This window comes from Enterobacter cloacae complex sp. 394F7, assembly GCF_057320385.1.
Map to the genome: position 1 here is coordinate 344,634 of NZ_JBXWCS010000002.1, position 114,582 is coordinate 459,215.

Below are 114,582 nucleotides of genomic sequence, written 5' to 3' on the forward strand. Positions count from 1 at the left end.
GTCCGGCACTGATTTTCGCCAGCATCTGCTGGCTTACCTGGCTAAGATCGACCACTTCGCTCACGCCACCCATATTGATGGCCTCGCGCGGCATGCCGAACACCACACAACTTGCTTCATTCTGCGCAATCGTCCAGGCGCCAGCCTGGTGCATTGCAAGCATTCCGGCGGCACCATCGTTGCCCATCCCCGTCAGGATCACCCCAACGGCGTTGCGCCCCGCATGTTTCGCCACCGAATGAAACAGCACATCCACCGACGGACGGTGCCGGTTTACCGGCGGCCCGTCATGAATTTTGATTTGATAGTTAGCGCCGCTGCGCGCCAGCTCCATATGCTTATCGCCCGGCGCGATGTAAGCATGACCCGGGAGCACACGCTCGCCATCTTCCGCCTCTTTCACGCTGATCTGGCACAGCTTGTTCAGACGCTCCGCGAACGAGCGGGTAAAGCCTGGCGGCATATGTTGAGTGATCAGAATACCCGGACTGGAAAGCGGCAATGGCTGGAGTACATGGCGAATTGCCTCTGTTCCTCCGGTTGATGCGCCAATCACCAGCAGTTTTTCCGAGCTGAGTAACGGACCCGCCTTCAGGGTTGCCGGGGCAGCCGTTGGCTTATGGGCCGCGAGCTTCGCGCGCGAGGCGGTGCGGATCTTCTCAGCGATCATTTCGCTGTAGGCCAGCATGCCTTCACGAATGCCAAGCTGGGGTTTGGTGACAAAATCCACCGCCCCCAGCTCCAGCGCGCGCAGCGTAATTTCCGAGCCTTTGCCAGTCAGCGATGAGACCATCACCACCGGCATTGGACGCAGACGCATCAACTTTTCCAGGAAATCAATGCCATCCATGCGCGGCATCTCGACATCCAGCGTCAGCACGTCGGGGTTATATTTTTTAATTAAATCCCGCGCTACCAGCGGATCCGGCGCGGTAGCGACCATCTCCATGTCGCTGTGGCTATTGATAATTTCAGTCATGATCTGGCGCATCAGCGCCGAATCATCGACAGACAATACCCTGATTTTACTCATGCTTTTTCCTTACTCAGCGCATATACCGTTTGCCCACGCAGGCTAAACTCACGCACGAGGTTGCTGAAGTTTTCCGAGTGCCCGGCAAACAGTAAACCGTCAGGCTTGAGCAACGGAACAAACCGACGCAGAATGTCCTGTTGCGTCGTTTTATCAAAATAGATCATGACGTTACGGCAAAAAATGGCGTCGAAAGGCCCCGGCACGTTGTACTGCTTATCCAGCAGGTTAACCGGTGCAAACTCCACGCAGTTCGCCAGCTCCTGGCGCACGCGCACCAGCCCTTCATGCGGGCCGGTACCGCGCATGAAGTAACGCTGAAGCTGCTGAGGCGACAACGTCTTCAGCTCATCCTGGCGATAGACGCCGTTACGCGCCTTCTCCAGCACTTCGGTGTCGATATCGCTGGCGTACACTTTCCAGCGACCCGGCGCCATTCCCAGGGTATCGGCAAGGGTGATCGCCAGCGAGTAAGGCTCTTCCCCGGTCGAGGCCGCCGCACTCCAGACGCGATACTCCCCGGTGCGACGGCGGGCGTGCTCTGCCAGTACCGGGAAGTGATGAGCTTCGCGGAAAAAGGCCGTCAGGTTAGTGGTTAAAGAGTTAATAAAAGCCTGCCACTCGGCGCTGTTCTGGTTCGCTTCGAGCATGCTCAGGTAGCGACCAAAGTCATCCAGCCCCAGCGTACGCAGACGCCGCACCAGACGGTTGTAGACCATGTCTCGCTTATGGTCAGCAAGCACGATCCCCGCACGCTGGTAAATTAACTGACATATCCGACGAAAATGCGCGTCGGACAGCGCGAGGCGCTGTGTCATCTGCAACAATAATGACGTTTGCCCTGGAGGCATTGGTGATGTCATAGCGCCTTCTTAATTACATTCAGGATACAACTGGCACGGCCTGCGACCGCCCGACTTCTGTTACTGCTTCAACGTGCTCTTTGACATTAAATACCGCGACCAGCCCGGTCAGATGATCCGCCTGACTGGCCAGCTGATCGGTTGCCGCTGCCGCTTCCTCCACTAACGAGGCATTCTGCTGCGTGACCTGATCCATCTGGCTTACCGCCTGGGCCACCTGCTCAATCCCGCGACGCTGCTCATCAGATGCCGAGGCAATTTCGCCCATGATGTCGTTCACCCGCGTAACGGAGGTGACAATCTCGTGCATGGTTTTCGCCGCCGTATCCACCAGCGCGGAGCCTTGCTGGACGCGGGAGACAGACTCTTCAATCAGCCCTTTGATCTCTTTCGCCGCGTTGGCGCTGCGGCTCGCCAGGTTACGGACTTCACCCGCCACCACCGCAAACCCGCGCCCCTGCTCACCCGCACGCGCCGCTTCCACAGCCGCGTTCAGCGCCAGAATGTTGGTCTGGAACGCAATGCCATCAATCACGCTGATGATGTCGCCAATTTTCTGCGAACTGGCGGCAATATCCTGCATGGTGCTGGCCACATGAGACGCCTGGTCGCCCCCCTTCTTCGCCGTCATCGCCGCCTGTTTTGACAGGTCTGACGCCTGGCGCGCGTTGTCGGCGTTCTGGCTTACCGTCGCAGTCAGCTGTTCCATGCTGGCCGCCGTTTGCGCCAGCGAGGCCGCCTGTTGCTCGGTACGGGAAGAGAGATCGTTATTGCCAGCCGCAATCTCTGAGATCCCGGTGTGCATGGCATAGCTGCCCTGGCGCACATCGGAGACCGTTTCCCGTAGCGATCCTTGCATCGCCTTCAGGCTGGCAAAGATCGCCGAAATTTCGTTTTTGCCATACACCGCCACCGGACGCGCCAGATCCCCCTTCGCAATGCTGTCGAAGTGGCTGCTGATAATCGCCAGCGGCTGAACAATCATCTTGCGCGACCAGAGCAGCGCGGCACCGGTCAGCAGTGCCGCCAGAATCACCATCACGGTAAAAATCACGCCGGACATGTGGTAGCTCATGCGGCTGCTATCCCCTGCGCGCTGCACAAACTGGTTAATGTCCTGCTGCCAGGCGTTAAAGCTGTCATCAAACGCCGCCTGCGACGCCTGTACCGGCGCGGTCATAAAGTCCGAGAGCTGGTTGTTCTCAAGCCAGGTCGCCTGGTGATCCAGATCGCTGTGCCACTGCTCAAAGTTCTTCTTCATGGCAGCTTTCAGCGCTTTCCCTTTTTCGCTGACGTCCTCCTGCGCGGTGAACGTTTTGAACTGCGCGTCGGCCTGTTTAAGGCTGTTGCGCGCCGTCGCCATCAGCGCCTTGATATCATCCGGCGGATAACTCAGCGCGGTTAAGGTTCCCGCCTTGTTTAGCGCAGTGCTTGCCTGCAACAGCACGGCACGCGTTTGTGCCAGTGCGGAGCGCTGCTGATTACTCGCCTCAACTTCCTGCAAATTCTGATAGCCATCGCGAAACGCCCAAAAAGACAACCCGTTACTGCCAACCTGCAACACACCGCAAAGGATCAGAATCAAAAACAGTGTGGTCGAGATACGAATACGATTTAACATCCACGCTCCCATCAAGCGGCAAGCAGCCGCGGTTTAAATGTCAGTCAAAATGTTTCCCAGTTTTCATCATGTCCGGTCGTCGCGGCGCGGGTACGCGTGGCCGCCGGCTCAGCGGCGGGCGCACGATACGTGGCTTGCGGGGTGACCGTATTTCCAGCGAGTGAAGCGAGACGAAACGCCGAGACGGCCATCTTCAGACGGCTCGCCTGGTCTTCCAGCGCAGCGGCCGCCGCGGCGGACTCCTGCACCAGAGCGGCGTTTTGCTGTGTCACGCGATCCATTTCCGATACCGCCAGGGCAACCTGGTCGATACCACGACTCTGCTCATCAGAGGCAGAGGCGATTTCACCCATGATGTCCGTTACGCGGGTAACGGCATTCACGATGTCATTCATGGTCTCCCCTGCGCTTTCCACCAGCACGGAGCCGGTATCGACGCGGGAAACCGAGTCTTCAATCAGGGCTTTAATCTCTTTCGCCGCGTTAGCGCTGCGGCTGGCGAGATTACGCACTTCACCGGCCACCACCGCAAACCCGCGCCCCTGTTCACCCGCACGCGCGGCCTCAACGGCGGCGTTCAGCGCCAGGATATTGGTCTGGAAGGCAATGCCGTCGATCACGCTGATGATGTCAGCGATTTTCTTCGAGCTGTCGGCAATTTCATGCATGGTTTTCACCACACCATCCACCACCCGACCACCACGCTGCGCCGTTTCGGACGCGCTTTCTGCCAGCTGAGAAGCCTGACGCGCGTTATCCGCGTTCTGCTTCACGGTGGCGGTGAGCTGTTCCATGCTGGCCGCGGTCTCTTCCAGCGCGGAGGCCTGTTGTTCGGTACGGGAAGAGAGATCGTTATTGCCCATCGCAATTTCGCTGGTGCCGGTATAGATGGCATCCGTGCCGCTACGCACGTTGGCAACGGTATCGATAAGCGAACGCTGCATATGGTCTACGCTGTTAGCCAGTTCGGTGATTTCGTTACGCCCGGAGACGGTGAGCGTTTTGGTCAAATCGCCGCTCGCAATCTCGCGGATATGGGCAATGACGCGACCCAGTGGGTTCAGCAGGCTATGGCGAATGCCGTACCATACCGCGATCAGCACAATGGCCAGCGCCAGCGCCATTACCGCCATCTGCCATTTGGCAAAGCGGTAATCATTCTGGCTTTCCGTAAAGGCCGAGTGGTAGAGATCTGCGCTGGCTTTGGCGTATTCACTCAGCGCCGCGCCGAGCGCGTTTTGCATTCCTTGTGTCGGCTGGGCGAAATAGGCGTCCATGTTGCCGCTCTCCAGGAACTGGATAAGCTCCGTCAGACCGGCATAGTAGGCGTTATATTTTTCGTCGATATTCTGGCTCACCTGCTCCATGGCAGGCTGCGGGGCGATCTTCTTAAAGGCGTCGTAGTGCTTTGCGGCATCCGCAAGGGTTGCGCGGGCATTTTTCAGCAGATCGGTTTTCGCGCTGCTCTGCTGGTTATTGGGATCCATCATCATGCGGGCGGAGGAGCGGCTCAGGTTGATACGCGTTTGCAGCATCAAATCCCACGTTGACGTGAGTTCACTCTGCTGCAGGCGCAGATCGTTTGAGGCGGCGAAACTGTCCTGATTCTGTTTTAACGACGAGAAAAAAAGCCCACCGGAGATAAGCTGAAGTAGTGCGAAAATGACCAGCACCATCATGAGCATTGTGACAACGCGGATACGGTTCAACATACAACACCTTCTCATAGATTTATTAACGGTGTTATCGGCACAGGCCACAGGAACTTTACATTTGCGAAAGGGAAAAGCGCGGGGGTTAGAACGCCACGTCAACAATCAGCGTGTCGGTATAGGTTCCGGCGGGGGGCGTGGCCTGCCCGGTCAGGACTTTGGCGGTGTAATTGTAGGTACGCAGTAATCCGTCGGTACTGACCTGGGACGAGGTCGCACTGGTCCAGCGTTCGGTGCCGCTGCTGCCCCAGCGGTTGGTGGTGGCTTCTTTATAGATGTCGTAACTCATGTAGTTACTGCCGCTCACCATGCGACGAACGTTGTTCAGCGCATTGGCACCATTGTTAATCCCTATGGTATAGGTACTGCCTTTGGTGCAGGTGACGGCGATGGCCTGCGAGACGGTGGGAAAACTTTGTACCAGCGGCGCGCTGTTGAAATTCACGTCCGGCGTGGTCATGGTGCTGCAGTCGTTAGTGACGGTCATGTTGAGAAGGATCGTGGTGGTGGCCGTGCCGGTTTGCGGCGTCAGGCAAAGTCCGGCAGCGCCAACGGCACAGACGTTGTAATTGATGCTGAATGTCAGCAGCACCTGATACGGGCCGGCCGAGACGTTCTGCCCCGGCACCGTACGGAAATAGAGCGGAATGTTGTAGCGCTTCGACCCCAGCAGCCCGAGCAGCGTGTTCCCGCTCCAGGTATAGGCATTACCGATCTGCACTTCGCTGCTACCGCCACAGCCAGAGGCAGCGCACAGGCGCGTGGGTATGACATCGGTAATAGCCGCATTGTCCGTGCGCTTCAGGGTGGCGCGACTGTTGGCGAATATCGATGCCGAGGTGTAAGTCAGCGCCACCGAGTCGTTGGTAAGCAGGTTGAGGACCGTATCGCAGGCCACCACCAGCGTACCGGTGGTTTCCACTTCCCCGGTTCCGCTCAGCGCGAACGAGGTCACGCTGCCAAACGACGCATTCACCGTACTGACGGTGCAGGCCGCGCCGCTGGCACCGGAGAAGAGCAGCAGAATCACCAGCAGATAACGCGTCACCGTGCCTCCCGACATACCAGCGGCCCGTAGGTTTGCAGCCTGTGTTCCGGGTTCGCGCCAACGGTCAGCGTCGCCTGGCACCGTTTGCCCGTCGGGGTGATCACCTCCAGCGAATTGACGTCGCTAAGATTTTCCAGCCAGGCGATCCCGTCATAACCCACCACCGCGTTGCTGCGCGAGGCACGTCTGACCTGGCTGCCCACCGGAATGGCCTGTCCCTCGGCATCATGCAGAATGACGCTTGCCACCCGCTCCTGCTCCATCGGGAAGTCCACCAGATAACCGCTGTGGCGGCGGATCGCAATCCGGCGTTCGGTCTCTTTCAGACGCGTATCGGCAGGGAGATTGAGGGTGTCAATGCGGTAACTGGCCGGGTAATAGGCCGACACGCCGCTCACCAGCAGATAGCCGTTGCGATTCGTTTTGCCGACCGGCTGATTCTCGTAGCTGACGGGTACATCCGGTTGACCATCGGTGCTGATCACCACAAAGGCGTCGTTGATTTTATTCGCCGCAAACAGCTCGCCGTCCATCAGCACAATGGAGCCCAGCGCCTCGCTCCACCAGGTCATCATGTCCTTTTCACCGTAGGCCCCGCCCTGCACTTCGATATTATTGTTACGCCAGCCCAAGGTTCCCTGCTGATAATTGTTCGCCCGCGACTGATGCGCCCATGCCATGTTCCAGCTTAACCCGCCATCGGAAGGCATGGAGTGGTTGTAGTTGATGCGCTGCGTGCTGCCTGCCTCCGGCGTGTTTTCGAAGGTGACCGCGGCGCTGTCCCGTTCCCCAAGCGGGACCTGTAGCGAGAGTGCAACCGTCCAGTCGCCCCGCTGCTGATCACGGCTTGCGGCGAGGTAAAGACTGCTCGCGCCCCACAGGTTGCGGCTCCATGAGAGGTTAAGCAGTTCTGTTTTCTGGCTGTCAAAACTCTCCACACCGATCCAGGCGGCCCCGATATTGCCGTACTGCCCAAGGTTAAAGGTCAGGGAATATTGATCGGTATTGCGGCTGAAGCTGGCGACAGGCCGGTCGTTTTCGTCATAGATCGTCGGCTGGTCATAGAGGGCCAGGTTGCCAAAACCGCGATCGCGTCGCGTATGTTGAGTGGCAAGGCTAAAATCGCTGGTGCTGTACTGATAGCCCCAGGCGATCTGCCCGCCCTCATCGCCGCGCATCCGGCTTTGGGTATACGCGGTATTCACAACGCCAAAGTGCCCGAGCTTCACCACCGTCCCGGCACCGCCCAGCGCCAGCGACTCCGCCCCTTCCGCGTGAGCTTCAAGAGTCAGCCAGTCCGTTACCCCGTAGCGATACGAACCGCTGCCCGCCGCCGGACCATAATCAAAATTGTCGATCCCGTAGTTGCGCCGCAGGCTTCCCAGCGTCACCGCCCCATCGCTCAAGCCGCGTTTAAGCAGTTCGCTGGTGACATAGAACGGCAGCGTAGTGCTCACCTGCCGTCCCAGCGCATCGGTGGTGATCAGCACCGCGTCTCCGGCCCCGTTAATATAGGGCAGATTCGTCAGGGTAAAGGGGCCCGGCTGAAGCTGCGTAGAGCCAGACCGATAGCCATTAATAAAGAGATCGACCGAGGTGGGAACCGCTGCTTCCCCGGAGAATTCCGGCAGCGGCCAGGTCACCAGATCCGGGCGCAGGGAGAAGTCACGCCCGTAGCTTATCCCACCCATTCGCACGCTGGAGCTCCAGCTCAGGGCATCGCTGATCACATCCCCGGCCGTCCAGGTGGTGGCGTCCTCTTCGTTGGTGACCAGCAGGGTGGTGTCATAGCGCACATATCCGGCCTGCTGGCCGTCATCGCCAGCGAAATTTTTCCGCACATAACCGGTAGAAGAGAGCGAACCGCGTTCATTGAAGTAGCGGAACTCATGCCACAGAGAAGCCTGGCCGCCCACGTGTTCCGTGTGGTTAGTATAAAGATCGTAATTCAGCAGCGCCCCGCGCCCAAAGTGAGGTTTGCTTTGCGCGGTTTGCCCGCCAAAGGAGGTCACCCGGGAGGCCACCCATTCGCGGGGCACGTTGAGCAGCAGACGCTGTCCGGCGCTGTCGTACTCCACGCGAACCTGAGCAAGCGATGAGAGATCCACCTCGCCGGTCGGCACATGCTCCGGCGGCAGCCCGGCACGCAGCAAATCGGCGCTTGAGATAAAGTAAGCGCCTTTACGCTGCGTCACGGGCACCACCAGACCGGTATCGTAGTGGTTCACTATGAGGCCAAGCTGAAAAACCGCCTCATCGTTCACCGCCCGGGCCTCAGGAGGCGGCGGTAAACTGTCATCGCCGGGTTCTGCCCAGGCGCTGGTCGTGACGCAAAGCAGGATCATCATCGCCGGTTTCAGTTGACGGGCGTCGACTGCCATTGTTCATCCCTGGCGTTAATCTGCGCGCGCATCTGGTCTGGCTGCCGAATTCCGGCCGGGATGGCCCAGCTGCGGGTACTGCCCGCCAGCACGTAGCCCAGCAATCCCTCAGCAACAGGACGTTTCTGCCCGCCCTGCACCAGCGAAACCTGACTGAGCCTGACGTGTACATCTCCCCGGTTGTTAACCTCCAGGTGAGGCTGTCCGCCCTCATTTTTTACCCGCCAGCTGAGGTTGTGCGTATCCACAAACGCATGGTGCGCCCCCTCTTTGCTTGTCGGGATCCCCTGCCCATAGACAAAAAGGGGAATGGAATAACGCATCTGCAGTTTGAGACCGATAGCCGGTTCGGCTTTATTATCCGGCTGAGGAATTTCATCGACAATAATACGGTAGGCCTGCTCGACCCCCACCGGAACCGTCCCCTGTTTGATAAGACGAATAAGCTGCTTGCTGCCCGCTGCGATGGTGACAATTGGCGGGCTGGCCACCACATCCTGCTGAGCACTGTAACGTTCGAACCCGCCCTCCTGCTTCCAGCGCACAATGCGTACCTGCATGGTGGTTGGGCTGTTTCCTTGATTCTGGATCCACAGCTCCGTGGCTTTGGCATCAGCCGCCAGCCACGGATCGATAGGCCATAACAGAATGGTGGCGGCGGCCTGCACCTGGCCTGCCGCCACGGCCATCACCCCCAGCAAACTTCCCAGACATATGCGCCTGAAATATGCCGTCATCGACGCTCTCCCTTTATCACCATGACAAGGTCACGGTAAGTTGATCAGAATAGGTTCCTGCCGGGCTGAACCCGGTCAATAGCGCCACGCCAAACAGCGGCAGCGCGATGTTATTGCTGTTGGTATAGGTCACCGGAATCGCCTGGTTGACCCCTATTTCGCTGTTCGCCGCAAGTGAACTGCTGCTGTAAAGCCGGTATCCCACCACGTCGTTCCCGCCGTTGCGCGTCATTCGCCGCACGGAGGCGTAATTCTGCCCGCCGTTAATACTCATACTCAGCGCCACGCCTGGCGTACAGGCGATCGAGAGTGCCCCGTTTGGTACGAAGCTGGTGCTCACCGGAGCACTCTCCACGCCGGTATGGGTACCGAAGTTCAGCGTGCCCAACAGCCCCCCACTGCCGGTGCTCACCGCGCATCCCGGCACAATGGTCGCGCTGACCTTAAAGGACTGCGACGTGACGGCCATAGCGACCGGCACCAGCGCCAGCCCGAGGATCAGCGTAAAAAAAAGATGCACGATCCCCTCTGCGCAGTGGCGCAGACCTGAAAAAGCGGTCTTCATGGGCTAAGTGGGCTAATAGGTTACGCTGACATTTATGGTGTCGGTGTAGGTCCCCGGTACCACCGTAACGCTGTTTCCGCCGCCGGTAATACGCCCGTAGAGGGTGTAACTGTCCACCCCACCGGCCGTGGACGCGATCGGCAATGCCGCGTTATTCGCCACAACGTTATTAAATCCGCTGTCGCTATACAGGCTGTATGCCACACCCTGCGCCGTGTTGGTGGTGTTGATCAGATAGCGGGCGGGTGTCCCCGTCGTGCCAACGACGGTGCCCGGCGCAGTGGAGTTGGTATTCCCGGTTATCGCCACCGTGTAGCTGGCGGTTGTACATTGAATCGTGAAGGTGTTTCCGCCGCTGGCACCGGTCAACTGCGTCGTCAGGGTGGAAAAGGTTGCAGGATGGGTCCCGAAATCCAGTGTCCCGAAGTTAATGCCGTTTTGCGTGGGCGATCCATTAATCAGACACCCGTTTGTCAATGTCAGCGTCGCGCCGATAGTGCCACTACTGGTGACCGCCAGCGCCTGATGGGCGGTTGTCGCGGTTAACAGAATGCCAGCGCAGGTCAAAAGGCGTTTTCTTTTCATTTACCACCCTCCAGAAGACGTCTCCGTTCACGTACAACAATTTAGTTTTAACGTTCAAGATGTTAGCCCCGCTTAATGTTCCTCCGAGGGGGTTATTGAGAATTTAGTTTATGGTTATCGCTTCGACCACTGGCGGCCATGTCAGTCACCCCCTTGTCCGATTGACAGAGAAATGATTTAAGAAACATTGGGTTATTGATTTATAAACGGAATTTACCGAATGTTGCCTGAGGATATATCCCATTAAAGTGTGATAAGCATCACAATATATCGTCGCGGCATTAGCAACAAAATTAATAAAATTTAAAAAGGAGTTGTATCTCCCCCCGCTTTACTTCAATTTATGTGCCGAATAATTTCCCGCGCAGTAATAAAAAATCCATATATATCGGCGCGGGCGACATCTACAGCGCATAGGGGTCTTTTTCGTGGCAAGTGCAAACAAACTTACGCTCTTCATCGTGATATTCATGCTGGCGGGTATTCTTTCAGGGGCGGCCATTCATGAATACGCATCTGCGGATGCCATCAAAACCTGGTCGGATAACATTACGCTTCTCACCGATATTTTTCTGCGACTGATCAAAATGGTGATTGCACCGTTGGTCTTCAGCACGCTGACGGTCGGCATTATGAAAATGGGCGAAACCTCGACTATTGGCCGCGTAGGCGGTAAAGCGATGGTATGGTTTATCAGCTCATCGGTGCTTTCTATTCTGGTGGGGCTGTTTATTGTCACTCTGGAGCATCCAGGCAGCGGTCTGAACCTGACGATCCCCACTGAAGCAGTGGATACCGGGCTGGCCGTCGGCGGCATGACCCTGAAAGCGTTCCTCTCACATACCATTCCGACCAGCATTGCCGGGGCGATGGCGAACAATGAAATTCTGCAAATTGTGGTGTTCTCCATGTTCTTTGGCATCGGCGGCGCGTCGCTGGGCCAGAAATTCAACGCCCCGCTGGTCGCGGCGCTGGATGTGGTATCCCATATCATGCTGAAGGTCACGGGCTACGTCATGTATGTTGCCCCGCTGGCGATTTTCGCTGCGATCTCGTCGGTGATTGCCACCCAGGGTCTCGGCATTCTGCTGAACTATGCCTCCTTTATTGGCGGCTACTATGTGGCGATCCTGCTCACCTGCATGGTGTTGCTGGCAGTGGGTTACATGGTGCTGAAAAAAGAGGTGTTCCGCCTGCTCAGCATGCTGAAAGATCCGGTGCTGGTCGCCTTTACCACCAGCAGCTCCGAGGCAGCGTATCCGAAAACCCTTGAGCAACTGGAGCGATTTGGCTGCTCGCGCAGCATCGCCTCTTTCGTCCTGCCAATTGGGTATTCCTTTAACCTGGTCGGTTCGATGGTCTACTGCTCTTTTGCCTCAATGTTTATCGCTCAGGCGTACAATATTCATTTGAGTTTCTCTGAGGTCACCGTTCTGATGCTGACGCTGATGCTGGCATCAAAAGGCATTGCGGGCGTACCACGCTCTTCGCTGGTGGTACTGGCGGCGACCATCCCAAGCTTTAATATTCCGGTGGCGGGTATTCTGCTGCTGATGGGGATCGACCACTTCCTGGATATGGGGCGTTCCGCCATTAACGTGCTGGGTAACGGGATTGCAACCGCGATGCTGTCGCAGAATGAAGGGGCGCGGGAAGCTGAAGCGGAGCTGGTAGAGCAGGAAGTGTAAGAGTACAAAAGGGGTGTGGCCTGATGCCCTCACCCCACCCCTCAACCCACCGGGCTGAGGAATCCCCAGTAATTTTTTACCGAAAGCGATGAATGTTGCTTCAGGAAAATGAATGACTTACAACGACGCCCTGGTCCGGCTGTAAATCGCTGAGGCGTTTCCTGCAGGCCGGGGCGAGGCGCATGGATGCGCCGAGAGGGCGGCTTTACAGGGACGTTACATCCGCCCGTCCCCGATAAGCCGGAAGGAATAAGCCGAGGGCACCGCGAAGCGGCGATTTACCGCCGGGAGCCCGGGTCGCCAGGGCGGTGGCGATTGAGCCGCCCTGGCACGTTCACAAGTCATGCCGTTACAGAGTAGCAAGGAACATAAAGTGAACGGAATTACCTCTACAGCCATATGTTCCCCCTCACCCCAACCCTCTCCCTCAAGGGAGAGGGGGTCCTCCGTGCAGACATTATTTTATGGGGATCCCTCAACCCACCGGGAGAGGGAGCAAACACAAAAAACGGCAACCTGGATTGCCGTTTTGCATTTACCTACGCTACATGGTTCGCCGCGATATCCAGCAACGCCATCTCTTCGCTGTTCAACAGCTTCTCGATGTTCACCAGAATCAACATACGCTCACCCAGCGCACCCAGCCCCGTCAGGTACTCGGTAGACAGCGTGACCGCAAACTCCGGCGCCGGACGGATTTGGTCAGACGTCAGTGAAAGCACGTCAGACACGCCATCCACCACGATACCGACCACGCGCTGCCCCAGATTGAGGACAATCACCACGGTGTTATCGTTATACTCCACATCGCCCTGGCTGAACTTCACGCGCAGGTCAACGATAGGCACAATCACCCCACGCAGGTTGGTGACGCCTTTAATAAACGCTGGCGTGTTCGCGATGCGGGTAACCTGATCGTAACCACGAATTTCCTGCACTTTCAGGATATCGATGCCGTACTCCTCATCGCCTAAAGTGAATACCAGGAACTCCTGTCCTGATGGCTCGCCCGCCAGTTTCGTTACATTACTCATACCGGTCATGTTCTTACCCTTTACTTAATCAGGCGGCTGTGTACGCCACACGTTGTTCACGATTTAATCCCTGAAGCGCCGACACGTCGACGATCAGCGCCACGCTACCATCACCCAGAATGGTGGCGGCAGAAATACCCGGCACTTTGCGGTAGTTGCTTTCGAGGTTCTTCACCACCACCTGGTGCTGACCAATCAACTGGTCAACCAGCAGCGCGTAGCGGCGACCCGCACTTTGCAGGATCACGACGATACCCTGCGTGGCCTCTGTTTTCGCCCCGTCGACTTCGAAGACTTTCCACAGTTCCACCAGCGGCAGGTATTCCCCACGCACTTCGAGCACGCGCTCGCCACCTGCCAGTGGGTGCAGATCTTCTTCACGTGGCTGCAGTGATTCCATTACCGCGTTCAGCGGCAGAATGAAGACTTCGTCCGCCACTTTCACCGACATACCGTCGAGGATCGCCAGCGTCAGCGGCAGCAGAATACGAATGGTAGTACCAGAACCTTGCTTAGACTGGATTTCGACGTGGCCGCCCATTTCCTGAATGTTACGCTTCACCACGTCCATTCCCACGCCGCGTCCGGAGACATCCGTCACCTGCTCGGCGGTTGAGAAACCCGGGGCGAAGATCAGCATGCCCACTTCTTCATCGGTCATGTTTTCGCTGACCGCCATCCCCTGCGAAATCGCCTTCGCCAGGATACGCTCGCGGTTAAGGCCCGCGCCGTCATCGGTCACTTCAATACAGATGTTCCCGCCCTGGTGCTCCGCAGACAGGATCAGGTTACCGACCGGGGATTTTCCGGCGGCAATACGGTTTTCCGGCAGTTCGATACCGTGGTCCAGGCTGTTACGTACCAGGTGCGTTAACGGATCGATAATGCGTTCAATCAGGCTCTTATCCAGCTCGGTGGAGCTGCCCATCAGCGTCAGTTCAATCTGCTTATTGAGTTTACCGGCCAGGTCGCGCACCAGACGCGGGAAGCGGCTAAAGACGTACTCCATCGGCATCATACGGATGGACATCACCGATTCCTGCAGATCGCGGGCGTTACGCTGTAACTGCCCCATGCTGGTAATCAGATCGCCGTGCGTGACCGGGTCCAGTTCGTTAGAACGCTGGGCCAGCATTGACTGGGTGATCACCAGCTCGCCGACCAGGTTGATCAGCTGGTCAACCTTCTCTACGGCAACGCGGATGCTGGTCGATTCGCTGGAGCGCGCCGCCGGTTTTTCACCACGGCCCGGGGCGGCAGCCTCTTTAGGAACGGCTTTCAACGCCGGGGCAGCAGGGGCGACCGCGGGCGCAGCAGCCTGAGCCACAGCGGCAACCTCCTCCACTGCAGCAGGCGCGTCAACGGCAACCGCTTCCGTTTCAAAGGCGATTTGATCGGCTTCGATAACAAAGCACAGCACCGCCACGATGTCGTCCTGGCTGATACCGTCATCGAGCGTCGCAGCAAGGCTGTCTTTGCCTTTTACCACGTTGCTTAATGTCGCCAGGTTACCCAGCTCCTCTTGCAGCAGGTTGACTTCGTTCTCTTTCAGGCGTGACAGCACAACGCGCAGTTTCCCGGCTTTAGCGGCGGCAGGTGCTGCATCTTCAGCGGCTGGCGCATCAACAACGCTCAGTTTGGCTGCAGGAACAACGGCTGCGGCGACCTCACCTTTTGCTTCCAGCGCAAGCTGGCGCAGCGCATTGCAGATGTATTCAAAGCTGGCGGCATCAGGCTCTGCCGAACTTTTATAGGCGTCGAGCTGTTCCTGCATAATATCTTTGGTTTCCAAAAACAGGTTGATAATGTCGGTATTGAGCTGCATCTCACCGCGTCGTGCTTCATCAAGCAGGTTTTCCATTAAATGGGTGGTTTCCTGCAGGATGGTAAATCCAAATGTTCCGGCTCCGCCTTTAATGGAGTGCGCAGCGCGGAAGATGGCATTGAGCTGCTCGGAGTCTGGCGCTTCTGGCACCAAATCCAGCAAATGTTGCTCCATATCCGCCAACAATTCGTCGGCTTCATCAAAGAATGTCTGGTAAAAATCGCTAATATCCATGCTCACGCTATCACCTCGGATTGGCTGGTGGCGATGTTGGAACGGCAGCCGAAGGAACGGCCCCAGGCTGTTTTAAATCGTCCAGTGACTCATTCTGACTTTCGGCGTTTTCATGCAGGATGGCCTGCTCCGCCTGCTGGTTCAGCACTAAAAGACTGATACGACGGTTGATGGCGTCATCCGGCCCGCGGTCGGAGACACGCATGGTTGCTGCCATGCCGACCACGCGCAGTACCTTGCCATCATCAAGCCCACCCGCCACCAGCTCGCGACGCGAGGCGTTGGCACGATCGGCAGAAAGCTCCCAGTTGCTGTATCCCTTCTCGCCCGTAGCGTACGGGAAGTCATCCGTGTGGCCTGACAGGCTAATGCGGTTTGGAATACCGTTCAGCACCGGCGCAATGGCGCGCAAAATATCGCGCATATAGGGTTCAACCTCGGCGCTACCGGTTTTGAACATCGGGCGGTTCTGGCTATCAATAATCTGGATACGCAGCCCTTCCTGCACCAGATCGATCTTCAGATGCGGTCGCAGCGCGCGCAGTTTCGGGTCCGCTTCAATCAGCTGATCGAGATCGCCGCGCAGTTTCTTCAAACGCGCCTGCTCCATCTTTCTCTTCAGCTCGTCGATGTTCGGCTCTTTTTTCACCTCACCCTGCTTCTGGGTGTAATCATCGCCGCCGCCGGGGATCGGGCTGTCACTGTTAGAGATACGCGGCCCACCGGAGACCGCAGTCGCCAACGGCGTACGGAAGTATTCCGCAATCTGAATCAGCTCTTTCGGGCTGGAGATCGAGATCAACCACATCACCAGAAAGAAGGCCATCATTGCGGTCATAAAATCGGCGTAGGCAATTTTCCAGGAGCCATGCGCACCGTGCCCATGCCCCTTATGCTTGCGCTTTTTTACGATGACGATCGGATGGGACTGGTTTTTCATGCGTCCTCAGTTGTCGTCTGTTGGTTTGGGTTTTTCACCGCACGCACGTGTTCTTCAAGCTCGATAAACGACGGACGCTCGCTGGAGTAAAGCGTTTTACGGCCAAACTCAACCGCGATCGGTGGCGCATAACCGTTGAGGTTAGAGAGCAGCGTAATCTTCACGCACTGCATCATTTTGGTGGTTTCCGCGCTCTTCTGACGCAGAACGCTGGCCAGCGGAGAGATAAAACCATACGCCAGCAAAATACCGAGGAAGGTCCCCACCATGGCGTGGGCAATCAGCGCCCCCAGCTCTGCAGCCGGGCGATCCGCCGAGGCCAGCGCGTGAACAACCCCCATGACCGCCGCCACGATACCGAAGGCCGGCAATGAGTCCCCCACCAGCGCCAGGCTGTTGGCCGGCACTTCGGATTCGCTCTCGTGGGTTTCGATCTCTTCGTCCATCAGCGCTTCAATTTCGAAGGTATTCATATTGCCGCTGATGATCAGGCGCAGGTAATCGACAATGAAATCCAGCATCATGGCATCGGCAAGGATGCGCGGGTAGCTGGCAAAAATCTCGCTCTCTTTCGGGTTTTCGATATCCCGTTCCAGCGAGAACATCCCCTGCTGGCGCGACTTCGCCATCAGGCGATAAAGCAGAGCCAGCAGATCCATATACATGCTTTTGGTGTATTTCGAGCGACGGAACAGCAATGGAATAGCTTTCAGCGTCCCCTTGATCGATTTCCCGTTGTTACCAACGATAAAAGCCCCTACCCCTGCGCCGCCGATGATAATAAGTTCAGCCGGTTGATAGAGTGCTCCAAGGTGCCCGCCGGTCATCATGTAACCGCCGAAAACTGTACCGAGAACTACCAGGTAACCTAATAAGATAAGCACGACATCATCCTTCCGCTAGTGACTATGGCAAGGACGTTCAGCTCGCAGCGTTTACCGAATCCAGGATAAAAAAAAGCAGCGGTAATGGCTTACCGCTGCTGGAATCTTTCCCACACGTTCGGGTTAAACAGCTTGTTCGATCTGTTCATCCAGCAGTTGTGGAATAATATCGGCAGCATCCCGGGAAAGTTTACGTCTTTTTACTGCACGGGATGGAGGCTGACATAAACTACAGGCGAAGCTGCCTGCAGGCTGATGAGCATGGGTAATGAAATTGCCATCGCAGCAGTTGCAGCGCGACAATTCAAGCATTCCGCTCTCAACAAAACGCACCAGCGTCCATGCGCGGGTCAGCGCCAGCAGGGGACCCTCTTCCTGCTGTGGGCATTGTTCAAGGTAAAGTTTATACGCTTTGATCACGGCATCGACGCCGCTACACAAACCGGTTTTGAGAAGGTACTGCCAGGCATTACAGAACATGGAGGCGTGAATGTTCTGCTCCCAGGTCATAAACCAGTCCGTTGAAAACGGCAACATTCCTTTCGGTGGGGGACTACCACGTAACTCTTTGTACAGTTTGATGAGACGACCACGGCTCAACTGAGTTTCGCTTTCCAGCATTTGTAAACGAGCACCCAGTGTAATCAGCTCCATGGCCAACTGTATGTCACGCGCTTCCTGAACAATGCTTTTCTCGCTCATTTCTACGCTCTTTTTTTACGGGCTGCGTCATCAGGCTGGCTGATTTCGTTGAGCAAGCGGGTGGAGAGAAGAATACCGGTATGGATCTGTTGCAGATCGTCCACACGAGATTCCTGTGTCAGCCGCGTGATAGTCTGAGGATTATCGAAGCGGAACTGGCAAACCAGTTGATTCGTTTCAGCCAGTTTAACCATTTGCGGCAGGGTTAACCCGCCCAGCATGGTTGCCATCTCTTCGTTAATACCTAAACGAAACATCGCGGACGCTTTGTCCTGACTAATCAATCGCTGCGCGAGCAGTAAATATGACAGGTTGATGTCATAGATATGTTTTAGCAACTCGGATGTATGCATTTTTCCCATCCCGAATAACCAACTATTATTTTTATGCGGAAAGACCGCACCCCGTGATGTCGCCGGGAAAACACCCGGTATTTAAAAAAAAGGCTAAATGCATAGTTGAATTTAGGTTTGTATTCTGCAAAACGTGCACCAACGAAGCGCGGATGCGCTTCTTACATGTTTTATCATTTCTTACAAATAACTAAGATTTTTCCTAATTCGACGCAAACTCTACTCGTCAGTTTTGACACATACAATGCAGCCATCCTCAAATTTAAAAAAAATGTGATCCATGTCACATAATTTAAGTGAATATCATCCATAAATCCATCAGTGAGACTTGTAATTTGTTCATTATTTAACCAATCAAGACCATTTTATATTCTTTATGGACGAATACTCATGCAGAAGTGCGAACAGAAGGCGCATGACGATTGCTTTTTTGAGCAATAGCGACTACCGCAACAATTCACACGCTATACATCTCAGGGCCACATTTTCATTACCTATGAAAAACATACAGTTATGCTTGAGGGGTGAAAAGTTTGTTTCAAAGCGTGATCATTCACATTGCGTCTATAACGCTTTAAAACGATTTAACATCACGCGCATCAAAATGTGTGATTTACGTTAAGTTGTTAATTTTTTTCATTTGCACGCGGTTTGGCGTTATTCTTCTTATAAGAATAATTAATGAATAATTATGAGAAGCTTCACACTAATGTCGTATTCACCTCTTGCAGAAGTGCTGATTTCGCGGTAATGCTGACACAGACGCGGTTTTTCAGACAGCTAAGGAGTGCGTGATGAGTTACTCCCATCTTCTTGTTTCTGTTGCAGTTTCACCGGAAAGTCACCAACTCGTTGCCCGGGCGGTGTCCATCGCCCGCCCGCATAATGCGCGCATCAGCTTAATTACCCTTGCGGCCGAACCCGAGATGTACAATCAACTGGCAGCCCCCATGCTGGAAGATATTCGTGAGGTATTACAGGAAGAAACGCAGCAATTTCTGCAGGAGCTGGTGGAGAAAGCGCAATATCCCATTTATCAGACCGTCATTGCGACAGGTGAACTGAATGCGCATATTCTCGACGTATGTCGCAAAGAGAAAATTGATTTAGTGATATGCGGGAACCATAACCAAAGCTTTATTTCACGGGCGGCCTGCGCGGCGAAATCGATAGTCGCCTCAAGCCTGGTTGATGTGCTGTTGGTGCCTCTTGGGGGTCGTTAAACCCCCAGAGGAATATCACGCCAGTTTAGGGAAAGTCGCGATCTTTTTTTGCAGAACGCCTTCATGGCTTTGCGGCTCAATATTACGCAAATCGCGAATAAAACGTGCCTGCCAGTGATTAATATCGTTCTCGCGGATCGTATCCATCATTTCCGCATGACGGGAAATACGCTCCGTCAGCGGCATCGTCAGAGCACGGTTGAGCGCGTTCGCCACATCATCCCGGTCGTAAGGGTTCACGATGAGCGCTGAAGTGAGTTCGTTCGCGGCTCCCGCAAACTGAGAAAGCACCAGCACCCCCGGATCGGCCGGATCTTGTGCCGCCACATACTCCTTTGCCACCAGGTTCATCCCGTCGCGCAGCGGTGTTACGAGGCCGACGTCAGCATAGCGGAACACCTTCATCAGGATCTTACGGTCAAAATGTTGGTTCAGATAAAACAGCGGCGTCCAGCCCAGTTGACCGTAGCGGCCGTTGATGCGCCCTGCTTCCGTCTCCAGTTGATGACGAATATCCTGATAGGCCTGCACTTCCCCACGCGACGTAGGTGCAATCTGCGTATAGCGGATTTTACCGTGGTGCTGCGGATATTTATCCAGCAGCGTTTCATACGCCAGGAAGCGCTCCGGTAGCCCTTTGGAGTAGTCGAGACGCTCCACCGAGAAGATATTCTTCACGTGTTTCAGCTCGTTTTTAAGCTGCGCCAGCTTCGGCGGCAACGGACCAGACGCCTGCTCAGCAATCTCATCCGGCTCTATCCCAATCGGATAGACTTCGGTGTGGAACGTTTTACCCCAGGCCGTATGCGTTTTGCCCCCTTTCGTCATCAGGCGTGTTTTACCCGATACCGAATCCAGGAACGCAATGCGGTCATTCTCAGTCTGGAAGCCCAGCAAATCGTAATCAGACAGCGCTTCCAGCAGTTCTTCATGCGGCGGCAGCGCGGTAAAAATTTCCGGTGTCGGGAACGGAATATGGAGGAAGAAGCCGATGCGGTTGTTGACTCCGCGTTTTCGCAGCTCACGGGCGAAGGGAAGCAGATGATAGTCGTGGATCCATAAAATATCGTCTTCCTCGATTAAAGGCAGCAGTTTATCCGCCAGCAGCGCATTGACGCGGCTGTAGCCTTCAAACGATTCTCGCTGGAATTTGACCAGGTCCAGACGGTAGTGGAACGCGGGCCACAGCACGGCATTCGAGAACTGGGAGTAGTACTCGTCATAATCTTTCTCTTTCAGGGCGAATGACGCCCAGGTGATGTTGCCGCGCGTCACCTTTTTAAGTGGTTTTTCTTCCTCACTGATGTCACCACTCCAGCCAAACCACAGCCCGCCAGCAGCTTTTAAGGCACCTAATACCCCCACCGCCAGCCCACCTGCACTGGCTTTTTTATCGTCAGGCGGTGCGATACGGTTAGAGACGACGACTAAGCGACCCATAATGGTTTCCCCCTTTGTTTTGCGCTATTTGTTGTTGTTGCTGGTTAGCGATGTCAGATATCCACTGCCAGACGCTGGCCACATTTGCCAGACGCCATTCGGCTTCAGTATCACCAGGCCCAACCTTCACGGAGATCCCTCCGGCCTGATTCACTACACGAAACCCGGCCTCATCGGTCAGGTCATCCCCAAGAAAAACGGGCGTCCGGCCCCGGAAAGGCGGCGTTGCCATAAACGCGGCGATCGCAGCCCCTTTATTGATCCCTTTCGGTTTAAGCTCCACGACGCATTTACCCGGCTGCAGCGCCAGCTCAGGATGCGCCTGCGCGACCCTGGCGGCGAGCGCAAGCACGGCCTCTTCATGCTGCGGTGCCTGGCGATAGTGCAAGGCAAAGGCCATCCCTTTGGCTTCCAGCTCCGTGCCCGGCAGTTCAGCCAGTGCAGCAGCGAGCTGCGCCTGCAGCTTTTCGATTAATGCATCGGGGAGTGAAACGATGTGCGTGTGATCATGGATGTCGCGGCGCTCCGCTCCGTGTACACCGGCCAGCGGAAAGTGGTAAGGACTGGCGAGCAAATCCAGCTCGGCCATTGAGCGCCCTGATATCAATGCCAGTGCTCCCTCATTCATTTGCGAGAGCTGATGCAAATCCTGTAATACCGCCTCCGGGATAACCACCTGGTCGGGGTGCGGTTTTATCCCGGCGAGCGTGCCGTCGAGATCGAAAAAGAAAGCATAATGTCCGGGCAGTACAGGCGGTGCGGTTAACAAGTCAGCCACCCTGGTCCTCCTTACGGTTTACGAGAGGTAAACGCCTTTACCTCTTTCATAGCCATGTAAGTATAGACAGTGTGACGTCGCTCGCCATTTGACAACCGCCCCGCCAGCGGAACTGGCGGGGCGGTTCAGGCGTCAACTAAGGTTATAAGTTGAGCAATTAAAAGGCAGGAAGAACGTTACACGGTACGCTTCGCTTTTTGCTTGTAACGGTCGAAAATCACGGCTGCGAGCAGGATCAGGCCACGAACCACATACTGGGAGAACGGCGAAATATTCAGCAGGTTCATGGCGTTCTCTACCGTCCCCAAAATGAGGATACCGGCCACCACATATGAGATTTTTCCGATGCCGCCTTTCAGCGAAACCCCGCCCAACACGCAGGCTGAAATGACGATCAGCTCGTACCCGATGGAGGTCATAGGCTGGCCGCTGGTCATGCGCGATGCCAGAATAATCCCCGCTGCCGCCGAGACCAGACCGGAGAGCACAAAGATAATGATCTTGGTGCGCACCACCGGTACGCCCGCCAGCCGCGCCGCTTCCTCATTACCGCCGATCGCCAGGGTATTTCGGCCAAACGTGGTGCGGTTAAGCAGGAAGCCGAACAGGATCAGACAGGCCACCGTCAGCCAGATTGGCGCAGGCAACCCCAGCCAGTTCGCATAGCCAAGGGTGAAGAAGCGCTCGTCTTCAATCCCCACCGCTTTACCGTCGGAGATGATATAGGCCAGACCGCGCACAATCTGCATGGTCGCAAGGGTGGTGATCAGGGCGTTAATCTTCAGGCGGGCAATCACAAACCCGTTAACCAGACCGCTGATAACGCCCAGCAGCAGACCCGCCAGCACGCCAATCCACAGGCTTTCGGTCATGTTGATCACCACCGCCGTGGTGACGCCAGCACAGGCAATGACGGAGGCCACTGACAGGTCGAAATCGCCCGAGGCCAGACAGAACAGCATCCCGCAGGCCACCATGCCGGACATGGAAATGGCCAGCCCCAGCCCTTTCATATTAATGAAGGTGGCAAAGTTGGGCACAAAGATCGCGCAGGCGACAAAGAGTGCGGCAAAGACCACCAGCATGCCGTACTGATCCCAGATGCGGCCAAAACTGAAGGCCGATTTCGATTTCGGCGCTCCGGATGTAGTAACAGAGGACATCATTAACTCCTTGCTCAGGCGACAGCCTGGCTAACTTTCGGCATGGCGAGACTCAACGCCTGTTGTTCATTCGCCTGTTCATGAAGCAATTCACCGGCGATTTCGCCCTCACGCATCACAACAATGCGGTCGGCCACGCCGAGTACCTCAGGCAGATCGCTGGAGGCGAACAACACCGCCACACCGCGTTTTGCCAGCTCATAGATCACGTTATAAATTTCGTGTTTCGCCCCCACATCGATGCCGCGCGTTGGCTCATCCAGCAAAATGACCTTCATATCCTCCGACAACCAGCGGCCTAAAATCGCCTTCTGCTGGTTACCGCCGGAGAGATTCATGATCAGCTGTTCCGGGCCCGGGGTTTTGATGTTCAGCGAACGGATATGGTGGTCGGCGTTGCTCTCCTCCCAGCCGTCGTTGATCAGGCAACCGGCGCGAATAAACTTCCGCCGCGCGGAAATATTGATGTTGTCACGTACCGAGTGCACCGGAATAATGCCCTCCGCTTTGCGGTCTTCCGGGCAGAGCATCATCCCGGCCTGGATGGCATGTGCGGGCTTCTGGATATCGACCCGCTGCCCGTCAATGGATACCTGCCCTTCGGTGATGCGCGTACCGCCAAACAGGCCTTTCATTAACTCGCTACGCCCTGCGCCCACCAGACCAAACAGCCCGACAATCTCCCCGCTGCGCACCGAGAGCGAGATCGGCGTTCGCACACCCGGCGCTTTAACGTTTTCCAGCTTCAGGCGCTCAGGGCCGTATTCGCGTGGCTGCCAGTGATAGATATCTCCCAGCTCGCGGCCAACCATCGCCTGAACGAGCTGGTCATGATTGACCTGCTCCATATCGGTAAAGGTGCGCACGTAGCGGCCATCTTTAAAGACGGTGATGGCATCGCTTAAGGCAAAAATCTCTTCCATACGGTGCGAAACATACAAAATAATGCGGCCTTCTTTACGCAGCTCGCGGATCACCCGGAACAGGTTTTCGATTTCACGCGCGGAAAGCGAGCTTGTCGGTTCGTCGAAGGCAATGATCTTGGCGTTACGCGCCAGCGCCTTGGCAATTTCTACCATCTGCCACTGGCCGATGGAGAGATACTTCAGTGGTGTCTGGGGATCGACATCCAGACCCAGATGTTTCAGCTGCAGCCCCGCTTCGTAATTAAGTAGCGACCGGTTTACCACGCCGCTTTTGTGCGGGAGCTGGCCTAAATAGATGTTTTCTGCCACCGTCATCTCAGGGATCAAATGCAGTTCCTGATAGATGATGGCCACCCCGGCGTTGAGCGCAGCGGTGGTATCAGCAAACGCCACCTCTTCGCCGCGAATGGCCAGCGTGCCGGTGGTTGGCGTGTAGTTGCCGCTGAGGATTTTCAACAGCGTGGATTTTCCGGCGCCGTTTTCGCCCATCAGGGCGTGAACCTGACCGGCATAGCAGTCGAAGCTGATATCGGTCAGCGCGTTAACACCGGGAAAGGTTTTCCCGATACCGCGAAAAGAGAGATACGGATCAGACTGTCGCATAACGTCTCCGTGATTCCTGTAGTGTGTACGTCTGGCCCCTCGCGGTTCGCGAGGGGCACAATCACCGCGTATTACTTACCGCCCAGTCCTTTTTTCGCCAGCTCCTCTTTGAAGTTGTCGCGGGTGATCAGCACCACGTCGGTCACTTCAGTAAACTTCGGCGGTTCCACCCCTTTGGTAACCCAGTTGTAGAGCATTTCGCTGGATTTATAGCCGTGCACGTCCGGGCTTGGCAGCAGTGAGCCGTAGAAGCCCGTCGCCTGCGCTTTAGAGAGCTCACTCACCGCGTCAACGCCGTTGATGCCGATACCGATCACATCAGGCGCTTTGAAGCCCTGACCTTCCGTTGCGCGTACGCCGCCCAGGACGGTGTTATCGTTCATGCCGACCACCAGCCAGTGCTTCACCTCTGGATGTTGAACCAGCATGGAGTTGGCGGCGTCGAAGGCCCCCGGAATGTCGTTGGATTTTGTCGGCACTTTATAGATCTGTTTTTCCGGGAAGCCGGCCGCTTTCAGCGCGTCCATTGACCCGGTGGTACGACGGCGGGCGGTATCCAGCTCGTCGGCGGTGATGGCCATCACGGCGGTATCTTTCACATCCCAGCCGCGTTTCTGCATCTCTTTATAGAGTTCCTGGCCCTGACGTTCGCCAATTTTGGTGGCCGCCATCATCACCAGCGGCACGCTGTCCATCGGTTTGCCCTTGGCGTTGACGAACTGATCGTCAACCGCAATGACCTTCATGTCGTAACCGCGCGCTTTGGCTGCAATCGCAGAGCCCAGTTTGGGATCCGGCGTACAGATAACGAACCCTTTCGCCCCGCTGGCCGCCAGGCTGTCGATAGCGTTCAGCGTTTTTTCACCGTCAGGCACGGCGATTTTAATGACTTCAAATCCTAAATCTTTCCCGGCCTTATCGGCGAATTTCCATTCGGTCTGGAACCAGGGTTCTTCCGGCTGTTTTACCAAAAAACCGAGTTTTAAATTCTCAGCGATAGCGGATTGTGACATAACGGCAGCCAGACCGATGGCCGCCAGCGCTTTAGTAAATTTGTGCATGGTAAACTCCAGCATTAGCGTTCTTTTCTGTAGGGAATATTTGCGTACTTCTTATTTAATCGGACTTAAAACAAGGCATTAGCGCTTACCTCGTCATAAGCGTTAGTGCTGGTGATAGTTTTAGCGGGAAATTAATCATCCATAAGAGAGCGCCATCACAACGCAGAATTACAGTAATTGCGTACATAAATTCAGCGAAAAATGACATAAAAACGGCAGTATTTGTCGGACAAATGAAACCGAGATAAGCAGAATTATCCATAAGATCAGCTAAGAAATCCCTGATACCCAACCCCCCGCGCTCCGGGCGCGATCGCGGTACGGCGTTACCATCATCGGGAACTGTATAGGACTGGCGTTGCCGCAAAATATATTTTATGGCGTTATTCTGCGAAAATTGATTTAGCGCAATTTAGTCGGCGCATCATATATTTGAAATAGTTAATCCTGAATTAACTATTTCTCAGAGCATTATTCCGACTCACTATTCCCAGTGGGTAAATATCGATATTAAAATAGGTAAAAACCAGTAATTTCAAGGCATTAGATAAATCTTATTTTATAACAACATGTTGTTAGTTTTGTACTATATTAAATTTTGTAATGTATGGTAAAACGCACCAATTAAGAGTTTTCTTAAACGCCTAGCAGGGGTATGCTTATTTATATCGAACACAGGAAGTGATTATTCGGTCGACTTTTGTCATTGCAGAAATGCTTTTCTGCCACATACTCGTCTTAACCTGCCCGTTCAGGTTTTGTTACGGACATCACACTAACAGTCTATAAGGATATTGGTATGACTACCCAAACGATGATGCAAAAACTCAATGCGCAGATGAACCTGGAGTTCTATGCGTCGAATCTGCACCTCCATTTGAGCGAGTGGTGTTCTGAGAACCGTCTCAACGGTACCGCCACTTTTTTTCGTACCCAGGCACAAAGTAACGTCACCCATATGATGCGCGTCTTTAACTTTTTGAAAGGCGCAGGGGCAAATCCTATCGTCAAAGCCCCGGATGCAATTGATGGGCACTACTCCTCTCTGGAGGAGTTATTCAGGAAAACGCTTGAAGAGTATGAGCAACGCTGCGCCACGCTGAATAAACTGGCGGATGAAGCCAGAGCACAGCATGACAGCGCAACACTGCAGTTCTTGCGCGATATGGACAAAGAGCAGCAGCAGGACGGCATTTTACTGAAGGCACTGGCGGATGAGCTCCGCAACGCGCAACAGTCCGGGTTATGCCCGGAACAGACCGACCGTCACCTGCTCGATCTGGTGACAGTACAGCACCACTAAGCTTTTCGCCTGCTCCCGTTCGGGAGTGGGCCTCTTTTTTTACAGCCAACCTCCTGCTTTTTAAAAGATTTAACAAATCAGATCTCGCTCTCAATGATTATCCCTACAACATGTAATGATTTATTTAATTACATAATTAATGACGAGGGAGCATCATGATCACCATTGAGTTTATTGTCATCCTCCTGTGCCTGCTGACAGGCACGCGTTTTGGCGGGATGGGACTGGGACTGATAAGCGGTATCGGTCTGTTTATTTTGACGTTTATCTTTGGTCTGCAGCCCGGTAAACCGCCGGTTGATGTGATGCTGACCATCCTCGCTGTGATCGGGTGTGCGGCCACCCTGCAGACGGCAGGTGGGCTGAATGTGATGATGCAATTTGCCGAGCGCCTGCTGCGCAAGCATCCTCAGCACATCACCCTCCTCGCCCCCTTTACCACCTGGATGCTTACCTTTCTCTGCGGTACCGGCCATGTGGTGTACACCATGTTCCCGATTATTGCCGATATCGCCCTGAAAAAAGGGATCCGCCCGGAACGTCCGATGGCCGTGGCGTCGGTGGCATCGCAAATGGCGATCACCGCCTCCCCGGTCTCCGTTGCCGTGGTGTCGCTGATTTCCATTCTGGCCGCCCAGCACGGCATTGGACACGCGTGGGGGATCCTCGAAATTCTCGCCGTGTCGGTTCCCGCCTCGCTGTTCGGTGTGACCATTGCCGCCCTGTGGAGTTTACGCCGCGGGAAAGATTTAGCCGATGACATGGAATTCCAGGAAAAGCTGAAAGATCCAAAACAGCGCGAGTTTATCTACGGCGGAACCGAGACGTTGATGAACCAACGTTTTCCGAAACAGGCCTACTGGTCAACGTGGATTTTCTTCGCCGGGATCGCGGTGGTGGTGCTGCTCGGGGCATTGCCTGAACTGCGTCCGGCGTTTGAGGTGAAAGGCAAAATGACGGCGCTGTCGATGAACCTTGTCATTCAGATGATGATGCTCATTGCGGGTGCGGTGATGCTGGTCACCTGCAAGGTCAATGCAGCGACCATTTCTAACGGCGCGGTCTTTAAAGCCGGAATGGTGGCGATTTTCTCGGTGTTCGGCGTCGCGTGGATGAGTGATACCTTTTTCCAGGCACATCTCGACGAGCTAAAACTGGCGCTGGAAGGGGTCGTGAAAAGCCATCCGTGGACCTACGCCATCGTGCTTTTCCTGGTCTCTAAACTGGTGAACAGCCAGGCGGCAGCGTTGACGGCCGTGGCGCCGATGGGGTTAATGCTGGGTATCGATCCGAAAATGCTGATCGCTTTCTTCCCGGCGTCGTATGGCTATTTTGTTCTGCCTACCTACCCAAGCGATTTGGCCTGCATCGGGTTTGACCGTTCAGGGACAACCCGTATCGGCAAATTTATTATCAACCACAGCTTTATCCTGCCGGGGATAATTGGCGTGAGCTGTGCGTGCGCGGCGAGTTATCTGCTGGTACAGACCTTCTTTTAAACGCTTTCGGGCGACATGCACTGTCGCCCTTCTCACGTTGCGCGCTATCAGTGAGATTCACCCTGCGGCGTGAATCTCAGCTCAATCAGCGCAATGGCTTTCTGGATCGCCCGAAGCGTAACCGGGTCAGCCGCAGCGGGATGGCTGGAAAAATCGATGTTTTTCAGCTGGGTAGACATTTTCTCGCGCACTTCCACCGGCGCGATAACATCTAAGACATCAAGGATCTGTTTGATGACCAGCTGGCATGCGACAACATCAGACACCAGTTCCTGATCGGCGCTCAGGTTTTGAGACATGGGGGTTTCTCCTTATTCAAAGGCCGCCATAGTAACAAAACACGCCCCCTTTCATCTCCTTTCTGGTGGTTGCAGGCATAAAAAAACCTGCCGAAGCAGGTTTTTTTATCAGAACATCGCGCCAGGCGGCACGTCTTTGAAGGTGTTGCAGTAGTTAGCCCACATGCTTTTGAGGATTTTGCGCAGTTTCATTGTGATGCTCCATTAACTTGTTATACAACTTTATCGTCAATGTGCCTATAATATGACCATCATCACAAAAATCAATATTTTTGTGACTCACATCACAATTTTTTCTGTATTCAACTACGCGTGTTAGCCGACAATCTCGCGCACGAAAGCCTCGATCTCTTTGTCCTGGCAGTTTTCAAAGAAGCACTGCTGGAAGCGCTGGCCGGAAACGGCGGTTTTTACCAGCTCAGGATCGATTGCCCGCAGCGTGTCCAGATAGTTCTCTTTGACCACAGCCGCTTTCACCTGATTCAGGATCCCCGCATTACGTACCTGAGGCTCTTTGCGCTCTGGCGGATAACCTTCTCCCTTGCGGCCGGTGAACGCTTTTTCGAAGATAAAGCGAACGTTCAGCTCTGCGCCCCAGCCGAAGCCTTTGGCAAACGGCAGGGCAAGCGCGTTACCGTTGTTAATCTGGGCGAAGAGAAACGCATCTGCAGGGTCGATACAGTAACCGCAGATCACGCCCGGGTGGATGTTCAGCGACATCAACGCCCCCTGGCCTGTTCCACACCCAGTCACCACAAAATCGACGGCCTTCGCATTGAGTAAAATGCTCGCCATGATCCCCAGATGGATATAGGTCAGATGATGGTCGCTCTCATCGCTCATGCCAACGTTATACACCGGGAACCCTTTTTCATCGGCGACCGTTTTTAACTCTTTCAGAATCACTGGATTTTTTGCGGCCTGGCTGTTTTCCATCATCAGTGCGATTTGCATTGTCTCTCTCCTGAATGCGTTGCGGGCGAGCCCATCATGGATACCTTTTCATCTTCACCCTACTATCACACAAACGCACTTTCAAATTAAATGAAAGATTGTTTTAAAAAACCAAAGAGGACTCACATTTTTGTTGATGACAGGTCTGAGCCCGGCCCGTTGCAAAGAGAAAGGGCAGATTGTCCGGCTATTCAGGGCATTGCGGCGGACAGCGAGCGGTACGATAACGTATTTCCCTCCACTCAGAGCGAACCATGAAAAGAGTCTTCGTTGTCGGCACGGTCCTGCTGCTCGCGGGATGTAGCATCAACCGCCAGGCACAGGTGAGCAGTCTGGATGCGCCAAATGGCATAGTCCGCCTTGACTATGGTCAGGCCGCCCTGCAAAACGCCTGGTCTGATGAATATGTGAATAACGGCACCGCAACCAAAGCGTGCCAGGGCATGGGATATGCCACCGCCTCCTCCTATGGGCAGCCCATTAAAACCTGCACCCTGATTAGCGGCTCACTGTGTCTGAACGAGAGCGTGACCATTCAGTACAAATGCATGGGTTATGCTGTTAAACCGGCCACCAGTAATCCGTGGTATTAATCTGCGCTGCCAGTTTTGGCTGGCAGCCCGTTAAAATAAATAATTCTCATTTATAAATATCGCCAATGCGTTTTATTCCCATTCGTATTTTTAAATAAACAAATATTTATTTTACGTTTTGCATATAATTAAATAACAAATTATAGTGTCGCTCATTGTGAACCAGAAATAATAAACCGGAGCGTCACCATGCTGAAAACTGAAATGATCGACAAGCTCAATGCACAAATGAATCTTGAGCTTTTTTCCTCCCTGCTCTACCAGCAGATGAGTGCCTGGTGCAGCTATCACAGCTTTGAAGGTGCCGCCGCGTTCCTGCGTCGTCACGCTCAGGAAGAGATGACCCACATGCAGCGTCTCTTTGATTATCTGACAGATACCGGCAGCCTGCCACGCATTGATAACGTGGCATCACCGTTTGCGGAGTATGGCTCACTTGATGAACTCTTCCGCGCTACCTACGAGCACGAGCAGCTGATCACCCAGAAAATTAACGAACTGGTGCATGCGGCAATGACCAGCCAGGATTATCCAACCTTTAATTTCCTGCAGTGGTATGTGGCCGAACAACACGAAGAAGAGAAACTGTTTAAATCGGTTCTGGATAAATTATCGCTGGCCGGTAAAACCGGTGAAGGTCTTTACTTTATTGATAAAGAACTCTCTACGCTTGATACCCAGAATTAATATCGATACGGCGCTGACTCTCAGCGCCGTATTTTTTTACATGCAACCTGCGCAACTGGTACAGCGCCAGTCATGCGGATTTACGGCCTGGAAAAAGTACCGGTAGTTTGCCGCCTCAAGCGGGATCCCGGCGTCGAAGAATAAATCCGTCAGCCAGTCCACGTTTTCGATTATCCACTCATCCTCTTTTAACCCCTGTGCAAAGGTCTCATCCTCAGGATCGATAATCGAATAAATCGCCCATGTGCCCATATCCTTTTCACGTCGGGATTCCGGCAACGTCAGCGCCGTATTCTGCCAGCTGATGATCCAGTGGCCGTGACATAGCAAATTGCCTCCCCGGCTCCAGGCCGCTGTGAATGGATTTTCCCCCGCCATCAGACCCTCATTTTATTTTATGTTTTGCAATTTTTGTTTAAATTACGCCTGATTTTCACGCGATCCTATTGTCCTTATGAAGTAGCCTTACACCTCCGAAGGATCAGAGAGTTACCTGAAGAGCCTCGCCCGGCTAAAATTGTAAAGTTAAAGTTACACTTCTTGTAACGGTGATTTGACGAAATACGGCTTTTCCCTTACTCTGCGCCGCAGATTTTGTCGCGATCGTGAAGCGTTGTAGAGGAAAGCGTGAAAAACAGAACCCTGGGAAGTATTTTTATCGTCGCCGGAACGACGATTGGCGCAGGAATGCTGGCGATGCCGCTGGCCGCCGCGGGCGTCGGATTTGGCATGACATTACTGCTGCTGGGTACGCTCTGGGCATTAATGTGTTACACCGCGCTGTTGCTGCTTGAGGTTTATCAGCACGTCCCCGCCGATACCGGGCTGGGTTCGCTTGCGGCACGCTATCTGGGCCGTTACGGACAGTGGGTGACAGGCTTTAGCATGATGTTTCTGATGTACGCCCTGACCGCTGCATATATCAGCGGTGCCGGGGAATTGATCGCTTCCAGCGTCAACGACGGATTCGGTGCTGACATTACGCCAGCGACGGGGGCCATCTTCTTTACGCTTATCGGCGGCGGCGTGGTCTGTGTGGGCACCTCGCTGGTCGATCTGTTTAACCGTTTTTTATTCAGCGCCAAAATTCTTTTTCTGATTGTGATGCTGGTTCTGCTGGCACCGCATGTTCATAAGGTTAACCTGCTGACGCTGCCGCTGGAAAAAGGCCTGGCGCTTTCCGCGATCCCGGTCATTTTTACCTCATTTGGCTTCCACGGCAGTGTGCCAAGCATTGTCAGCTACATGAACGGTGATATTCGCAAGCTTCGCCGCGTGTTTGTTATCGGTAGCGCCATCCCACTGATTGCCTACATTTTCTGGCAGCTGGTGACGCTGGGCAGTATCGACTCTTCCACCTTTATTGGCTTGATGGCGGAACACGCCGGTCTGAATGGTTTCTTGCTGGCGCTGCGTGAAGTGGTAACTTCTCCACACGTTGAGCTGGCGGTGCATCTGTTTGCCGATCTGGCGCTGGCCACCTCCTTCCTGGGCGTGGCGCTCGGTCTGTTTGATTATCTGGCAGATCTGTTCCAGCGTCGCAATTCCGTCACCGGCCGCTTACAGACAGGGGCGATCACCTTCCTGCCTCCGCTGGCCTTTGCCCTCTTCTACCCGCGCGGGTTTGTCATGGCGCTGGGGTATGCGGGGGTGGCTCTATCCATTCTTGCCCTGCTGCTCCCTTCTCTGCTGGCGTGGAAGAGCCGCCAACAGCATGCCCGGCAAGGGTACCGGGTGGCAGGTGGAAAGCCGCTGCTGTGCATTGTGTTTGCCTGCGGGGTCGTCATTATTCTGGTGCAATTTTTGATTGCGGCGGGAATGCTGCCGGAAGTGGGGTAAAAAAAAGGGGCTATCAACAGCCCCTTTTTTATCAGTGTAAGCAACAGCTCTTAAACTTCTTCCCGCTGCCGCACGGACACGGATCGTTACGCCCGACCTTTGTGCCGTTAACAATCGGTTTCTTCGCTTCCGGCTGCTGTGGGTTAGCCGACCAGTAGTCGTACAAACGCAGCGCCGCTGGCTGGATACGCTCAATGCTGGCGATGTACTCCTCTTCGCTCAGCGCGTCCAGCTTCTCGCTGTTCTCTTCTGAGCCGTGAAGCGCGATGACATCCAGATCCGCTTTCAGCTCTTCTGGCAGTGCAGACCAGTCGGTCAACGACACGCCGCGCATATAGCCATAACACCACTCTTCCACCACGGTGTAGCTCTGGCCGTCCACGTCGTTATAACCAAACATCGGCTCAAACTGATCCGGGTATTCGCTCAGGCGCTCAGCAATGTCGTTCATATGCTTAAAGCAGAGATCGATAAAACGGTTCATTTCTCGATCGTTTTTCCAGCGCGGGATATATTTCTCGCCGCCCCATACCGCCACCAGCCAGGTGTCTGGCTCGACAACCACGGGGCCGGAAAGCACTGCCGTAAGCATGCCGTCCAGTTCGGACACGTCAATCACGGACGCATCGTCATGACCGTAAGACATTAACGTCTCTTCCAGCCACGCCATTTCGCTTTCATTTAATGGGCCTTCAGTCATTGCTGACACTCCTGATCAAAAAGGAAAGGATCCTAGCACATATCGTACGCCTTTCCCGGCGGAAGTGACGGGAATTATTGCTGCAAAAACGTGCAAATCGTGACCCTTGCACAACTTATGGGCTTTATTGTTAACGAGATGTGATCTCCGCTGTAATTTCAGTGCGTCCCGCAAGGCTGCGTACAACGGCGCTCTATACTCAACATGTCGCAACGCCGTCAACAGGTTAACCATTCTGGCAACGATTTTGCTTAATCTTCAGCACGCGACACTGCGCATGGAAACCTCGCCGTATTAAGCAGGATGCTGACCGTATCTTGTTCGTAACATCATTTTTCTCGCTCGTGTTTTTGATTGGCTGCGCCGTCGGGCGTTCGGGTTTACACCGTGGTGCAAAAACCTCATTGCTAAGGAACACAATAATGTCGCTGAAATTAATCAGAACTCCTCTTTCTCTTGTGTTGGCCGGTTGTCTGGTGACGGCATTTTCCGCCCGGGCAGATATTGTCATTGGCGTGGCCGGGCCATTTACAGGCCCCAATGCCACCTACGGCGATCAGTACTGGCATGGCGCAACACAGGCAGCAGAGGACATTAACGCCGCAGGCGGGATCAACGGTGAAAAAATTAAGCTGGTTCAGGGAGATGATGCCTGCGAGCCCAAGCAGGCCGTTGCCGTCGCCAACCGTTTAGTCGACCAGGATAAGGTCAACGCGGTGGTCGGTCATTTCTGCTCCTCGTCCACCATGCCCGCCTCTGAGGTGTACAGCGACGCGGGGATCATCACCATCACGCCTGGCTCCACCAACCCGCAGATTACCGAGCGCGGCATGAGCGATATGTTCCGCATGTGCGGCCGCGATGACCAGCAGGGTCAGGTCGCCAGCGATTTCATTATCGACAAGCTGAAAGCCAAACGGGTGGTGATCATTCACGACAAAGACACCTACGGTCAGGGGCTGGCGGACGCCACCAAAGCCGCACTGGCAAAACGCGGCGTGCAGGACGTAATGTACGAAGGGTTATCCCGCGGTGAAAAAGACTTTAACGCCCTGGTCACCAAAATTGGGGCGCAACAACCGGACGTCGTCTTCTTCGGGGGCTGTCACCCTGAAGCCGGCCCGCTGGTTCGCCAGATGCGTGAACAGGGCGTGCAGGCAAAATTCTTCTCCGGCGACTGTATTGTCAACGAAGAGATGGTGACCGCGGCGGGAGGCCCCCAATATACCAATGGCATCTATATGACCTTCGGTAAAGATCCGCGCCTGATCCCGGACGGTAAAGCGGTAATTGAGAAATTCCGCGCCGGTAAATTCGAACCGGAAGGATACACCCTCTACTCCTATGCCTCCGTGCAGGCTATCGCTGCGGCATTCAAGGCGACGGGCGGCAAGGACTCAGCCAAAGCCAGCGAATGGCTGAAGGCTAATTCCGTCGATACGGTGATGGGCAAAAAAGCCTGGGACAGCAAAGGCGATCTGAAAGTCTCTGACTACGTGGTGTATCAATGGGACGACAAAGGAAAGTATAAGGAAGTGCCGTAACGGGACGGAGTCACGCTCAACGTCGGCAGGGCCGCCTGCCGACGCAAACAACACATCAGGCTGCGCGGTTTATGCAGCCGTTATAAAGAGCGCGCTAAGATGAGTACATTCTTCCTGCAACAGTTAATTAATGGCTTAACGCTGGGCTCCGTCTACGGACTCATCGCCATCGGTTATACGATGGTGTACGGCATCATCGGGATGATTAACTTCGCCCACGGCGAAGTGTATATGATCTCTGCCTATCTCTGCGCGATTGGCCTGGCGCTGCTCTCCTTCTTCGGCCTGCAGTCGTTCCCTCTACTGATCCTCGGCACGCTGGTATTCACCATCGTGGTCACCGGAGTGTATGGCTGGACCATCGAGCGCATTGCCTATAAACCGCTACGCAACTCCACCCGTCTGGCACCGCTGATCTCCGCCATCGGCATGTCGCTTATCCTGCAAAATTACGCGCAACTGAGCCAGGGGCCGCGTCAGCAAGGGGTTCCCACCATGCTGGATGGCGTGATTCGTCTGCATCTGGGAGAGGGGTTCGTGCAGATTACCTATACCAAAGTATTCATTCTGGTCGCCTCCTTCGCCGGGATGCTATTGCTCACCTGGATTATCAGCCATACCCGGCTGGGACGCATGTGTCGTGCGGTACAACAGGATCGAAAAATGGCCTCCATTCTGGGGATAAATACCGACAGGATTATTTCTCTGGTATTTGTCATCGGCGCGGCAATGGCCGGTCTGGCGGGGGTGCTCATTACCATGAATTACGGCACCTTTGATTTCTACGTCGGGTTTGTGATTGGTATCAAAGCCTTTACCGCCGCGGTGCTAGGAGGGATCGGCTCTTTGCCCGGCGCGATGCTCGGCGGGCTGATTCTGGGGGTGGCCGAGGCTCAATTTTCCGGCATGGTGAACTCGGACTACAAAGATGTGTTCTCGTTTGGGCTGCTGGTCATGATCCTGATTTTCCGCCCTCAGGGGCTGCTCGGCCGCCCTGTCGTGGCCAAAGTGTGAAGGAGAAAACGATGACATCTCACGGTTTCTCCCTCAAGCGCTGCCTGCTGGACGCGATGTTTTCCGGGCTGATCGCATTGATTATTTTTGGCCCGATTGCGGGCGTGGTACTGGACGGGTATAGCTTTAACTTTGCCGGACAGCGCCTGGCCTGGATGGTTGGCACAGTGATGGTTGGGCGTTTTCTGCTGAGCGTTTTTTTAATTACCGCTGCCGGGGCCCGTTTTCAGGCGCGGTTCGAAGCCGACAGCGCGGGAGTATATGTTCGCCCGCCGGAATACAAAAGCCGTCTGCGCTGGGTTATTCCTCTGGCGATCGCCCTTGCGATCTGCTTCCCGTTTGTCGCCACCAAATACCTGCTGACGGTTGCTATCCTCGGGCTGATTTACGTCCTGCTCGGCCTCGGCCTGAATATCGTCGTGGGTCTGGCCGGACTGCTGGATCTGGGGTATGTCGCCTTCTACGCCATCGGTGCTTACGGGCTGGCGTTGGGGTATCAATATCTGGGACTCGGATTCTGGAGCATGCTGCCGCTGGCGGCAATTATGGCTGCGGCTGCCGGTGCCCTGCTCGGCTTCCCGGTGCTGCGCATGCACGGCGACTACCTGGCGATTGTGACGCTCGGGTTCGGGGAAATTATCCGTCTGGTGCTGAACAACTGGCTAACCTTCACCGGCGGGCCTAATGGCGTGTCAGCCCCACCGCCTACGTTTTTCGGACTGGAGTTTGGTCGACGCGCCAAAGAAGGTGGCGTGCCATTTCATGAATTTTTCCATCTGACGTACAACCCGAATATGAAGTTTATCTTTATTTACGCGGTGCTGTTTCTGGTGGTGCTGCTGGTGCTTTATATCAAGCATCGCTTGACACGAATGCCAATTGGCCGGGCATGGGAAGCCCTGCGGGAAGATGAAATCGCCTGCCGCTCCATGGGCCTCAACCATGTGCTGGTTAAGCTTTCGGCCTTTACGCTGGGCGCGTCAACGGCCGGGATTGCGGGCGTGTTCTTTGCCACCTATCAGGGTTTTGTGAATCCAACCTCATTCACCTTTTTTGAATCTGCGCTGATCCTCGCCATCGTGGTACTGGGCGGCATGGGCTCCACGCTCGGAGTCGTGCTGGCAGCCTTTGTGCTCACCGTGACACCCGAGCTGTTGCGCAGCTTTGCTGAGTATCGCGTCCTGCTGTTTGGCATGCTGATGGTGGTGATGATGATCTGGCGTCCGCGCGGGTTGATCCGCATTAACCGCAGCGGGTTTGCCGTGCGTAAGGGCGTGGCGCCATGAACGGAACGATTTTAAGCGTAGAGCACCTAATGATGCATTTTGGCGGGATCAAGGCGCTTAATGACGTCAATCTCGACGTGCAGCGCGGTTCGATTACCGCCCTTATCGGCCCAAACGGCGCTGGCAAAACCACCGTCTTTAACTGCCTGACCGGCTTCTATAAAGCGTCCGGCGGGAACATTCTGTTTAATGCACGCAACAGAACGACCAACGTCATTCAGGTACTCGGGCAAAAATTCCAGCCGGACGACTGGATTCACCCTGCACAGTTGGGGCAGCGCCTTTTCTATAAGATGTTTGGCGGGACGCATCTGGTTAACCGCGCCGGGCTGGCACGCACCTTCCAGAACATTCGTCTGTTCCGCGAGATGTCGGTCGTGGAAAACCTGCTGGTCGCACAGCATATGCGCGTTAACCGTAATTTGCTCGCCGGGATCCTCAATACCCCCGCTTACCGACGGGCAGAGAGCGACGCCCTGGACAGGGCCTTCTACTGGCTTGAGGTGGTGGATCTTGTGGAGTATGCCAATCGCCTGGCGGGCGAGATGTCCTACGGCCAGCAGCGGCGTCTGGAAATCGCGCGCGCCATGTGCACCGGACCAGAGATGATCTGTCTGGATGAACCCGCCGCCGGGCTCAACCCGGTTGAAACGCACAAGCTGAGCAACATTATCCGTTTTCTGCGCGACCACCACGGCATTACGGTACTGTTGATTGAACACGATATGGGAATGGTGATGGAGATTTCGGACGACATCATTGTGCTCGACCATGGAGACGTCATCGCGAGGGGAAAACCCGAGCAGATCCAGCATGATGAAAAAGTGATCGCCGCGTATCTGGGCACCGATGAAAGCGAGGTCAATCTATGAGCGAACCGATGCTGGCCTTTCGCGAGGTGGACGTGTTTTACGGCGTGATCCAGGCGCTGAAACAGGTAACACTTGAAGTAAACAAAGGGGAAACCGTGGCGCTGATAGGCGCTAACGGCGCGGGTAAATCGACATTACTGATGTCTATCTTCGGCCAGCCGCGTATTCGCAGCGGGCAGATCGTGTTTTGCGGAGAGGACATCAGCCATAAATCGACCCACTATGTCGCCTCCGAAGGCATTGCCCAGGCGCCGGAAGGACGACGCATTTTTCCCGATATGACCGTGGAGGAGAACCTGCTGATGGGGACCATCCCCATTGGCAGCCAGTTTGCAACGGAAGATATGCACACCATGTTTGACCTCTTCCCTCGCCTCAAAGAGCGGCGTAAACAGCGCGCGATGACCATGTCCGGCGGGGAACAGCAGATGCTGGCTATCGCCCGGGCGCTGATGAGCCGCCCTAAACTCCTGTTACTGGATGAACCCAGCCTCGGCCTGGCGCCGATTGTGGTGAAACAGATCTTCCAGACGCTGCGCGAACTGGCCCGCAACGGGATGACCATTTTTCTGGTGGAGCAGAATGCGCACCACGCGCTGAAGCTTTCTGACCGCGGCTACGTGATGGTTAACGGGCAGATCCGCCTGAGCGGCAGCGGTGAGGAGTTACTGGGGAATCAGGAGGTGAGGAAGGCGTATTTGGGCGGGGTGTGATTTGATATGAAAGGAATCATTAAAAGTAATTTCATATAAATAACAATGAGATATTCACGACAGGTATAGCACGCAATGCCTTGAGACGGCCTGAGTTTGTTGATTTATTAGTCTCTGACAATCACGTCAAACTCACTGAAAAGGAGCTTTCAGAATGGCTATACCCGCATATCTTTGGCTTAAAGATGACGGCGGTGCAAACATTACAGGTTCTGTAGATGTTCAGCACCGTGAAGGTAGTATTGAAGTTCTTGGATTTGGACATGGTTTTGCACCTTCCTACTGATAGCGCAACCGGAAAAATCACAGGTACACGAGTTCACTCCGCATTAAATTTTGAAAAAGAATTCGATTCATCAAGCCCATATCTTTATAAAGCTGTGGCGCATGGGCAAACGTTACAATCAGCGGAATTTAAGTGGTACAGAATTAACGACGCTGGGCAGGAAGTTGAATACTTCAATATGTATCTTGAAGGGGTAAAGGTAGTGTCTGTATGCCCCGTCATGCACGATGTGAAAGATCCTACGACTGAAAAGCACAACCATCTTGAAAGCATATCTTTGCGTTATGAACGCATAACCTGGAAGCACTGCGACGGCAATATTCTTTTTACTGATTCTTGGGCAGACAGATGATCCGTTGCTATTTTCATATGAATAATGGGCAGCTATCGTCACTAAGTTGTCCTGGTGTGGGTTTTTTCGCCGCCTATTCAGGCAATAAAGGGAAGCACAGAAACAACCCAGATTCTATAGCAATCGCCAAAAGGGGGCCTCTTCCTCCGGGTAATTATTACATTGTTGTAAGATCTCGGGGTAATCTTAAAAACCGTACCAGCAATTGGATGAAATCAATTCGAAGCGGATCGGACCGTGACTTATGGTTTGCACTCTTGCGTGAAGATGAACGGATTGATGACACTACTTTTATAAATAAAGTTGAGCGAGGATCATTTCGTCTACACCCGGCAGGAAGCAGTGGCAACAGTGATGGGTGTATAACGCTTGTCTCTCTCAATGATTATATGGTGCTTTGGAGAGCGCTTGTCAGAACCCCATCAACGATGATCACCCCTCAACTACGTGCATTTGGCACTATACAGGTCTACTGATGAAACCCGTTCACTCAGTGCTTATCTGGCTTGCCGAATTGAGCTTCTTAAGCATTCTTTACTGTATATTCTGTTACTTCACGCCTGATTTGGAGCTATATGACTGGTATGTAGAAAAGTATGGGTTTGTTATCGAAGAGGATTTTCTGGATTACTACACATTAATTCTCTATTTGATAGCGATTGCAGTAACTACTGCATGTATATGGCTGATCGCCATCATACGAACAAAGAGATATTGATTAGCGCATTGTGAAAGAAATAAAAAAACCGCCTTAAGGGGCGGTTTCACGACACTGCTTATTGCTTTGATTATTCTTTGTTTCCCATGGTACCCGGAGTGGGACTTGAACCCACACAGCGCGAACGCCGAGGGATTTTAAATCCCTTGTGTCTACCGATTCCACCATCCGGGCTCGGGAAGAAAGTGGAGGCGCGTTCCGGAGTCGAACCGGACTAGACGGATTTGCAATCCGCTACATAACCGCTTTGCTAACGCGCCGTAAAACTTTTTAAACTGACACCCGCTATTGCGCATGTCTTTAATCTGGAGCGGGAAACGAGACTCGAACTCGCGACCCCGACCTTGGCAAGGTCGTGCTCTACCAACTGAGCTATTCCCGCATGTCATCAAGTTAACTGCTAACCACTTGATTTCATTATCGTCCGGCTAACTGTGCCGCCGTTCGATGCGTTGCATTCTACTGATATGACGTGATGAGTCAACGTTATTTTTTGCATCCCCGGATCGTTTGCTGAAAATTACGGCGAAACGATCACTGTTCAAGCAAATCTCCGCGCGCTGCGTTCAAATATTGCAGCATTGACCACAGGGTCAGCACCGCGGCAACCCACAGCAGGCCGATTCCCGCCCACTCTACCCAGGCGTTCGGACGCCACAGCATCCAGACCAGCGCCGCCATTTGCGCGGTGGTTTTCACTTTACCGATCCAGGATACCGCCACGCTGCTGCGTTTACCCAGTTCAGCCATCCATTCACGCAGTGCAGAGATGATGATCTCGCGTCCAATCATGGTGGCGGCTGGCAGTGTCACCCACCAGGTATGGTAATGTTCAGCCACCAGCACCATGGCAATAGCCACCATCACTTTATCGGCCACCGGATCGAGGAAAGCACCAAAACGGGTGCTTTGGTTCCAGCGGCGCGCCAGATAACCATCAAACCAGTCGGTGACCGCGGCAACCAGGAAAATCAGCGCACAGGCAAAAGGGGCCCAGACAAACGGCAGATAAAACGCGAGTACAAAGAACGGGATAAGCACGACGCGAAAGAGAGTGAGCAACGTAGGGATGTTATATTGCATAATGACGGTAACTATTTGTTGTCAGTAAAATTTAGCTCTATGTTGCTACAGAGCCCTCAATGTTTCAACGAGTAGTAGATCTTTTCTGCCAGCCCTTGCGAAATACCCGGCACTTTTGCAATTTCCTCCATGCTGGCGTTGAGTAATCCTTGCAATCCGCCCATATACTTCAGCAGCATCTGGCGACGTTTTGGCCCAACGCCTTCAATGGTCTCCAGCGTGCTGGTGTTTTTCACCTTCGCCCGTTTTTTACGGTGACCGCTGATGGCGTGATCGTGTGACTCATCGCGAATATGCTGAATAACATGCAGCGCCGGGGAATCCGGCGGCAGGCTAAAGCCCTCACCTTCCGGCTCGAAGAACAGCGTCTCCAGCCCAGCTTTACGATCGGCCCCTTTTGCCACCCCCAACAGCAGGGGATGGTTTTTATCCCAGCTGACATCCAGGGATTCAAAGACCGCCTTCGCCTGGCCGAGCTGCCCTTTCCCGCCGTCAATCAGGATCACATCCGGGATCTTGCTCTCTTCAATGGCTTTACCATAGCGACGACGCAGCACCTGATTCATTGCCGCATAGTCATCCCCCGGGGTGATGCCGGTGATGTTGTAGCGACGATACTCAGCACGCAGCGGACCGTTCGCATCGAACACCACGCAGGAAGCAACGGTCTGCTCCCCCATGGTATGGCTGATGTCGAAACACTCCATGCGTTTCACTTCCGGCAATTTCAGAAGCGTCGCCAGAGCCGTTAAACGCTGGCTCACCGTCGACTGCTGGGAAAGTTTGGTGCTGAGCGCTGTCGCGGCATTGGTACGCGCCAGCTTCAGATAACGCGCACGGTCGCCGCGCGGTTTGGTCTGGACATTGACCCGGCGTCCCGCCAGCTCGGATAAGGAATCGGCCAGCAGGGTTTTATCGGCAAGGTTAAAATCAAGCAGGATCTCCGACGGCAGCGTGCGCATCTGGCTCCCCTGCAGATAAAACTGGCCGACAAAAGTTTCAACCACTTCACCCAGCTCCGTACCGCCTGGCACTTTCGGGAAATAACTGCGGCTGCCGAGCACTTTGCCCTGACGAATAAACAGCACATGCACACAGGCCAGACCGGCATCAAAGGCAACGCCGATCACGTCGAGATCGTCACCGGTGTTCGAAACAAACTGTTTCTCCGTCACCCGGCGCACCGCCTGAATCTGGTCACGTATGCGCGCGGCCTCTTCAAACTCCAGCGCGGCGCTGGCTTTCTCCATACGGGCAATCAGTTGGGTAAGGACCTGATCGTCTTTACCGGCTAAAAACAGGCGCACGTACTCAACCTGCTGCGCGTACTCTTCTTCACTCACCAGCCCGGCGACGCAGGGCCCCAGACAGCGGCCAATCTGGTACTGCAGGCACGGGCGCGAGCGGTTACGGTAGACACTGTTTTCGCACTGACGAACAGGAAAGATTTTTTGCAGCAGCGCCAGCGTCTCACGCACGGCATAGCCGTTAGGAAACGGCCCAAAGTATTCACCCTTCGCATGTTTCGCACCACGGTGCATCGCGAGCCGGGGATGGGTATCGCCGCTCAGAAAAATAAACGGGTAGGATTTATCATCCCGGAGCAGAACGTTATAGCGCGGCTGATAGAGCTTAATATAGTTGTGCTCAAGCAGGAGTGCTTCTGTCTCCGTATGGGTGACGGTGACATCAATATTCTGGATAAGCGCGACCAGCGCTTCAGTCTTACGGGAGGCAAGGTTGCTGCGAAAATAGCTGGAGAGGCGTTTCTTGAGATCTTTCGCCTTCCCCACGTAGATAACCGTACCGCCAGCGTCATACATGCGATAAACGCCAGGCTGGCTGGTCACGGTTTTCAGAAATGCTTTTGAATCAAATACATCACTCACTGACTTAATAACGTCTCCGCATTACACAGACCATGACGGATGGCAAGATGAGTCAGTTCAACATCACCGTGGATGTTCAGTTTACTGAACATCCGATAACGATAGCTGTTCACCGTTTTCGGGCTGAGATTCAGTTGCTCCGAGATCTCATTTACCTTCTGGCCTTTGGTGATCATCAGCATAATCTGCAATTCACGCTCAGACAAACTGGCAAACGGAGATTCGGTTTTCTCCGGCTCAATCTGGCTCAGCGCCATTTGTTGCGCAATGTCGGAAGCAATGTAACGCTGGCCGGCAAAGACGGAGCGAATCGCGTTCACCACTTCCTGCGGCGCGGCACCTTTACTGAGGTAACCTGCCGCCCCTGCCTGCATCACCTTCGCAGGAAGCGGGTTTTCGGTATGTACGGTCAGCATGATGACTTTTGTGTCAACAAAGGTACGCGCGATTTTGCGTGTTGCTTCAAGCCCACCGATACCGGGCATGTTCATATCCATCAGCACCACATCGGCTGAATTGGTGCGGCACCATTTAACGGCATCTTCGCCACAGCACGCCTCACCGGCAACTTTAATACCTTTTATATCTTCAAGAATGCGTCGTATCCCTGCGCGCACCAGTTCGTGGTCATCAACAAGAAGGACGTTGATCAAAGGGAATGTCTCCAGAATAGGGATAACGCTACTGAGTGATAATTGGCTTTATATTAACGTTTTTCCTCACAAGATTAAAACGTTAAAAAACCGGCTATTCGATTTCGCTCGCGTTTTTGGAAATTAGCCTGTACAGATGCTGGAAAGAAAGCCCGCGCGGTGAGCGCTTGTACGGCTTTTTTTAAGCATCTGTATTCAAAAAGTTACAAAAATCCCTACCCCGTCACGGTCAAAAAAACAGTTCTCAAATTTTTGTAACAATAATTAACGGCAAGCGAACCGGCCATAAACAATTAATAATCTTCGACCCTGTACAGTTTACTGGCACGCGGTGTTTATGCAAATAAACACCCTGCGGAAAAGTATGAAAAACAACCGCTGCATTTTTTGGAACAGCTTGTGGTATACTCCGCCGCCTTGACTTGCATCATCGCGCGCGAGCGCTGTTTTATAACGAGGAAAATAAATGAGCACACCTGAATTTGCAACTGCGGAGAATAGCCAGGAACTGGCCCAGGAAGTCAACTGCCTGAAAGCCCTGCTGACGCTGATGTTACAGGCAATGGGTCAGGCTGACGCCGGACGTGTGATCATTAAAATGGAAAAGCAAATCGCGCAGATGGAAAACCAGGCTGAGTCAGCGGTATTTGCCAATACCGTTAAGCAAATTAAACAAGCCTACCGTCAGTAAAAAAAACGGCTGAATGTGTTGCATTCAGCCGTTATCTCGTCTGGCACGCAGAACGTTCTCTCTGCTCAGATTAACCCTGTCGCCGCCGCGTAACACGCAATCTGCGTCTTGTTTGGCGCGTTGAATTTCTTCTGCATATTCTTCTGATGGAAGTTAACGGTATTCTCCGAGATAGAGAGAATGATCGCTATTTCCGCTGATGTCTTCCCTTCCGCAGTCCATTTCAGAATTTCCCGCTCACGTTTGCTGAATTTCATTTCGGGTGGCATCACCATCTCATCTTCAAAACGCAGCAGGCTGGTTAACGCCATTTGCAGCAGCATCTGCAACCGCAGCTCTAATTCTTCGCTGGTGACCGCGCCCGCCTGAACGTTGGTACACGAAACGGACAGGAAACCGAGCGCGTGATTTGGCAGCATCAGGCACTGTGTTATTCCCTTACGCAAGCCATGGTCGCGTGCGCCATTCCATAATGCCTCAGCATCCGCGAATAATTCATCCGTCCAGGGTAAATGGCCCTGAATGAAATTCTCCGGTTTGAGCACCGGATCAATGGCGAAATAATTCTCTGACTGATATTGCGCCATCCACCGTTGCGGATACGTGGTGTGCACAGATATCCTGGGGCGCGTAAATGGCACAGGATGGCGTACACAGAGTGCGTAATAATCAAATTCGAGCGCCTGAGTTTGTCGCTGTAGTTCCTGATATACTTCACTGGCACTGGTCAGTGCCTGAAACCGGAGGAAGCAATCCCGTCGCCAGGTGAAAAAGTCTGAATCCTTCATACTTACTAAATGAAGCCTCTGAAATGATATTCATTATTAAGGTGAATATAACCTAACACATAAAACTTATTTCTAACCACAAAATATCGGCAATAGCACAATTAACTTTAGTTTTGATAAGGTTTATCTGTACTGAGCGGAATAAAAAAACATGGCAGACGAAACCGCGAGAGAATAATTTGCTCCAGAAGAAAAATCTGGAGCAAATGCGTGCAAAAATGCTACTGCATAAGAAATTTTTCAAGGAATTGACGGGTTCGCGGCTGCTGCGGGTTGGCAAATAAACTTTTTGCCGGCCCCTGCTCCACAATCCGTCCTTGATCCATGAAAATAGCCCGGTCGGCGACGTCACGGGCAAAGCTCATTTCGTGAGTCACAATGACCATGGTGCGTCTTTCCTGTGCCAGCTGACGAATGGTGTTAAGCACCTCGCCCACCAGCTCAGGATCGAGCGCAGAAGTGGGTTCGTCAAAGAGGATCACATCCGGGCGCATTGCCAGCGCGCGTGCTATCGCCACACGCTGCTGTTGCCCGCCCGAAAGACGACGCGGATAGCTGGTCTCTTTCCCTGCCAGCCCCACTTTGGCGAGCAGTTCACGCGCGCGTGCCGTGGCTTCCTCTTTTGGTTCACCTTTCACAATCACCGGACCTTCAATAATGTTCTCCAGCACCGTCCGGTGCGGGAACAGATTGAAGCTCTGGAAAACAAACCCCACGTGCTGGCGCAGCTGGCGGATCAGGCCTTTTTGCTGGCTGATGGATTTACCGGTATCAATGGTGATCTCCCCAACCCGAATGGTACCTCCCTCCGGCTGTTCAAGCAGGTTAATGCTGCGCAGCAGCGTGGTTTTTCCTGAGCCGCTCGGGCCGATAATTGCCACCACTTCACCCTGCTCCACCTCCAGATCGATCCCGTGGAGCACCGTTTGCCCGTGGAATTTCTTCACTAGGTTTTTAACGTCGATAGCACTCATTTTGGATCACGCTCCTGGCGGTTAAGCTGGTTTTCAAAATAGTTTTGCAGGGCAGACAGCACCGTGGCCATCACCCAGTAGATCAGCGAGGCAGCAAGATACATGGTAAACACTTCAAGCGTGCGCGAGGTGATAAGCTGCGCCTGACGGAACAGCTCCGGCACCTGAATCGTCGCCGCCAGCGAGGTGTCTTTCACCAGGCTGATAAAGCTGTTGCTGAGCGGCGGCAACGCCACCCGCGCCGCCTGCGGCAGAATGGCCCGGCGCAAGGTTTGCCACGGTGTCATACCGATACTGGCCGCGGCTTCCCACTGCCCTTTATCAATCGACGAAATTGCCGCACGCAGGGTTTCCGAGGTATATGCCGCCGTATTAAGCGACAGACCAATCATCGCCGCCGGGATCGGGTCCAGTTCAATCCCGAACTGTGGTAAACCGTAGTAGATCATAAAGAGCTGCGCGATAAGCGGCGTGCCGCGAAACACAGAGATATAAAAACGAGCCAGCCAGCGCACCGGCCAGACGGGCGACATACGCATTAAGGCCAGCACAAACCCGAGTACCAGGCCGAAGAACATGCCACCAATACTGAGCTGTAAGGTGAACACCGCGCCTTTCAGCAGGAACGGCAGCGAATCGATAACCAGTTGAATACTTTCTTGCATTATTATTTTTCGACCTGATTTTTAGACATGAGGATGATAGGCAAACAGCGCGGGCGCGCCGCCGGTGTGCACAAATAAAATCGGGCCTTCATCCTTAAAGCGTTTCTGCGCAATGCCATCAATAAGCCCGGCCATCGCTTTGCCCGTATAGACCGGATCCAGCAGTATGCCCTCAAGGCGCGCCAGCAGTTTAACCGCTTCCATTCCCTCTTCGTTCGGCGTGCCGTAACCCGGCGCAAAATAGTCGTCCCACAGCAGAATATCGGCCTTTGCCTTCAGCTCCAGCTGCTCTGCCACCGCCTGCTGCAAGCTCACCACTTTGGGTTTCTGATCCGCAACGCTGCGCGATACCGTCACACCAATCAGCTCAACGTCCGGCAGCAGGTGCTCCAGCCCGACGGCCAGCCCAGCGTGCGTGCCCGCACTGCCAGAGGCAACCACCACTGACGATAGGCTCACCGCCCCTTCGCACTGCTGAGCAATCTCCAGCGCGCTTTCCACATACCCCATCGCACCCAGCGCATTCGAGCCGCCCACCGGAATGACATACGGACGAAAGCCCTGTGCTTCAAGGCGTGTGGCCAACTCATCGAGCTGTGCGGTCGGGTCGGTCAACGCATCGACCATTTCAACCTGCACGTTAAAGAGATCTAGCAGCAAACGGTTGCCGTTGGTCAGGTAGTTCTCTGCCCGTGTACCGATTGGGTTTTCCAGCAACGCCACGCAGTGCAGCCCAAGTTTTGCCGCCACCGCCGCCGTCTGGCGAACGTGGTTGGACTGAATCGCCCCTGCGGTGACGAGCGTATCCGCCCCTTCACGCAGCGCGTCAGCCGCCAGAAACTCCAGTTTGCGCAGCTTATTGCCCCCCATCGCCATTGGCGTCACGTCATCACGCTTAATAAAAATATCGCGTCCTAAATAGTCAGAAAATCGCGGCAAATACTCCAGCGGCGTCGGCGCGCCGATAAACTCCAGGCGGGGAAAGCGCGTTAAATTCTGTAGTGACATGGGTTCTCCGGTAACTCAGACAAAATGTGATATTTTTCATTATGCACGCAGACGCGTAAGAAATAAAAAAGGCGCTTTTAAAAGCGCCTTTTTTTAACGTCAAAGACTTATTTGGTGACGTCTGCCCCAAACCACTTCTCAGAAAGCGCTTTCAGGCTGCCGTCTTTTTGCATATCCGCAATGGCGGAGTCGATCGCCTTGACCAGGTCTTCGTTACCTTTACGGACAGCAACCCCGGATTCCTGACGAGAGAACGCATCACCGGCGACCGCCAGGGTGTTGTTGGTTTTCTTCACCAGATCCAGCGCCGCCAGACGGTCAACGAGGATGGCATCGATACGGCCAACGCGGAGATCCTGGTATTTTGTCGGGTCATCATCATAGGTGCGGATATCCACACCCTGAACGTTCTGGCGCAACCACTCTTCGTAGTTGGTTCCCAGACCGACACCGACTTTTTTACCTTTCAGATCCGCGGCCGTTTTGATTGAGCCTTCGTTACCTTTCTTCACCAGCGCCTGGATACCGGAGACGGTGTACGGCGTGGAGAAGTCATACTTCTTCTTACGCTCGTCAGAAATGGTCACCTGGTTAATCACCACATCAATACGTTTGGAATCCAGCGACGCCAGCATACCGTCCCATTTGGTCGGTTTCAGGGACGCTTTCACGCCAAGGTGTTTCGCCAGTTCTTCTGCAAATTCCACTTCGAAACCGGTCAGTTTACCGTCATCACCCTGGAAGCTGAACGGAGGATAGGTTCCTTCCAGCCCGACCAACAGCGTACCGCGCTCTTTCACTTTGTTAAGCAGGTTCTCTGCGGCGAAGGTTTTCACGCTCATTCCCGCGACCAGCGCAACGGCCATAACGCCCATCAGCGCCTGACGACCCAGAAGTGCTAATTTCATAAGTACCCCGATATAGTGGAATTTTTGTGTAGTGTAGAGAAATCGCCTGCAAGGTCAAAGGCGACTGCGCTACATCTTATTCTTTTTTAATATATATCAGAAGTTGTCCCGGCGTGGGCTTTCTGCTTTACCGCCGCCGGCATTTGGACCTTATATTGTGCGTACTTGCGCAGCGCAATACGGTAGTTATTGGTACTGGTCGCAGGCAGCCACGGCTCCAGGTTTTCATCCAGGTAGCCGGTCTTGAGCAGATCGCGGGAAATGTTATTCACGGTCAGATGTTGCCCGAGGCGACGCAGGCGAACCACGTATTCGCGAACGGTCCCGTGACTCATCTCGGTCTGTTCAAACAGGAACTGTTTGAAACCAATAATATCGAAGAAGTCGCTTTGCTCTTTGCAGTGGAGATCGCCACAGAAACGGCAAAGCGCCACCCACTCTTTCTGCTCTTCGAGCCACGCGGCTTCGTCCATCAACGTGTCGAGACGAGAAATCGCAATTTTATTGACGATTTCGCCACGACGAACCAGCGTGATACGATCGAGTAACTTGTTACAGTGGGCGCAATGCGTCTGGCTGTGTTTAAAGTCTTTCAGGTAGCGGCTTAAAGGCCGTCTTTTAGATTGCTGCACCGTCATGATAACTCCTGGTTGTCAATACGTTGTGCGGCATTTTTCAGGTGAATCAATCACCTATAACTTACCCAGCTTGGTTCGTAAGCGTTTGATGGCCTGGCTGTGCAGCTGGCTTACCCGCGACTCTCCCACTTCCAGAACAGCGCCAATCTCTTTGAGATTAAGCTCTTCCTGATAATAGAGGGTTAACACCAGCTGTTCGCGCTCTGGCAAAGCTTCAATGGCTTCCATCACGCGCTGGCGTAAATTACCTTCCATTAAATGGTGTAACGGGTTTTCTTGCTGATGCTCATCCGTCACCAGCTCGATGCTATCGCCATGCTCTTCGCGCCACTCGTCATAAGAGAAGAGTTGGCTATTATTGGTATCGAGCAACATCTGACGATACTCTTCAACAGGAATACCAAGCCGTTCCGCCACTTCCGTTTCCGTCGCGTTGCGTCCCAGTTCCTGTTCCAGCTGCCCCATCGCATGCGCCACTTCGCGCGCGTTGCGGCGAACACTGCGCGGCACCCAGTCCCGGCTGCGCAGCTCGTCCAGCATCGCACCACGAATACGCTGAACTGCGTAAGTGGTAAATGCCGTTCCTTGCAGAGCGTCGTATCGGTCAACTGCATTCAATAACCCGATACCGCCCGCCTGTAGCAGATCGTCCAGTTCCACGCTCGCCGGCAAACGCACCTGGAGGCGCAATGCTTCGTGACGCACCAGCGGGACATAACGCTGCCACAGCGAGTGTTTATCCATTACACCTTCAGCGGTATAGAGTGAATTCACGATAAACAGCCCTGCGTTAGTTGAGTTATCGGCATGATTATCCGATTCTGCAGGGCGTTCAATTGGATGAAAAAGGGGGATAAAGTGAGGTTATTCTGAGGTTGCCCACAACAGGGGCAACTTTTTTCGCTAAATTAACAGTTGTAACAATGAAAGATCGTCGCCCAGCTTGACGCTCTCTATATGTTGATGAAAGAGCTTTCCCGCTTCCTGATTATGCTGGCTCAGGGAGTGGAAACTGTAAATAACATCAATAATATTATCTTGTTCAATTTTCCCCGCCACGATGGCCTGCCCGGCCAGTAACGATTTCAGGAAATAGAACTCCGCCACGATTAAATAAAGATTATTCAACATGCTGCGGCCATTGTTTTGCGGGAAGCCCTGCTCCCAGAGTTTATATTTAAAAAAGTTCTTAAATACATAGTCATGGGTCGCTAAGTAGCTGTCCGCCGCATCGCGCCAGACGGACTCGATGTTTTCCATGACCTGTTCTGCCGGTACGGTATCACTGACAGACTCAAATTGTTGATACAGCTGGGTAAAATAACGGTTCAATACCGCGCCTCCGCGGGCGCCTGCTTTCTTGGTAAAATAACTCTGAATCAGCGAGATTAAGGCGAATTTCAGGTTGTAGTTCTGATTAAAACCGCTTAACTCCGTTTTGATTTTACCGCTCACAAGCTCATTCACCAGCGAAAAATAAACCGTTTCGAGCGTGCCGATATTTTCGGATAGATTGTCGAGCTTTTCAGCCACCATCAGGAATTTTACTACAGCGTAAACCTGCTCTTCAACGGAAACCGTCTCAACGCTGAATATATTCAGACAGAAGAGATTGATGACTTTTGCCTTGAGATCAATCATCGGCGCATTATTGACGTCCTGCTGGACGCTGATGGATTCCATCATCGACATGGAGTCCCGGTCATTCAACAGCAGTCGGGTCACTTCCGGACACGAGAGATTGAGCGATTTTTCGATGTCATTTTTATAGACCCGGTTTGTCCGCGGGAACGTCGAACAAGTTGGGCTTAAGGCCTGGACACCCATCACGCTGTGAATAGTGCAGAGCTTTTCGGTATCCATAAACGGGCAATTTTTGCTTTCCGTATGGAAAATCACTTCGCCCCAGTGGCCATAGTGTTTTTTGGTGACTTTTATCGCCGTTTTCGCCGTCTGACGAATCGCGGCATTTTTACTGTTCAGATAGCGGTTAACGGAGGATTTATCAAATGAGATGGTCCAACCCTGACAACAATGTTCACGGCATTCCCCACCGACACATGAAAAATCTGCGACCAGTTTAGGCTGGGTAATAACGATCTGTTTCACAGGCGGATCCTCAAATAGCAGAGATAAAAAAACCCCGCCGAAGCGGGGTTTCGTGCGTAAAATTAACGCAGCAGAGACAGCATAGTCTGAGGAACCTGATTCGCCTGAGACAGAACTGAAGTACCGGCCTGTTGCAGGATCTGGGAACGAGACATGTTAGAAACTTCTGTTGCGTAGTCAGCATCCTGGATACGAGACTGCGCAGCAGATAAGTTATTCACTGAATTGTTCAGGTTATTAATGGTTGACTCCAGACGGTTTTGAATTGCACCCAGGTTACTACGTGCACCGTCAACTTTTTTCAGAGCATCGTCAACTGCAGTAACAAATGCTTGTGCTTTGGTATTGTCACCCAGGTCAATTGAACCGTCTGATTTCAGCGCAGTGTTCAGATCAGAAGAAGTTGCTTTGATCAGTGCATCTTTAGTAATTTTAATGGTGTCATCTGTTGTTGCACCTGCCCCCACCTGGATGGTGACATCTGCATCATTGAACAGTTTTTTACCGTTGAAGGTTGCAGAGTTAGCCAGACGATCAATTTCTTCCAAGCGCTGGGTTATTTCAGCTTCAATTGAATCAATGTCAGTGGTGTCATTCGTGCCGTTCGCGGCCTGGACGCTAAGTTCACGAACACGCTGCAGGTTGGTGTTGATTTCGTTCAGATTGCCTTCAGCAGTCTGAATTAAAGAAATACCGTCGTTTGCATTACGAGATGCCTGGTTCATACCTTTGATTTGGGCATTCATACGGTTCGCGATCGCCTGGCCGGCAGCATCGTCTTTTGCGCTGTTGATACGCAGACCAGAGGACAGACGCTCGATCGCAGTACCCAGGGAAGACTGAGATTTATTCAGGTTGTTCTGAGTAGTGAGAGACAACAGATTAGTATTGATAACTGCCATAATTTTAATTCCTTCCAATTAGTTTCAAGAGTCGGTGCCTCAAGCTCTCGGCGTTGCTCACCGTCAACAAGGTTATCGACGACCTCTGGAAAGACTTTAGAATCAATTTCAAAAAAAAAACATCCGTCTGATTTTTATAAGAAATAAATCATACATCTCGTATACCTAACAGCTAATTGGATGTTTATTTAACCTATAACCATATCTTTTTTAGTACCACTGGCTTGCCATGATTAGCTTACGCCAACGGCAATCCATTCATTTAGCACTCTTCGATGCTGCTATTCGTCGGATACTTTTTTTTATTGACCGGTAAACTTTTGTCTCAAGAGGCCGATAACTGTCGTGAACGATTTCTTCGCATTGAAAAGGATATGAATATGGCGACTATCAGTAACCTCGGCATAGGTTCTGCTGGACTTGGAGATTTATACAATCAGTTAGAAGCGGCAGAGAGAACCAAACTTACTACAATCACAACACAGCAATCGAATTATAATGCACAACTTAGCGCCTACGGAAAATTGCAGAGCGCGATGACATCTCTGCAAACAGCAACTGCAGCACTGGGTAAAACAGCGACCTGGAACTCTACTTCTGTTGGTAGCACCAATACTGCGTTTACTGCAACCACCACTTCCGAAGCATCTACCGGTGCTTTCGTTGTTAATGTTAACAAATTGGCGCGTGCACAGGCTCTTTCTACAGGATCCTACTCGACAAATACCGAGAAATTAGGCGACATAACGGGTACAACCCGTAAGGTCACCATTACGCAACCAGGGACAAAAGATCCACTTGTAGTCGAACTTTCTGATGCAGATACCTCAATCCAGGGGATTGCAAATGCAATTAATAAAGCCAACGGTAACGTCACGGCGAGTGTGATTAAGGCGAAAGAAGGTGACTACCGCTTAATGTTGACCTCTAAGTCAACCGGCACAGATGGTGAGATGACAATTAGCGTTAACGGTGATGATAAACTGCAAGCAGCGATTGGCTATGACTCGACAAATAAAACCGGCGCCCTGGTTTTGAAAACACCAGCGCAGAATGCTGTAGTTGTAGTTAACGAAATCGAAATTGAGCGTCAGTCCAATACCATTACCGACGCTTTGCCCGGTGTCACATTCGCGCTCAAGGCAGAAAGTAAAGAAGATGAAACTCTTAATATTGACCGAGCCACTGACATCAACCAGAAAGCGATTAGCGACTGGGTTACAGCTTACAACTCACTGCAATCGACGATCACGTCACTGACAAAGTATGTCGCCGTCGACCCAGGTTCAAAATCTCAGTCTAACAGTAACGGAGCTCTTGTTGGTGATGCGAATGTACGTGGAATTCAGTCGCAACTTCGTGGACTTCTGACACAAGTTCAAAGTGGTTCCGTGCAAATCATGGCACAGTTGGGTATTACGCAGGATCCAACTAAAGCCGCAGATGGCAGCACGGGGAACCTGAAAATTGATGCCGAAAAACTTACAAAGGTTTTGACAGATAATCCTGATGCTGTGCAGCAATACTTTATCGGCGATGGAAAAACAACCGGGCTTGCTACACAGATGAGCAAAACGCTGGATGCAATGTTAAGTACAAGTATCGGAAAAGCAGGTGTCATCCAAAACGCTAAAGATGGAATCAATAAAACCCTGAAAAGCCTTGGGGAGCGATATGAGTCAATGGAAGCTTCCATTGAAGCGACTATGGCACGTTATAAAGCACAGTTTACGAGCCTTGATGTAATGATGACAAAAATGACAAATACAGCCAATTATCTTACTCAGCAGTTTTCACAGCGTTAGAATGTGTTTCAGGAGTAAAGTATGTATAACACATCAGGTGTTCAGGCATATCAACAAGTAGGGCTTGAAAGCGCAGTAATGAATGCAAGCCCTCACGAGTTGATAGTCATGTTGTTCGATGGAGCGCTTAGCGCTCTTGTTCGGGCTCGCCTGTTTCTTGAGTCCGGACAAATCGCTCAAAAAGGCGAAACGCTTTCAAAAGCGATTGCGATTATAGATAACGGATTAAAAGCCGGTCTAAACATGGAAGTCGAAAGTGAATTACCAGGCAACCTCGCTGCTTTATATGACTATATGGTTCGACGTTTGTTATATGCAAATTTACGCAACGACATAGACGCAATTGTTGAAGTCGAGGGTTTATTAAACAACATTGCGGATGCGTGGAAGCAAATCGGCCCCAATGCGTCCTCTATTTCAGGATAATTTTGATGAATACTCCCAGCGCAGCGCTTAGCCACTGGCAGGCGCTACATGCTCAGAGCATTGCTATGCTAAATCTTGCACATTCTGGCCAATGGGATGCGCTTATCGAGCAGGAAATGCATTACGTACAATTGGTGGAAAGGATTTCTCAAACGCCCATCATGTCATGCCCTCCGGCTCAGGTTGAGCAAGCGCGTGCGCTGCTGGAAATGATCCTCGAGAATGAGAATGCGCTAAAGGCGTTGCTGAAAGTCCGCATGGACGAACTGCGCAGCCTCATTGATCAAACCGGTAAACAGCAATCCATCACATCAACCTATGGAAAGCTGTCAGGGAATATTCTTTATCCAGAAAGTTTGACCCGCGACACACAATTATGATTTCTTCATCCATACTCCAGAAGTCAGCCAAACGGCTTCTGGAGCACGGACGATGAAAAACCCCACCCTGTTACAATGCTTTCACTGGTATTACCCTGCAGGCGGTGAATTGTGGCGAGAAGTCACGGCATTAGCCCCCAATCTTAACGAAATCGGCATCAATATGATCTGGCTGCCGCCAGCCTATAAAGGCGCATCGGGCGGTTACTCGGTCGGGTATGATTCTTACGATCTGTTTGATCTCGGTGAGTTTGACCAGAAAGGCAGTGTTGCCACCAAATACGGTGATAAAGCCCAGCTTCTGGAAGCCATTGATGCGCTCAAAAGTAATAACATCGCGGTGCTGCTGGACGTGGTGGTTAACCACAAAATGGGCGCCGATGAGAAAGAGCACGTTCGCGTTCAGCGTGTGAACGAACAGGACCGCACGCAAATCGATGATGAGATCATCGAGTGCGAAACCTGGACCCGCTACACCTTCCCTGCCCGCGCCGGACAGTATTCGCAGTTCGTCTGGGATTACAAATGCTTTAGCGGCATCGACCACATCGAAAACCCCGATGAGGATGGCATCTTCAAAATCGTCAATGACTACACCGGCGAAGGCTGGAACGATCAGGTCGATGACGAAATGGGTAATTTCGACTATCTGATGGGCGAAAATATCGATTTCCGTAACCATGCCGTGACGGAGGAGATCAAGTACTGGGCGCGCTGGGTCATGGAACAAACCGGCTGCGACGGATTCCGCCTGGATGCGGTCAAACACATCCCCGCCTGGTTCTATAAGGAGTGGATTGAACACGTCCAGGAAGTGGCAACGCAACCGCTGTTTATCGTCGCGGAATACTGGTCGCACGAGGTGGATAAACTGCAGGCGTATATTAATCAGGTCGAGGGTAAAACAATGCTGTTTGATGCCCCCCTGCAGATGAAATTCCACGAGGCCTCGCGTCAGGGGCGGGACTACGACATGAGCCAGATTTTCACCGGCACGCTGGTGGAGGCCGATCCGTTCCATGCGGTGACGCTGGTTGCCAACCATGACACCCAGCCGTTGCAGGCGCTTGAAGCCCCGGTGGAAGCCTGGTTTAAACCGCTGGCCTACGCTCTGATCCTGCTGCGGGAAAATGGCGTGCCGAGCGTGTTTTATCCCGATCTCTTTGGCGCCAGCTATGACGATACCGGGGGAGACGGTGAAACTTACCACATTGATATGCCGGTGATTGAGCAACTGCACGAGCTGATCCTCGCCCGTCAGCGCTTTGCCCACGGCGTGCAGACGCTGTTTTTTGACCACCCTAACTGCATCGCATTCAGCCGCAGTGGCACAGAAGAGGATCCCGGTTGCGTGGTGGTGATGTCCAACGGTGATGATGGCGAGAAAGTGATCTGCCTTGGGGAAAACTACGGGAACAAAACCTGGCGTGATTTTCTCGGCAATCGTGAAGAAACGGTCACCACCGCAGCGGATGGCGAAGGAACATTTACCTGCAAAGGCGGAAGCGTGAGCGTGTGGGTGATTGAGGATGCATTGTAGAAACAATGCCGGGTGGCGGCTTCGCCTTACCCGGCCTACAAAAGCACCGTCCCGTAGGCCGGGTAAGCGTCAGCGCCACCCGGCAACAAACAGCTACGGTAGCTTACTTTCCAGCGGATTTTTGCTCAGGTAATCGGCACACTCCACCGTTGGGCGATCGACCTTCTGCAGCTCCATGCCATCATACTCCAGCACCGAGCCACCACGCTCCAGCGGGTAGATATCCAGCTTGCTGGTTACGTTGTAATAGCTGTCTGAACGCAGCATGATTTTACCCGGCACGGCAATCACGCGCTGCCATTGACGGCAGTCCAGCGTATCGCCCTCCTCCGTCACCACCAGCGTGGCAATCGCCTCCGGGCTGACCATTTTGCTCTGCGGCCCTTTTGACTGCCAGTATCCCGCCAGATGTGCCGGAACAGGATGTTTGATCACATCCTTGTAGCTATCAACCTGTACGCACCCGGTGAGTGCCAGCAGCGCGCCAGCAATTGCTATTTTTTTCATCATCTTTCCTGCATTCGAAGAAAAAAATATTGTGGCATTAAAGCGCTAAGGCTGCCAGCGAAGATCGTCCAGGTCTTAGACCTGCATCCCCATGACTTCCTGATACGCAGACACCAGCTTATTACGCACCTGGATCCCCATCTGCAGAGAGACCGAGGCTTTTTGCAAATCGGTCATCACATCGTTCAGCGCCACGCCAGGTTCACCGAGGGTGAACTTCTCGGCCTGGGTACGCGCGGCGGTCTGGGTATCGCTGATACGGTCGAGCGCAGCATGCAGTTGCCCGGCAAAGCTGATGGTCGGCTGCTGTTCTGCCACATTCTGATTACGGGCCGTCATCGCGGTTGCCTGCAGCTGACTGATAACCCCTTCAATACCCTGTATAGCCATGACTCTCCCCTGGATGGTTTTTTACGCGGTCAAGACTAACAGCTTGTCAATAAGATAATGGCGGTAAATAGCGATAAAAAACCAGGTTATTTGGCCCATAGAAAATCACGAATCATCAAATAATGGCTGGGCCATCAATATGGAACTTTTGTCGTGTTTGCCGACCCGGGAGTCAGTTTTGTTTCTCTACACGAATAACGTAAACCACCAGGATTTAAGAGGTGCGCAATGAGTGCAGCAGCATCGACAGCGCCGCAGAATAAATCACTCGAGTGGATGAACCGCCTTCGCGCGAATCCTAAAATCCCGTTGATCGTGGCAGGCGCTGCCGCAATTGCGATCCTTGTAGCGATGGTGTTGTGGGCGAAAAGTCCTGATTACCGCACGCTTTACAGCAACCTTTCCGATCAGGATGGCGGCGCCATCGTCACCCAACTGACTCAAATGAACATCCCTTATCGCTTCGCCGATAACGGGGGTGCGCTTGAGGTACCGGCAGATAAAGTCCATGAACTCCGTCTGCGCCTGGCGCAGCAGGGCCTGCCGAAGGGCGGCGCGGTGGGTTTTGAACTGCTGGATCAGGAAAAGTTCGGTATCAGCCAGTTCAGCGAGCAGGTGAACTACCAGCGTGCGCTGGAAGGTGAGCTGGCCCGCACGATTGAAACATTAGGCCCGGTGAAGAGCGCCCGCGTGCACCTTGCCATGCCTAAACCGTCCCTGTTTGTCCGCGAACAGAAATCCCCGTCGGCTTCCGTCACCGTCAACCTTGAACCCGGCCGGGCGCTGGATGAAGGGCAAATCAGTGCGGTCACGCATTTAGTCTCCAGCGCCGTCGCCGGTTTACCGCCGGGTAACGTCACGCTGGTTGACCAGAGTGGTCACCTGCTGACCCAAAGCAATACCGCCGGGCGCGATCTGAATGACGCGCAGCTGAAATATGCCGCCGATGTGGAAGCGCGCCTCCAGCGCCGCATCGAAGCGATCCTCGGCCCGGTTGTGGGTAACAGCAACGTCCATGCCCAGGTTACCGCGCAGATCGACTTCTCTAATAAAGAACAGACCGAAGAGCAGTACCGCCCGAACGGCGATCCGGCTCAGGCAGTGATGCGCTCTCGCCAGGTTAACGAAAACGAACAGGTTGGCGGTGCATACCCAGGCGGCGTGCCGGGCGCACTCTCTAACCAGCCTGCCCCGGCTAACGCGGCCCCTATTTCCACGCCGCCGGCTAATCAGCAGAACGGTCAGCAAAATCAGCAGACCACAACCTCGACGGCCAGCAATGCCGGTCCACGTACCAGCAGCCGTAACGAAACCACCAACTATGAAGTGGATCGGACTATCCGCCACACGAAACTGAACGTGGGTGATATTCAGCGTCTGTCGGTGGCCGTCGTGGTGAACTACAAAACGCTGCCGAATGGCAAACCGCTGCCGCTGACGGCAGAGCAGATGAAGCAGATCGAAGACCTGACCCGTGAAGCGATGGGTTACTCCGAGAAGCGTGGCGATAGCCTCAACGTGGTGAATTCACCGTTTAACCCGGTAGATGAGACCGGCGGTGAGCTGCCGTTCTGGCAACAGCAGGCGTTTATCGATCAGCTGATGTCTGCAGGACGCTGGCTGCTGGTGCTGATTGTCGCCTGGCTGCTGTGGCGTAAGGGCGTTCGTCCTCAGTTGCAGCGTCGTGCAGAAGCCGAGAAAGCGGCTCGCGAACAGATGAACGCGCGTCAGGAAGTGGAAGAAGCGGTTGAAGTCCGCCTCAGCAAAGACGAACAGATGCAGCAGCGTCGTGCTAACCAGCGCATGGGTGCTGAGGTCATGAGCCAGCGCATTCGCGAAATGTCAGATAACGATCCGCGCGTCGTGGCGCTGGTCATCCGCCAGTGGATGGGTAACGAACATGAGTAATACGCTTACGGGCACCGATAAAAGCGTCATCCTGCTGATGACCATTGGCGAAGATCGTGCGGCAGAGGTGTTTAAACACCTCTCCCAGCGAGAAGTACAAATTCTGAGTGCGGCCATGGCCAACGTGCGTCAGATCTCCAACAAACAGCTGACCGAAGTGTTGTCGGAGTTTGAGCAAGAAGCCGAACAGTTTGCAGCGCTCAACGTCAACGCCAACGACTATCTGCGCTCCGTGCTGGTCAAGGCGCTGGGCGAAGAGCGTGCCGCCAGCCTGCTGGAGGACATTCTCGAAACGCGCGATACCGCCAGCGGGATCGAAACGCTCAACTTTATGGAGCCGCAGAGTGCCGCCGACCTTATTCGCGACGAGCACCCGCAGATTATCGCCACCATCCTGGTTCACCTCAAACGTGGTCAGGCAGCCGATATTCTGGCGCTGTTCGAAGAGCGCCTGCGTCACGATGTGATGCTGCGTATCGCCACCTTCGGCGGTGTCCAGCCAGCGGCGCTGGCGGAGCTGACCGAAGTGCTGAACAACCTGCTCGACGGCCAGAACCTCAAGCGCAGCAAAATGGGCGGCGTGAGAACGGCGGCGGAAATCATCAACCTGATGAAAACGCAGCAGGAAGAAGCCGTTATTACGGCGGTTCGCGAATTCGACGGCGAGCTGGCGCAGAAAATTATCGACGAGATGTTCCTGTTCGAAAACCTGGTCGAAGTGGACGACCGCAGCATCCAGCGCCTGCTCCAGGAAGTGGACTCCGAGTCGCTGCTTATCGCCCTCAAAGGTGCCGAACAGCCGCTGCGCGAGAAGTTCCTGCGCAACATGTCCCAGCGTGCGGCAGATATCCTGCGCGACGACCTTGCCAACCGTGGCCCGGTGCGTCTGTCTCAGGTGGAAAACGAACAGAAAGCGATCCTGCTCATCGTTCGTCGTCTGGCAGAAACCGGCGAGATGGTAATTGGCAGCGGAGACGACACCTATGTCTAATGAGCTGCCGTGGAAGCGCTGGACGCCTGACGATCTGGCCCCTGCCCTCTCTGAATTCACCCCGGCTGTAGTAGCGTCGCCCGAGGAGGGCGACACCGACGTCGAGGCGCCTGAACTGAGCGAAGAAGAACAGCGCACGCAGATGCTGGCGCAGTTACAAATGCAGGCGCATGAGCAGGGTTTTAATGCAGGTCTGAATGAAGGCCGACAGAAAGGCCATGACCAGGGTTATCAGGAAGGTCTGGCGAAAGGGTTAGAACAGGGTATTGAGCAGGCGCGCCAGCAGCAGGCGCCTCTCCATGCCCGTATGCAGCAGCTGGTCAGCGAGTTCCAGCACACCCTGGATGCGCTGGACAGCGTGATTGCTTCCCGGTTGATGCAGATGGCGCTGGAAGCGGCCCGTCAGGTAATTGGCCAGACCCCGGCGGTCGATAATTCAGCGCTGATCAAACAAATTCAGGGCCTGCTGCAGCAAGAGCCGTTGTTCAGCGGGAAACCGCAGCTGCGCGTTCATCCGGACGATCTCCAGCGCGTGGAAGAGAGTCTCGGTGCCACGCTGAGCCTGCACGGCTGGCGTCTGCGCGGTGACCCGTCGTTACATCACGGCGGATGCAAAGTCTCCGCCGATGAAGGCGATCTGGATGCCAGCGTCGCCACCCGCTGGCAGGAACTGTGCCGCCTGGCGGCACCGGGAGTCGTCTGATGACCGCACGCCTCACTCGCTGGCTCAACACGCTCGATAACTTTGAAACGAAGATGGCGCAACTGCCATCTGTTCGTCGTTATGGCCGCCTGACCCGCGCCACCGGTCTGGTGCTGGAAGCCACCGGCCTGCAGTTGCCTCTGGGGGCCACCTGCGTGATCGAGCGTCAGGATGGGCAGGAAACGCGAGAAGTGGAAAGCGAAGTGGTGGGCTTTAACGGCCAGCGTCTTTTCCTGATGCCGCTTGAAGAGGTGGAAGGCATTCTGCCCGGCGCGCGCGTCTATGCGAAAAACATCATCGGCGATGGTCTGCAAAGTGGTAAGCAACTCCCGCTCGGCCCTGCCCTGCTGGGCCGCGTGCTGGACGGCAGCGGTAAACCGCTCGACGGCCTTCCCGCCCCGGACACCACCGAAACCGGCGCGCTGATCACCCAACCGTTTAACCCCCTGCAGCGTACCCCGATCGAACATGTTCTTGATACCGGTGTGCGCCCGATCAACGCCCTGCTGACCGTCGGTCGCGGCCAGCGTATGGGGCTGTTCGCCGGCTCAGGGGTGGGTAAATCGGTCCTGCTCGGCATGATGGCCCGTTACACCCAGGCCGATGTGATCGTCGTGGGGCTGATCGGTGAACGTGGTCGTGAAGTTAAAGACTTCATTGAAAACATCCTGGGTGCGGAAGGCCGCGCCCGCTCGGTGGTCATCGCCGCCCCGGCGGATGTCTCCCCGTTGCTGCGTATGCAGGGGGCAGCCTATGCCACCCGTATCGCCGAAGATTTCCGTGACCGAGGCCAGCACGTGCTGCTGATCATGGACTCCCTGACCCGTTACGCGATGGCGCAGCGTGAAATCGCGCTGGCCATCGGTGAGCCACCGGCCACCAAAGGCTATCCGCCGTCGGTCTTTGCCAAACTCCCGGCGCTGGTTGAACGCGCAGGGAACGGCATTAGCGGCGGTGGCTCCATTACCGCGTTTTATACGGTGCTGACCGAAGGCGACGACCAGCAGGACCCGATTGCCGACTCTGCGCGTGCGATCCTCGACGGTCATATTGTGTTATCGCGTCGCCTGGCCGAAGCCGGACACTATCCGGCCATTGATATTGAAGCATCCATCAGCCGCGCAATGACGGCACTGATTACCGAGAAGCACTACGCCCGCGTGCGTAACTTCAAACAACTGCTCTCCAGCTTCCAGCGCAACCGCGACCTGGTGAGCGTGGGAGCGTATGCCAAAGGTAGCGATCCCATGCTCGACAAAGCGATTAGCCTGTGGCCGCAGCTGGAGGCCTTTTTGCAACAAGGCATATTTGAACGTGCCGACTGGGAAGATTCGATTCAGGCTCTGGAGCTGATTTTCCCGCAGGTGTAACACAGGTGGAGGGCGACGGTCATGGCGCAAAACAGCGCGTTATCAACGCTGAAAGATCTGGCTGAAAAAGAAGTTGATGATGCCGCATTGCAGCTTGGCGCAATGCGACGCGGGTGCCAGCAGGCTGAAGAGCAGTTGAAGATGTTAATCGACTATCAGCATGAGTATCGCACCAACCTCAATACCGATATGACACAGGGCATTGGAAGCCAGCGCTGGATTAACTATCAGCAGTTTATTCAGACGCTGGAGAAGGCGATAGAACAGCATCGCCAGCAGCTTCAGCAATGGACCCAAAAAGTCGACACCGCGCTGAATTTCTGGCGCGAGAAGAAGCAGCGACTGCAGGCCTGGCAGACCTTACAGGACCGGCAGATTGCCGCGGCGACGCTGGCGGAAAACCGCCAGGATCAGAAAAAAATGGATGAGTTTGCCCAGCGCGCATCAATGAGGAAACCGGAATGATCACACTGCAACAACTGCTGATGACCGACAGCGACCTGTCAGGCGGCATGCAAACGGGGAAAGGCACCGACGGTGCGCAAGACTTTCTTTCTCTGCTGGCGGGCGCGTTAACGGACGCCAGCGGTCAGGGCAAAGATGCGCCGCTGACGCTGGCCGACCTGAAGGCGGCTGGCAGCAAGCTGTCAAAGGTCGCGAAGGACGCCGGGGGAGAGTCCACCCTGCAGGCGAAAATTGCCGATCTGCTCGCGCGTCAATCCACGCAGGCTGGCGATGAAACGGCGCAGACGACGCCGCTACAAACGCTGGTCTCCGGGCTGATGCCTGCCGCTAAGGGCGATGCCCTGAAGACGTTGACCACGGCGAATAGTGCCGATAACAGCAAAACCGAACTGAGCGAAGAAGAGCTGGCGGGCTTAAGCGCGCTGATGGCCATGCTGCCGCACCAGCAGACCTCCACGCCGGTCACGGCGAAAGGCGCGGGCAGTGATGGACTCAAAGCAACGTCAGCCCTGGCCGCCACGACGCTTACGCAAAACGGCACGTCTGCACACGCACTGGGCAGCGCCCTGACGGGTAAGGATAACGCGCAGCCGTCTTTCGCCGGGCAGGCGCAAAACGTTGATCCGTCCCTGCCGGCCAACACACCAGCGACGCCAGCGCTCGCCGTCGCGGCCGAGAAACAGGATCTTGCCAGCGCGTCTTCGTCTTCAACACCAACCGCCACCCTGGCGCCGATTGTCTCCAGCCACGCCACCGCGCAGCCTGTCGCAACCGTTGCCACTGCTCCGGTGCTGAGTCAGCCGCTCGGCACCCACGAATGGCAACAGAACCTGAGCCAGCACATCACGCTGTTTGCGAAGCAAGGACAGCAAACCGCAGAGTTGCGCCTGAACCCGGAAGATCTGGGCCAGGTGCACATTTCGCTGAAGCTGGATAATGACCAGGCGCAGCTGCAGATGGTGTCTGCGCACGGCCACGTGCGTGCTGCACTGGAAGCCGCCCTGCCGGTACTGCGTACGTCACTGGCGGAAAACGGCATTCAGCTTACGCAGAGTAGCGTCAGCAGCGAGAGCTTTGCCGGGCAGCAGCAGTCTTCGTCCCAGCAGCAACAGCAGGCGTCGCGTTCCGGCCAACATGGCGGATTTACTGAAGAGAGCGATGAGTTGCTGCCGACCCCGGCAGCCCTGCAATCCGCTGCGAGCGGCAACCGCGCCGTAGACATCTTCGCCTAAACGCCAGAGGTAGCGTGATTATCCCCGTCTTTTCCACGCTTTGACGTCAGCCGGACACGGGATAATCACCATATTAAGCTGTACCGAAACAGGAAGCTCGTATCAGATGACTGACTCCGCGATCACCAAAAAAAGTAAGCGTTCCATCTGGATCCCGCTGCTGGTGTTAATCACGCTCGCCGCCTGCGCTACCGCGGGCTATAGTTACTGGCGCATGCAGCAGAAACCTTCTACTGCTGCGGCCAAAGCCGAACTGCCACCTCCGCCGGCACCGGTGTTCTTCCCGCTGGATACCTTCACCGTCAACCTCGGTGATGCGGATCGTGTGCTGTATGTCGGCATCACGCTGCGCCTGAAAGATGAAGCCACCCGTTCCCGACTGAACGATTACCTTCCGGAAGTGCGCAGCCGTCTGCTGCTGCTGTTCTCTCGTCAGGACGCTTCAACGCTTGCCACCGATGAAGGTAAGCAAAAGCTGGTCGACGCTATTAAGCAAACGCTGGCGACCCCGCTGGTGAACGGCCAACCTAAGCAGGAAGTCACTGACGTTCTGTATACAGCCTTTATTCTGCGGTAACGACATGGGCGACAGTATTCTTTCTCAGGCAGAAATCGATGCGCTGCTCAACGGCGACAGCGATAAGAGTGATGATCCGCAACCGGGCATTGGCGGCGATAGCGATATTCGTCCCTATGACCCGAATACCCAGCGTCGCGTGGTACGTGAACGTCTGCAGGCGCTGGAGATCATTAACGAACGTTTTGCACGTCAGTTCCGTATGGGGCTGTTTAACCTGCTGCGTCGTAGCCCGGATATCACGGTCGGTGCGATCCGCATTCAGCCGTATCATGAGTTTGCCCGCAACCTGCCGGTGCCAACCAACCTTAACCTGATCCATTTGAAACCGCTGCGCGGCACAGGTCTGGTGGTGTTTTCCCCAAGCCTGGTGTTCATTGCGGTGGATAACCTGTTCGGCGGCGACGGGCGCTTCCCGACCAAAGTAGAAGGTCGTGAATTCACCCACACCGAACAGCGCGTCATTAACCGCATGCTGAAACTGGCGCTGGAGTCATACAGCGACGCGTGGAAGGCCATTAACCCGCTGGAAGTGGAGTATGTGCGTTCTGAGATGCAGGTGAAATTTACCAACATCACCACCTCTCCGAACGACATCGTCGTCAACACACCATTCCACGTGGAGATCGGTAACCTGACCGGCGAGTTCAACATCTGCCTGCCGTTCAGCATGATCGAACCGCTGCGCGAGCTGCTGGTCAACCCGCCGCTGGAGAACTCACGTCATGAAGATCAGAACTGGCGTGAAAACCTGGTGCGCCAGGTCCAGCATTCACAGCTTGAACTGGTGGCGAGCTTTGCCGATATTCCGCTGCGGTTATCCCAGATCCTGAAATTACAACCCGGTGACGTTTTGCCGATAGAAAAACCCGACCGCATTATTGCCCATGTGGATGGTGTCCCCGTGCTGACAAGTCAGTACGGCACAATTAACGGCCAGTATGCGTTACGCGTTGAGCACTTGATCAACCCGATTTTGAATTCGCTGAATGAGGAACAGCCCAAATGAGTGACATGAACAATCCGTCCGATGAAAACAGCGGAGCACTGGACGATCTGTGGGCTGACGCGTTAAACGAGCAAAAAGCGACCCCGGCCAAAAGTGCAGCGGATGCCGTCTTCCAGCAGTTAGGCGGCGGTGATGTCAGCGGCACGCTGCAGGACATCGACCTGATTATGGATATCCCGGTTAAGCTGACCGTTGAGCTGGGCCGCACCCGCATGACCATTAAAGAACTGCTGCGTCTGACGCAGGGTTCCGTCGTGGCCCTCGACGGTCTGGCCGGTGAGCCGCTGGATATCCTGATCAACGGGTATCTGATTGCTCAGGGTGAAGTGGTGGTCGTGGCCGATAAATACGGCGTGCGTATCACCGACATCATTACCCCGTCTGAGCGCATGCGTCGTCTGAGCCGTTAAGAATGAAAACCCAGGCAACAGTATCACAACCTTCCGCCGTTCCCGGCTCACCGCTGCTCCAGGTGAGCGGTGCGTTGCTCGGTATTATTGCCTTTATTCTTATCGCCGCCTGGCTGGCGAAGCGTTTTGGCCTGGCGGGTAAAACCGCCGGGACGCGCGGTCTGAAGGTCAGCGCCAGTACAACACTGGGGCCACGCGAGCGCGTGGTCATCGTAGACGTTGAGGACGCGCGGCTGGTGCTGGGCGTCACCGCGTCAAACGTCAACGTTTTACATAAACTGCCGCCCGCCCCTGCTATCAGTGATGAGCGTGCAGAAACCCCTGCGGATTTCCAGTCCGTCATGAAGAGCTTGCTTAAGCGTTCCGGGAGATCCTGATGCGCCGTTTGTTATCCCTGACGCTCGCGGGCGTTGGCCTGTTTGCTCCTGCGGTTTATGCGCAACTGCCCGGTCTGGTTTCAACCCCTCTGGCGGGCGGCGGACAAAGCTGGTCGCTCCCGGTTCAGACGCTGGTGTTCATCACCTCGCTGACCTTTATTCCGGCGATCCTGCTGATGATGACCAGCTTTACCCGCATCATCATTGTCTTTGGCCTGCTGCGAAATGCGCTGGGTACCCCTTCCGCCCCGCCGAACCAGGTGCTGCTGGGCCTGGCCCTGTTTTTGACCTTTTTTATCATGTCGCCGGTCATCGACAAGATTTATACCGACGCCTACCAGCCGTTCAGTGAAGATAAAATCTCCATGCAGGAGGCGCTGGAGAAAGGCGCGCAGCCGCTGCGTGAATTCATGCTGCGCCAGACGCGCGAAGCGGATCTGGCTCTCTTTGCCCGCCTTTCCAACACCGGGGAGCTGCAGGGCCCGGAAGCCGTGCCGATGCGCATACTGCTGCCTGCGTACGTCACCAGCGAGCTGAAAACCGCCTTCCAGATTGGCTTTACCATCTTTATTCCGTTCCTGATTATCGATCTGGTGATCGCCAGCGTACTGATGGCGCTCGGTATGATGATGGTACCGCCAGCCACCATTGCCCTGCCCTTTAAGATCATGCTCTTTGTGCTGGTCGACGGCTGGCAGCTGCTGGTCAGTTCGCTGGCGCAGAGTTTCTACAGTTGAGGAGCGCGCAATGACGCCAGAATCGGTCATGATGATGGGCACGGAAGCGATGAAAATCGCGATTGCCGTTGCCGCGCCTCTGCTGCTTGTCGCCCTGGTGACCGGTCTGATCATCAGTATTCTGCAGGCCGCCACGCAGATTAACGAAATGACGCTCTCGTTCATTCCGAAAATCATCGCCGTGTTCGTGGCAATCATTGTTGCCGGGCCGTGGATGCTCAATCTGCTGCTGGACTACATGCGTAACCTGTTTACCAATCTGCCGTACATCATCGGCTGACGCGACGATGCTCCATTTTACCAGCGACCAGTGGATTCAGTGGCTTGGGGTCTATTTCTGGCCCATGCTGCGCATCCTGGCGCTGATCACCACCGCCCCGATTCTGAGCGAAAAAGCGATCCCGAAGCGGGTCAAAGTGGGGCTGGGCATCATCATCACCATCATCGTTGCCCCTTCCCTGCCTCCGGTGAATATTCCGATCTTCTCGGCCAATGCGGTATGGGTGGCGTTGCAGCAAATTCTGATTGGCGTCGCGGTTGGTTTTACCATGCAACTGGCCTTTGCGGCCGTGCGCACCGCCGGGGAACTGATCGGCCTGCAGATGGGGCTATCGTTCGCCACGTTTGTCGACCCCGGCAGCCACCTCAACATGCCGGTGCTGGCGCGCATTATCGATATGCTGGCGATGCTGCTTTTCCTGTCATTTAACGGCCATCTGTGGCTCATCTCCATGCTGGTGGACACCTTCCACACGCTGCCGATTGGGGAAAACCCGGTTAACAGCAATGCGTTCCTGGCACTCACCCGCGCCGCAGGGCTGGTGTTCCTCAACGGATTGATGCTGGCGCTGCCGATCATCACCCTGCTCCTGACCGTGAACCTGGCGTTGGGTTTACTCAACCGCATGGCCCCGCAACTGTCGGTGTTCGTCATTGGTTTTCCGCTGACGCTGACGGTGGGAATTTTATTAATGTCATTGCTAATGCCACTTATCGCCCCCTTCTGTGAGCATTTATTCGGCGAGATATTCAACCTGTTAGCGGATATTGTCAGCGAGCTGCCACGTAAATAATAGTCCTCACAGTTGATATTGTCTTTCTGAGGATATTCCTAAAATAAAACACGAAAAACATCTTCCAGGATATATCTGACGCGGTTTAATTGTTTCTAACCACCTCACAATACTTAATATTTACTTTACTTTAAGATGATTCCTGGCAAATTATACGTAACTTTACGGGATAGTGAGTCCGCCTGAAAGTCTTTGTCATGCTCACAGGTTTATTAATTTTTTCCATCCCGTATGGCTGTTTATGAGCTCTCAGGCAGATGGTGAATTATCGTTACGCATTGAGTGAGGGTATGCCATGTCAACGATCATTATGGATTTATGCAGCTACACCCGGCTAGGGTTAACCGGGTATCTGGCAAGCAGAGGGGTAAGAAAGAGAGACATCAACGACGCACACACCGTTGAGGAGCTCGCAGCCGCTTGTGATGAACTCAAACCAGGCGTGGTGTTTATTAATGAGGACTGTTTCATTCACGATCCAGCCAACAGTCAGCACATTAAGCAAATCATTAATCAGCATCCTAAAACCCTGTTTATTGTTTTTATGGCGATCGCAAATATCCATTTCGATGAGTATTTGTTGGTCCGTAAAAATTTATTGATCAGTTCTAAATCGATAAAACCAGAGTCGCTGGATGACATTCTGGGGGATTATTTGAATAAGGAAGTTAAGAATGTAGGAGCGGTTAACTTACCCACCCTATCATTAAGCAGAACTGAATCAAGCATGCTGCGAATGTGGATGGCCGGGCAAGGAACGATTCAAATTTCAGACCAGATGAATATTAAAGCGAAAACCGTTTCGTCACATAAAGGAAATATTAAAAGGAAGATTAAAACCCATAATAAGCAAGTGATCTACCACGTTGTCCGCCTGACCGATAATGTGACGAACGGGATTTTCGTCAACATGCGTTAGTTGCATAAGACCTTGAGTACCCTACACGATCTCTGGCCTGGCCAGAGATTTTTGCTTTTACGGGCGCTGTCGGGCATGCACCCGGGCACCCGACGCTGTATTACTCCGCTTTCTCCACAAAGATGCCATCCGGATGCCCCAGTTCGTTAAAGAACCAGATGCCGAGCGGGTAGTCTTCCAGTGATACCAGATACATTGTACCTTCACTAAACTCTTCAATTGCCAGTACCACCCCCGGGCGGCGCGGTCCACCGTCCGTTTTGACAGTAACCCGATCGTTAACCTTCATACGTTCCTCCTGTGGTTTTGAGCCAGTGTAGAACAAAACGCAAAATCACACATCGCCACGGCGCGCGAATGGCGTTTTTGTGTTCAGTCTATAATCAATGTTGGACACGGTTGAATGAGGACCCCGAAATGAAGACCGATAAAGAGTACAGCGACACCATCAAACGCGAGGTCGAAGTGGATGTCGATGCCCTGTTGGCCGCCATCAATGAGATCAGTGAGTCAGAAGTTCGTCGTACGGATGACAACTCTGACCGGGTCATCGTCAACGGAAGGGATTATCACACCTACCGTGAACTGGCCGAGGCCTTCGAGCTTGATATCCATGACTTTAGCGTGTCTGAAGCGAATCGTTAAGGCGAAAAAAATCCCGGTCATGGGGATGGCCGGGATCAAACTTGCTTATGCAAGAAGCACTTGAAAATTCGTTACACCAGGAAATCTGATGTAGTCGAAACACTATCCTCAACGATTTTGCCTGACAAGCATATATTCTCGTGGCGAATATTATATTTTCTAAACGTGAATTTTTGTTATGAGCAGCAAGGTACGTCGAATGCGGGTTTGGCGGGATCGGTTCCGCGCGTTTCCCTTCCGACAGTCCTATTTTTTTAGGAATATTCTTAGATGAAGCGCTATTCGCAATCGGGAGCTGCACGGCCTTCCCTGCAGGACACCCTGCTGGTTTTTTCCGACCTGGATGGTTCGTTGCTGGATATTCATACCTACGCCTGGCAGCCGGCAATGCCCTGGCTGGATAAGCTGCAGGATTTTCAGGTACCGCTCATTCTGTGCAGCAGCAAAACCGCAGCGGAGATGCAGGATATTCAGCAGGATCTGGGCCTCGAGGGGTTACCCTTTATTGCCGAAAACGGCGCAGTCATCCAACCCGATGTCCGTTGGGAAAAGGCGCAGCGCCATACTATGGGAATGCTTCACCGCGACATTCGCCCGTTCATCGAGCAAATCCGCCTGCAGGCAGGGTATAAATTCACCACCTTTGACGATGTCGATGACCGGGTGATCGGCGAATGGACGGGGCTGAGCCGCTATCGTTCCACGCTTGCGCGTAAACATGAAGCCTCTGTCACGCTCATCTGGCGCGACACCGATGAGAAAATGGTGCAGTTTGAAGAGGAGCTGGCGCAGCGCGGTCTGAAATGCCTGCAGGGTGCCCGCTTCTGGCACATTCTGGACGCCCGCTGCGGAAAGGACGTGGCGGTGAACTGGCTGATTGCGCAGTATCGCGAACAGGAAGGCATGATGCCCACAACGCTTGGGCTGGGCGATGGCCCGAATGATGCGCCCCTGCTCGACAGCGTCGACTTCGCGGTGGTGATCAAAGGCATTAACCGCCAGGGCATCACGCTGCGCGACGATAACCCTGCCCGGGTGTATCACACGCAGCAAGCAGGACCGGCGGGCTGGCATGAAGGGCTGGATCACTTCTTGTCCTGATCGTCCCACACCACCTGGTTGCGGCCGCGCTGTTTTGCCAGATACAGCCGGGCATCCGCAATCGACTGCAGTTGTTCGAAGTCGTAATTCCCCTTCTCCTGCGCGCAGCTGACCCCCATCGACGCGCTGATACGCAACGTCGTGCTCTTTTTCACCAGGAGCTCTTTGCTGTCGATGCGTGAGCGTATGCGTTCCGCCACCGCTCTCGCCTCCTCCAGCCCGATACCCGGCAGGACCACGCAAAACTCTTCCCCGCCCACGCGCCCGGCAACGTCGTTCTTACGCAGGGCGCTGGCAATCAGCCCCGCCGCATGAGACAGCACCTTATCTCCGGCCTGATGGCCGAAGCGGTCATTGATGCTTTTAAAATTATCGAGATCGATCTGGATAACCGAGAACGGCAGCGACTGCGCCTGACATTGCCCGGCCAGCGCTTTTGCCCGCTCGAACAGCGCCCCACGGTTATGGAGGCGGGTGAGCGGATCGTGCCAGGCCTGCCACTGCAACGAGTGCTGGAGCGTGTACATGTTGCTGACCATCCGGCGGATCACCAGCCAGGAGATCAGCAGCATAGCGGTGAAGAGCGCCCACAGCAGCGCCAGCACGATACTGATGCTGCCGAAGTCGCCTTTTACGCCTTCATGCAGGGTATGGACCCGCAGGATAACCCCGTCAAAATGGTCGAGCCGCTCCCAGCTGACAAAACGGCTGCCGAGCCGGATCCCGCCGCCGGTATTGCTCTCAATAGCATGGGCAATCTGTGCCGTTTCACGCTCATCAAAATGGTTGGCCTCGCTTGTGGACGCTTCAGAAGAGGCAATCATATTGAGCCGGGTATCATACAGCTGATATTCGCCCTCGGCGTGGTCATCCGTCGCGTCGGCCAGCATCCGTTTCATGGTATTGAGAGAAAAATCCATCGCCACCACGCCGTACCAGTAATGGTCAAAATAGATGGGTACGCTGGCGGTGATCATGCGCTCGTTGCCCGTCCAGGTTGACGGCGAGGTGATAAACCACAACACCGCGCGCGCACGGTTGTTACGTTCCGTTTGCTGCGTAAACCAGGGCTGGGTCACCAGATGGTAATAGCGCGGGATAATATCGGCAGTCTTTGTCGCTGTCTCCGTGGAGAGGTAAAACCCGGCGCGGGAGACATAGACCACCCGTTCTTCGCTGCGCATGACCGGTGAGGCCAGCCTGAGCAAATACCCCACTTCAAGCGCAGCAGACACTTCATTATCGAGAAGTTCATCGTCGCGATTAAGCAGCGTGGTCTTTTCAACAAAGGCATCCGATACGCCGTTGATGGGCAGCGTACGTTTTGTATCCACGGCAAGTTGCCAGAAAGGACGAGACCGGTCTGCATTGAAGCGTGTCACCGCTGCACGCAGGACATCAAACGCCAGCGGTGTCTGGAGCGCATCGCGCATGCTCTGGCGAAAAAAAAGCAGTTTGTCCACGCTGAACTGAAGCTGTCTGTCCAGCGACGTGGCCACTGTTTCCAGATGGTTGCGCTGGCTTGAGATATAGGCATCTTCCAGCACCACCACTTCACGCCAGGTGAGGAGGGTCGAAAAAACCAGTACCACCAGAAAACAGAGATTAACAATCGCACCTGGATTGCTACGCTTATGCAGCCATTGCAGAAAAGTTCGTCTTACAACAAAAGTATCACGCTGCACACATACTCCCTGATCGCTTCCTTACACCCGATACTTGATATAAAAACGCCCGGCAAGGCCGGGCGTTAAGTGATTAAGCCTTGTCACGCTTTTGCCGCCCGTCACCCGGCTGAAGCTCATCTTCACGAAACGCTTCCCGCTTGATGCTGTAACCGTCATGCCACCGACACTCCACCATTCCGCTGGAATAGCCGGTGACAATCATACGTGGGCCGCCCTTCTTAGGCTTAACTTCATCACTGACCAAAAAGACCATACCTGCCTCCTGTATCAGGGTGAAACTGTTTCAATTTAGACGAGGAATGGCCTTTTTGCATCCTGGCGCGGGTAACAATTAGTGCGCCGTACCGCGCAGCTTTTCAACCAGCTTCACTGCGGCGACCACGATACTGCCCACAATAAAGCCCAGCACCAGATTAAGCAGCGTAGGCAGAATGGCCGCCACCACGGCGCCCTGCTGTGCAGCAAAATGTTCTATCGCATGGTGCAGCGGCGCAATACCGTGTACCACAATCCCACCGCCGACAAGAAACATCGCCAGCGTCCCCACCACGGAAAGACTCTTCATCAACCACGGGGCGAGCACCAGCAGGCTTTTACCGATCCCTTTAGCTACCGCGCTCGATTTCGCTTCCAGCCAGAAGCCAATATCATCGAGTTTAACGATAAGCCCTACCAGGCCGTAAACCCCCACCGTCACCAGAATGGCGATCCCGGAGAGGATCAGCACCTGATTCAGCAGCGGCGATTCAGACACGATACCCAGCGTAATGGCCACAATCTCCGCCGACAGAATAAAGTCGGTACGAACGGCGCCCTTGATTTTATCGCGTTCGAAGGTTTTTGGATCCTGCGCAGCCAGTGCTTCCAGACGCTGCTGGCGCATTTCTGGCGTGTCGTGCTTCTTCCTCGCGGCGAAGGAGTGCAGCACCTTCTCTACCCCTTCAAAGCATAAAAATGCGCCGCCAATCATCAGCAGCGGCGTAATCGCCCAGGGGATAAAGGCGCTGATCAGCAGCGCCAGCGGCACCAGAATCACCTTGTTGAGGAATGAGCCTTTCGCCACGCCCCATACTACCGGCAACTCGCGGTTAGCCCGCACCCCGCTTACCTGTTGCGCATTTAGCGATAAATCATCCCCCAGAACCCCTGCTGTTTTCTTCGCCGCCAGTTTTCCCATAACGGAAATATCGTCCAGCAAGGTGGCAATATCGTCCAGCAATGTTAATAAGCTACTTCCCGCCAAAATGACTATCCTTCTTTTTTTGCTAATTAAGTGAATAGTATGGAACAAAACCGCACACCCGGAAACAGGCACATTGCGTCAACAAAAATTTCACAGCAACTACACAATTAAAGGGCTCGCCAGCCCAGTAGTTTTGGCGTTTACTATGAGCGAACTTTTTATTTCGTCGTGAGGGACTATGCGTTTTCGGCACTTACTACCGCTCATCGGGGCGCTCTTTTCGCTGTATATCATCTGGGGGTCAACCTACTTCGTCATTCGCATTGGGGTGGAAAGCTGGCCTCCGCTGATGATGGCGGGTATCCGTTTTCTCTCGGCTGGCGTCCTGCTGATGGCCTTCCTGCTGCTGCGCGGACATAAACTTCCTCCGCTGCGCCCGATGCTGAATGCGGCGCTGATTGGCCTGCTGCTGCTGGCCGTGGGTAACGGCTTTGTCACCGTTGCTGAACATCAGAACGTGCCCTCCGGTATCGCGGCGGTGGTGGTCGCCACCGTCCCGCTGTTCACGCTCTGCTTTAGCCGTCTTTTCGGCATTCGCACCCGCAAGCTGGAATGGCTCGGGATTGGAATTGGGCTCGCCGGGATCATTCTGCTCAACAGCGGCGGCAACCTGAGCGGTAACCCGTGGGGGGCCGTGATTATCCTTATCGGATCCATGAGCTGGGCGTTTGGCTCCGTCTATGGTTCGCGTATTGAGCTGCCGTCCGGCATGATGGCGGGTGCCATTGAAATGCTTGCCGCAGGCATTGTGCTGCTGATTGCCTCCATGCTGACGGGCGAAACGCTGACAACCATGCCGGATCTGTCTGGCTTCCTCGCCGTGGGTTATCTGGCGCTGTTTGGCTCCATCATTGCCATTAATGCGTACATGTTCCTCATCCGCAACGTCTCTCCGGCGGTCGCCACCAGCTACGCCTACGTTAACCCGGTGGTGGCCGTGCTGCTGGGAACGGGACTCGGCGGTGAAACGCTGTCGCCGGTTGAATGGCTGGCGCTGGGCGTAATTGTGTTTGCCGTGGTGCTGGTCACGCTGGGGAAATACCTGCTGCCCGCTAAGCCTGAGGTGGTGCCGTGTCAGGTGGAGAAACCGTAAACGGATGAATGCCCTGAGTGTCGATCTGCGCGGTCTGACCGCCGCCGCAGATCCACTCTTCCAGCCGTTCGGTCAGATCCCGATCGTTCAGCTTCAGTCTGCCGCGTAGCGCACACTCCCACACCACCAGCACCCGCCATCCCTGTTCGACAAGCGTGGCGATATCCCGCCGATCGCGCTGGACGTTTTTGCCAATCTTCTCCAGCCAGAAATCGGTGCGCGTCGCCGGGACTTTAAACAGATAGCAGTCGTGACGGTGCCAGAAGCAGCCGTGGGTAAAGATAATGCACTCATAGGCATCAATGACGAAATCAGGACGCCCGGCAAGTGCGGCATCCTGCACCCGAAAGTCAAAGCCTGCCTCAGTCAGTAGCCCGGCGAGGCGTTTCTCAATCGCCGTATCACGCGTACCGATGGCACGCATGTTTTTACTGCGCGTCGCCTTATTGTGCACATCCGTCATTGACGGCCTCACTCTGGCGCAGGGCAACCGCCTGTTTAATGCGTGAGGACAGCAGTTTCGCCACCGCCGCAAAGGCGGGCACCACCACCGAGTTGCCAAACTGTCGGTAGGCCTGCGTATCAGAGACCGGAATGCGGAAGCTGTACCCCTGCGGCGTCTCAAACCCCATCAGCCGCGCGCACTCGCGTGGGGTTAAGCGACGAGGACGATGACGCTGGTTCTCAGGGTTATCAAAGTCTTTCTCGCCCAGCGCTTTGTCCCAGCCACGATCGATCAGGATCTCCGCACCGTCTTTGTAATAGCGCGCGGACAGGGTGCGGGTGACACAGTGCGGATCGTTCGGGTTGACCAGGCCAAAACCAAAACCGTTGCCTTTTGCCTGATGCTTTTTGGCATAGCGATAGAGGTACTTCCACAGCACCGGGGTGAGGATAAATTTCGCGTCGACGGCGGGCTCCAGAAGATCGGCGACGGACGGACGGCGCGCCGGATAGAGCGACGGGATATCCCGCAGGGTAAAATCACCTTTCAGGTTGAGATCGCGGCGGAACCCAACCAACACAATACGTTCCCGGTGCTGGGGCAGGAAGTATTTCCCGTCAATGATTTTCGGATCATCGGCACCCATATCCTGGGAGTCCGCCACGTCGTAGCCCAGCTCATCCAGCGTCTGCATAATAATGCGGAAGGTTTTGCCGCCGTCATGACTCTTTAAATTCTTGACGTTTTCCAGCACAAAAATGGCCGGACGGCGGGCATCGATAATACGGGCGACATCAAAAAACAGGGTTCCCTGAGTATCGCAGGCAAAACCGTGGGCTCGTCCGAGGGCATTTTTCTTCGATACCCCGGCAAGCGAGAATGGCTGACACGGGAAGCCCGCCAGCAGTACGTCATGCGCCGGGATGTTCTGGCGAATATGCTCTGCCGCCTCTTCATCGCTCACGCCGCTTTTATGGCTCAGCGTGACATCGCGGATATCCGCGTTGAACTGATGCGCATCCGGGTCACAATACCAGTTAGCTTTATAGGTGCGGACCGCGTGTTTGTTCCACTCACTGGTGAAGACGCACTGTCCGCCGATGGCTTCAAATCCGTGTCGAATGCCCCCGATACCGGCAAACAGATCGATAAAGCGGAAGGCATAATGGGGATGCGCGGCGGAAGGACGCGGAAGCAACGTTTGCAGATAACGGAACTCGCCGTCGCTCAGGCGATGTCCTGCCCGCTCGCTGGTGATAAGTCTCTTAATGATTGCCGGACTCCAGTGGCCCTCACCGTGCGCCACCAGCTGGTTTGCCAGGGTTTTAGCATCGTAGATATCCAGCAACTGGCGCAGCAGCGCCTGCACCGAAGCCGTTGATTTCACAGCCTGCTCTGGCGCGGGCTCACTCACAGATCGATTTTCCTGCATTCTTTTAACCGGACAATAAAGACTGGAAACAGATTACCACAGTTCATTCGTGCAAACTGCGACGAAAGCGGCTCAGTACCTGGCTATCCAGCCCCAGGCAGTCACCCTGTAGTTCGGCACTCAGTTTTGCCATAAACTGGATGAGAAAATCGGCGTTGTGGCGTGCCAGCTCGCGCCCCATTTCTGTTTGCATTGTATCAGGCAAGCGCAGCAGCTTGGTCTGAAAATGGTCGAGGGCAAACGCCCGGTCATCAAGGGTTCGCGCGTCGGCAAAGGGATCAACTGCGTCAAAAAGCGGCACGCCCAGCGCCCCCGAAACGGCAAACACCCGCGCCAGGCCAATCGCCCCTAACGCTTCAAGCCGGTCAGCGTCCTGCACAATTTTGGCTTCCAGACTCTGCGGCGCAATACTGGCGCTGAAGCTGTGCGCCTCAATGGCATGCCCCACGGCGGCATAATGCGCGGGGGGAAAGTCCGGGAAATCACGATGCAGGATCTCACGCGTTTTACGCGCCGCCAGCTGGGATGACTGGCCGCGTTCAGGATGGTTTTTCGGCAGGCTGACAATATCGTGGAAATAGCATGCGGCCAGGATCACCAGTGGCTCCACCGCCTGGTTGGCCATGATTTTTTGTGCCGTCATCCAGACACGACGAAAGTGCGAAATATCATGCGCGGTGTCGTCGGTTGTGTGGTTTTCCCCGAGCCAGCGCTCAAAACGTTGCTGCCACTGCGTAAGTTCCATCATCACGTCCTGTTGTTAAAACGGTTACAATAGCAACTTTCGCGGACGCTATCACGAGTTGTCCTGACGGGGACGGGTGTACCACGCAATCCCGCCCAGGATCAGGCCGACCGTGCCCAGCACCAGAAACCCCAGCAATGCCCCAAGCCATTTGCCGCTGGTCGATCCCAAATCCCCTTCCACTGCCGCATTCGGCAGCGACGGTATTTTACTGATCACCCAGATATACCGGGCCATCGCCCAGACAAAGTAACCGCAAAAAGCGTAAAACACCCACAGGGCCAGTTTGCCTCCCAGGCTGCGTTCGATTTTTCGTTCCATCTTTCACTCCACGGTCACTGCCGTACCGTTTGCACATGCTTACTCTAGTTTTGTGACAATTATCACATTTTGGCATTAAACCCTGTCCTGTGTGAAGGTTTCTGACGCTCAGTTTGCCTTAAGTTGATCCTGGGCAAGGTTACAGAAGAGGACGACTGGTGAGTGTTTAATTCGGAGAAATATAATTAAGGCTAATAATAGAATTTATAAAATAACCACGAAAAATACTTAACAATAATTAACCAATATATATTTCAAATTATAATTCACGAGAAAAATAAAGCGACACTTAGAAATATTTAGTAATATTTTTACCCATTTAATTACATTTATTATTGAACTTAAACCCCCTCTCCTGGAATAGTATCGACGCTGTAGTTGCGGAGCGTGATTACATATATTCATATAAATTATCTCTAAAGGGAATATATAATGAAAAGAAAAGTATTGGCCATTCTTGTACCCGCGTTATTAATGGCTGGCGCAGCAAATGCCGCTGAGATGTACAATAAAGACGGTAATAAAGTTGACCTGTACGGTAAAGTCGATGCACGTCATACCTTCTCTGACAACCCTGGCGACGATGGCGATGAAACCTATGTGCAGGTTGGCTTCAAAGGTGAAACTCAGATCACCAACGATCTGATCGGTTACGGCCAGTGGGAATATAAAACCTACGCAAATAATACTGAGTCCGCCGGTGATAAATCCTTTAACCGTCTGGCCTATGCGGGTCTGAAATATGGCGAATACGGTTCATTTGATTATGGCCGTAATTATGGTGTCGTCTATGACGTAGAAGCCTGGACCGATATGCTGCCGGTATTTGGTGGCGATTCTTACACCTGGACTGATAACTTTATGAATGGCCGTGCTAACGGTCTGGCGACCTACCGTAATACGGATTTCTTTGGTCTGGTTGAAGGTCTGAATTTTGCGCTGCAATATCAGGGCGCGAATGAAGGTCAGGACGCGACAGAAGATCAGGAAGGAACCAAAAATGGTCATGACGACGTGCGTTTCCAGAATGGCGACGGCTTCGGTATGTCTACCACCTATGATTTCGATTTCGGCCTGAGCCTGGGTGCGGCATATTCTTCCTCTGATCGTAGCAACAAACAAGAAGGTTACGGTGAGAAATACAGCGCTCGTTACGCGGGCGGTAAAACAGCAGAAGCATGGACTCTGGGTGCGAAATATGATGCTAACAACATCTATCTGGCGATGATGTATGCTGAAACTCGCAATATGACGCCATATGGTGATTATGGTATCGCGGATCAAACTCAGAACTTCGAAGCAGTAGCACAATATCAGTTCGACTTCGGTCTGCGTCCATCCCTGGCATGGGTTTACTCTAAGGGTAAAGACATGACTTACCCAGGTAACCGCAGTAATCCTCAGGGCCAGCACGGTGATGTTGATCTCGTGAATTATATCGATGTTGGCATGACCTACACTTTCAATAAAAACTTCTCCACCTATGTTGATTACAAAATCAACCTGCTGGATAACGATGATCGCTTCTACGAAGCCAATGGCATCTCCACCGATGACATCGTTGGCGTAGGCATGACCTACCAGTTCTAATCCCCCAAAACACCAAAGGCCGCAATCGCGGCCTTTTTTTATTCCTGCGCTCTCTCTTACGGCGCTTCCTGCAACGCCACCCGAATGAACCCGTTGTTCTGCGCAAGCAACTCATGCGCTTTCCATGCATCCAGCCCGGTCAGCACCATCAGCACCGCCGTTTTGCAGTTATGGTTACAGCTCTCCAGCGCGGCTTTTGCTACCGCTCGGGTGCATCCCCCCGCTTCCATCACTATCGCGATTTGCCGTTCAGCCCACTGGGTGCTGCTCGCCTCCAGATCCACGCGCAGGTTGCTGTAAACCCGCCCGGTGCGGACGGCCAGCCCGGTGGTCACCATAGAGAGGATCATTTTCTGCGCGATGGCCGCTTTGGTGTTCAGATACCCGGCAACCACATCCGGGCCCAGTTCTGGCGCAATCACCATACTTGCCAGCTGCGCCGCTTCGCTTTGCGCATTATCGGTAATCACCGCCACCGGTGAACCGAGCGACCACGCATGCCGCATGGCCTCCCAGACCCACGGCGTTTTTCCGCTTACGGTGACCGCCAGCATCATATCGTGCTCACCAAAGTTAATCGCCTGCAGGTCGGCAACGCCGCGCTCGTAGCTTGTCGCATCGTCGTCCGCCGTGATGGCAATCACCGGGGTTTTACCTGGGGCATACTCATCCGCCGCCTGTTTCGCCACACAGCCGGACGGCCCCGCGCCAACCATAACCAGACGCCCCCCGTGGCTCAGGGTCGCAGCGGCGTTATCCACCACACGGGCAATAATGGGTAAAAAAGGGGTGATTGCAGCGGAGATAAGTGCATCATCCTGGTGAATGACTTTCAGCATGTCCAGCGTGGACAATCTATCGATATTCATCGTGCTGGCGTGCCGTCTTTCCTTGACCGAACCGGTAAGCATAATGCTCATAAACAGCCTCCTTATTATGAGTACCCACACACTATAAAGTGTTTTATATGGATGACATGCGAGGAGGGTCACGAAAAGCAGAGCAAATGCATGCTTTTACACAGCTTTAAGAAAAGCGCGTCATCGGCGATAATTACCCCTTTCTTCTTCATCGCGGAGTGTTGATGAGCGATTTGCAGCCCTTTCCCCAGACGCGCAAGCGCCCCATGAAACTGAACACGCTGGTCACGTTGATGGTGTGCGCGATCATCGCCTCTGTGCTGCTGCTGGTCTTTGCGCTCTATTCAGTGCAGATCACCCGGGCGACCCGCGATGACGTCAAAGATACGGCGCTGGGTATTGCCCGAACACTGGCGAACAGCCCGGAGATCCAGCGTGGCCTGATGCAACCGCCGCAGGCCGATATCATCCAGCCCATCGCCCAGGGCGTTACAAAACGCAACGACCTGCTGCTGACCGTGGTCACCGACATGCGCGGTATTCGCTATTCGCACCCGAACGAAGCGCTGATTGGCCTGCATTTTATCGGCGACGATCTGAACCCGGCGCTGGAAGGGAAAGAGAACGTCTCCGTTAACCGGGGCGCGCTCGCGGAAGCCCTTCGCGTATTTACGCCCGTTTATGACAGCCAGCACGAGCAGATCGGCGTGGTGGTGGTCGGCATCTCGCTAAAAAAAGTGGAAGACCAGATCGCCCGCGGGCGGCTCAACGCCGTCTGGACCATTTTGTTCAGTATCTTTATGAGCTCCATGGCGATCTGGGGACTGGTTCGCGTTCTGAAACGCATCCTGTTCGGGCTGGAGCCGTATGAAATCTCCGCGCTGTTTGAACAACGTCAGGCGATGCTGCAGTCGCTGCGCGAAGGAGTGTTAGCGGTCGATATTCATGGCCGCGTGACGATGATAAACCACACCGCCAGAGAGATATTGCTCCTGCCCTCCGGCAAGCAGACCGAAAACGCCAGCGCGCCCCTGCTGGCCAGCCTGCGTGAGGTGTCAAAAACGGGCATCGCGCGTCAGGATCAGGAGATCAGCTGCAACGGACGGCTGCTGCTGTGCAACATGGTGCCGGTGAAAAGCCAGGAGCGGGTGATAGGCGCCATCACCACCTTCCGCGACAAAACCGAAATCAGCCAGCTGATGCAGCGCATCGACGGCATGGTGAATTACGTCGATGCCCTGCGCGCCCACACGCACGAGTTTATGAACAAACTGCACGTGATCCTGGGCCTGCTGCATATCAAGCGCTACGACAAACTGGAAGAGTACATCCTGCAGACCGCGCACAATTATCAGACGGACATTGGCACCATCCAGAGCAAGGTGAAATCCCCGGTGATTGCCGGGTTCCTGCTGGGTAAAATCAACCGGGCGAAAGAAGCGGGGATCACCCTCACCCTGGCGGATGAGTGCCAGATACCGGATACCGCCAACGAAGAGCAGGTCGCGGTGCTGGTTACCGTGCTCGGTAACTTGATTGAAAACGCGCTGGACGCGATGGAGGGCCAGCCGGAAGGCGAAATCACCCTGCTGCTGCACTATCAGAATGGCTGGCTCAGCTGTGAAGTCAGCGATGACGGCCCGGGAATTGATCCCGCCCAGCTGGAGACTATTTTTACTAAAGGCTTCTCAACAAAAGGTGAAAACCGGGGCGTTGGGCTGTTCCTTGCCCGCCAGCAAATTCAGAACCTGGGCGGTGATATCACCGTCGAATCTGAACCTGGCGTATTTACCCAATTTTTTGTTCACATCCCCTGGGATAGCGAGAGGAATATCGCGTGATAAATGTATTAATTGTCGATGATGACGCCATGGTAGCCGACCTCAACCGTCTGTATGTTAACCGTGTTGAAGGCTTTAGCTGCTGCGGCGTCGCCTCCACGCTGAACCAGGCCGAGGCCATTATTAACAACCCTGCCCAGCCGGTTGATCTGGTGCTGCTGGATGTCTACATGCAGCAGGATAACGGGCTGGATCTGCTGCCAGTGATCCGCGCCTCCGGTCGCCCAATCGATGTCATTATGATCTCTTCGGCTGCGGACGCCGCGACAATCCAGACCTCTATCCATTACGGCGTGGTGGATTATCTGATTAAACCGTTCCAGTTCCCGCGCTTTGAAGAGGCGCTGAACGGCTGGAAGGCAAAGCACAGCCTGATGGGCTCGCACCAGTATTATGAGCAGGCGGACGTCGACAGGCTGATCCACGGCGGGGCGCCGGAGCTGGCAGACAGCAAAAAGCTGCCAAAAGGGTTAACGCCGCAAACGCTGCGCACTATCTGCCAGTGGATTGACGCTCACCCGGAGACCGAGTTTTCCACCGATGACCTGGCCAGTGCAGTGAATATCTCGCGCGTCTCCTGCCGCAAATATCTGATCTGGCTGGCGCAAATCAATATCCTGTTCACCAGCATTCACTACGGCGCTACCGGGCGCCCGGTATATCGTTACCGTCTCCAGCCCGAGCAGACAGGCCTGCTCAAACAGTACTGTCAGTAATGCGGTAACTATTATCCAGTAAAGTAAAGCGGAAGTGGTGCGCTGACGAGAGCACCACTTCTTTTGTTTTGGTCACAAAGATCGCTTCAATATCAGGACGCGCGCGCAGCACCGCGCAGCCCTTCTCCACGCCCATGCCGTACATCAGCGTGGTCCAGATATCCCCGTCGATGGAATCGTTTGAAATGATGGTCACGCTGTCCAGTTCGTTATCCAGCGGATACCCGGTACGCGGGTCCAGGATGTGGTGATAGCGCCTGCCGTTTTGTTCAAAGTAGCGTTCATAGGTTCCCGACGTCACCACGGAGCGGTTCTCTACCGTCATCGCGCCGATCAGCTCATCACCCGCAAACGGTTTTTTAAGCCCCACGCTCCAGCCCCCCTCCGGCGAGCCCAGCGTCTGGATATTGCCCCCGAGGTTGATCAGCCCAAGTTCAGCGCCCTCTTTGCGCAGATAATCCCGCACCCTGTCGGCGATATAGCCTTTGGCGATGGCGCCCAGGTCGATCTCCATCCCTTTTTGGGTCAAAAAGACGCTACTGCTGGCCACGTCCAGCACCACATCCTCAGGACGGGTAATCGCCAGCAACGCGGCGATGTCTTCGGCGGGCGGCACGCTGTCGCCGCGAAAGCCGATTTTCCACCGTTTCACCAGCGGGCCAATCGCCAGGTTAAACGCGCTGTCCTTGAGCAGGCTCGCCGCTTTTGCGCAGCGGATCAGCTCGAACACCGGACGGCTGACGCTGACGGGGCGCTGTCCCGCCGCATGGTTGATTTCCATAACTTCAGAGTGCGCGCGGTTAACGGTAAGCAGATCTTCGTACTGTTTGATCAGGCGAAACACGCGGGATGCGAGGGCTTCGTCATGGGAAAAGAGTTTGAGGAGAATGGGCGATCCCATCAGGACGGCGGAATAACTGTAAACGCGATGGTCATCAGGCATAGCATGAGTCCTCAGATGTAGCCCCGGCAAGCACCGCGCCGCCGGGGAAAATGCCGGATAACGCTGCGCGTATCCGGCATACAACACAGGGGTCTTACTGCTTTTTCGAACGCATAGCCGCCTGATGTCCTGCAAGCGTACCAAAAATAATGATATCTGCCACCGCGTTACCGCCGATACGGTTACCGCCGTGGATCCCGCCGACCACTTCACCGGCCGCAAACGCCCCTGGCAGCACGTTGTGGTTGCTGTCCAGCACGCAGGTTTCGGTGTTGATGGTCACGCCGCCCATGGTGTGGTGCACGCCCGGCGCAATCTGAATGGCGTAGAACGGCCCTTCGTTGATAGGCGCACGCAGCGCGGTGGTACGGCCAAAATCGTCATCGTGCTGTTTTTCAACGAAACCGTTGTAGCGTTCCAGGGTCGCCAGGAAAGCGTGGTAATCCATGCCCAGCGCTTCGGCCAGGGCTTTTGGCGAGCTGGCGCTGGTCACAAAGCCTTTGGCGATATACTCATCCGCGGCTTTGTTTTTGGCACGAACGTGCTCGTCAAAGACGATATACGCGTATTTCTCCGGCAGCGCGATGATTGACGCCGAGACTTTATCGCGGGTTTCCATCTCATTGAAGAAACGGTTCCCCTGCTGGTTGACCAGAATCGCCCCGCCCCCACGAATGGATTCAGAAATCAGGTACGAGGTTTTCTGCTCAACGGTTGGGTGGATCTGGATCTCACCCATATCAACCGTACCGGCACCGATGCGTTCCAGCAGCGCGATACCGCCGCCTGTTGCCCCTTTGTGGTTGGTGGTGACAAAACCTTCCAGGTCAGGGCGGTATTTCACCACCATCTGGCTGTTGGCACTGAAACCACCGGTGGCGACAATCACGCTTTTGGTGGTCACGGTGAGGGTTTCGTTCTCTTCTGTGGTCAGACGCACGCCGGTCACTTCGCCGTTTTCGAACAGAATGTCGCTGACGGACGTATCGAGCATCACCTCAATGTTGCGTTTGTTGACGTTACGCACCAGGCCGCTGATCAGATAGCCGCCTACCGCGGAACCGTCTTTTGGACGGTGCGTACGGTCAATGCTCATCCCGCCGGTGGTGGTGATGTCATTCAGCATAATGCCGCGGGTTGCCAGCCATTCAATCGCCTGCGGCGCATTCTCCACGAAGCGGCGCAGCAGTTCCGGGTTGTTCTTGTTACCGCCCCCTTTCAGGCTCTCCTGGTAGAACAGCTCTTTGCTGTCCTGGATCCCTTTCACCCGCTGGAAGCGCGTCTCGGCGGCATTCATCCCGGCAGAGGCTTTAATGGTGTTACCGCCGATGGTTGGCATCTTCTCAACGATCAGCACGCTCGCGCCTTCATCGTGGGCCTGAATGGCTGCGGCCAGACCGGCACCGCCGCTACCAACGACCACCACATCCACGCTGCGGGTCGCGTTCGGGTCAGCGCCCTCTTCTGCGGCCAGCGCTTTGCTGGATTTGAGCATCGCTTTAGAGACGGCTTTTTTCACCGCTTCACTCTGGCTGGTCGCGCCCGTGATGGCATCCACGTGCGGGGTGTTGGCATCCAGAATACGGGTACGGATCTCTTCAAAGCTGGTGACAAACTCAACGTCTTCGCTCGGGCCAGACGCCAGCGCAATATCGGCGATGCGATCGGTTTCCAGGCTAACGTTGATTACCAGTTCGTTAACATCGTCCTGCACCTTCTCAGTGAACATGCCTGGCTTGAATTTTGATTCGCCCATGCTCATATCGCGGATCATCGCTTCCACCAGCGAGAAGCGCCACAGTGGTTCAGGAATGCTCAGCTCTTCGCGTTTGGTGCTGTCCATAAACAGCTCCAGGCTTTCACCGGCCGCGATCCGGTCAGTCCAGTCCGGGTAAGCGATGGTGGCGCGGCCCACGGCAATCAGGTCGTAACCGCTATCCAGCGCCTCGTTAACGTCAGCGGCATTTACCACGCCGCCGACACCCATCACCGGAACCTGAGCCAGGGTTTCAGAGCGCATGGCGCAATATTTTTTGATGAGCGGGGTTGGGTCCTGGGTGTCGACAATGGAAGGACGCAGGGTCGCCCCCACGGAGAAGTGCAGATAATCCACACCGCGTGCCGCCAGTTTTTCCAGCAGGTACATGGTGTCTTCAAAGCGGATGCCCGGGACTTCCAGCTCTTCAGGGGAGAAACGGTAGCCAATAATGAACGCGTCGTCCGCGTACTGACGCACCATTTTGTGCGTGATATCCAGCACCGCCAGCGGGAATTTAGCCCGGTTATCGCGGCTGCCGCCCCACTCGTCGTCGCGCTGGTTTGAGTTCGGGGAGTAGAACTGCTGAATCAGGTAAGTGTTGGCCCCGTGAATTTCAACCCCGTCGAAACCGGCCTGGATGGCACGGCGAACGGCTTCACCAAACTTGCCGATCATGCCTTCCACTTCTTCGCCGGTCAGGGCAACCGGCGTAGCAGCCCCGTCGCGCGGCGCGGCAACGGCGCTTGGGCCAACCGGCGTGCGGCCACCGATCAGTTTCGGATCGACCATACGGCCGCCGTGGTAGATCTGCAGCAGGGCTTTCGAGCCTTTGGATTTAATGGCGTCCGCGATTTTCGCCAGTCCGGCGATTTTCTCGTCGTTGTCGATACCAATCGCGCCGGGGAACGCAAGGCCGAGATCATCGATAAAGCAGCATTCAACAATAATGGTACCAATGCTGCCGGAACGGGCCCGATAGTACTCCACCAGCTCGCTGGTGACCGTGCCGTCGTAATAGCCGGTACAGGTGGTCATGGGTGCCATTAACAAACGGTTTTTCAGTTCGGTGCCATTCGGTAATGTGAAGGGGCTCAGAATACGTTCGTTAGTGCTCATAATTGAAACTCCAAACTTTAAAAATTAAGAATTCGTTATCGGATTGATTTTTTATTTCGTCGTTGTTTGCCGATGTCATGATATTAATATAATGATTTTTTTAGTTTCTAAAGTTATTACGTTAGTTAAAAAACTATTTAATCCCTGCGATAACACAAATAACACATTGGTGTTAGCGATTGTAATTTAGCCATTCACAATAATTTAAAATTCGTTAAATGACGAATGGTAAAACCATTTCTCCAAAAACCAATCAAAACCATGAAAATCAATAAGATAAAAATTATCAAAATTCGGTATTGTTACAGAAATGATAAATTGAACTCATAATATACGTAATACCCACATACGCCAGAGTGGTTATTAATAAAAGCATAAAAATAACACTGCAATTCTCTTTTTTTGATCGCGATCAATAGTTATGGCATCCAAAAGCGCAATATAAAAACATCATCAATTTTTAATTTAGCGCAAACCAAAATGCGTTAAATCGCTATTACTGAAAATACAAATCAGCACCTTTAATAACTAAAAAAAGCAAAGAAACTTAAGAAAGCAATTTTGTTTTTCAGTGCGACCGAATTTTTGACAACTTAAGACGTGAAACTATGAATACAAAAACTGCTGTAACGCCCCCTGTGGCGAACCAGGCATCAAATGGGAAAGCAAAACGACTGCTGATGATGGCATTGCCCGTCATCGTCGCCGTCCTGCTGCTGTTTGTTCCGGTACCAGAAGGACTGCCGCCTTATGCGTGGCACTACTTCGCGATCTTTGTCGGCGTTATCGTCGGCTTAATCTTCGAACCGCTGCCGGGTGCGGTGATCGGTCTCACCGGCGTGGTGGCGATTGCGCTGTGCAGCCAGTGGGTGCTGTTCAGCCCTGAACAGCTGGCCGACCCGAAATTCAAGCTGGCGGGTGCCTCCTTTAAGTGGGCCGTGAGCGGGTTTGGTAACTCGACTGTGTGGCTGATCTTCGGTGCCTTCATGTTCGCCGCTGGCTATGATAAAACCCGCTTCGGCCGCCGTCTGGCGCTGATTCTGGTGAAATATCTCGGCCGTCGCAGCCTGACGCTCGGTTACGCCATCACCTTCGCGGACCTGCTGCTGGCACCGTTTACGCCGTCCAACACCGCACGTAGCGGCGGGACCATCTACCCGATCATCGCTAACCTGCCGCCGCTGTATGGTTCAAAACCAAACGACCCCAGCGCGCGTAAAATTGGTTCGTACCTGATGTGGGTGGCGATCACCGCGGCCTGTATCACCAGTTCGATGTTCCTCTCCGCCCTTGCGCCGAACCTGCTGGCACTGGCGCTGGTGAAAAGCACGGTAGGGATTGATATCTCTTGGGGTACCTGGTTCCTCGCCTTCCTGCCGCTGGGCATCCTGCTGATTCTGACCATGCCGCTGCTGGCCTACTGGTTCTACCCGCCAGAAGTCAAAGTGAATAATGAAGTACCGCTGTGGGCAACCCGTGAGCTGGAAAAACTGGGCAAACTGTCCCGCAATGAAATTCTGCTGCTGGTGTTCGTGTGCTGTGCGCTGCTGATGTGGATCTTCGCCGCCGCGTGGATTGAACCGGCGATGGCAGCCCTGCTGATTGTGGGTCTGATGTTGTGGACAGGCGTGCTGGAGTGGAACGATATCACCGGCAATAAAGCCGCGTGGAACACCTTCGTCTGGTTCGCCACCCTGGTTGCGCTGGCGGATGGCCTCTCCTCTACCGGTTTTATCAGCTGGCTGGGTAAAGAAGGCGGCCTGTTAATGAGCGGTATCTCGCCGGGCGTTGCCACCATCGTGCTGCTGCTGGCGTTCTATCTGCTGCACTACCTGTTTGCCAGCACCACCGCGCACACCACCGCGCTGCTGCCGGCGATGCTGACCATCGCCTCCACCATTCCGGGCATGAATATGGAAGTGTTCGTCCTGCTGATGGTGACCTCGCTGGGTGTGATGGGGATCATCACCCCGTACGGTACCGGCCCAAGCCCGATTTACTACGGTAGTGGCTACCTGCCAACCAAAGACTACTGGCGCCTGGGCACTATCTTCGGTGCCATCTTCCTGGCGGCCCTGCTGCTGATTGGTTATCCGTGGATGTCCATGATGTTCTGATTCCTGACCGCCGGACTTCTCCTCCGGCGGTTTTATTTTTGTGGAGCAATACGCTATGTCAAACAAACCGTTTTACTACCAGAACCCCTTCCCGCTTTCCCATGACGACACCGAATACTATCTGCTGACCAAAGAGCACGTCTCCGTTGCTGAGTTCGACGGTCAGGAAGTCCTGAAAGTCGAGCCAGAGGCGCTGACGCTGCTGGCGCAGCAGGCGTTCCACGATGCTGCGTTTATGCTGCGTCCTTCCCATCAGAAACAGGTCGCCGCCATTCTTAACGATCCGGAAGCGAGCCAGAACGATAAGTACGTTGCCCTGCAGTTCCTGCGTAACTCTGAAATCGCCGCTAAAGGCGTGCTGCCAACCTGCCAGGATACCGGTACAGCGATCATCATGGGTAAAAAAGGCCAGCGCGTCTGGACCGGCGGTGGCGATGAAGCAGCGCTGAGTCAGGGGGTGTACAACACTTACATCGAAGACAACCTGCGCTACTCCCAGAACGCTGCACTGGATATGTATAAAGAGGTGAACACCGGCACCAACCTGCCTGCGCAGATCGACCTCTACAGCGTCGACGGCGACGAGTACAAATTCCTCTGCATGGCGAAAGGCGGCGGTTCAGCCAACAAAACCTACCTCTACCAGGAAACCAAAGCGCTGATCACCCCGGCGAAACTGAAGAACTATCTGGTGGAGAAAATGCGTACCCTGGGTACCGCGGCCTGTCCGCCTTACCATATTGCCTTCGTGATTGGCGGAACTTCCGCAGAAGCGACGTTGAAAACGGTGAAGCTGGCCTCCACCCGCTACTACGACGCCTTGCCCACCGAGGGGAACGAACACGGCCAGGCGTTCCGCGATGTTCAGCTCGAACAGGAACTGCTCCAGGAAGCACAGAACCTGGGCCTGGGTGCGCAATTTGGCGGTAAATACTTCGCTCACGATATCCGCGTGATCCGCCTGCCGCGTCACGGTGCCTCCTGCCCAATCGGCATGGGTGTCTCCTGTTCCGCCGACCGTAACATCAAGGCGAAAATCAACCGCGACGGGATCTGGATTGAAAAACTGGAACACAACCCAGGTCAGTACATTCCTGAATCGCTGCGCCAGCAGGGCGAAGGCGACGTGGTCAGCATCAACCTCAACAAGCCGATGAACGAGATCCTGGCGCAGCTCTCCGCGCACCCGGTCTCTACCCGTCTGTCGCTGAACGGTACCATCATTGTGGCGCGTGATATCGCCCACGCGAAGCTGAAAGAGCTGCTCGATAACGGCGAGGAGCTGCCGCAGTACGTTAAAGATCATCCGATTTACTACGCGGGCCCGGCAAAAACCCCGGAAGGCTATGCCTCCGGCTCCCTCGGCCCAACTACTGCGGGCCGCATGGACTCGTATGTGGATTTACTGCAGTCCCACGGTGCGAGCATGATCATGCTGGCCAAAGGCAACCGCAGCCAGCAGGTGACGGATGCCTGCCACAAACACGGCGGTTTCTACCTGGGCAGCATCGGTGGCCCGGCGGCGGTGCTGGCGCAAAACAGCATCAAGAGCCTGGAGTGCGTGGCGTACCCGGAACTGGGAATGGAAGCCATATGGAAAATCGAAGTGGAGAACTTCCCGGCGTTTATCCTGGTGGATGACAAAGGTAACGACTTCTTCCAGCAGATCCAGAACAAACAGTGCCAGGGGTGTTCACAGCGCTGAGTGTTTCCAGAGTGCCGGCAGCCGCGACAACGTTTGATTGATCCGCTCACGCTTGTCGCTGCCCGGCTTCCAGATAGTGACCATCGTCTGACTTATCCCCTGGCTGCCCACTTCGGTGGGCAGCCTTTTTACGTTTTTCCACTGCGTCGCATGAAGATGGGTCGGCAAAAAGCCCCAGCCACAGCCCTGCTCCAGCAGGCCGCGCAGCATCTCAATTTCATTAGTAAAAAGGGTATGCCCGGCAATTTGCAGACGACGGGCAACCGGTTCATCTGACGCGGCATGCATAACCACCTGCGGAACCAGAGAGAGATCGAGCAGCGAAACCGGCGTGGCAACCTTCGCAAAAAGCGCGTCTGCGGCGTAAAAATCCATGTCGATGGCACCCAAAGCCCGCCACTCCATCTCATTACCCACGCTGCGGTTGCGCGCCTGGCAGATACCTAAATCTGCCTCTCCGCTCGCCAGCAGGGCTTCCGCCTCGTCACGCGACGCGCTGGTCAGGCTCAGGCGTATTTTTTGTGCCGCCATCTCTGCAATTAGCGCCTGCAGAAAAGCCCGGGGAGTGAACGGATCGTAAACAAGGGCAATGTCCTGCGTCGCGCTTTCCGGTACCGCTGTGGCAAAGGCCTCAAAGGCTTTCACCTGGCGCATCAGCAGGTGCGCCTGTCGCTGGAGCTGTTCCCCTTCAGGCGTTAAGCGCACGCTGCGTCCCTCGCGCAGGAACAGGGCATACCCCAGCCCGTCCTCAAGAAAATCGATCAGATCGCGCAGGGTCGTACGGTCTTTACCGAGCTTAATGGCCGCCTTCATCAGGCTGCCGTGCTCTGCCACCGCGGTAAACGCCTCCAGCTGGGCAAATGAATAGACTATCGCCACCTCTCCCTCCCGTGCCATTTCCGGGGGGATTTTCCCCCATAACCCGTTTTTTATTATAGGTCGCGGCTTCTTAAACTGAAGCCCTTCCTGAACCAAACGAGATAAACATGAAAAACAAAACGTTAAACCGCACCCTGCTCGCCGCGCTGGTGGTCAGCAGTCTTTTATCCCCTGCCGTTATGGCTGCCTGTCACGGCACCGATCTCAACCCCTGCCCTGCGCCGTTTGACGCCTCCCTTCCCGACACGCACAGCATGCTGACCTGGAGTCAGGCGGATCGTGTGGTGGGTTTTCGTAACGACTACCGCAACTACGCGGGCGATGTTTTCCGCCACGGAAAGGCCACGCCGCTGCTGGCAGCAGAGAAACCGCTTACCGACGCCCGCTATCAGGTCAATGGCAAGACGTATAACCTGCAGGATTACCTGAAACGCCAGAACGTCAGCGGCATGCTGGTGCTGAAGGACGGCAAAATAGCCTGGAAGTATCTGGGTGAAGGCAATACCGATTCCACGCTCTGGACATCCCGTTCGGTGGGGAAATCCGTGGTCTCTGCGCTGGTCGGGGTCGCCCTTAAAGAGGGTAAAATTCACTCCCTCGACGACCTAATCACCCGTTACGAACCCGATTTAAAAGGCACGGCGTGGGACGGCGTGACGCTGAGACAGTTGATCACTCACACCTCTGGCGTGGCGTGGAACGAAGACTACACCAACCCACAGTCTGATTTCGCGCAGCTTACCGAATGCGAAGCGAAGCCGGGCACCTACGACTGTGTGCGTAAGCTGGTGAAGGGGTTACACCGGGAACACCCGGCCGGAGAGAACTGGTCCTATTCATCGGGCGGGGCGTGGCTACTGGGTGACGTGCTGGAGCGCGCCACCGGCATGACGCTGGCGGCGTACCTGGAGAAAAGCATCTGGCAACCGTACGGGATGGCGAGCGATGGCGTATGGCATGCCTACCGTAAAGGCCAGCACGATGTCGGGGCGCACGGCTTTAACGCCACGCTGGAAGACTGGGGCCGCTTCGGCGAGTTTATCCTGCATAACGGTACGCTCCCTTCGGGCAAACAGATCCTGCCTGACGGCTGGGTGAAGGCGTCGTCAGAGTGGACGCAGGCGAAAGGATCCGTGTCTGACGCGCATCCGAAAGGGTTGTACGGCTATCAGTGGTGGAATAACGAGGTGCCCGCCACGGCAACAGACGTTAAGCCCGCGCCAGAGGATTCCCTGACAGATTCACTCTGGGCGCTGGGGATTTTTGGCCAGATGATTATGGTGAATCAAAAGGAAAACCTGGTGATTGTCCAGTGGTCCACCTGGCCGCAGGCGGAGCCGTCATTCAGCGCCCAGCCGCTGGAAGCGTCACTGATGTTTAGCGCAATTGCACAGGCGCTGCGCTGAATACAGTACTCTGCCAGTTTCGCCCGGCGGCGCTACGCTTGCACAGGCCTACAAAATTCGTAGGTCGGGTAAGCGAAGCGCCACCCGACAAGAGCAGCAGCTATTCTTCCCTTCTGCGCGATATCACAAAATAGCGATATCAGCCACTTAGCAAATTATGGTGAATGAAAAATCAATGAATTGTTAAGTTATTGTTGGATAGGTAAATCCTGGTCAACGTCCAGTCATTGATGCGCAGCACGCATCAGTTCATGCGTGATTTGCGCTTATTAATTTCCGTTTAATGCGCCAGTTTTCAAAAACAGACGGACAACACGTCAATAATAAACTGGAGACGACCATGATTTCCTCAACCCCACCTGCAACCGTTCGCGCACGAGCGGGCGCGATACTTCGCGTCACCTCGGGCAATTTCCTTGAGCAATTCGACTTCTTCCTGTTCGGGTTCTATGCCACCTACATCGCGCATACCTTCTTCCCGGCGAGCAGTGAATTTGCGTCGCTGATGATGACCTTCGCCGTCTTTGGCGCAGGCTTCTTAATGCGCCCCATCGGCGCGATTGTCCTCGGGGCTTACATCGACAAGGCCGGACGTCGTAAAGGGTTGATCACCACCCTGTCGATTATGGCGGCCGGCACCTTCCTGATTGTGCTGATCCCCTCTTATGAGAGCATCGGCCTGTGGGCACCGCTGCTGGTGCTGGTGGGACGCTTGCTGCAGGGCTTTTCCGCCGGGGCGGAGCTTGGCGGCGTGTCGGTCTATCTGGCTGAAATTGCCACGCCGGGCCGCAAAGGCTTCTTTACCAGCTGGCAATCCGGCAGTCAGCAGGTGGCGATTATGGTGGCCGCCGCAATGGGCTTTGCGCTAAACGCAATGCTGGAAGAGAGCGCCATCCGTGAATGGGGCTGGCGGATCCCATTCCTGTTCGGCTGTCTGATTGTGCCGTTTATCTTCTTCCTGCGCCGCAAGCTGGAAGAGACCGAGGAGTTCCGCACCCGCCGTCACACGCTGGCGATGCGTCAGGTCTTTACCACCCTGCTGGCGAACTGGCCGGTTGTGGTCGCGGGCATGCTGATGGTCGCCATGACCACCACCGCGTTCTACCTGATCACCGTCTATGCGCCTACCTTCGGCAAAAAAGTGTTAATGCTCAGCGCCTCCGACAGCCTGCTGGTGACGCTGCTGGTGGCCATCTCCAACTTTATCTGGCTGCCGGTGGGCGGTGCCCTGTCGGACCGCTTCGGCCGTAAACCGGTGCTGGTTGCCATGACGCTGCTGGCGCTGGCAACCAGCTATCCGGCCCTGACGCTGCTGGCGCAGGCACCGAGCTTCTCCATGATGCTGAGCGTATTGCTGTGGCTCTCCTTCCTCTATGGCCTCTATAACGGCGCGATGATCCCGGCGCTGACGGAGATCATGCCGGTTGAAGTGCGTGTTGCCGGTTTCTCACTGGCGTATAGCCTTGCTACCGCGATCTTCGGCGGGTTTACACCGGTCATTTCAACGGCCCTGATTGAGTACACCGGCGATAAAGCCTCCCCGGGCTACTGGATGAGCTTCGCGGCGATCTGCGCGTTGCTGGCAACGCTTTATCTCTACCGTCGCAGCGCGATGAGTCTGCAAGTACAGAGAGGATAATATGCGCACATTTGTACGTTCAGGCCTGACCGGGCTGGTAATACTGGCGACCAGCGCAGGTGCGCTGGCCCAGGAGGTGACGGTCATGATTTCAGGCGGTTTTAAGGCCGCGCTGGAAAAACTCGCCCCCCAGTATGAAGCCCGGACGGGCGACCATATCGTGCTGATCCCGGGGCCGTCGATGGGACAGACGCCGCAGGCGATCCCCAACCGACTGGCGCGCGGTGAAAAAGCAGACGTGGTGATTATGGTGGGTGATGCACTGGCGCACCTGGCGAATGACCGGATGGTCAAAGAAGGCTCGCGCGTTGAACTGGCGGATTCGCCCATCGGCGTGGTGGTGAAAGCCGGCTCGCCGGTACCGGATATCGCGACCGATAGCGCGCTCAAACAGACTCTGCTTAAGGCCACCACCATCGCCTATTCCGACAGCGCCAGCGGCCGGTATGTGCAAACAGAGCTCTTCAAAAAGCTGGGGATTGAAGCACAGGTAGAGGGCAAAGCGCATAAGGTGGAGCGCATCCCGGTCGCCTCTGAGGTGGCAAAAGGGAAATACGCCGTGGGTTTCCAGCAGGTCAGCGAGCTGTTACCCGTGCCCGGCGTAACCTTTGTCGGCAAACTGCCGGATAACCTGCAGTACATCACCCGTTTTGCCGGCGCGGTCACCGCTCACGCGGAGCATCCTTCCGAAGGTAAAGCGCTGCTGGATTACCTCGCATCAGCAAACGCGCAGGAGACCATCACCGCCACCGGGATGATCCCCGTCACTCCGCCGCGCGATAACGCGCAGTAATGAGTGTTTCCAGCTCAGCGGCAATCCACGACTGAATACGCCCGCTGCGCCGGATCAGCCCGACAGTGCGTTTGACCTCGGGGTCGGTCAGCGGAATATGCGTCAGGAAGGAGTGCTCAGAGTGCGGCATTGACATGGCGGGGACGGCAGCAATGCCAATCCCCGCCTCTACCATTCCCAGCATCGTGGTGACGTGGCGCGTCTCGCAGATCCCCGGGCGCTCCGGCTTAATATGGCCGAGCATCTGATCGAGCAGATTCCGGTTCCCCGATGTAATGTCCAGGCTGATGTAATCCTGCTGATAAAACGCCTGCCAGGTCAGACTCTTGCGTCCCGCCAGCGGATGATCGCGACGACACGCGGCGACGTATACATCCTCCACCAGCGGAATAAAGGTGAGATCTGGCTGCAGGCTCCTCGCAAAACAGATACCAAAATCCGCCTGCCCGCTGGCCACCGCGTCAATGACATTGCCCGCGCTGCTGTCGATAAGCTTGATGCGCACGCGCGGATAGCGGCGATGAAACTGGCGGATCACCTCCGGCATAAAATGGCAGGCCGCCGAAGGCACGGTGGCGACGGTAATCAGCCCGGTGCGCTCCTCGCTCACCTTGTCGATATCTGCCAGCATCGACTCCACGTTTTCCAGAAGCTGCCCGCAGCGGTCGGCAAAGGTCTGCCCGAAGAGCGTCAGCGTCACGCGCCGGGTGGTTCTGTCGAACAGTTTCGCGCCGACGGCGGTCTCCAGCTTTTCAATACGGCGGCTTAAGGCGGACTGGGAAAGACAGATAGATTCCGCGGCAATACGGAAGTTACCGTACTCCACCAGCGCTCTGAAGGCATAAAGATCGTTGAGGTCGAAATTGACGGGCATAGATTCTGGCAATCCTTAGCGCTTTCTGGAAACTCGAACATTCATAATAGCGACTTATGAATCAGAGAGGTACTAGCACCGCTTCAGGACAATAAGCAAATATCCGTTGAGAAGGCGCAACTGATCGACGCGCTCGGGGAAATCAAACGTCGATAAACGCCCTGTATCACCCGTTGTGCCATGTTTTCCACTGGGGATCGTCTCAATGGGATTTTTGTCACTGAAAGGAAACGGGATAAGTGTTTGAATAATGGCAGAGGGCTGGCCTCTCCTGCCATTCCCACATCTCTACGTTTTATAGTTGCCTTCATGCCGGGTTCTTTGGCATGTTAACGGAACCTGACCTTTCAATTTTGTACACGTGACGAGTTTGCGAGCACAGCGATGATTAAGTGGCCCTGGAAATCAAATGACGCTGGTCAACATGTGGCGCTGCCGTGGGATGACGCGCTGGCGATCCCCGTGCTGGCCAACCTCCAGCCGGATGAACAGTCAAAGCTCATTCAACTGGCGGATCGCTTTTTGCAGCAAAAGCGGCTGGTTCCGCTGCAGGGGTTTGAGCTGGATGCACTTAAAAGCGCGCGTATCGCCCTGCTTTTCTGCCTGCCAGTGCTCGAACTGGGTATCGAGTGGCTGGATGGCTTCCACGAAGTGCTGATCTACCCCGCGCCGTTTATCGTTGATGACGAGTGGGAAGATGATATTGGTCTGGTGCATAACCAGCGCGTGGTGCAGTCCGGGCAAAGCTGGCAGCAAGGCCCCATTATCCTCAACTGGCTGGATATACAGGACTCGTTCGACGCGTCCGGGTTTAACCTGATTGTTCACGAAGTGGCGCATAAGCTTGATACCCGCAACGGCGATCGCGCCAGCGGTGTTCCGCTGATCCCGCTGCGTGAAGTCGCCGGTTGGGAGCACGACCTGCATGCGGCGATGGAAAATATCCAGGATGAGATTGACCTTGTCGGGGAAAGCGCGGCCAGCATTGATGCCTATGCGGCAACCGATCCGGCCGAGTGTTTTGCGGTGCTGTCAGAGTATTTCTTTAGCGCCCCGGAGCTTTTCGCCCCGCGTTTCCCGGCCCTGTGGCAACGTTTTTGTCATTTTTATCAGCAGGATCCCCTGCAGCGTCTGCGCCAGAGTGAGGGTTCCGGCAGCACCGCTTCCCGTCACGTCCACTAGGCCCCTGTTTCTGGGGTACGCTCAACCGACCGTACCCCTAAGCTCAAGGCTAAAAACAGCAGCGCCATCGCCCAGGCGGCCACGATTAAAAACGTTTCACCGAATGCGCGCGTCACCAGCGGCACCAGCAACGCGCTGAGGCCGTAGCCCAGGGTATGGCTGGTGGCGATCACCCCCGCCCCTTTGCCTGTCGTTAACCTGTCGTTCAGCAGCAGCTGATAGCCGGGCGTTGCCATCGCCGCTCCCAGCGAGGTAATGACGATCCCCACATAGAACAGCGCCACATCCGCGAGACACATCACCCCAAGCCCGACCACCATCAACACCGCTGCCAGGCAAAGTAACGTCATCGGGCGAAAGTGCTGCGGACGCACCACCAGAAATTGGGCAGCGAGCGTTGCCAGCGCGGCCAGGCTCAGCAGCAGCGCAACGTGATGGCTGATTTGCGCCGCATTGCCGTCCAGCAACGGACTGAGATGGGGTGACAGACCAAGCTGCATCAGGCTCACCAGTGCGGCAAGCAACAGCGCCAGCATAAGATAAGGCAGCATTGATGCCTGCAGCCGCGTCGCCTGTTGCGCCACTGGCGGTAAAGGCGGATCGGCCACTTCACGCAGCACCAGCAGCAGGGCGATAAACGGAGCCATAGCCATCAGCCACAGCGGTGCCACCGGGTTAACGCTGAGCATCAGCGCTGCCAGCGGCGGCCCCAGCAGACGCCCGCAGCTGAGGCCCGAGCTTATTGTCGCCAGCGCGGCCATTCTTTTCTCAAGACCCGCACGCTGAATGGCCCATGTCTGGGCCGCCGGCACCAGACCAGAGACCGTCAGGCCGTACAGGGTGCGCGAGAGGATAAGCCCTGCCAGCCCCCAGGCGGCATTGAGCATCCCGTTCGCCATTGCCCAGACCACCAGCGCCATGACGAAGAAACTTGCCAGATAACCGCTCAGCGAGGCCAGCATCACGCTTTTACAGCCGTGCCGCTCGCTCTGGCGTCCCCACCAGGGCGAAGCCGGTAAAAAGAGCATCGAACCGAACATCAACAGACCCGCCCAAACGGAGAGCGATAGCCCGGTCATCGTGACCAGCTGCGGCAGCATGACCAGCAAACCGTTTTGCCCGATCCCCAGTAAACCGGCACACAATGCCAGGGGCCAGTTCGCTTTCGGGGCGAGATTGTCGGTCAGAGTGTCGGAAAGTGAGCGCATAGAATTGTGAACATAGTGTCAATAAATGTGTGGAAATCATGAAGTTTATGAAAACAAATATTGCAAAAATAGTTGCGACTGTAAACAGAATGAATATCATAACGAGAATTATTATCAGTCATGGAATGAGGTACATCTATGCGTACTCTGCCCCGCTCTGCCGGTACAGACGTTGCGGCCCAGTGTTTTTTAAATGCCCTGTTGCGCGAAACGAAGGACTGGCGCTATCTCCCCGCTACCGCTGCGGATGAGCTATCGCAGATCCATATCCCGCTCTCGCAAACCCAGGCCATCCGGGTTTCAGTACACTATTTCTCCCCAACCCAGCATCATCAGTATCGCTTCCCGGCAATGCTCATCCAGACCGACAGCGACCGTAGTGACGCCGTCACTTTCCCTCAACTGATTGATTTAATTCTTGAAAAACCCGATGTAAAAGGCTCACTGGATGCCGATACGCTGACGCGTTTTAAGCAGCGCGCCCTTGAAAGCCATGCCCATACCTGGCAGGCGATCGACTTGCGTCACCGCTGGGCAAACCTGCGCGACACGCCGCTGACGTTCGCCGAGGCGGAACAGGCGCTGCTGGTCGGCCACGCATTCCATCCGGCCCCGAAGTCACACGAGCCGTTTAACGAAACCGAAGCCCGCCGCTATTTGCCCGATTTCGCCTCCCGCTTTCCGCTGCGCTGGTTTGCGGTTGAGAGTGAACTGATCGCTGGCGAGAGTCTGAACGTCTCCCTGCGTGAACGTCTGCTGCGCTTCGCGGCCCAGAGCGCCCCTGAACTGCTCGGTCATTTCACCGACACCCGCTGGCTGCTGCCGATGCACCCGTGGCAGGCGGAGTACCTGCTCGGTCAGGACTGGTGCCAGCGACTGGTGGCGAAGGGAGCCTTGCAGGATCTGGGCGAAGCGGGCGCGCAGTGGCTGCCCACCAGCTCCTCCCGCTCGCTGTACTGCGAAACCAACAGCGACATGATTAAGTTTTCCCTGAGCGTGCGCCTGACCAACTCCGTGCGCACGCTGTCGGTGAAAGAGGTTAAGCGCGGGATGCGTCTGGCACGTCTGGCGAAGACGGCGCGCTGGCAGGAGCTCCAGGCGCGCTACCCCACCATGCGCGTGATGCAGGAAGACGGCTGGGCGGGTCTGCGTGACGAAAGCGGCGTCATTCAGGAAGAGAGCCTGATGGCGCTGCGCGTGAACCTGCTGTTTGATACGCCGGATACGCAAACCAACGTGCTGGTGAGCCTGACGCAGGCCGCGCCGGACGGAGGTGACAGCCTGCTGGCGGCTGCGGTCCGCCGTCTGAGCCAGCGTCTGGATCTCCCCCTTGCCCAGGCCGCGCGTTGCTGGCTGGACGCCTATTGCGACCGCGTTCTCCTTCCGCTGTTCAGCGCCGAAGCCGATTACGGTCTGGTCCTGCTGGCACATCAGCAAAACATTCTTGTGGAGATGCAGCAGGACTTCCCGGTCGGGCTTATCTACCGTGACTGCCAGGGCAGCGCCTGGACCGAAGGGGCCGACGCGTGGCTGAAAGAGGCAGGTGAAAGCGAGGTGGAAAACCGCTTCGGCGAGAGCCAGCTGCTGCGCTACTTCCCCTATTACCTGCTGCTGAACTCCACACTCGCCGTCACCGCCGCCCTCGCTGCCGCAGGTTTCGACAGCGAAGAGAGCCTGATGTTACGAGTGCGTGACGCGCTGGCCAGCCTGCGCCAGACCGCGAAGCAGACCCGCTGCCTTGACTACGTGCTGGACAGCCCGACCTGGAACTGCAAAGGCAACTTTTTCTGCTACCTGCACGATCGCAACGAAAACACGATTGCCGATCCGGCAGTGATCTATTTCGACTTTAGCAACCCGTTTTACAAGGAGAAGGCGTGATGGCTAACGCGAATATCGTCCATTCCGGCTACGGCTTTCGTTGCACCGCAACGGACACGTCCCTGCCGCTGACATTAGGCCTCGACGGCAGCGCGGTGCTGGAGCGCCTGCGCGATATCCCGGACGGCTGGCTGGTCGAGGCGCTGGATCAGCTGTTTGTCGCCGCACCGGCACTGACCGGCATCACGTTGCCGTGGGCAGCCTGGCAGGATGAACCGCAGGCGCAGGCGTTATTCGCCCTTGCCAGTGGCGATTATCTGGCCCGTGAGACCTTCTGGCAGCTGCCGCTGTGGCTGCAGGGGGAGCGTCCGCAGGCCAGCGGTGGCATGCAGTTCGATGAGAGCCGTCAGCTTTACTTCCCGCTGCGCCCTCACCGTCCGCAAGGGGAAGTTTATCGCCGTTACGATGCACAAATTAAACGCACCCTGAGCTTCCGCGTGGCCGACGTGGTGCTGGACGGCGAGCGTTTTACCCAGTGGATGAACAACCCGCGCGTTAATGCGTTCTGGGAGATGGCCGGTCCTCAGGAAGAGCAGGAAAACTACCTGCGCCGTCAGCTCGACTCGACGTACTGCTACCCGGTTATCGGCTGCTTTGACGATCAGCCGTTCGGCTATTTTGAGCTCTACTGGGCCGCAGAAGACCGTATCGGACGCCACTATCGCTGGCAGCCGTTTGACCGTGGGCTGCATATGCTGGTTGGCGAAGAGAACTGGCGCGGCGCGCAGTATATCCGTAGCTGGCTGCGCGGTCTGAGCCACTATCTGTGGCTGGATGAACCGCGCACGACGCGCATTGTCGCTGAGCCGCGTTTCGACAACCAGCGCCTGTTCCGTCATCTGGCTTCCGCCGGTTTCGACACCGTTAAAGAGTTCGACTTCCCGCATAAACGTTCGCGCCTCATCATGAGCGAGCGTCACCGCTTCTTCAGCGAGGTGGGACTGTGAACGCACTCTGGCAAAAAGTGAACCGCGAGATGGTGGCGAAGATCCTCGCCGAGCTGGAATACGAACGTACCCTGAGCGCCGAACCGCTGGCTGCTAACCGCTGGCAAATCACCATGGGCAGCGAAACATGGCAGTTTCGCGCCACGCGCGGCATCTGGGGCTGGTTACATATCGATCCCGCCAGTCTGACCACCGCCAGCGGAGCCGCCGTGGAAGCGGAAAGCGCGTTTCTGCAGCTGGCGACGGTGCTGGAGATGAGCGACGCACAAACGGCAGAGCATCTGGAAGATCTTTACGCCACGCTGCGGGGCGACATGCAGCTGCTGCAGGCGCGAGAGACGCTCGATGCCGACGCGCTCATTAATCTCGACCCGGACGAACTCCAGTGTCTGATGAGCGGCCATCCCAAGTTCATTTTTAACAAAGGACGCCGCGGCTGGGGGCTGGAGGCGCTGCGCCAGTACGCGCCGGAATACCGTGGCCGTTTTCGCCTGCACTGGGTTGCCGTGCAGCGCGAGCATCTGGTCTGGAGCAGCGATGTCGATTGCGATATCAACTCCCTGCTGGCCAGCACCATGGACAGTGCCGAGCGCGCGCGCTTTGACGCCCGCTGGCAGGCGCTGAAGCTTGACGACAGCTGGCTGCCGGTGCCGTTGCACCCGTGGCAGTGGCAGCAAAAAATTGCCGTCCATTTCCTGTCCCAGCTCGCGCGCGGTGAGATGGTAGAGCTGGGGGAATTTGGCGATGAGTATCTGGCCCAACAGTCCCTGCGCACGCTGACCAACGCCAGCCGCCGCGCGCCGTATGACATCAAGCTGCCGCTGACCATCTACAACACCTCCTGCTATCGCGGCATTCCGGGCAAGTACATTGCCGCCGGGCCGCTGGCCTCGCGCTGGTTACAGCAGCAGTTCGCCAGCGACGCCACCCTCACCCGCTCTGGCGCGCAGGTGCTTGGCGAACCCGCCGCCGGATATCTGGCGCATACCGGTTACGCCGCATTACCGAAAGCGCCCTATCGCTATCAGGAGATGCTGGGTGTGATCTGGCGCGAAAACCCGTCCTGCTATTTGCAGGACGGCGAGCAGGCGGTACTGATGGCGGCGCTGATGGAGACCGACAACGCCGGACGCCCGCTGATTGACGCGTGGATTGCGCATTCGGGATTAACTGCCGAAGCCTGGCTGGAAAAACTGTTCGATGCCACGGTGATCCCGTTCTATCACCTGCTCTGCCGCTACGGCGTGGCGCTCATCGCCCACGGCCAGAACGTGACGCTGGTGATGAAAGACTACGTGCCACAGCGCATTCTGCTGAAGGATTTCCAGGGTGATATGCGGCTGGTTGATGAAGATTTCCCGCAGGCGGAAAGCCTGCCGCAACAGGTGAAAGCCGTCACGGCGCGCCTGAGCGCGGAGTACATCATCCATGACCTGCAAACCGGCAACTTCGTGACGGTGCTGCGTTTTATCTCGCGTCTCACGCAGCAAAGCGGCGTCAGCGAAACCCGCTTCTACCAGATCCTGGCGCAGGTTTTACGCCGTTATATGGCCGCACATCCGGATCTTGCCGGGCGCTTCGCGAAGTTCGACCTGTTTAAGCCGCAGATCATTCGCGTGATCCTCAACCCGGTCAAACTCACCTTCTCCGAACACGACGGTGGCAGCCGCATGCTGCCGAACTACGTCTGCAATCTCGATAACCCCCTTTTTCTGGTCTCCCAGGAGTCAGCGCAATGAAAACGTATGATTTCATCGGCATTGGTATTGGCCCGTTTAACCTCAGCATCGCTGCCCTTGCAGAGGGGCTCGACGGATTCAGTTCACTGTTTCTTGAACGTAAGCCGCATTTCTCCTGGCACCCGGGGATGATGGTGCCGGACTGCCACATGCAAACCAGCTTCCTGAAGGATCTGGTCAGCGCCGTGGAGCCGACCAACCGCCACAGCTTTCTGAACTACCTGGTACAGCGTAAAAAGTTCTACCGTTTTCTGACCACCGAGCAGCGCACCGTCTCCCGCGAGGAGTTTGCTGATTACCTGAGCTGGGCGGCGGAAAACCTCACCAACCTCGCCTTCAGCCAGCAGGTACAGCAGGTGAGTTTTGATGAGAAAAAGGGCCTGTTTGAGGTAGTAACCCAGCGCGATCGCTTCCTGGCGCGCCACGTCTGTGTGGGGATTGGCAAACAGATCAACCTCCCCGACTGCGTGACCGCACAGGATGACAGCTGCTTCCATGCCAGCGAGATGATGCTGCGCACGCCAGATTTGGCGGGCAAACGGGTGACCGTCGTTGGCGGCGGCCAGAGCGGTGCCGATCTGTTTTTGAATATCTTCCGCGGGGAGTGGGGTCAGCCGCTGAGCCTGAACTGGGTGTCGCGCCGCAACAACTACAACGCCCTGGATGAGGCCGCATTTGCCAACGAGTATTTCACGCCGGAGTACGTGGACAGCTTTTCCACACTTGGTGAAGAGGCCCGTCGGCAGATGCTGCACGAGCAGAAGATGACCTCTGACGGTATCACCACCGAGTCCCTGCTGGCGATTTACCGCGCCATGTACCACCGCTTTGAAGTGCTGCGTGAAAAACCCTGGGCGCACCTGATGCCGTCCCGCTCGGTAACCGCACTCACGCGGCTGCAAAACGGGCAACGCCTGACGCTACAGCATCACCTCGACGGTGGCCGTGAACAGCTGGAGAGCGACGTGGTGATCTTTGCCACGGGCTACCGCGCCGCGCCGCCTGCGTTTCTGGCGCCACTCTCTCATCGTCTGCACCTGGATGCCGACGAAGCTTTTCACATCAACAACGATTTCACCCTTGAATGGGACGGCCCGCAGAGCAACCGCCTGTTTGCCGTGAATGCCGGGATGCACCGTCTCGGTATTGCCGAACCCCAGCTCAGCCTGATGGCCTGGCGCGCCGCGCGAATTCTCAATCGCGCGCACGACGACGAGCCGTTTGAGCTGGCTACTACCCCCGGCGTGATCCACTGGCGTAGCACCACCAGCACGGATAACAGCCAGGTTTTTAAATCATTAGCACAGACCACCGAGTACTGACACACACAATCAGGATCAACATAACAATGAAACGTTCTCATCTTTGGGTTTTAAATCCGTGCTTGCTTGCCATGCTTTCGACCTCTGCGTGGGCAGAAGAACAAAAGGAAGAAAATATCGTTGTCTCCGCCAGCCGCGCACACCGCAGCGTGGCGGAGATGGCGCAGACCACCTGGGTTATTGAGCGTGCGGAAATTGAGCAGCAGGTTCAGGGCGGGAAAGAGATTAAAGACGTGCTGGCGCAGCTGATCCCGGGCATGGACGTCAGCAGCCAGGGGCGCACCAACTACGGCATGAACCTGCGCGGTCGTTCAATGATGGTGATGGTGGACGGCGTGCGTCTGAACTCCTCCCGCAGCGACAGCCGTCAGCTTGACTCTATAGATCCGTTCAACATCGACCGTATCGAAGTGATTTCCGGCGCTACTTCACTGTACGGCGGCGGCAGTACCGGCGGCCTGGTGAACATCGTCACCAAAAAAGGTCAGCCGGAGACGGAAGTCGAATTCCAGACCGGGGCAAAAAGCGGGTTTAACAGCCACAACGACCACGATGAGAACGTGTCGGCGGCGGTCAGCGGCGGCAATGATAATGCGTCTGGTCGCCTGTCCGTTTCTTATCAGCGTTACGGCGGCTGGTATGACGGCAACGGCGACGAGGTGATTATCGATAACACCCAGACCGGCTTACAGTATTCGGACCGTATTGATGTGATGGGCACTGGCACCATCAATATTGACGATCATCAGCAGTTGCAGTTAACCACCCAGTACTACAAGAGCGAATCCGATGGCAAGCATGGCCTGTACCTCGGGAAGAATTTCTCGGCGGTTACGGGTGATGCCACCGCGTATAACAAAAACAACCTGGATTCTGACCGTATTCCCGGTACCGAGCGCCATCTGATTAACCTGCAGTACTCTAATACCGATTTCTGGGGTCAGGACCTGGTCGCGCAGATCTACTATCGTGACGAGAGCCTGACCTACTACCCGTTCCCGACCCTGAGCAAAGGGACGGTGACCAGCATCGGTGCCTCCCAGCAGAAAACCGATTTTTACGGCGGTAAGCTGACGCTGAACAGCAAGCCGGTGGATGATTTGACGCTCACCTGGGGTGTGGACGCCGACCATGAAACCTTCGATGCCAACCAGCAGTTCTTCGACCTGAGTAAAGCGGCAGCGAGCGGCGGCATGAAGCTGGACAATGCGTACAACGTGGGGCGTTATCCGGGTTACAGCATTACCAACCTCGCCCCGTTCCTGCAGGCGAGCTACGACATTGACGCCATCACCCTGAGCGGCGGCGTGCGTTACCAGTACACTGAAAACAAGGTGGATGATTTTGTTGGCTACGCCCAGCAGCAGGCCATCGCCACCGGGAAAGCCACCTCAGCAGACGCGGTGCCGGGCGGGAAAACCGATTACAACAACTTCCTGTTTAACGCCGGTATCCTTGGCCGCCTGACCGAACAGCAGCAGCTGTGGTTTAACTTCTCTCAGGGCTTTGAAATTCCGGACCTGGCGAAGTACTACGGCTCCGGCACCTATCAGCTTGTCGACGGGCACTATCGCCTGCTGAATAGCGTGAACGTTAACGACTCGACGCTGGACGGCATTAAAGTTAACGCTTACGAGCTGGGCTGGCGCTACACCGGCGATAACCTGCGCACGCAGGTTGCGGCGTACTACTCGCTCTCGGATAAAACCATCACCATCAACAAAACCGATATGACCATCAACCTGGAAGACGATAAGCGTCGTATCTACGGGGTGGAAGGTCAGGTGGACTATTTCTTCACCGACAGCGACTGGAGCACCGGCGCGAACTTTAACGCCATTAAGTCTGAAACCCGTGAAAACGGTAAATGGGAGAAGCTGACGGTAGACAGTGCCAGCCCGTCGAAAGCCAGCGCCTGGGTCAACTGGGCGCCGGGCGACTGGACCCTGCGCGTGCAGAGTACCCAGACCTTTGACGTCTCTGATGCCGACGGTAAGAAGATCGATGGCTATAACACGGTAGATTTCCTGGGCAGCTACGCCCTGCCGGTGGGTAAAGTGAGCTTCAGCGTGGAAAACGTGCTGGACAAAGACTACACCACCGCCTGGGGACAGCGCGCACCGGGGCTGTATAGCCCAACGTATGGCGCACCGGGTCTGTATACCTATAAAGGCCGTGGCCGCACGTTTGGTCTGAACTACTCCGTGCTGTTCTAAACAGCTGCGCCGCCTGCCCGCGGGCGGCGCATCCTGCTGTGTAATTTCGCCGCAAATCTGCTATAAAATCAGCGATTTGCTGAAATTGTCGGCAAACGATCAAAAAGGGTGTTTTCACCCTTTGACAAGGCGAACCGAGGTCGCTACTATGCGCCTCGTTCACACGATTCCTCTGTAGTTCAGTCGGTAGAACGGCGGACTGTTAATCCGTATGTCACTGGTTCGAGTCCAGTCAGAGGAGCCAAATTTAAAAAGCCTGCTTTTGAAGCAGGCTTTTTGCTTTTGTGCGTTCGGAAAATTTGCCGGGTGGTGGCTTCGCCTTACCCGGCCTACGGGACTGTAGGCCCGGTAAGCGCTGTCTTATCTTTCGACTGGCGCAAAGACCCCTGACGCTCACGGCAGCCTGGCAATCACCTTAATCTCAAACTGGAATCCGTACAGCCACGTTACGCCGATCCCGGTCAACGTTGGGTAAGGCGCTTCCCCCCAATATTCTGGCAGGATACTCCAGATAGCGTCGAGGTTTGACTCGGGATCGACGACAAAAAGGGTAACGTCAACCACGTCATCGAACGTGCAGCCCGCAGCCGCGAGGACAGCATTAAGATTATTGAATGCCAGCCTGACCTGCGCTTTCAGATCGGGCTCAGGCGAACCATCCTCACGGCTACCAACCTGCCCCGAAACAAACAGGAAACCGTTAGATTTGATGGCCGGTGAATAGCGATTGCGCTCATAGAGCGCCTGGCGTCCTGAGGGAAAAACTGCTTCGCGTGCTGTCATATTTACACCTTTGCAATGGGGCGAAATCTGCCCAATGAACTTAAAGACACTTTACAGGTGCAGGATCGGGCGGATAAACAAGCGACTTTGTCCATCATTGTTTGTAATATCCAAACAATCGGTAAAAAGAGAGGATAAGGAATGGATCGTTTCGATGCGATGCGCGCCTTTGCTCGCGTGGTAGAGGCAGGTAGCTTCACAAAGGCTGCCCAAACGCTTCATATGAGCAAAACCACGGTGACGCAGCTTATTCAGCAGCTGGAAGCGCGCCTGCGCGTCAGATTGCTCCATCGCACCACCCGCAAGCTCAGCGTCACTCCCGATGGCGCGGTCTACTACGAACGCGTCATCCGCCTGCTGGCGGACATGGAAGATGCTGAAAACAGCCTCTCCAGTGCGGCAATTACGCCCAGGGGACGGCTACGGGTGGATGTGCCCAGTCCGCTGGCCCGCCTCATCCTGGTGCCGGCGCTACCGGCGTTCCACGCACGCTACCCTGACATTCAGTTCGACATGGGCGTGAGCGACCGGGTGGTGGACCTGATTGGCGACAACGTGGATTGCGTGCTGCGCGGCGGTGCAATCCATGACCAGTCCCTGATTGCTCGCCATGTCGGTGATTTGCAAATCGGCGTCTACGCCGCTCCCGGTTATGTGGAACGCCTTGGTACCCCTGCGCATCCGCGAGAGCTGGAAAATACCGACCATCGCATCGTGGGATTCTTGTCCTCACGCACCGGTAAGATTGATCCTCTGGCACTGCGCAGTGAGAGTGAACGTATTGAAATCACGGGCAGCTATGTACTCGCCGTGGATGATGGCAATGCTTACCTCGAAGCCGGGTTAGCCGGGTTAGGCGTGATTGCGCTGCCAGTCTATATGGCGGCAGCGCATCAGGCTCGTGGTGCCTTGATTCCGCTATTTGAACACTGGCGTCTTGCTCCAATGCCCCTGTACCTGGCGTTTCCGCCGAACCGCCATGTCAACGCCAGACTGCGCGTATTTATTGATTGGATCGTTGAATTGATGCAGCAGCATGTCCCCAACGTCAACCGAAAGGGAATTCTGATTTAGCTCGTTTATTCGCTAGTTACTGGCTAAGACCATCCCGGTCAGAGGAACTAAATTTGAAAAGCCTGCTTTTGAAGCAGGCTTTTTGCTTTTGCGCCCTACAGCACAAACTCATAATGCGAACCATCCGGTAACTCAACGTCAAGTGTAAGCTTTCCACCCGCAGCCTCAACGTAGCGCTTGAGTGAAGAGAGTTTAAGATCGCGCCCGGGCTTTTCCATGACCGCGACGGTAGGCTGTCGGATACCCAGCGCCTGCGCCATTTCAACCTGCGTTTTTTGCACCTTTTCACGTAGCTCTGCCAGATGGATGTTAAGCAAAATGTCGGCAGCCATTGCCTGAGCGCTGGCAACAACATCCGATTTTTCATCCGCTATAAGCTGCTCAAGGTTTCTGCCCATCGCGTAACGTCCTCTCTTTTAATGTATTCAACCAGTGAGTGAATTCCCGGTCGGCCACCAGAAGCATCTCATCGTAAAAGCGTCTTTCGTTGCCGACCTTATTGCCGGCACAGAGCACAATGCCGGTACGGTTTGGGTCAAACGCGAAAAATGCCCGCAACGGATCGCCCTTACTCTGAATGCGCAACTCTTTCATGTTGCTGTGACGAGAGCCTCTAAGCGTATCGGCATAGGGCCTCGACAAAGCAGGCCCCTTTTCTCGCAAAACAAGCAGTGCTGCCAGCACGCTGGCCCGATCAGTATCGTCAAGTGAACGAAACCAGCAATCGAACCTGTCCGTCGTGTTAATTGTCCACACACTCCCTCCATAAAATATAGATCACAAACTATATAGCCGTAAAGCTATAGCAGCGATTATCCTGAGAGAATGAGCATTATTCTTGTGTTGTTACGCGAAAGCTGAAGACGTGCAGGAGTATTTCGGTGAATCACCCGTCAGGTGCTCACCGCATTGCGAGCAGTATCGTAAAAAAGAGTTCAGGACTACGTTAACTGCCGCCAGGCCGCCACTTCCTCATCCAGCCATTCGACGAAATGGGGCACCTCTGGCTTTGCCTCTGTTAACGTCGATGTCACTAGCCAGTACGGTGGTCTGGACGTTTATTCAATCGATGATCCCACACGTTGTCAGCGCAGCGCTACCGGGCAAGCCAGCACCTAAATCTGATAATCAATCGCCACTTCTTCCGGCTCCATCACCTGGCGTTTGATTTCGTCAACGGACAGCCCGGCGTTGCAGAGTTCGATAAAGCGCCACACGTAGTTGCGCTGGAGCTGTCCGCGCCTGAGGCCGAGCCATACGGTATTGGCGTCAAACAGATGACGTGTATCCAGACGCACCAGGTTCCCGGTATCACCCTCGCCACCAGACTGTTCCGCGACCAGGCCGATTCCCAGCCCCAGCTCAACGTAGGTTTTGATCACATCGGAATCCTGTGCGCTCAGCACCACATCCGGCGTTAACCCTTTGCGGTTGAATGCTTCATCGATGCGCGAACGCCCGGTAATACCCTGGCGATACGTAATCAGCGGCCATTTCGCGATCGCTTCCAGCGTCAGCGGGGAAACCTGATTCAACGGATGATCGAGCGGGAGCAACAGGCTGTGGTACCAGCGGAACCAGGGGAAAGCCACCAGCAGCGGGTCGTTGCTCAGGCGTTCGCTGGCGATACCAATATCTGCCCCACCGTTTTGCAGCAGCATTTCAATTTCCTGCGGCGTGCCCTGAATAAGCTCCAGGCGAACGTCAGGGAAAATTTCACGAAACGCTTTTATCACCGGCGGCAGGCTGTAACGTGCCTGAGTATGGGTAGTGGCGATGGTGAGCACGCCGGAGGCGTCATTGGTAAAGAGATCCGCCAGGCGACGGACATTGCTGGCCTCGTTGAGGATCCGCTCAGCGATGGTCAGCAACGCTTTACCTGGCTCCGTCATGCCAAGCAGGCGCTTGCCGCGACGGATAAAAATCTCAATGCCAAGCTCCTCTTCCAGCTCGCGAATATGACGGCTGACACCCGACTGGGAGGTGTAAAGCATATTGGCGACTTCGGTCAGGTTATAGTCCCGCCTGGCCGCCTCACGGATAATTTTAAGTTGCTGGAAATTCACGATTCACTCCGGCGCATCTGACATAGCTCTATTGTTAGAGTCAGCTGAGCTGCAGAACAAATAATAAAAACCAGCATCTTATGCCTTTCTGGAATATTAACTCACGAGCTGCAGTTCACGATTCTCCAGCGATGGCTTACTCACCAGCGACATTAAAATTTCTTTCACCGCCTGCGCCTGTGGCGACAGCGAGCCGCGGGCGGACATGTTCAGCGACAGCGGTAAACTCATTGATGGCGTGGTGATGCGCGCCATCCAGCCATTTGCTGCGCTGCACAGCGAGCGCGCGGCGGATTCCGGCAGCACCGTGACGCCCATCCCACTGGCAATCGCCGCAGTCAGCGTGGAGATGGAGTCAATTTCACCGATGATTTTTGCCGTCAGGCGGCGCAGGGAAAACGCTTCGTCCACGCGTACGCGCACGGCGCTGTAATCACGCGGCAGGAAAAGATTCATCTCTGCAACCGCAGTGAGATCAACGCTCTGCCCCGGACAATCGCGGGTGCCCACGAGATACAGATCTTCTTTCAGCAGCGGCTGGCTGGTGATCCCCGCAACCGGGGAGCGATCGTAAAGCACCGCCATATCAAGCTGGCCATTGAGCAGCTTGTCATTCAGGACAGAGCCGCTGTTCTCGTGCAGATAGACCAGCACTTCCGGCAACTCAGCGCGCACCGCCTGCAGCAGTGGCATGGTGATGGAAGACGCTGCGGTCCCCGGTGCCAGCCCGATGGAAACGTGTCCGCTCAGCGTCTGGCCAACATTATTAACCGCCAGCTGCGCCTGTTCGCACTGACGAAGAATGGTGCGCGCGTGGGTATACAGGATCTTGCCTGCTTCCGTTGGAGTTACGCCGCGTTTGGTGCGGATCAACAGCTGCTGATCCATTTCGCCTTCCAGAGTAGCCACCTGCTGGCTCAGCGCAGGCTGCGCGATATGCAGCACTTCCGCCGCTTGAGTCAGGCTGCCGATATCGACGATTTTTACGAAGTATTTCAGTCGTCTTAAGTTCATTTTGCCCCCTGTTCGAAATGCTGTGCCGGTACTGGCTGTTGTTGTTGAACAGGTTTTGCAATATGAATGCCAGTTTTACCAGCAGGTCTGATTTGTTCGCTAAGCGCCTGAAAATAAGGAAACCTAATCATAGACGCCGGATTTATTACTGAAACAGCGGTTTATGATCTGCCCCATAAGAGGTATATCCGCACCACAACGGTGCATTACGTTGGCAAAATCGCCACTTTGCTGAAATTGTCAGCAAACAGACGCAAAGCGTGGTTTCACCCTTTGACAAGGCGTACGCAGGTCGTTACTATGCGCCCCGTTCACACGATTCCTCTGTAGTTCAGTCGGTAGAACGGCGGACTGTTAATCCGTATGTCACTGGTTCGAGTCCAGTCAGAGGAGCCAAATTTGAAAAGCCTGCTTTTAAAGCAGGCTTTTTGCTTTTGCGCGTTCTGGAAAACTGCCGGGTGGCGGCTTCGCCTTACCCGGCCTACGGGACTGTAGGCCCGGTAAGCGCAGCGCCACCGGGCAAAGCAAGCTTGACCGGCATCCCGGATCGACGTTCCAGCTCAGCGCCCGCCCCCTCGTTTATTAGCTGTGCCCGCAACGCGGGGGTAATCGGCAGCGGCACTTTATTGGTTGATTCAAATTCTGCGCGGTTACGCGACAGCGGTTCGTGCACTTCCACCCAGCGGCTGCCGTCTGGCTCCGTCGTCACTTTTACAGGCTGATCGATAAGCTGCACGCGCGTGCCTGGCGACACATTGTCGAAAAGGTATTTGATATCGTTATTACGCAGGCGAATGCAGCCCTGACTGACGCGCAGACCGATGCCGAAATTCGAGTTAGTACCGTGAATGGCATAAAGCCTGCCAATATAGATCGCGTACAACCCCATCGGGTTATCCGGCCCGGCGGGTACGAATGCGGGCAGCGTTTTCCCCTCTTTCGCATATTCACGCCGGGTGTTTGGCGTGGGCGACCAGGTTGGCCCTTCCTGCTTGCGCTCGACGGCTGTCACCCAGTTGCGTGGCGTTTCGCGCCCGGCCTGGCCAATACCGATGGGAAACACTTCAACGGTATTGCTGCCTGGCGGGTAATAGTAAAGGCGCATTTCCGCCACGTTGACCACGATGCCTTTGCGCACCGTATCGGGAAGAATGAGCTGCTGAGGTACCACCAGTCGGGTCCCGGATTGCGGTAAAAACGGGTCAACACCGGGGTTTGCCTCCAGCATGTTGCTCAGCCCCTGCCCGTATTGCGCGGCAAACGCTTCGAGCGGCAAGGTGTTCCCCTGTGGAACGGTAACAGTTATGGGTTCCCCCACCAGACGGCCACCATCAGAGGGTAATGGATAGGTTACGGCAAAGGCCCCCGAAACAACGGCGCAAAGCGTAAGAACGAACGAGGCGAATCGAATCATAATGTCCTGTGTTCAAGCCTGCCGTCAGGCAGGCTGTTTGAGTTAATGCGATTACGCCACCGTTTTACGCCACCTGCGCGTTAGCGGTTTTTCCACTTCGACAATCAGGAACATCGCAAAGCCAATCAGGAACGTGATGACCCAGTAGCGGAACGGCAGTGCTTCGGTACCGAACAGCGTCTGCATGAAAGGCGCGTAGATAATAAGCAACTGTAGCACCAGTAATACACCGCTCACCACCCAAATACCTTTATTTGCCAGTAAGCCTTTGCTCAGGGAAAAACCGTCCGCCACGCGGCAGTTAAGCATATAGAACCACTGCGCCGTCACCAGCATTTGCAGCAACACTGTACGGATAAACTCCGGTGAATAACCACGCGGCTGTAACCAGGCTTCCAGCACAAAGGCACTGATGGCAATCATCAGGCCAACGAAGACCACTCGCCAGATGGCAAAGCCGTCCATCACATGCAAATTTGGTTTACGCGGCGGACGGTTCATAATGTCCTTTTCACCTGCCTCAAACGCCAGCCCAAAGGAGAGCGTTGCCGATGTCGCCATGTTCATCCACAGGATCAGCACGGGCGTTAATGGGATCAGATTCCCTGCCAACAGAGCGATGATGATGAGCAATGCCTGGGCGATGTTGCTGGGAATAATGAACAGAATGGTCTTTTTCAGATTATCATAAACGCGACGCCCTTCGTTTACGGCCCTGGCAATGGTGGCAAAGTTGTCATCCGTGAGCACCATGTCAGCGGCCTCCTTGGTGACTTCCGTGCCCTTAATCCCCATCGCAATACCCACATCCGCGCGCTTGAGCGCAGGGGCATCGTTCACGCCGTCTCCGGTCATCCCCACAACCTCCTGCTTGCTTTGCAGGGCTTGTACCAGACGGAATTTATCTTCCGGGCTGGTTCGGGCAAAGATATCGTATTGTTGAGCCGCCTCGCTCAGCTGCCGGTCATCCATAGCCTCAAGCTCACGACCCGTAATGGCGCTTGCCGCATTACCTATACCCAGCATTTGGCCAATGCTCATCGCCGTTTGCGGGTGATCCCCGGTGATCATCTTCACGCGAATACCGGCCTGCAGGCAGTCGGCAATGGCGGTTATCGCCTCGGGACGCGGTGGATCCATCATACCGGCAATTCCGAGCAGAATGACGCCCTCCTGCAAGTCTGAGTGATCCAGTTCGCGTTGCCCGCTGACGGCAGGCTTCCAGGCAGCGGCCACCATACGCAACCCCTCCCGGGCATACTCTTCAATTTTGCCTTCCCAGTAAGACTGATCAAAAGGCTGCAACCCGGTGTTGGTCTGCTGGAACTGGCACAGGCGGAAAAGGACGTCCGGCGCACCGGTGATGAGGATCACCTCCTCATCGCCCAGGCGATAGAGTGTAGACATGTATTTATATTGCGAATCAAAGGGGATTTTACTGCGCATTTCGGTGTTAAGCGGCGGGAGCGGGATTTTCGCCGCCAGCACCTTCAGCGCGCCCTCTGTCGGTCCACCTGTGATTTTCCACAGTCCCTGCTCGTCTTTGATCAATTGACTGTCATTGCAGAGGTCAATGGTACGCAGATAGCGTTCCAGCAGG

The 114,582-nt window shown here is 55.0% G+C and carries 110 protein-coding genes, 5 tRNA genes and 2 pseudogenes (2 of these 117 running past the window's edge); 54 read left to right on the forward strand and 63 right to left on the reverse strand.

All coding sequences use genetic code 11. The features are described 5' to 3' along the window. The 9 genes from AC2FAK_RS04105 to AC2FAK_RS04145 all read right to left on the reverse strand — a co-directional run. Window positions 1-1,033, reverse strand: the 5' portion of a protein-coding gene (locus tag AC2FAK_RS04105) for a protein-glutamate methylesterase/protein-glutamine glutaminase (protein WP_003859716.1). It extends 17 nt beyond the left edge of the window; only the first 1,033 of its 1,050 coding nucleotides appear in the window; its start codon is at window positions 1,031-1,033; its stop codon lies off the left edge, out of view. Continuing rightward, the gene (gene cheR / locus AC2FAK_RS04110) at window positions 1,030-1,896 is read right to left on the reverse strand and encodes a protein-glutamate O-methyltransferase CheR (protein ID WP_008500429.1); all 867 of its coding nucleotides are present in this window, start codon (window positions 1,894-1,896) and stop codon (window positions 1,030-1,032) included. The genes AC2FAK_RS04105 and cheR overlap by 4 nt, the downstream gene beginning before the upstream one ends. A 19-nt stretch (window positions 1,897-1,915) precedes the next feature. Further along, window positions 1,916-3,517, reverse strand: coding sequence for a methyl-accepting chemotaxis protein IV (tap, locus tag AC2FAK_RS04115; RefSeq protein ID WP_058680204.1), 1,602 nt, complete (start codon window positions 3,515-3,517; stop codon window positions 1,916-1,918). A 44-nt stretch (window positions 3,518-3,561) separates the two neighbouring features. Further along, complete coding sequence (gene tar / locus AC2FAK_RS04120; RefSeq protein WP_013096061.1) at window positions 3,562-5,229, reverse strand: methyl-accepting chemotaxis protein II; 1,668 nt, start codon at window positions 5,227-5,229, stop codon at window positions 3,562-3,564. 85 nt (window positions 5,230-5,314) lie between these two features. Continuing rightward, entirely contained in the window at window positions 5,315-6,277 is a 963-nt protein-coding gene (locus tag AC2FAK_RS04125; RefSeq protein ID WP_038420939.1) for a Csu type fimbrial protein, read from the reverse strand. Continuing rightward, entirely contained in the window at window positions 6,274-8,658 is a 2,385-nt protein-coding gene (locus tag AC2FAK_RS04130; protein ID WP_095454562.1) for a fimbria/pilus outer membrane usher protein, read from the reverse strand. Before AC2FAK_RS04130 ends, AC2FAK_RS04125 begins: the two co-directional genes overlap by 4 nt. Continuing rightward, window positions 8,634-9,395 carry a fimbrial biogenesis chaperone gene (locus AC2FAK_RS04135; protein WP_038419938.1) on the reverse strand — a complete coding sequence of 254 codons (762 nt, stop codon included), beginning with the start codon at window positions 9,393-9,395 and terminating at the stop codon, window positions 8,634-8,636. The genes AC2FAK_RS04130 and AC2FAK_RS04135 overlap by 25 nt, the downstream gene beginning before the upstream one ends. Window positions 9,396-9,411: 16 nt before the next feature. Then, on the reverse strand, window positions 9,412-9,960 hold the full coding sequence (locus AC2FAK_RS04140) for a Csu type fimbrial protein (RefSeq protein ID WP_020687631.1): 549 nt from the start codon (window positions 9,958-9,960) through the stop codon (window positions 9,412-9,414). Between the two features lie 12 nt (window positions 9,961-9,972). After that, window positions 9,973-10,545, reverse strand: a complete 573-nt coding sequence (locus AC2FAK_RS04145) for a Csu type fimbrial protein (protein ID WP_013096056.1) — start codon at window positions 10,543-10,545, stop codon at window positions 9,973-9,975. Between the two features lie 428 nt (window positions 10,546-10,973). Between AC2FAK_RS04145 and AC2FAK_RS04150 the strand changes: the two genes are divergently transcribed. Continuing rightward, window positions 10,974-12,233 carry a dicarboxylate/amino acid:cation symporter gene (locus AC2FAK_RS04150; protein WP_023620134.1) on the forward strand — a complete coding sequence of 420 codons (1,260 nt, stop codon included), beginning with the start codon at window positions 10,974-10,976 and terminating at the stop codon, window positions 12,231-12,233. A gap of 539 nt (window positions 12,234-12,772) precedes the next feature. Here the strand turns inward: AC2FAK_RS04150 and cheW are convergent. From cheW to flhD, 6 genes are all read right to left on the reverse strand, one after another. Beyond that, the gene (gene cheW / locus AC2FAK_RS04155) at window positions 12,773-13,276 is read right to left on the reverse strand and encodes a chemotaxis protein CheW (RefSeq protein WP_013096054.1); all 504 of its coding nucleotides are present in this window, start codon (window positions 13,274-13,276) and stop codon (window positions 12,773-12,775) included. Window positions 13,277-13,295: 19 nt separating this feature from the next. Next, window positions 13,296-15,332, reverse strand: a complete 2,037-nt coding sequence (gene cheA, locus AC2FAK_RS04160) for a chemotaxis protein CheA (RefSeq protein WP_095454563.1) — start codon at window positions 15,330-15,332, stop codon at window positions 13,296-13,298. A gap of 4 nt (window positions 15,333-15,336) precedes the next feature. Continuing rightward, window positions 15,337-16,266, reverse strand: coding sequence for a flagellar motor protein MotB (gene motB, locus AC2FAK_RS04165; protein WP_013096052.1), 930 nt, complete (start codon window positions 16,264-16,266; stop codon window positions 15,337-15,339). Continuing rightward, window positions 16,263-17,150 carry a flagellar motor stator protein MotA gene (gene motA / locus AC2FAK_RS04170; protein ID WP_008500417.1) on the reverse strand — a complete coding sequence of 296 codons (888 nt, stop codon included), beginning with the start codon at window positions 17,148-17,150 and terminating at the stop codon, window positions 16,263-16,265. Before motA ends, motB begins: the two co-directional genes overlap by 4 nt. Before the next feature lie 123 nt (window positions 17,151-17,273). Beyond that, window positions 17,274-17,852 (reverse strand): flagellar transcriptional regulator FlhC, encoded by a 579-nt coding sequence (gene flhC, locus AC2FAK_RS04175; RefSeq protein WP_013096051.1) that lies wholly within the window; start codon window positions 17,850-17,852, stop codon window positions 17,274-17,276. Between the two features lie 2 nt (window positions 17,853-17,854). Then, the gene (gene flhD, locus AC2FAK_RS04180; RefSeq protein ID WP_013096050.1) at window positions 17,855-18,205 is read right to left on the reverse strand and encodes a flagellar transcriptional regulator FlhD; all 351 of its coding nucleotides are present in this window, start codon (window positions 18,203-18,205) and stop codon (window positions 17,855-17,857) included. Window positions 18,206-18,999: 794 nt separating this feature from the next. Here flhD and uspC point away from each other — a divergent pair. Then, window positions 19,000-19,428 (forward strand): universal stress protein UspC, encoded by a 429-nt coding sequence (gene uspC / locus AC2FAK_RS04185; protein ID WP_029882593.1) that lies wholly within the window; start codon window positions 19,000-19,002, stop codon window positions 19,426-19,428. A gap of 15 nt (window positions 19,429-19,443) precedes the next feature. On the opposite strand, the gene otsA is transcribed toward uspC, so the two are convergent. The 5 genes from otsA to araF all read right to left on the reverse strand — a co-directional run bounded on the left by otsA (window position 19,444) and on the right by araF (window position 25,399). Beyond that, entirely contained in the window at window positions 19,444-20,868 is a 1,425-nt protein-coding gene (otsA, locus tag AC2FAK_RS04190; RefSeq protein ID WP_095454564.1) for an alpha,alpha-trehalose-phosphate synthase, read from the reverse strand. After that, window positions 20,843-21,646: a trehalose-phosphatase gene (otsB, locus tag AC2FAK_RS04195; RefSeq protein WP_029882592.1), complete on the reverse strand. Its 804-nt coding sequence runs from the start codon at window positions 21,644-21,646 to the stop codon at window positions 20,843-20,845. The genes otsA and otsB overlap by 26 nt, the downstream gene beginning before the upstream one ends. A 176-nt stretch (window positions 21,647-21,822) precedes the next feature. Next, window positions 21,823-22,809, reverse strand: a complete 987-nt coding sequence (araH, locus tag AC2FAK_RS04200) for an L-arabinose ABC transporter permease AraH (RefSeq protein ID WP_013096046.1) — start codon at window positions 22,807-22,809, stop codon at window positions 21,823-21,825. A gap of 14 nt (window positions 22,810-22,823) precedes the next feature. Then, window positions 22,824-24,338, reverse strand: coding sequence for an L-arabinose ABC transporter ATP-binding protein AraG (gene araG / locus AC2FAK_RS04205; RefSeq protein ID WP_013096045.1), 1,515 nt, complete (start codon window positions 24,336-24,338; stop codon window positions 22,824-22,826). A 71-nt stretch (window positions 24,339-24,409) separates the two neighbouring features. Further along, window positions 24,410-25,399, reverse strand: coding sequence for an arabinose ABC transporter substrate-binding protein AraF (gene araF / locus AC2FAK_RS04210; RefSeq protein ID WP_028027935.1), 990 nt, complete (start codon window positions 25,397-25,399; stop codon window positions 24,410-24,412). A gap of 799 nt (window positions 25,400-26,198) precedes the next feature. Between araF and AC2FAK_RS04215 the strand changes: the two genes are divergently transcribed. After that, window positions 26,199-26,702: a non-heme ferritin-like protein gene (locus tag AC2FAK_RS04215; RefSeq protein ID WP_061772217.1), complete on the forward strand. Its 504-nt coding sequence runs from the start codon at window positions 26,199-26,201 to the stop codon at window positions 26,700-26,702. A 155-nt stretch (window positions 26,703-26,857) separates the two neighbouring features. Then, window positions 26,858-28,201, forward strand: a complete 1,344-nt coding sequence (locus AC2FAK_RS04220; RefSeq protein ID WP_013096042.1) for an anaerobic C4-dicarboxylate transporter — start codon at window positions 26,858-26,860, stop codon at window positions 28,199-28,201. Between the two features lie 47 nt (window positions 28,202-28,248). On the opposite strand, the gene AC2FAK_RS04225 is transcribed toward AC2FAK_RS04220, so the two are convergent. From AC2FAK_RS04225 to AC2FAK_RS04235, 3 genes are all read right to left on the reverse strand, one after another. After that, window positions 28,249-28,500: a DUF2766 family protein gene (locus AC2FAK_RS04225; RefSeq protein WP_020687624.1), complete on the reverse strand. Its 252-nt coding sequence runs from the start codon at window positions 28,498-28,500 to the stop codon at window positions 28,249-28,251. 108 nt (window positions 28,501-28,608) lie between these two features. Beyond that, window positions 28,609-28,692 carry a stress response protein AzuC gene (azuC, locus tag AC2FAK_RS04230; protein WP_014832437.1) on the reverse strand — a complete coding sequence of 28 codons (84 nt, stop codon included), beginning with the start codon at window positions 28,690-28,692 and terminating at the stop codon, window positions 28,609-28,611. Window positions 28,693-28,815: 123 nt separating this feature from the next. Continuing rightward, window positions 28,816-29,454 (reverse strand): RpiB/LacA/LacB family sugar-phosphate isomerase, encoded by a 639-nt coding sequence (locus AC2FAK_RS04235; protein WP_095454565.1) that lies wholly within the window; start codon window positions 29,452-29,454, stop codon window positions 28,816-28,818. 254 nt (window positions 29,455-29,708) lie between these two features. Here AC2FAK_RS04235 and yecR point away from each other — a divergent pair, with 254 nt between their 5' ends. After that, window positions 29,709-30,047 (forward strand): YecR family lipoprotein, encoded by a 339-nt coding sequence (gene yecR / locus AC2FAK_RS04240; RefSeq protein ID WP_013096039.1) that lies wholly within the window; start codon window positions 29,709-29,711, stop codon window positions 30,045-30,047. 189 nt (window positions 30,048-30,236) lie between these two features. Continuing rightward, on the forward strand, window positions 30,237-30,734 hold the full coding sequence (gene ftnA, locus AC2FAK_RS04245) for a non-heme ferritin (RefSeq protein ID WP_013096038.1): 498 nt from the start codon (window positions 30,237-30,239) through the stop codon (window positions 30,732-30,734). 36 nt (window positions 30,735-30,770) lie between these two features. On the opposite strand, the gene AC2FAK_RS04250 is transcribed toward ftnA, so the two are convergent. Next, window positions 30,771-31,112: a hypothetical protein gene (locus AC2FAK_RS04250; RefSeq protein ID WP_013096037.1), complete on the reverse strand. Its 342-nt coding sequence runs from the start codon at window positions 31,110-31,112 to the stop codon at window positions 30,771-30,773. A 249-nt stretch (window positions 31,113-31,361) separates the two neighbouring features. Here AC2FAK_RS04250 and tyrP point away from each other — a divergent pair, with 249 nt between their 5' ends. After that, window positions 31,362-32,573, forward strand: a complete 1,212-nt coding sequence (gene tyrP / locus AC2FAK_RS04255; RefSeq protein WP_029882588.1) for a tyrosine transporter TyrP — start codon at window positions 31,362-31,364, stop codon at window positions 32,571-32,573. Window positions 32,574-32,604: 31 nt separating this feature from the next. Here tyrP and AC2FAK_RS04260 read toward each other — a convergent pair whose 3' ends face one another. Next, complete coding sequence (locus AC2FAK_RS04260) at window positions 32,605-33,273, reverse strand: YecA/YgfB family protein (protein ID WP_013096035.1); 669 nt, start codon at window positions 33,271-33,273, stop codon at window positions 32,605-32,607. A 422-nt stretch (window positions 33,274-33,695) separates the two neighbouring features. Here AC2FAK_RS04260 and AC2FAK_RS04265 point away from each other — a divergent pair, with 422 nt between their 5' ends. The 7 genes and pseudogenes from AC2FAK_RS04265 (at window position 33,696) to AC2FAK_RS04295 (ending at window position 39,816) form a co-directional block, all read left to right on the forward strand. Then, window positions 33,696-34,817 (forward strand): branched-chain amino acid ABC transporter substrate-binding protein, encoded by a 1,122-nt coding sequence (locus AC2FAK_RS04265; RefSeq protein WP_095454566.1) that lies wholly within the window; start codon window positions 33,696-33,698, stop codon window positions 34,815-34,817. 99 nt (window positions 34,818-34,916) lie between these two features. Beyond that, window positions 34,917-35,831, forward strand: coding sequence for an ABC transporter permease subunit (locus tag AC2FAK_RS04270; protein ID WP_020687620.1), 915 nt, complete (start codon window positions 34,917-34,919; stop codon window positions 35,829-35,831). 11 nt (window positions 35,832-35,842) lie between these two features. Next, window positions 35,843-37,117, forward strand: a complete 1,275-nt coding sequence (gene livM / locus AC2FAK_RS04275) for a high-affinity branched-chain amino acid ABC transporter permease LivM (RefSeq protein ID WP_095454567.1) — start codon at window positions 35,843-35,845, stop codon at window positions 37,115-37,117. Beyond that, window positions 37,114-37,989: an ABC transporter ATP-binding protein gene (locus tag AC2FAK_RS04280; protein WP_095454568.1), complete on the forward strand. Its 876-nt coding sequence runs from the start codon at window positions 37,114-37,116 to the stop codon at window positions 37,987-37,989. The genes livM and AC2FAK_RS04280 overlap by 4 nt, the downstream gene beginning before the upstream one ends. Further along, window positions 37,986-38,702, forward strand: a complete 717-nt coding sequence (locus AC2FAK_RS04285) for an ABC transporter ATP-binding protein (protein WP_013096030.1) — start codon at window positions 37,986-37,988, stop codon at window positions 38,700-38,702. The genes AC2FAK_RS04280 and AC2FAK_RS04285 overlap by 4 nt, the downstream gene beginning before the upstream one ends. A 154-nt stretch (window positions 38,703-38,856) precedes the next feature. Continuing rightward, window positions 38,857-39,340, forward strand: a pseudogene (locus AC2FAK_RS04290) (Hcp family type VI secretion system effector). Window positions 39,341-39,357: 17 nt separating this feature from the next. Next, window positions 39,358-39,816: a DUF2778 domain-containing protein gene (locus AC2FAK_RS04295; protein ID WP_256065134.1), complete on the forward strand. Its 459-nt coding sequence runs from the start codon at window positions 39,358-39,360 to the stop codon at window positions 39,814-39,816. Window positions 39,817-40,145: 329 nt separating this feature from the next. Here the strand turns inward: AC2FAK_RS04295 and AC2FAK_RS04300 are convergent. The 6 genes from AC2FAK_RS04300 to uvrY all read right to left on the reverse strand — a co-directional run bounded on the left by AC2FAK_RS04300 (window position 40,146) and on the right by uvrY (window position 43,683). Then, window positions 40,146-40,232 (reverse strand) — tRNA-Leu (locus AC2FAK_RS04300). A gap of 12 nt (window positions 40,233-40,244) precedes the next feature. After that, window positions 40,245-40,318: transfer RNA gene (locus tag AC2FAK_RS04305), tRNA-Cys, on the reverse strand. A 46-nt stretch (window positions 40,319-40,364) separates the two neighbouring features. After that, a tRNA-Gly gene (locus AC2FAK_RS04310) sits at window positions 40,365-40,440 on the reverse strand. Window positions 40,441-40,592: 152 nt separating this feature from the next. Further along, window positions 40,593-41,141 (reverse strand): CDP-diacylglycerol--glycerol-3-phosphate 3-phosphatidyltransferase, encoded by a 549-nt coding sequence (gene pgsA, locus AC2FAK_RS04315; protein WP_013096028.1) that lies wholly within the window; start codon window positions 41,139-41,141, stop codon window positions 40,593-40,595. Window positions 41,142-41,197: 56 nt separating this feature from the next. Continuing rightward, window positions 41,198-43,030 (reverse strand): excinuclease ABC subunit UvrC, encoded by a 1,833-nt coding sequence (uvrC, locus tag AC2FAK_RS04320; protein WP_013096027.1) that lies wholly within the window; start codon window positions 43,028-43,030, stop codon window positions 41,198-41,200. Further along, the gene (gene uvrY / locus AC2FAK_RS04325) at window positions 43,027-43,683 is read right to left on the reverse strand and encodes a UvrY/SirA/GacA family response regulator transcription factor (protein ID WP_013096026.1); all 657 of its coding nucleotides are present in this window, start codon (window positions 43,681-43,683) and stop codon (window positions 43,027-43,029) included. The genes uvrC and uvrY overlap by 4 nt, the downstream gene beginning before the upstream one ends. A gap of 399 nt (window positions 43,684-44,082) precedes the next feature. On the opposite strand from uvrY, the gene AC2FAK_RS04330 reads away from it, so the two are divergent. Both AC2FAK_RS04330 and AC2FAK_RS04335 read left to right on the forward strand, forming a co-directional pair. After that, a complete protein-coding gene (locus AC2FAK_RS04330) occupies window positions 44,083-44,163 on the forward strand; it encodes a hypothetical protein (protein ID WP_418250438.1) in 81 nt (26 codons plus the stop codon). Beyond that, window positions 44,150-44,374 (forward strand): DUF2594 family protein, encoded by a 225-nt coding sequence (locus AC2FAK_RS04335; RefSeq protein WP_013096025.1) that lies wholly within the window; start codon window positions 44,150-44,152, stop codon window positions 44,372-44,374. The genes AC2FAK_RS04330 and AC2FAK_RS04335 overlap by 14 nt, the downstream gene beginning before the upstream one ends. Window positions 44,375-44,439: 65 nt before the next feature. On the opposite strand, the gene sdiA is transcribed toward AC2FAK_RS04335, so the two are convergent. The 9 genes from sdiA to AC2FAK_RS04380 form a co-directional block, all read right to left on the reverse strand. Beyond that, the gene (sdiA, locus tag AC2FAK_RS04340) at window positions 44,440-45,162 is read right to left on the reverse strand and encodes a quorum-sensing transcriptional regulator SdiA (RefSeq protein ID WP_095454569.1); all 723 of its coding nucleotides are present in this window, start codon (window positions 45,160-45,162) and stop codon (window positions 44,440-44,442) included. A 221-nt stretch (window positions 45,163-45,383) separates the two neighbouring features. Next, a complete protein-coding gene (gene tcyN / locus AC2FAK_RS04345; protein ID WP_095454570.1) occupies window positions 45,384-46,136 on the reverse strand; it encodes an L-cystine ABC transporter ATP-binding protein TcyN in 753 nt (250 codons plus the stop codon). Further along, window positions 46,133-46,801, reverse strand: a complete 669-nt coding sequence (gene tcyL / locus AC2FAK_RS04350) for a cystine ABC transporter permease (protein ID WP_013096022.1) — start codon at window positions 46,799-46,801, stop codon at window positions 46,133-46,135. Before tcyL ends, tcyN begins: the two co-directional genes overlap by 4 nt. 21 nt (window positions 46,802-46,822) lie before the next feature. Then, entirely contained in the window at window positions 46,823-47,809 is a 987-nt protein-coding gene (dcyD, locus tag AC2FAK_RS04355) for a D-cysteine desulfhydrase (RefSeq protein ID WP_045903203.1), read from the reverse strand. A gap of 107 nt (window positions 47,810-47,916) precedes the next feature. Further along, window positions 47,917-48,717 (reverse strand): cystine ABC transporter substrate-binding protein, encoded by an 801-nt coding sequence (tcyJ, locus tag AC2FAK_RS04360; RefSeq protein WP_013096020.1) that lies wholly within the window; start codon window positions 48,715-48,717, stop codon window positions 47,917-47,919. An 86-nt stretch (window positions 48,718-48,803) separates the two neighbouring features. Continuing rightward, window positions 48,804-49,355, reverse strand: coding sequence for a flagella biosynthesis regulatory protein FliZ (gene fliZ, locus AC2FAK_RS04365; RefSeq protein WP_013096019.1), 552 nt, complete (start codon window positions 49,353-49,355; stop codon window positions 48,804-48,806). Window positions 49,356-49,409: 54 nt separating this feature from the next. Then, on the reverse strand, window positions 49,410-50,129 hold the full coding sequence (locus AC2FAK_RS04370) for an RNA polymerase sigma factor FliA (protein WP_013096018.1): 720 nt from the start codon (window positions 50,127-50,129) through the stop codon (window positions 49,410-49,412). A 129-nt stretch (window positions 50,130-50,258) separates the two neighbouring features. Continuing rightward, complete coding sequence (gene fliB, locus AC2FAK_RS04375) at window positions 50,259-51,464, reverse strand: flagellin lysine-N-methylase (RefSeq protein WP_095452736.1); 1,206 nt, start codon at window positions 51,462-51,464, stop codon at window positions 50,259-50,261. A gap of 62 nt (window positions 51,465-51,526) precedes the next feature. Beyond that, window positions 51,527-52,366, reverse strand: a complete 840-nt coding sequence (locus AC2FAK_RS04380) for a flagellin N-terminal helical domain-containing protein (RefSeq protein WP_008500336.1) — start codon at window positions 52,364-52,366, stop codon at window positions 51,527-51,529. Window positions 52,367-52,746: 380 nt separating this feature from the next. On the opposite strand from AC2FAK_RS04380, the gene fliD reads away from it, so the two are divergent. Genes fliD through amyA form a run of 4 tightly spaced genes read left to right on the forward strand, consistent with a single transcriptional unit; the run spans window position 52,747 to window position 56,517 of the window. After that, window positions 52,747-54,171: a flagellar filament capping protein FliD gene (gene fliD / locus AC2FAK_RS04385; protein ID WP_095452737.1), complete on the forward strand. Its 1,425-nt coding sequence runs from the start codon at window positions 52,747-52,749 to the stop codon at window positions 54,169-54,171. A 21-nt stretch (window positions 54,172-54,192) separates the two neighbouring features. After that, window positions 54,193-54,597 carry a flagellar export chaperone FliS gene (gene fliS, locus AC2FAK_RS04390; protein ID WP_008500333.1) on the forward strand — a complete coding sequence of 135 codons (405 nt, stop codon included), beginning with the start codon at window positions 54,193-54,195 and terminating at the stop codon, window positions 54,595-54,597. Between the two features lie 5 nt (window positions 54,598-54,602). After that, complete coding sequence (gene fliT / locus AC2FAK_RS04395) at window positions 54,603-54,977, forward strand: flagella biosynthesis regulatory protein FliT (protein WP_045285399.1); 375 nt, start codon at window positions 54,603-54,605, stop codon at window positions 54,975-54,977. Between the two features lie 52 nt (window positions 54,978-55,029). After that, window positions 55,030-56,517: an alpha-amylase gene (amyA, locus tag AC2FAK_RS04400; protein ID WP_095454571.1), complete on the forward strand. Its 1,488-nt coding sequence runs from the start codon at window positions 55,030-55,032 to the stop codon at window positions 56,515-56,517. A gap of 93 nt (window positions 56,518-56,610) precedes the next feature. Here amyA and yedD read toward each other — a convergent pair whose 3' ends face one another. Both yedD and fliE read right to left on the reverse strand, forming a co-directional pair. Continuing rightward, window positions 56,611-57,024: a lipoprotein YedD gene (gene yedD, locus AC2FAK_RS04405; protein ID WP_095454572.1), complete on the reverse strand. Its 414-nt coding sequence runs from the start codon at window positions 57,022-57,024 to the stop codon at window positions 56,611-56,613. A 75-nt stretch (window positions 57,025-57,099) separates the two neighbouring features. Further along, window positions 57,100-57,414, reverse strand: coding sequence for a flagellar hook-basal body complex protein FliE (gene fliE, locus AC2FAK_RS04410; RefSeq protein WP_013097729.1), 315 nt, complete (start codon window positions 57,412-57,414; stop codon window positions 57,100-57,102). Window positions 57,415-57,642: 228 nt separating this feature from the next. Between fliE and fliF the strand changes: the two genes are divergently transcribed. From fliF to rcsA, 14 genes and pseudogenes are all read left to right on the forward strand, one after another. Then, window positions 57,643-59,322 (forward strand): flagellar basal-body MS-ring/collar protein FliF, encoded by a 1,680-nt coding sequence (fliF, locus tag AC2FAK_RS04415; protein WP_023619799.1) that lies wholly within the window; start codon window positions 57,643-57,645, stop codon window positions 59,320-59,322. After that, a complete protein-coding gene (gene fliG / locus AC2FAK_RS04420) occupies window positions 59,315-60,313 on the forward strand; it encodes a flagellar motor switch protein FliG (protein ID WP_008500327.1) in 999 nt (332 codons plus the stop codon). Before fliF ends, fliG begins: the two co-directional genes overlap by 8 nt. Then, window positions 60,306-61,016: a flagellar assembly protein FliH gene (fliH, locus tag AC2FAK_RS04425; protein ID WP_013097731.1), complete on the forward strand. Its 711-nt coding sequence runs from the start codon at window positions 60,306-60,308 to the stop codon at window positions 61,014-61,016. The genes fliG and fliH overlap by 8 nt, the downstream gene beginning before the upstream one ends. Next, complete coding sequence (fliI, locus tag AC2FAK_RS04430) at window positions 61,016-62,386, forward strand: flagellar protein export ATPase FliI (RefSeq protein ID WP_013097732.1); 1,371 nt, start codon at window positions 61,016-61,018, stop codon at window positions 62,384-62,386. The genes fliH and fliI overlap by 1 nt, the downstream gene beginning before the upstream one ends. Before the next feature lie 21 nt (window positions 62,387-62,407). Then, a complete protein-coding gene (gene fliJ / locus AC2FAK_RS04435) occupies window positions 62,408-62,851 on the forward strand; it encodes a flagellar export protein FliJ (protein ID WP_013097733.1) in 444 nt (147 codons plus the stop codon). Then, on the forward strand, window positions 62,848-64,083 hold the full coding sequence (fliK, locus tag AC2FAK_RS04440; RefSeq protein ID WP_095454573.1) for a flagellar hook length control protein FliK: 1,236 nt from the start codon (window positions 62,848-62,850) through the stop codon (window positions 64,081-64,083). The genes fliJ and fliK overlap by 4 nt, the downstream gene beginning before the upstream one ends. Window positions 64,084-64,189: 106 nt before the next feature. Beyond that, window positions 64,190-64,660, forward strand: a complete 471-nt coding sequence (fliL, locus tag AC2FAK_RS04445) for a flagellar basal body-associated protein FliL (protein WP_014832480.1) — start codon at window positions 64,190-64,192, stop codon at window positions 64,658-64,660. Window positions 64,661-64,664: 4 nt separating this feature from the next. Next, a complete protein-coding gene (gene fliM, locus AC2FAK_RS04450) occupies window positions 64,665-65,669 on the forward strand; it encodes a flagellar motor switch protein FliM (RefSeq protein ID WP_013097736.1) in 1,005 nt (334 codons plus the stop codon). Next, window positions 65,666-66,079: a flagellar motor switch protein FliN gene (gene fliN / locus AC2FAK_RS04455; RefSeq protein ID WP_008500318.1), complete on the forward strand. Its 414-nt coding sequence runs from the start codon at window positions 65,666-65,668 to the stop codon at window positions 66,077-66,079. Before fliM ends, fliN begins: the two co-directional genes overlap by 4 nt. A 2-nt stretch (window positions 66,080-66,081) precedes the next feature. Continuing rightward, on the forward strand, window positions 66,082-66,456 hold the full coding sequence (fliO, locus tag AC2FAK_RS04460) for a flagellar biosynthetic protein FliO (RefSeq protein ID WP_057072415.1): 375 nt from the start codon (window positions 66,082-66,084) through the stop codon (window positions 66,454-66,456). Then, on the forward strand, window positions 66,456-67,193 hold the full coding sequence (fliP, locus tag AC2FAK_RS04465; RefSeq protein WP_013097738.1) for a flagellar type III secretion system pore protein FliP: 738 nt from the start codon (window positions 66,456-66,458) through the stop codon (window positions 67,191-67,193). Before fliO ends, fliP begins: the two co-directional genes overlap by 1 nt. A 10-nt stretch (window positions 67,194-67,203) precedes the next feature. Further along, window positions 67,204-67,473: a flagellar biosynthesis protein FliQ gene (gene fliQ, locus AC2FAK_RS04470; protein WP_008500315.1), complete on the forward strand. Its 270-nt coding sequence runs from the start codon at window positions 67,204-67,206 to the stop codon at window positions 67,471-67,473. A 7-nt stretch (window positions 67,474-67,480) separates the two neighbouring features. Beyond that, window positions 67,481-68,282: pseudogene (gene fliR / locus AC2FAK_RS04475) on the forward strand (flagellar biosynthetic protein FliR). 279 nt (window positions 68,283-68,561) lie between these two features. Beyond that, complete coding sequence (gene rcsA / locus AC2FAK_RS04480) at window positions 68,562-69,185, forward strand: transcriptional regulator RcsA (protein ID WP_013097740.1); 624 nt, start codon at window positions 68,562-68,564, stop codon at window positions 69,183-69,185. A 100-nt stretch (window positions 69,186-69,285) separates the two neighbouring features. Here the strand turns inward: rcsA and dsrB are convergent, their stop codons facing one another. Further along, window positions 69,286-69,474, reverse strand: coding sequence for a protein DsrB (dsrB, locus tag AC2FAK_RS04485; protein WP_013097741.1), 189 nt, complete (start codon window positions 69,472-69,474; stop codon window positions 69,286-69,288). A 128-nt stretch (window positions 69,475-69,602) separates the two neighbouring features. On the opposite strand from dsrB, the gene yodD reads away from it, so the two are divergent. Then, the gene (yodD, locus tag AC2FAK_RS04490) at window positions 69,603-69,830 is read left to right on the forward strand and encodes a YodD family peroxide/acid resistance protein (protein WP_013097742.1); all 228 of its coding nucleotides are present in this window, start codon (window positions 69,603-69,605) and stop codon (window positions 69,828-69,830) included. Window positions 69,831-70,100: 270 nt separating this feature from the next. Beyond that, window positions 70,101-70,931, forward strand: coding sequence for a mannosyl-3-phosphoglycerate phosphatase-related protein (locus AC2FAK_RS04495; protein ID WP_095454574.1), 831 nt, complete (start codon window positions 70,101-70,103; stop codon window positions 70,929-70,931). Here AC2FAK_RS04495 and dgcQ read toward each other — a convergent pair. The 3 genes from dgcQ to AC2FAK_RS04510 all read right to left on the reverse strand — a co-directional run bounded on the left by dgcQ (window position 70,916) and on the right by AC2FAK_RS04510 (window position 73,871). Next, window positions 70,916-72,616 carry a cellulose biosynthesis regulator diguanylate cyclase DgcQ gene (gene dgcQ / locus AC2FAK_RS04500; protein ID WP_095454575.1) on the reverse strand — a complete coding sequence of 567 codons (1,701 nt, stop codon included), beginning with the start codon at window positions 72,614-72,616 and terminating at the stop codon, window positions 70,916-70,918. The genes AC2FAK_RS04495 and dgcQ overlap by 16 nt on opposite strands. Window positions 72,617-72,689: 73 nt before the next feature. Then, window positions 72,690-72,872 (reverse strand): YodC family protein, encoded by a 183-nt coding sequence (locus tag AC2FAK_RS04505; RefSeq protein ID WP_013097745.1) that lies wholly within the window; start codon window positions 72,870-72,872, stop codon window positions 72,690-72,692. Between the two features lie 78 nt (window positions 72,873-72,950). Beyond that, window positions 72,951-73,871, reverse strand: coding sequence for a DUF808 domain-containing protein (locus AC2FAK_RS04510; protein WP_170942733.1), 921 nt, complete (start codon window positions 73,869-73,871; stop codon window positions 72,951-72,953). A gap of 169 nt (window positions 73,872-74,040) precedes the next feature. Here AC2FAK_RS04510 and yedA point away from each other — a divergent pair, with 169 nt between their 5' ends. Beyond that, a complete protein-coding gene (yedA, locus tag AC2FAK_RS04515) occupies window positions 74,041-74,955 on the forward strand; it encodes a drug/metabolite exporter YedA (RefSeq protein WP_013097747.1) in 915 nt (304 codons plus the stop codon). Here yedA and AC2FAK_RS04520 read toward each other — a convergent pair. The 4 genes from AC2FAK_RS04520 to drpB form a co-directional block, all read right to left on the reverse strand. Next, a complete protein-coding gene (locus tag AC2FAK_RS04520; protein WP_023619809.1) occupies window positions 74,915-75,418 on the reverse strand; it encodes a very short patch repair endonuclease in 504 nt (167 codons plus the stop codon). The two genes, yedA and AC2FAK_RS04520, sit on opposite strands and share 41 nt — an antisense overlap. Beyond that, window positions 75,399-76,814 (reverse strand): DNA cytosine methyltransferase, encoded by a 1,416-nt coding sequence (locus AC2FAK_RS04525; protein WP_095454576.1) that lies wholly within the window; start codon window positions 76,812-76,814, stop codon window positions 75,399-75,401. Before AC2FAK_RS04525 ends, AC2FAK_RS04520 begins: the two co-directional genes overlap by 20 nt. Window positions 76,815-76,875: 61 nt before the next feature. Further along, complete coding sequence (locus AC2FAK_RS04530; RefSeq protein WP_095454577.1) at window positions 76,876-77,577, reverse strand: phosphohydrolase; 702 nt, start codon at window positions 77,575-77,577, stop codon at window positions 76,876-76,878. Between the two features lie 51 nt (window positions 77,578-77,628). Further along, complete coding sequence (gene drpB, locus AC2FAK_RS04535) at window positions 77,629-77,898, reverse strand: cell division protein DrpB (protein ID WP_029882559.1); 270 nt, start codon at window positions 77,896-77,898, stop codon at window positions 77,629-77,631. 432 nt (window positions 77,899-78,330) lie between these two features. Between drpB and ompC the strand changes: the two genes are divergently transcribed. Then, a complete protein-coding gene (gene ompC, locus AC2FAK_RS04540) occupies window positions 78,331-79,488 on the forward strand; it encodes a porin OmpC (RefSeq protein WP_013097752.1) in 1,158 nt (385 codons plus the stop codon). 56 nt (window positions 79,489-79,544) lie between these two features. Here the strand turns inward: ompC and AC2FAK_RS04545 are convergent, their stop codons facing one another. Then, a complete protein-coding gene (locus AC2FAK_RS04545; protein ID WP_095454578.1) occupies window positions 79,545-80,408 on the reverse strand; it encodes an N-acetylmuramic acid 6-phosphate etherase in 864 nt (287 codons plus the stop codon). A 164-nt stretch (window positions 80,409-80,572) separates the two neighbouring features. Here AC2FAK_RS04545 and AC2FAK_RS04550 point away from each other — a divergent pair, with 164 nt between their 5' ends. Together AC2FAK_RS04550 and dcuR are read left to right on the forward strand one after the other, a co-directional pair. Continuing rightward, complete coding sequence (locus AC2FAK_RS04550; RefSeq protein WP_013097754.1) at window positions 80,573-82,189, forward strand: sensor histidine kinase; 1,617 nt, start codon at window positions 80,573-80,575, stop codon at window positions 82,187-82,189. Beyond that, complete coding sequence (gene dcuR / locus AC2FAK_RS04555; RefSeq protein WP_013097755.1) at window positions 82,186-82,905, forward strand: two-component system response regulator DcuR; 720 nt, start codon at window positions 82,186-82,188, stop codon at window positions 82,903-82,905. Before AC2FAK_RS04550 ends, dcuR begins: the two co-directional genes overlap by 4 nt. Here dcuR and AC2FAK_RS04560 read toward each other — a convergent pair. Together AC2FAK_RS04560 and AC2FAK_RS04565 are read right to left on the reverse strand one after the other, a co-directional pair. After that, entirely contained in the window at window positions 82,886-83,848 is a 963-nt protein-coding gene (locus AC2FAK_RS04560) for an FAD:protein FMN transferase (protein WP_095454579.1), read from the reverse strand. The two genes, dcuR and AC2FAK_RS04560, sit on opposite strands and share 20 nt — an antisense overlap. 94 nt (window positions 83,849-83,942) lie before the next feature. After that, window positions 83,943-86,723 carry a flavocytochrome c gene (locus AC2FAK_RS04565; protein WP_095454580.1) on the reverse strand — a complete coding sequence of 927 codons (2,781 nt, stop codon included), beginning with the start codon at window positions 86,721-86,723 and terminating at the stop codon, window positions 83,943-83,945. Window positions 86,724-87,331: 608 nt separating this feature from the next. Between AC2FAK_RS04565 and AC2FAK_RS04570 the strand changes: the two genes are divergently transcribed. Together AC2FAK_RS04570 and fumA are read left to right on the forward strand one after the other, a co-directional pair. Next, window positions 87,332-88,840 (forward strand): anion permease, encoded by a 1,509-nt coding sequence (locus AC2FAK_RS04570; RefSeq protein ID WP_013097758.1) that lies wholly within the window; start codon window positions 87,332-87,334, stop codon window positions 88,838-88,840. A gap of 55 nt (window positions 88,841-88,895) precedes the next feature. Beyond that, window positions 88,896-90,545, forward strand: coding sequence for a class I fumarate hydratase FumA (fumA, locus tag AC2FAK_RS04575; RefSeq protein ID WP_014832500.1), 1,650 nt, complete (start codon window positions 88,896-88,898; stop codon window positions 90,543-90,545). Here fumA and AC2FAK_RS04580 read toward each other — a convergent pair. Beyond that, window positions 90,534-91,442 (reverse strand): LysR family transcriptional regulator, encoded by a 909-nt coding sequence (locus AC2FAK_RS04580; RefSeq protein ID WP_095454581.1) that lies wholly within the window; start codon window positions 91,440-91,442, stop codon window positions 90,534-90,536. The two genes, fumA and AC2FAK_RS04580, sit on opposite strands and share 12 nt — an antisense overlap. An 89-nt stretch (window positions 91,443-91,531) precedes the next feature. Here AC2FAK_RS04580 and AC2FAK_RS04585 point away from each other — a divergent pair, with 89 nt between their 5' ends. From AC2FAK_RS04585 to AC2FAK_RS04595, 3 genes are all read left to right on the forward strand, one after another. After that, a complete protein-coding gene (locus tag AC2FAK_RS04585) occupies window positions 91,532-92,830 on the forward strand; it encodes a serine hydrolase domain-containing protein (RefSeq protein WP_095454582.1) in 1,299 nt (432 codons plus the stop codon). Between the two features lie 340 nt (window positions 92,831-93,170). Next, entirely contained in the window at window positions 93,171-94,469 is a 1,299-nt protein-coding gene (gene tcuC, locus AC2FAK_RS04590; RefSeq protein ID WP_095454583.1) for an MFS transporter, read from the forward strand. A 1-nt stretch (window position 94,470) separates the two neighbouring features. Then, a complete protein-coding gene (locus AC2FAK_RS04595; protein ID WP_095454584.1) occupies window positions 94,471-95,262 on the forward strand; it encodes a substrate-binding domain-containing protein in 792 nt (263 codons plus the stop codon). On the opposite strand, the gene psrA is transcribed toward AC2FAK_RS04595, so the two are convergent. After that, the gene (gene psrA / locus AC2FAK_RS04600; RefSeq protein WP_095452750.1) at window positions 95,234-96,136 is read right to left on the reverse strand and encodes an L-proline-binding transcription factor PsrA; all 903 of its coding nucleotides are present in this window, start codon (window positions 96,134-96,136) and stop codon (window positions 95,234-95,236) included. The two genes, AC2FAK_RS04595 and psrA, sit on opposite strands and share 29 nt — an antisense overlap. 384 nt (window positions 96,137-96,520) lie before the next feature. Here psrA and mtfA point away from each other — a divergent pair, with 384 nt between their 5' ends. Then, window positions 96,521-97,318, forward strand: a complete 798-nt coding sequence (gene mtfA / locus AC2FAK_RS04605; protein WP_029881844.1) for a DgsA anti-repressor MtfA — start codon at window positions 96,521-96,523, stop codon at window positions 97,316-97,318. On the opposite strand, the gene AC2FAK_RS04610 is transcribed toward mtfA, so the two are convergent. Next, window positions 97,315-98,526, reverse strand: coding sequence for an MFS transporter (locus AC2FAK_RS04610; protein ID WP_095454585.1), 1,212 nt, complete (start codon window positions 98,524-98,526; stop codon window positions 97,315-97,317). The two genes, mtfA and AC2FAK_RS04610, sit on opposite strands and share 4 nt — an antisense overlap. Window positions 98,527-98,664: 138 nt before the next feature. On the opposite strand from AC2FAK_RS04610, the gene AC2FAK_RS04615 reads away from it, so the two are divergent. The 6 genes from AC2FAK_RS04615 (at window position 98,665) to AC2FAK_RS04640 (ending at window position 106,875) form a co-directional block, all read left to right on the forward strand. Next, window positions 98,665-100,407, forward strand: coding sequence for an IucA/IucC family protein (locus AC2FAK_RS04615; protein ID WP_095454586.1), 1,743 nt, complete (start codon window positions 98,665-98,667; stop codon window positions 100,405-100,407). Continuing rightward, window positions 100,407-101,354: a GNAT family N-acetyltransferase gene (locus AC2FAK_RS04620; protein WP_045903257.1), complete on the forward strand. Its 948-nt coding sequence runs from the start codon at window positions 100,407-100,409 to the stop codon at window positions 101,352-101,354. Before AC2FAK_RS04615 ends, AC2FAK_RS04620 begins: the two co-directional genes overlap by 1 nt. Then, complete coding sequence (gene iucC, locus AC2FAK_RS04625) at window positions 101,351-103,093, forward strand: IucA/IucC family protein (protein ID WP_095454587.1); 1,743 nt, start codon at window positions 101,351-101,353, stop codon at window positions 103,091-103,093. The genes AC2FAK_RS04620 and iucC overlap by 4 nt, the downstream gene beginning before the upstream one ends. Next, window positions 103,090-104,415 (forward strand): lysine N(6)-hydroxylase/L-ornithine N(5)-oxygenase family protein, encoded by a 1,326-nt coding sequence (locus AC2FAK_RS04630; RefSeq protein ID WP_058660564.1) that lies wholly within the window; start codon window positions 103,090-103,092, stop codon window positions 104,413-104,415. Before iucC ends, AC2FAK_RS04630 begins: the two co-directional genes overlap by 4 nt. Before the next feature lie 26 nt (window positions 104,416-104,441). After that, window positions 104,442-106,631, forward strand: coding sequence for a TonB-dependent siderophore receptor (locus AC2FAK_RS04635; RefSeq protein WP_013097826.1), 2,190 nt, complete (start codon window positions 104,442-104,444; stop codon window positions 106,629-106,631). Between the two features lie 168 nt (window positions 106,632-106,799). Continuing rightward, window positions 106,800-106,875, forward strand: a tRNA-Asn gene (locus tag AC2FAK_RS04640). Between the two features lie 149 nt (window positions 106,876-107,024). On the opposite strand, the gene AC2FAK_RS04645 is transcribed toward AC2FAK_RS04640, so the two are convergent. After that, window positions 107,025-107,414 (reverse strand): RidA family protein, encoded by a 390-nt coding sequence (locus AC2FAK_RS04645; RefSeq protein WP_013097827.1) that lies wholly within the window; start codon window positions 107,412-107,414, stop codon window positions 107,025-107,027. A 141-nt stretch (window positions 107,415-107,555) separates the two neighbouring features. On the opposite strand from AC2FAK_RS04645, the gene AC2FAK_RS04650 reads away from it, so the two are divergent. Next, window positions 107,556-108,488: a LysR family transcriptional regulator gene (locus AC2FAK_RS04650; RefSeq protein WP_095454588.1), complete on the forward strand. Its 933-nt coding sequence runs from the start codon at window positions 107,556-107,558 to the stop codon at window positions 108,486-108,488. A 95-nt stretch (window positions 108,489-108,583) separates the two neighbouring features. Here AC2FAK_RS04650 and AC2FAK_RS04655 read toward each other — a convergent pair whose 3' ends face one another. The 4 genes from AC2FAK_RS04655 to nac all read right to left on the reverse strand — a co-directional run bounded on the left by AC2FAK_RS04655 (window position 108,584) and on the right by nac (window position 111,568). Next, on the reverse strand, window positions 108,584-108,886 hold the full coding sequence (locus AC2FAK_RS04655; protein ID WP_014832568.1) for a helix-turn-helix domain-containing protein: 303 nt from the start codon (window positions 108,884-108,886) through the stop codon (window positions 108,584-108,586). Next, entirely contained in the window at window positions 108,870-109,244 is a 375-nt protein-coding gene (locus tag AC2FAK_RS04660) for a type II toxin-antitoxin system RelE/ParE family toxin (RefSeq protein WP_014832569.1), read from the reverse strand. Before AC2FAK_RS04660 ends, AC2FAK_RS04655 begins: the two co-directional genes overlap by 17 nt. Window positions 109,245-109,603: 359 nt before the next feature. Further along, window positions 109,604-110,554, reverse strand: coding sequence for an HTH-type transcriptional regulator Cbl (cbl, locus tag AC2FAK_RS04665; protein ID WP_095454589.1), 951 nt, complete (start codon window positions 110,552-110,554; stop codon window positions 109,604-109,606). A gap of 96 nt (window positions 110,555-110,650) precedes the next feature. Then, window positions 110,651-111,568 (reverse strand): nitrogen assimilation transcriptional regulator NAC, encoded by a 918-nt coding sequence (nac, locus tag AC2FAK_RS04670; RefSeq protein WP_010432103.1) that lies wholly within the window; start codon window positions 111,566-111,568, stop codon window positions 110,651-110,653. Between the two features lie 320 nt (window positions 111,569-111,888). On the opposite strand from nac, the gene AC2FAK_RS04675 reads away from it, so the two are divergent. Continuing rightward, a tRNA-Asn gene (locus tag AC2FAK_RS04675) sits at window positions 111,889-111,964 on the forward strand. An 85-nt stretch (window positions 111,965-112,049) separates the two neighbouring features. Here the strand turns inward: AC2FAK_RS04675 and ldtA are convergent. After that, window positions 112,050-112,982 (reverse strand): L,D-transpeptidase, encoded by a 933-nt coding sequence (gene ldtA, locus AC2FAK_RS04680; RefSeq protein WP_095454590.1) that lies wholly within the window; start codon window positions 112,980-112,982, stop codon window positions 112,050-112,052. A gap of 51 nt (window positions 112,983-113,033) precedes the next feature. After that, a protein-coding gene (locus AC2FAK_RS04685; RefSeq protein ID WP_095454591.1) for a cation-transporting P-type ATPase crosses the window boundary here: on the reverse strand, window positions 113,034-114,582 show its 3' portion. Its footprint extends 1,145 nt past the window's final position; 1,549 of the gene's 2,694 nt are visible here — the last part of the coding sequence; the start codon falls outside the window, past its right edge; its stop codon occupies window positions 113,034-113,036.

Bases quoted from the DNA above. Each gene is read 5' to 3' on its own strand.
- cheR (WP_008500429.1), bottom strand. From the start codon at position 1,896: ATGACATCACCAATGCCTCCAGGGCAAACGTCATTATTGTTGCAGATG.
- tap (WP_058680204.1), bottom strand. From the start codon at position 3,517: ATGTTAAATCGTATTCGTATCTCGACCACACTGTTTTTGATTCTGATC.
- tar (WP_013096061.1), bottom strand. From the start codon at position 5,229: ATGTTGAACCGTATCCGCGTTGTCACAATGCTCATGATGGTGCTGGTC.
- AC2FAK_RS04130 (WP_095454562.1), bottom strand. From the start codon at position 8,658: ATGGCAGTCGACGCCCGTCAACTGAAACCGGCGATGATGATCCTGCTT.
- AC2FAK_RS04135 (WP_038419938.1), bottom strand. From the start codon at position 9,395: ATGACGGCATATTTCAGGCGCATATGTCTGGGAAGTTTGCTGGGGGTG.
- AC2FAK_RS04140 (WP_020687631.1), bottom strand. From the start codon at position 9,960: ATGAAGACCGCTTTTTCAGGTCTGCGCCACTGCGCAGAGGGGATCGTG.
- AC2FAK_RS04145 (WP_013096056.1), bottom strand. From the start codon at position 10,545: ATGAAAAGAAAACGCCTTTTGACCTGCGCTGGCATTCTGTTAACCGCG.
- cheW (WP_013096054.1), bottom strand. From the start codon at position 13,276: ATGACCGGTATGAGTAATGTAACGAAACTGGCGGGCGAGCCATCAGGA.
- motB (WP_013096052.1), bottom strand. From the start codon at position 16,266: ATGAAAAACCAGTCCCATCCGATCGTCATCGTAAAAAAGCGCAAGCAT.
- flhC (WP_013096051.1), bottom strand. From the start codon at position 17,852: ATGAGCGAGAAAAGCATTGTTCAGGAAGCGCGTGACATACAGTTGGCC.
- flhD (WP_013096050.1), bottom strand. From the start codon at position 18,205: ATGCATACATCCGAGTTGCTAAAACATATCTATGACATCAACCTGTCA.
- uspC (WP_029882593.1), top strand. From the start codon at position 19,000: ATGAGTTACTCCCATCTTCTTGTTTCTGTTGCAGTTTCACCGGAAAGT.
- otsA (WP_095454564.1), bottom strand. From the start codon at position 20,868: ATGGGTCGCTTAGTCGTCGTCTCTAACCGTATCGCACCGCCTGACGAT.
- araH (WP_013096046.1), bottom strand. From the start codon at position 22,809: ATGTCCTCTGTTACTACATCCGGAGCGCCGAAATCGAAATCGGCCTTC.
- araG (WP_013096045.1), bottom strand. From the start codon at position 24,338: ATGCGACAGTCTGATCCGTATCTCTCTTTTCGCGGTATCGGGAAAACC.
- araF (WP_028027935.1), bottom strand. From the start codon at position 25,399: ATGCACAAATTTACTAAAGCGCTGGCGGCCATCGGTCTGGCTGCCGTT.
- AC2FAK_RS04215 (WP_061772217.1), top strand. From the start codon at position 26,199: ATGACTACCCAAACGATGATGCAAAAACTCAATGCGCAGATGAACCTG.
- AC2FAK_RS04220 (WP_013096042.1), top strand. From the start codon at position 26,858: ATGATCACCATTGAGTTTATTGTCATCCTCCTGTGCCTGCTGACAGGC.
- AC2FAK_RS04225 (WP_020687624.1), bottom strand. From the start codon at position 28,500: ATGTCTCAAAACCTGAGCGCCGATCAGGAACTGGTGTCTGATGTTGTC.
- azuC (WP_014832437.1), bottom strand. From the start codon at position 28,692: ATGAAACTGCGCAAAATCCTCAAAAGCATGTGGGCTAACTACTGCAAC.
- AC2FAK_RS04235 (WP_095454565.1), bottom strand. From the start codon at position 29,454: ATGCAAATCGCACTGATGATGGAAAACAGCCAGGCCGCAAAAAATCCA.
- yecR (WP_013096039.1), top strand. From the start codon at position 29,709: ATGAAAAGAGTCTTCGTTGTCGGCACGGTCCTGCTGCTCGCGGGATGT.
- ftnA (WP_013096038.1), top strand. From the start codon at position 30,237: ATGCTGAAAACTGAAATGATCGACAAGCTCAATGCACAAATGAATCTT.
- AC2FAK_RS04250 (WP_013096037.1), bottom strand. From the start codon at position 31,112: ATGGCGGGGGAAAATCCATTCACAGCGGCCTGGAGCCGGGGAGGCAAT.
- AC2FAK_RS04260 (WP_013096035.1), bottom strand. From the start codon at position 33,273: ATGACTGAAGGCCCATTAAATGAAAGCGAAATGGCGTGGCTGGAAGAG.
- AC2FAK_RS04265 (WP_095454566.1), top strand. From the start codon at position 33,696: ATGTCGCTGAAATTAATCAGAACTCCTCTTTCTCTTGTGTTGGCCGGT.
- AC2FAK_RS04270 (WP_020687620.1), top strand. From the start codon at position 34,917: ATGAGTACATTCTTCCTGCAACAGTTAATTAATGGCTTAACGCTGGGC.
- livM (WP_095454567.1), top strand. From the start codon at position 35,843: ATGACATCTCACGGTTTCTCCCTCAAGCGCTGCCTGCTGGACGCGATG.
- AC2FAK_RS04280 (WP_095454568.1), top strand. From the start codon at position 37,114: ATGAACGGAACGATTTTAAGCGTAGAGCACCTAATGATGCATTTTGGC.
- AC2FAK_RS04285 (WP_013096030.1), top strand. From the start codon at position 37,986: ATGAGCGAACCGATGCTGGCCTTTCGCGAGGTGGACGTGTTTTACGGC.
- AC2FAK_RS04295 (WP_256065134.1), top strand. From the start codon at position 39,358: ATGAATAATGGGCAGCTATCGTCACTAAGTTGTCCTGGTGTGGGTTTT.
- pgsA (WP_013096028.1), bottom strand. From the start codon at position 41,141: ATGCAATATAACATCCCTACGTTGCTCACTCTCTTTCGCGTCGTGCTT.
- AC2FAK_RS04335 (WP_013096025.1), top strand. From the start codon at position 44,150: ATGAGCACACCTGAATTTGCAACTGCGGAGAATAGCCAGGAACTGGCC.
- sdiA (WP_095454569.1), bottom strand. From the start codon at position 45,162: ATGAAGGATTCAGACTTTTTCACCTGGCGACGGGATTGCTTCCTCCGG.
- tcyN (WP_095454570.1), bottom strand. From the start codon at position 46,136: ATGAGTGCTATCGACGTTAAAAACCTAGTGAAGAAATTCCACGGGCAA.
- tcyL (WP_013096022.1), bottom strand. From the start codon at position 46,801: ATGCAAGAAAGTATTCAACTGGTTATCGATTCGCTGCCGTTCCTGCTG.
- dcyD (WP_045903203.1), bottom strand. From the start codon at position 47,809: ATGTCACTACAGAATTTAACGCGCTTTCCCCGCCTGGAGTTTATCGGC.
- tcyJ (WP_013096020.1), bottom strand. From the start codon at position 48,717: ATGAAATTAGCACTTCTGGGTCGTCAGGCGCTGATGGGCGTTATGGCC.
- fliZ (WP_013096019.1), bottom strand. From the start codon at position 49,355: ATGACGGTGCAGCAATCTAAAAGACGGCCTTTAAGCCGCTACCTGAAA.
- AC2FAK_RS04380 (WP_008500336.1), bottom strand. From the start codon at position 52,366: ATGGCAGTTATCAATACTAATCTGTTGTCTCTCACTACTCAGAACAAC.
- fliD (WP_095452737.1), top strand. From the start codon at position 52,747: ATGGCGACTATCAGTAACCTCGGCATAGGTTCTGCTGGACTTGGAGAT.
- fliS (WP_008500333.1), top strand. From the start codon at position 54,193: ATGTATAACACATCAGGTGTTCAGGCATATCAACAAGTAGGGCTTGAA.
- fliT (WP_045285399.1), top strand. From the start codon at position 54,603: ATGAATACTCCCAGCGCAGCGCTTAGCCACTGGCAGGCGCTACATGCT.
- amyA (WP_095454571.1), top strand. From the start codon at position 55,030: ATGAAAAACCCCACCCTGTTACAATGCTTTCACTGGTATTACCCTGCA.
- yedD (WP_095454572.1), bottom strand. From the start codon at position 57,024: ATGAAAAAAATAGCAATTGCTGGCGCGCTGCTGGCACTCACCGGGTGC.
- fliE (WP_013097729.1), bottom strand. From the start codon at position 57,414: ATGGCTATACAGGGTATTGAAGGGGTTATCAGTCAGCTGCAGGCAACC.
- fliF (WP_023619799.1), top strand. From the start codon at position 57,643: ATGAGTGCAGCAGCATCGACAGCGCCGCAGAATAAATCACTCGAGTGG.
- fliG (WP_008500327.1), top strand. From the start codon at position 59,315: ATGAGTAATACGCTTACGGGCACCGATAAAAGCGTCATCCTGCTGATG.
- fliH (WP_013097731.1), top strand. From the start codon at position 60,306: ATGTCTAATGAGCTGCCGTGGAAGCGCTGGACGCCTGACGATCTGGCC.
- fliI (WP_013097732.1), top strand. From the start codon at position 61,016: ATGACCGCACGCCTCACTCGCTGGCTCAACACGCTCGATAACTTTGAA.
- fliJ (WP_013097733.1), top strand. From the start codon at position 62,408: ATGGCGCAAAACAGCGCGTTATCAACGCTGAAAGATCTGGCTGAAAAA.
- fliK (WP_095454573.1), top strand. From the start codon at position 62,848: ATGATCACACTGCAACAACTGCTGATGACCGACAGCGACCTGTCAGGC.
- fliL (WP_014832480.1), top strand. From the start codon at position 64,190: ATGACTGACTCCGCGATCACCAAAAAAAGTAAGCGTTCCATCTGGATC.
- fliM (WP_013097736.1), top strand. From the start codon at position 64,665: ATGGGCGACAGTATTCTTTCTCAGGCAGAAATCGATGCGCTGCTCAAC.
- fliN (WP_008500318.1), top strand. From the start codon at position 65,666: ATGAGTGACATGAACAATCCGTCCGATGAAAACAGCGGAGCACTGGAC.
- fliO (WP_057072415.1), top strand. From the start codon at position 66,082: ATGAAAACCCAGGCAACAGTATCACAACCTTCCGCCGTTCCCGGCTCA.
- fliP (WP_013097738.1), top strand. From the start codon at position 66,456: ATGCGCCGTTTGTTATCCCTGACGCTCGCGGGCGTTGGCCTGTTTGCT.
- fliQ (WP_008500315.1), top strand. From the start codon at position 67,204: ATGACGCCAGAATCGGTCATGATGATGGGCACGGAAGCGATGAAAATC.
- rcsA (WP_013097740.1), top strand. From the start codon at position 68,562: ATGTCAACGATCATTATGGATTTATGCAGCTACACCCGGCTAGGGTTA.
- dsrB (WP_013097741.1), bottom strand. From the start codon at position 69,474: ATGAAGGTTAACGATCGGGTTACTGTCAAAACGGACGGTGGACCGCGC.
- yodD (WP_013097742.1), top strand. From the start codon at position 69,603: ATGAAGACCGATAAAGAGTACAGCGACACCATCAAACGCGAGGTCGAA.
- AC2FAK_RS04495 (WP_095454574.1), top strand. From the start codon at position 70,101: ATGAAGCGCTATTCGCAATCGGGAGCTGCACGGCCTTCCCTGCAGGAC.
- AC2FAK_RS04505 (WP_013097745.1), bottom strand. From the start codon at position 72,872: ATGGTCTTTTTGGTCAGTGATGAAGTTAAGCCTAAGAAGGGCGGCCCA.
- yedA (WP_013097747.1), top strand. From the start codon at position 74,041: ATGCGTTTTCGGCACTTACTACCGCTCATCGGGGCGCTCTTTTCGCTG.
- AC2FAK_RS04520 (WP_023619809.1), bottom strand. From the start codon at position 75,418: ATGACGGATGTGCACAATAAGGCGACGCGCAGTAAAAACATGCGTGCC.
- AC2FAK_RS04530 (WP_095454577.1), bottom strand. From the start codon at position 77,577: ATGGAACTTACGCAGTGGCAGCAACGTTTTGAGCGCTGGCTCGGGGAA.
- drpB (WP_029882559.1), bottom strand. From the start codon at position 77,898: ATGGAACGAAAAATCGAACGCAGCCTGGGAGGCAAACTGGCCCTGTGG.
- ompC (WP_013097752.1), top strand. From the start codon at position 78,331: ATGAAAAGAAAAGTATTGGCCATTCTTGTACCCGCGTTATTAATGGCT.
- AC2FAK_RS04545 (WP_095454578.1), bottom strand. From the start codon at position 80,408: ATGAGCATTATGCTTACCGGTTCGGTCAAGGAAAGACGGCACGCCAGC.
- AC2FAK_RS04550 (WP_013097754.1), top strand. From the start codon at position 80,573: ATGAGCGATTTGCAGCCCTTTCCCCAGACGCGCAAGCGCCCCATGAAA.
- AC2FAK_RS04560 (WP_095454579.1), bottom strand. From the start codon at position 83,848: ATGCCTGATGACCATCGCGTTTACAGTTATTCCGCCGTCCTGATGGGA.
- AC2FAK_RS04565 (WP_095454580.1), bottom strand. From the start codon at position 86,723: ATGAGCACTAACGAACGTATTCTGAGCCCCTTCACATTACCGAATGGC.
- AC2FAK_RS04570 (WP_013097758.1), top strand. From the start codon at position 87,332: ATGAATACAAAAACTGCTGTAACGCCCCCTGTGGCGAACCAGGCATCA.
- fumA (WP_014832500.1), top strand. From the start codon at position 88,896: ATGTCAAACAAACCGTTTTACTACCAGAACCCCTTCCCGCTTTCCCAT.
- AC2FAK_RS04580 (WP_095454581.1), bottom strand. From the start codon at position 91,442: ATGGCACGGGAGGGAGAGGTGGCGATAGTCTATTCATTTGCCCAGCTG.
- AC2FAK_RS04585 (WP_095454582.1), top strand. From the start codon at position 91,532: ATGAAAAACAAAACGTTAAACCGCACCCTGCTCGCCGCGCTGGTGGTC.
- tcuC (WP_095454583.1), top strand. From the start codon at position 93,171: ATGATTTCCTCAACCCCACCTGCAACCGTTCGCGCACGAGCGGGCGCG.
- AC2FAK_RS04595 (WP_095454584.1), top strand. From the start codon at position 94,471: ATGCGCACATTTGTACGTTCAGGCCTGACCGGGCTGGTAATACTGGCG.
- psrA (WP_095452750.1), bottom strand. From the start codon at position 96,136: ATGCCCGTCAATTTCGACCTCAACGATCTTTATGCCTTCAGAGCGCTG.
- mtfA (WP_029881844.1), top strand. From the start codon at position 96,521: ATGATTAAGTGGCCCTGGAAATCAAATGACGCTGGTCAACATGTGGCG.
- AC2FAK_RS04610 (WP_095454585.1), bottom strand. From the start codon at position 98,526: ATGCGCTCACTTTCCGACACTCTGACCGACAATCTCGCCCCGAAAGCG.
- AC2FAK_RS04615 (WP_095454586.1), top strand. From the start codon at position 98,665: ATGCGTACTCTGCCCCGCTCTGCCGGTACAGACGTTGCGGCCCAGTGT.
- AC2FAK_RS04620 (WP_045903257.1), top strand. From the start codon at position 100,407: ATGGCTAACGCGAATATCGTCCATTCCGGCTACGGCTTTCGTTGCACC.
- AC2FAK_RS04630 (WP_058660564.1), top strand. From the start codon at position 103,090: ATGAAAACGTATGATTTCATCGGCATTGGTATTGGCCCGTTTAACCTC.
- AC2FAK_RS04635 (WP_013097826.1), top strand. From the start codon at position 104,442: ATGAAACGTTCTCATCTTTGGGTTTTAAATCCGTGCTTGCTTGCCATG.
- AC2FAK_RS04645 (WP_013097827.1), bottom strand. From the start codon at position 107,414: ATGACAGCACGCGAAGCAGTTTTTCCCTCAGGACGCCAGGCGCTCTAT.
- AC2FAK_RS04650 (WP_095454588.1), top strand. From the start codon at position 107,556: ATGGATCGTTTCGATGCGATGCGCGCCTTTGCTCGCGTGGTAGAGGCA.
- AC2FAK_RS04655 (WP_014832568.1), bottom strand. From the start codon at position 108,886: ATGGGCAGAAACCTTGAGCAGCTTATAGCGGATGAAAAATCGGATGTT.
- nac (WP_010432103.1), bottom strand. From the start codon at position 111,568: ATGAACTTAAGACGACTGAAATACTTCGTAAAAATCGTCGATATCGGC.
- ldtA (WP_095454590.1), bottom strand. From the start codon at position 112,982: ATGATTCGATTCGCCTCGTTCGTTCTTACGCTTTGCGCCGTTGTTTCG.